The 114094-nt window shown below is 66.3% G+C and carries 99 protein-coding genes and 1 tRNA gene (2 of these 100 running past the window's edge); 53 read left to right on the top strand and 47 right to left on the bottom strand.

The window, feature by feature from the left end; genetic code table 11:
* From moaA to QX108_RS07380, 3 genes are all read right to left on the bottom strand, one after another.
* Nucleotides 1-696 carry the 5' portion of a GTP 3',8-cyclase MoaA gene (gene moaA, locus QX108_RS07390; RefSeq protein ID WP_315720749.1) on the bottom strand. Its footprint begins 336 nt before the window's first position, so only the first 696 of its 1032 coding nucleotides appear in the window; the start codon lies at nt 694-696; its stop codon lies off the left edge, out of view.
* A gap of 149 nt (nt 697-845) precedes the next feature.
* Nucleotides 846-1328, bottom strand: coding sequence for a hypothetical protein (locus tag QX108_RS07385; protein ID WP_315726233.1), 483 nt, complete (start codon nt 1326-1328; stop codon nt 846-848).
* 277 nt (nt 1329-1605) lie between these two features.
* Nucleotides 1606-2292: an HAD-IA family hydrolase gene (locus QX108_RS07380; protein WP_315720748.1), complete on the bottom strand. Its 687-nt coding sequence runs from the start codon at nt 2290-2292 to the stop codon at nt 1606-1608.
* Between the two features lie 181 nt (nt 2293-2473).
* Between QX108_RS07380 and rpiA the strand changes: the two genes are divergently transcribed.
* The 4 genes from rpiA (at nt 2474) to QX108_RS07360 (ending at nt 6453) form a co-directional block, all read left to right on the top strand.
* A complete protein-coding gene (gene rpiA / locus QX108_RS07375; protein WP_315726231.1) occupies nt 2474-3166 on the top strand; it encodes a ribose-5-phosphate isomerase RpiA in 693 nt (230 codons plus the stop codon).
* Between the two features lie 49 nt (nt 3167-3215).
* A complete protein-coding gene (locus QX108_RS07370) occupies nt 3216-3737 on the top strand; it encodes a DUF2059 domain-containing protein (RefSeq protein ID WP_172113423.1) in 522 nt (173 codons plus the stop codon).
* Between the two features lie 33 nt (nt 3738-3770).
* On the top strand, nt 3771-5156 hold the full coding sequence (gor, locus tag QX108_RS07365) for a glutathione-disulfide reductase (protein ID WP_315780132.1): 1386 nt from the start codon (nt 3771-3773) through the stop codon (nt 5154-5156).
* 70 nt (nt 5157-5226) lie between these two features.
* Nucleotides 5227-6453: a caspase family protein gene (locus tag QX108_RS07360; RefSeq protein WP_315780135.1), complete on the top strand. Its 1227-nt coding sequence runs from the start codon at nt 5227-5229 to the stop codon at nt 6451-6453.
* Between the two features lie 52 nt (nt 6454-6505).
* On the opposite strand, the gene QX108_RS07355 is transcribed toward QX108_RS07360, so the two are convergent.
* From QX108_RS07355 to QX108_RS07345, 3 genes are all read right to left on the bottom strand, one after another.
* Nucleotides 6506-6718, bottom strand: coding sequence for a hypothetical protein (locus QX108_RS07355; RefSeq protein WP_172113427.1), 213 nt, complete (start codon nt 6716-6718; stop codon nt 6506-6508).
* Nucleotides 6719-6899: 181 nt separating this feature from the next.
* A complete protein-coding gene (locus tag QX108_RS07350; RefSeq protein WP_172113428.1) occupies nt 6900-7310 on the bottom strand; it encodes an SRPBCC domain-containing protein in 411 nt (136 codons plus the stop codon).
* Complete coding sequence (locus QX108_RS07345) at nt 7307-7630, bottom strand: metalloregulator ArsR/SmtB family transcription factor (RefSeq protein ID WP_315780138.1); 324 nt, start codon at nt 7628-7630, stop codon at nt 7307-7309. Before QX108_RS07345 ends, QX108_RS07350 begins: the two co-directional genes overlap by 4 nt.
* Before the next feature lie 209 nt (nt 7631-7839).
* Between QX108_RS07345 and QX108_RS07340 the strand changes: the two genes are divergently transcribed.
* Complete coding sequence (locus QX108_RS07340) at nt 7840-8019, top strand: hypothetical protein (RefSeq protein ID WP_315780139.1); 180 nt, start codon at nt 7840-7842, stop codon at nt 8017-8019.
* Between the two features lie 39 nt (nt 8020-8058).
* Entirely contained in the window at nt 8059-8787 is a 729-nt protein-coding gene (locus QX108_RS07335; protein ID WP_315780142.1) for a sulfite exporter TauE/SafE family protein, read from the top strand.
* Nucleotides 8788-8861: 74 nt separating this feature from the next.
* Here QX108_RS07335 and QX108_RS07330 read toward each other — a convergent pair whose 3' ends face one another.
* Complete coding sequence (locus QX108_RS07330; protein ID WP_315799392.1) at nt 8862-9284, bottom strand: hypothetical protein; 423 nt, start codon at nt 9282-9284, stop codon at nt 8862-8864.
* 1107 nt (nt 9285-10391) lie between these two features.
* Here QX108_RS07330 and QX108_RS07325 point away from each other — a divergent pair.
* Genes QX108_RS07325 through QX108_RS07315 form a run of 3 tightly spaced genes read left to right on the top strand, consistent with a single transcriptional unit; the run spans nt 10392 to nt 13492 of the window.
* Complete coding sequence (locus tag QX108_RS07325) at nt 10392-11780, top strand: class II 3-deoxy-7-phosphoheptulonate synthase (RefSeq protein ID WP_315780146.1); 1389 nt, start codon at nt 10392-10394, stop codon at nt 11778-11780.
* Nucleotides 11780-12133, top strand: coding sequence for a diacylglycerol kinase (locus tag QX108_RS07320; RefSeq protein ID WP_315780148.1), 354 nt, complete (start codon nt 11780-11782; stop codon nt 12131-12133). Before QX108_RS07325 ends, QX108_RS07320 begins: the two co-directional genes overlap by 1 nt.
* A 12-nt stretch (nt 12134-12145) precedes the next feature.
* On the top strand, nt 12146-13492 hold the full coding sequence (locus QX108_RS07315; protein ID WP_315780150.1) for a nitrilase-related carbon-nitrogen hydrolase: 1347 nt from the start codon (nt 12146-12148) through the stop codon (nt 13490-13492).
* Between the two features lie 23 nt (nt 13493-13515).
* Here the strand turns inward: QX108_RS07315 and QX108_RS07310 are convergent, their stop codons facing one another.
* Complete coding sequence (locus QX108_RS07310) at nt 13516-14673, bottom strand: DUF2865 domain-containing protein (protein WP_172113436.1); 1158 nt, start codon at nt 14671-14673, stop codon at nt 13516-13518.
* 153 nt (nt 14674-14826) lie between these two features.
* Nucleotides 14827-15135 (bottom strand): hypothetical protein, encoded by a 309-nt coding sequence (locus QX108_RS07305; protein WP_315720740.1) that lies wholly within the window; start codon nt 15133-15135, stop codon nt 14827-14829.
* Nucleotides 15136-15522: 387 nt separating this feature from the next.
* Between QX108_RS07305 and cysS the strand changes: the two genes are divergently transcribed.
* From cysS to QX108_RS07285, 4 genes are all read left to right on the top strand, one after another.
* Nucleotides 15523-16932, top strand: coding sequence for a cysteine--tRNA ligase (gene cysS, locus QX108_RS07300; RefSeq protein ID WP_315780152.1), 1410 nt, complete (start codon nt 15523-15525; stop codon nt 16930-16932).
* 114 nt (nt 16933-17046) lie between these two features.
* Nucleotides 17047-17547, top strand: a complete 501-nt coding sequence (locus tag QX108_RS07295; protein ID WP_315780154.1) for a GNAT family N-acetyltransferase — start codon at nt 17047-17049, stop codon at nt 17545-17547.
* Nucleotides 17544-19142, top strand: coding sequence for a citramalate synthase (gene cimA, locus QX108_RS07290; RefSeq protein ID WP_315720737.1), 1599 nt, complete (start codon nt 17544-17546; stop codon nt 19140-19142). The genes QX108_RS07295 and cimA overlap by 4 nt, the downstream gene beginning before the upstream one ends.
* 118 nt (nt 19143-19260) lie before the next feature.
* Nucleotides 19261-19638 carry a VOC family protein gene (locus QX108_RS07285; RefSeq protein WP_315780157.1) on the top strand — a complete coding sequence of 126 codons (378 nt, stop codon included), beginning with the start codon at nt 19261-19263 and terminating at the stop codon, nt 19636-19638.
* A gap of 4 nt (nt 19639-19642) precedes the next feature.
* Here QX108_RS07285 and QX108_RS07280 read toward each other — a convergent pair whose 3' ends face one another.
* On the bottom strand, nt 19643-20245 hold the full coding sequence (locus tag QX108_RS07280) for a TIGR00730 family Rossman fold protein (RefSeq protein WP_172113442.1): 603 nt from the start codon (nt 20243-20245) through the stop codon (nt 19643-19645).
* Nucleotides 20246-20489: 244 nt separating this feature from the next.
* Between QX108_RS07280 and QX108_RS07275 the strand changes: the two genes are divergently transcribed.
* From QX108_RS07275 to QX108_RS07215, 13 genes are all read left to right on the top strand, one after another.
* Nucleotides 20490-22433 (top strand): ABCB family ABC transporter ATP-binding protein/permease, encoded by a 1944-nt coding sequence (locus QX108_RS07275; RefSeq protein ID WP_172113443.1) that lies wholly within the window; start codon nt 20490-20492, stop codon nt 22431-22433.
* A gap of 101 nt (nt 22434-22534) precedes the next feature.
* Nucleotides 22535-23251, top strand: coding sequence for a phosphatidylserine decarboxylase (locus tag QX108_RS07270; RefSeq protein ID WP_311976770.1), 717 nt, complete (start codon nt 22535-22537; stop codon nt 23249-23251).
* Between the two features lie 87 nt (nt 23252-23338).
* Nucleotides 23339-24226 carry a CDP-alcohol phosphatidyltransferase family protein gene (locus QX108_RS07265; protein WP_172113445.1) on the top strand — a complete coding sequence of 296 codons (888 nt, stop codon included), beginning with the start codon at nt 23339-23341 and terminating at the stop codon, nt 24224-24226.
* Between the two features lie 107 nt (nt 24227-24333).
* Nucleotides 24334-25053 (top strand): RraA family protein, encoded by a 720-nt coding sequence (locus QX108_RS07260; RefSeq protein WP_315780160.1) that lies wholly within the window; start codon nt 24334-24336, stop codon nt 25051-25053.
* A gap of 278 nt (nt 25054-25331) precedes the next feature.
* Nucleotides 25332-27527, top strand: a complete 2196-nt coding sequence (locus QX108_RS07255; protein WP_315780162.1) for a hybrid sensor histidine kinase/response regulator — start codon at nt 25332-25334, stop codon at nt 27525-27527.
* Nucleotides 27524-27886, top strand: a complete 363-nt coding sequence (locus QX108_RS07250) for an Hpt domain-containing protein (protein ID WP_315720732.1) — start codon at nt 27524-27526, stop codon at nt 27884-27886. The genes QX108_RS07255 and QX108_RS07250 overlap by 4 nt, the downstream gene beginning before the upstream one ends.
* A 177-nt stretch (nt 27887-28063) precedes the next feature.
* Nucleotides 28064-28837 (top strand): motility protein A, encoded by a 774-nt coding sequence (locus QX108_RS07245; protein ID WP_172113449.1) that lies wholly within the window; start codon nt 28064-28066, stop codon nt 28835-28837.
* A 38-nt stretch (nt 28838-28875) separates the two neighbouring features.
* Nucleotides 28876-29706 carry a flagellar motor protein MotB gene (locus QX108_RS07240; RefSeq protein WP_315720731.1) on the top strand — a complete coding sequence of 277 codons (831 nt, stop codon included), beginning with the start codon at nt 28876-28878 and terminating at the stop codon, nt 29704-29706.
* A 275-nt stretch (nt 29707-29981) separates the two neighbouring features.
* Nucleotides 29982-31880 (top strand): potassium transporter Kup, encoded by a 1899-nt coding sequence (locus QX108_RS07235; RefSeq protein WP_315720730.1) that lies wholly within the window; start codon nt 29982-29984, stop codon nt 31878-31880.
* Nucleotides 31881-32034: 154 nt separating this feature from the next.
* Nucleotides 32035-33957: a potassium transporter Kup gene (locus QX108_RS07230; protein WP_315720729.1), complete on the top strand. Its 1923-nt coding sequence runs from the start codon at nt 32035-32037 to the stop codon at nt 33955-33957.
* A 130-nt stretch (nt 33958-34087) separates the two neighbouring features.
* Nucleotides 34088-34417 (top strand): rhodanese-like domain-containing protein, encoded by a 330-nt coding sequence (locus tag QX108_RS07225; RefSeq protein WP_315720728.1) that lies wholly within the window; start codon nt 34088-34090, stop codon nt 34415-34417.
* Between the two features lie 9 nt (nt 34418-34426).
* Complete coding sequence (locus QX108_RS07220) at nt 34427-35590, top strand: aminotransferase (protein WP_315780166.1); 1164 nt, start codon at nt 34427-34429, stop codon at nt 35588-35590.
* A 12-nt stretch (nt 35591-35602) separates the two neighbouring features.
* Nucleotides 35603-36703: a polyamine ABC transporter substrate-binding protein gene (locus QX108_RS07215; protein WP_315780167.1), complete on the top strand. Its 1101-nt coding sequence runs from the start codon at nt 35603-35605 to the stop codon at nt 36701-36703.
* 101 nt (nt 36704-36804) lie between these two features.
* Here QX108_RS07215 and QX108_RS07210 read toward each other — a convergent pair whose 3' ends face one another.
* From QX108_RS07210 to QX108_RS07180, 7 genes are all read right to left on the bottom strand, one after another.
* Nucleotides 36805-37182 (bottom strand): VOC family protein, encoded by a 378-nt coding sequence (locus tag QX108_RS07210; protein ID WP_315720725.1) that lies wholly within the window; start codon nt 37180-37182, stop codon nt 36805-36807.
* Nucleotides 37183-37342: 160 nt separating this feature from the next.
* Entirely contained in the window at nt 37343-38275 is a 933-nt protein-coding gene (locus QX108_RS07205) for a lipid A biosynthesis lauroyl acyltransferase (protein ID WP_315780169.1), read from the bottom strand.
* Nucleotides 38276-38291: 16 nt separating this feature from the next.
* Complete coding sequence (locus QX108_RS07200) at nt 38292-39566, bottom strand: beta-ketoacyl-ACP synthase (RefSeq protein ID WP_409998480.1); 1275 nt, start codon at nt 39564-39566, stop codon at nt 38292-38294.
* Between the two features lie 37 nt (nt 39567-39603).
* Complete coding sequence (locus tag QX108_RS07195; RefSeq protein ID WP_315780171.1) at nt 39604-40809, bottom strand: beta-ketoacyl-ACP synthase; 1206 nt, start codon at nt 40807-40809, stop codon at nt 39604-39606.
* A complete protein-coding gene (locus QX108_RS07190; RefSeq protein ID WP_172113458.1) occupies nt 40806-41276 on the bottom strand; it encodes a 3-hydroxyacyl-ACP dehydratase FabZ family protein in 471 nt (156 codons plus the stop codon). Before QX108_RS07190 ends, QX108_RS07195 begins: the two co-directional genes overlap by 4 nt.
* 9 nt (nt 41277-41285) lie before the next feature.
* Entirely contained in the window at nt 41286-41567 is a 282-nt protein-coding gene (locus QX108_RS07185) for an acyl carrier protein (RefSeq protein WP_006609130.1), read from the bottom strand.
* Nucleotides 41568-41782: 215 nt separating this feature from the next.
* Entirely contained in the window at nt 41783-42145 is a 363-nt protein-coding gene (locus QX108_RS07180; RefSeq protein ID WP_315720722.1) for a hypothetical protein, read from the bottom strand.
* Nucleotides 42146-42342: 197 nt separating this feature from the next.
* Here QX108_RS07180 and QX108_RS07175 point away from each other — a divergent pair, with 197 nt between their 5' ends.
* Entirely contained in the window at nt 42343-42969 is a 627-nt protein-coding gene (locus QX108_RS07175) for a ParB-like protein (RefSeq protein WP_315780173.1), read from the top strand.
* 5 nt (nt 42970-42974) lie between these two features.
* Here QX108_RS07175 and QX108_RS07170 read toward each other — a convergent pair whose 3' ends face one another.
* Nucleotides 42975-43559 (bottom strand): peroxidase-related enzyme, encoded by a 585-nt coding sequence (locus tag QX108_RS07170; RefSeq protein ID WP_315720720.1) that lies wholly within the window; start codon nt 43557-43559, stop codon nt 42975-42977.
* A gap of 85 nt (nt 43560-43644) precedes the next feature.
* Nucleotides 43645-45402 carry an ATP-binding protein gene (locus QX108_RS07165; protein ID WP_315780176.1) on the bottom strand — a complete coding sequence of 586 codons (1758 nt, stop codon included), beginning with the start codon at nt 45400-45402 and terminating at the stop codon, nt 43645-43647.
* A gap of 486 nt (nt 45403-45888) precedes the next feature.
* On the opposite strand from QX108_RS07165, the gene QX108_RS07160 reads away from it, so the two are divergent.
* Together QX108_RS07160 and hpaD are read left to right on the top strand one after the other, a co-directional pair.
* On the top strand, nt 45889-46410 hold the full coding sequence (locus QX108_RS07160; protein ID WP_315720718.1) for an Hsp20/alpha crystallin family protein: 522 nt from the start codon (nt 45889-45891) through the stop codon (nt 46408-46410).
* A 168-nt stretch (nt 46411-46578) separates the two neighbouring features.
* Nucleotides 46579-47496: a 3,4-dihydroxyphenylacetate 2,3-dioxygenase gene (gene hpaD / locus QX108_RS07155; protein WP_315780178.1), complete on the top strand. Its 918-nt coding sequence runs from the start codon at nt 46579-46581 to the stop codon at nt 47494-47496.
* 13 nt (nt 47497-47509) lie between these two features.
* Here hpaD and QX108_RS07150 read toward each other — a convergent pair whose 3' ends face one another.
* Both QX108_RS07150 and QX108_RS07145 read right to left on the bottom strand, forming a co-directional pair.
* Nucleotides 47510-47959 carry an NUDIX hydrolase gene (locus QX108_RS07150; RefSeq protein WP_315780180.1) on the bottom strand — a complete coding sequence of 150 codons (450 nt, stop codon included), beginning with the start codon at nt 47957-47959 and terminating at the stop codon, nt 47510-47512.
* Between the two features lie 78 nt (nt 47960-48037).
* Complete coding sequence (locus tag QX108_RS07145; RefSeq protein WP_315780182.1) at nt 48038-50059, bottom strand: lipase/acyltransferase domain-containing protein; 2022 nt, start codon at nt 50057-50059, stop codon at nt 48038-48040.
* Between QX108_RS07145 and QX108_RS07140 the strand changes: the two genes are divergently transcribed.
* Both QX108_RS07140 and QX108_RS07135 read left to right on the top strand, forming a co-directional pair.
* Nucleotides 50028-50309, top strand: coding sequence for a hypothetical protein (locus QX108_RS07140; RefSeq protein WP_315720714.1), 282 nt, complete (start codon nt 50028-50030; stop codon nt 50307-50309). The genes QX108_RS07145 and QX108_RS07140 overlap by 32 nt on opposite strands.
* Nucleotides 50310-50311: 2 nt before the next feature.
* Nucleotides 50312-50830 carry a hypothetical protein gene (locus QX108_RS07135; protein WP_315720713.1) on the top strand — a complete coding sequence of 173 codons (519 nt, stop codon included), beginning with the start codon at nt 50312-50314 and terminating at the stop codon, nt 50828-50830.
* Between the two features lie 61 nt (nt 50831-50891).
* Here QX108_RS07135 and QX108_RS07130 read toward each other — a convergent pair whose 3' ends face one another.
* Nucleotides 50892-51044, bottom strand: coding sequence for a hypothetical protein (locus QX108_RS07130; RefSeq protein WP_315780184.1), 153 nt, complete (start codon nt 51042-51044; stop codon nt 50892-50894).
* A gap of 76 nt (nt 51045-51120) precedes the next feature.
* Complete coding sequence (locus QX108_RS07125; protein WP_315729266.1) at nt 51121-51402, bottom strand: hypothetical protein; 282 nt, start codon at nt 51400-51402, stop codon at nt 51121-51123.
* 242 nt (nt 51403-51644) lie between these two features.
* On the opposite strand from QX108_RS07125, the gene QX108_RS07120 reads away from it, so the two are divergent.
* On the top strand, nt 51645-52940 hold the full coding sequence (locus QX108_RS07120; protein WP_315780186.1) for a sulfotransferase: 1296 nt from the start codon (nt 51645-51647) through the stop codon (nt 52938-52940).
* 39 nt (nt 52941-52979) lie between these two features.
* On the opposite strand, the gene QX108_RS07115 is transcribed toward QX108_RS07120, so the two are convergent.
* The 3 genes from QX108_RS07115 to QX108_RS07105 all read right to left on the bottom strand — a co-directional run bounded on the left by QX108_RS07115 (nt 52980) and on the right by QX108_RS07105 (nt 56376).
* Nucleotides 52980-55208, bottom strand: coding sequence for a tetratricopeptide repeat protein (locus QX108_RS07115; RefSeq protein WP_315780188.1), 2229 nt, complete (start codon nt 55206-55208; stop codon nt 52980-52982).
* A 199-nt stretch (nt 55209-55407) separates the two neighbouring features.
* Nucleotides 55408-55481: transfer RNA gene (locus QX108_RS07110), tRNA-Gln, on the bottom strand.
* Between the two features lie 181 nt (nt 55482-55662).
* Nucleotides 55663-56376: a TetR/AcrR family transcriptional regulator gene (locus QX108_RS07105; RefSeq protein WP_315780190.1), complete on the bottom strand. Its 714-nt coding sequence runs from the start codon at nt 56374-56376 to the stop codon at nt 55663-55665.
* Between the two features lie 167 nt (nt 56377-56543).
* Between QX108_RS07105 and QX108_RS07100 the strand changes: the two genes are divergently transcribed.
* Nucleotides 56544-58820, top strand: coding sequence for an arylsulfatase (locus QX108_RS07100; RefSeq protein ID WP_315780192.1), 2277 nt, complete (start codon nt 56544-56546; stop codon nt 58818-58820).
* A gap of 21 nt (nt 58821-58841) precedes the next feature.
* Here QX108_RS07100 and QX108_RS07095 read toward each other — a convergent pair whose 3' ends face one another.
* The gene (locus QX108_RS07095; protein ID WP_315780194.1) at nt 58842-61988 is read right to left on the bottom strand and encodes a multidrug efflux RND transporter permease subunit; all 3147 of its coding nucleotides are present in this window, start codon (nt 61986-61988) and stop codon (nt 58842-58844) included.
* Nucleotides 61985-63154 (bottom strand): efflux RND transporter periplasmic adaptor subunit, encoded by a 1170-nt coding sequence (locus tag QX108_RS07090; RefSeq protein ID WP_315720706.1) that lies wholly within the window; start codon nt 63152-63154, stop codon nt 61985-61987. The genes QX108_RS07095 and QX108_RS07090 overlap by 4 nt, the downstream gene beginning before the upstream one ends.
* Before the next feature lie 158 nt (nt 63155-63312).
* On the opposite strand from QX108_RS07090, the gene QX108_RS07085 reads away from it, so the two are divergent.
* The 7 genes from QX108_RS07085 to QX108_RS07055 all read left to right on the top strand — a co-directional run bounded on the left by QX108_RS07085 (nt 63313) and on the right by QX108_RS07055 (nt 69986).
* Nucleotides 63313-63774 (top strand): MarR family transcriptional regulator, encoded by a 462-nt coding sequence (locus tag QX108_RS07085; RefSeq protein WP_315720705.1) that lies wholly within the window; start codon nt 63313-63315, stop codon nt 63772-63774.
* Nucleotides 63775-64170: 396 nt separating this feature from the next.
* The gene (locus QX108_RS07080) at nt 64171-64431 is read left to right on the top strand and encodes a hypothetical protein (RefSeq protein ID WP_315720704.1); all 261 of its coding nucleotides are present in this window, start codon (nt 64171-64173) and stop codon (nt 64429-64431) included.
* 242 nt (nt 64432-64673) lie between these two features.
* Nucleotides 64674-67088: a TonB-dependent receptor gene (locus QX108_RS07075; RefSeq protein ID WP_315720703.1), complete on the top strand. Its 2415-nt coding sequence runs from the start codon at nt 64674-64676 to the stop codon at nt 67086-67088.
* Between the two features lie 2 nt (nt 67089-67090).
* The gene (locus tag QX108_RS07070; protein WP_315780197.1) at nt 67091-67780 is read left to right on the top strand and encodes a Fe2+-dependent dioxygenase; all 690 of its coding nucleotides are present in this window, start codon (nt 67091-67093) and stop codon (nt 67778-67780) included.
* An 11-nt stretch (nt 67781-67791) separates the two neighbouring features.
* The gene (gene exbB / locus QX108_RS07065) at nt 67792-68709 is read left to right on the top strand and encodes a tonB-system energizer ExbB (protein ID WP_315720702.1); all 918 of its coding nucleotides are present in this window, start codon (nt 67792-67794) and stop codon (nt 68707-68709) included.
* Nucleotides 68710-68715: 6 nt separating this feature from the next.
* The gene (locus QX108_RS07060) at nt 68716-69180 is read left to right on the top strand and encodes a biopolymer transporter ExbD (protein ID WP_172113479.1); all 465 of its coding nucleotides are present in this window, start codon (nt 68716-68718) and stop codon (nt 69178-69180) included.
* 14 nt (nt 69181-69194) lie between these two features.
* Nucleotides 69195-69986 (top strand): TonB family protein, encoded by a 792-nt coding sequence (locus QX108_RS07055; RefSeq protein ID WP_315780199.1) that lies wholly within the window; start codon nt 69195-69197, stop codon nt 69984-69986.
* A gap of 39 nt (nt 69987-70025) precedes the next feature.
* On the opposite strand, the gene QX108_RS07050 is transcribed toward QX108_RS07055, so the two are convergent.
* The 4 genes from QX108_RS07050 to QX108_RS07035 form a co-directional block, all read right to left on the bottom strand.
* Nucleotides 70026-70430: a hypothetical protein gene (locus tag QX108_RS07050; RefSeq protein ID WP_315726225.1), complete on the bottom strand. Its 405-nt coding sequence runs from the start codon at nt 70428-70430 to the stop codon at nt 70026-70028.
* Nucleotides 70431-70488: 58 nt separating this feature from the next.
* Nucleotides 70489-71169: a site-2 protease family protein gene (locus tag QX108_RS07045; protein ID WP_315780201.1), complete on the bottom strand. Its 681-nt coding sequence runs from the start codon at nt 71167-71169 to the stop codon at nt 70489-70491.
* Nucleotides 71170-71224: 55 nt separating this feature from the next.
* Nucleotides 71225-71614, bottom strand: a complete 390-nt coding sequence (locus QX108_RS07040; protein WP_315780203.1) for a GFA family protein — start codon at nt 71612-71614, stop codon at nt 71225-71227.
* Between the two features lie 376 nt (nt 71615-71990).
* Nucleotides 71991-73007: a zinc-binding alcohol dehydrogenase family protein gene (locus tag QX108_RS07035; protein ID WP_315780204.1), complete on the bottom strand. Its 1017-nt coding sequence runs from the start codon at nt 73005-73007 to the stop codon at nt 71991-71993.
* Nucleotides 73008-73123: 116 nt separating this feature from the next.
* Here QX108_RS07035 and QX108_RS07030 point away from each other — a divergent pair, with 116 nt between their 5' ends.
* From QX108_RS07030 to QX108_RS07015, 4 genes are all read left to right on the top strand, one after another.
* Nucleotides 73124-73501: a helix-turn-helix domain-containing protein gene (locus tag QX108_RS07030; RefSeq protein WP_315720697.1), complete on the top strand. Its 378-nt coding sequence runs from the start codon at nt 73124-73126 to the stop codon at nt 73499-73501.
* A 60-nt stretch (nt 73502-73561) separates the two neighbouring features.
* Nucleotides 73562-74956 carry a DegQ family serine endoprotease gene (locus QX108_RS07025; protein ID WP_315780206.1) on the top strand — a complete coding sequence of 465 codons (1395 nt, stop codon included), beginning with the start codon at nt 73562-73564 and terminating at the stop codon, nt 74954-74956.
* Complete coding sequence (locus QX108_RS07020; protein WP_315780208.1) at nt 74953-76287, top strand: replication-associated recombination protein A; 1335 nt, start codon at nt 74953-74955, stop codon at nt 76285-76287. The genes QX108_RS07025 and QX108_RS07020 overlap by 4 nt, the downstream gene beginning before the upstream one ends.
* A gap of 464 nt (nt 76288-76751) precedes the next feature.
* On the top strand, nt 76752-77846 hold the full coding sequence (locus QX108_RS07015; protein ID WP_315780210.1) for a hypothetical protein: 1095 nt from the start codon (nt 76752-76754) through the stop codon (nt 77844-77846).
* Nucleotides 77847-77921: 75 nt separating this feature from the next.
* On the opposite strand, the gene QX108_RS07010 is transcribed toward QX108_RS07015, so the two are convergent.
* A complete protein-coding gene (locus QX108_RS07010) occupies nt 77922-78872 on the bottom strand; it encodes an alpha/beta hydrolase (RefSeq protein WP_315780212.1) in 951 nt (316 codons plus the stop codon).
* Between the two features lie 106 nt (nt 78873-78978).
* Between QX108_RS07010 and QX108_RS07005 the strand changes: the two genes are divergently transcribed.
* Complete coding sequence (locus tag QX108_RS07005) at nt 78979-80367, top strand: RluA family pseudouridine synthase (protein ID WP_315780214.1); 1389 nt, start codon at nt 78979-78981, stop codon at nt 80365-80367.
* 97 nt (nt 80368-80464) lie between these two features.
* Here the strand turns inward: QX108_RS07005 and QX108_RS07000 are convergent, their stop codons facing one another.
* A complete protein-coding gene (locus QX108_RS07000) occupies nt 80465-80905 on the bottom strand; it encodes a hypothetical protein (protein ID WP_315780216.1) in 441 nt (146 codons plus the stop codon).
* A 91-nt stretch (nt 80906-80996) separates the two neighbouring features.
* Between QX108_RS07000 and QX108_RS06995 the strand changes: the two genes are divergently transcribed.
* The 4 genes from QX108_RS06995 (at nt 80997) to blaOXA (ending at nt 84666) form a co-directional block, all read left to right on the top strand.
* On the top strand, nt 80997-81779 hold the full coding sequence (locus QX108_RS06995; protein ID WP_315780218.1) for an ATP12 family chaperone protein: 783 nt from the start codon (nt 80997-80999) through the stop codon (nt 81777-81779).
* A 61-nt stretch (nt 81780-81840) separates the two neighbouring features.
* A complete protein-coding gene (locus QX108_RS06990) occupies nt 81841-83484 on the top strand; it encodes a flagellar hook-length control protein FliK (RefSeq protein WP_315780220.1) in 1644 nt (547 codons plus the stop codon).
* Nucleotides 83481-83762, top strand: a complete 282-nt coding sequence (locus QX108_RS06985) for an EscU/YscU/HrcU family type III secretion system export apparatus switch protein (RefSeq protein WP_172115570.1) — start codon at nt 83481-83483, stop codon at nt 83760-83762. Before QX108_RS06990 ends, QX108_RS06985 begins: the two co-directional genes overlap by 4 nt.
* A gap of 85 nt (nt 83763-83847) precedes the next feature.
* Complete coding sequence (gene blaOXA, locus QX108_RS06980) at nt 83848-84666, top strand: OXA-1091 family oxacillin-hydrolyzing class D beta-lactamase (protein WP_315780222.1); 819 nt, start codon at nt 83848-83850, stop codon at nt 84664-84666.
* A 21-nt stretch (nt 84667-84687) separates the two neighbouring features.
* On the opposite strand, the gene QX108_RS06975 is transcribed toward blaOXA, so the two are convergent.
* Both QX108_RS06975 and QX108_RS06970 read right to left on the bottom strand, forming a co-directional pair.
* A complete protein-coding gene (locus QX108_RS06975; protein ID WP_172115566.1) occupies nt 84688-85173 on the bottom strand; it encodes a hypothetical protein in 486 nt (161 codons plus the stop codon).
* A gap of 100 nt (nt 85174-85273) precedes the next feature.
* Nucleotides 85274-86359, bottom strand: coding sequence for a dienelactone hydrolase family protein (locus tag QX108_RS06970; protein WP_315780224.1), 1086 nt, complete (start codon nt 86357-86359; stop codon nt 85274-85276).
* An 897-nt stretch (nt 86360-87256) separates the two neighbouring features.
* Here QX108_RS06970 and QX108_RS06965 point away from each other — a divergent pair.
* The 4 genes from QX108_RS06965 (at nt 87257) to QX108_RS06950 (ending at nt 94466) form a co-directional block, all read left to right on the top strand.
* Entirely contained in the window at nt 87257-88438 is a 1182-nt protein-coding gene (locus tag QX108_RS06965) for an efflux RND transporter periplasmic adaptor subunit (protein WP_315780226.1), read from the top strand.
* 29 nt (nt 88439-88467) lie between these two features.
* Entirely contained in the window at nt 88468-91611 is a 3144-nt protein-coding gene (locus QX108_RS06960) for an efflux RND transporter permease subunit (RefSeq protein ID WP_315780228.1), read from the top strand.
* Between the two features lie 273 nt (nt 91612-91884).
* Nucleotides 91885-92826, top strand: a complete 942-nt coding sequence (locus tag QX108_RS06955) for a DUF4253 domain-containing protein (protein WP_315780230.1) — start codon at nt 91885-91887, stop codon at nt 92824-92826.
* Nucleotides 92827-93560: 734 nt separating this feature from the next.
* Entirely contained in the window at nt 93561-94466 is a 906-nt protein-coding gene (locus QX108_RS06950; RefSeq protein WP_315780232.1) for a methionyl-tRNA formyltransferase, read from the top strand.
* On the opposite strand, the gene QX108_RS06945 is transcribed toward QX108_RS06950, so the two are convergent.
* The 11 genes in view from QX108_RS06945 to QX108_RS06895 are tightly spaced (at most 12 nt apart) and all read right to left on the bottom strand, a layout consistent with a single transcriptional unit that may run on beyond the window.
* Entirely contained in the window at nt 94457-95341 is an 885-nt protein-coding gene (locus tag QX108_RS06945; RefSeq protein ID WP_315780234.1) for a class I SAM-dependent methyltransferase, read from the bottom strand. The two genes, QX108_RS06950 and QX108_RS06945, sit on opposite strands and share 10 nt — an antisense overlap.
* A gap of 12 nt (nt 95342-95353) precedes the next feature.
* On the bottom strand, nt 95354-96241 hold the full coding sequence (locus QX108_RS06940) for a class I SAM-dependent methyltransferase (protein ID WP_315780235.1): 888 nt from the start codon (nt 96239-96241) through the stop codon (nt 95354-95356).
* Nucleotides 96238-103929: a non-ribosomal peptide synthetase gene (locus QX108_RS06935; protein ID WP_315799391.1), complete on the bottom strand. Its 7692-nt coding sequence runs from the start codon at nt 103927-103929 to the stop codon at nt 96238-96240. Before QX108_RS06935 ends, QX108_RS06940 begins: the two co-directional genes overlap by 4 nt.
* Nucleotides 103926-105758: an amino acid adenylation domain-containing protein gene (locus QX108_RS06930; RefSeq protein WP_315780239.1), complete on the bottom strand. Its 1833-nt coding sequence runs from the start codon at nt 105756-105758 to the stop codon at nt 103926-103928. The genes QX108_RS06935 and QX108_RS06930 overlap by 4 nt, the downstream gene beginning before the upstream one ends.
* A gap of 3 nt (nt 105759-105761) precedes the next feature.
* Complete coding sequence (locus QX108_RS06925; protein WP_315780241.1) at nt 105762-106046, bottom strand: hypothetical protein; 285 nt, start codon at nt 106044-106046, stop codon at nt 105762-105764.
* Between the two features lie 11 nt (nt 106047-106057).
* Nucleotides 106058-106522, bottom strand: a complete 465-nt coding sequence (locus QX108_RS06920; RefSeq protein WP_315780243.1) for a hypothetical protein — start codon at nt 106520-106522, stop codon at nt 106058-106060.
* Nucleotides 106519-107745: an ArsA family ATPase gene (locus tag QX108_RS06915; RefSeq protein WP_315720677.1), complete on the bottom strand. Its 1227-nt coding sequence runs from the start codon at nt 107743-107745 to the stop codon at nt 106519-106521. The genes QX108_RS06920 and QX108_RS06915 overlap by 4 nt, the downstream gene beginning before the upstream one ends.
* Entirely contained in the window at nt 107742-108563 is an 822-nt protein-coding gene (locus QX108_RS06910) for a thioesterase II family protein (protein ID WP_315720676.1), read from the bottom strand. The genes QX108_RS06915 and QX108_RS06910 overlap by 4 nt, the downstream gene beginning before the upstream one ends.
* Nucleotides 108564-108568: 5 nt before the next feature.
* Nucleotides 108569-109666, bottom strand: coding sequence for a patatin-like phospholipase family protein (locus QX108_RS06905; RefSeq protein WP_315780245.1), 1098 nt, complete (start codon nt 109664-109666; stop codon nt 108569-108571).
* Nucleotides 109663-113661, bottom strand: a complete 3999-nt coding sequence (locus QX108_RS06900; protein ID WP_315780247.1) for an amino acid adenylation domain-containing protein — start codon at nt 113659-113661, stop codon at nt 109663-109665. Before QX108_RS06900 ends, QX108_RS06905 begins: the two co-directional genes overlap by 4 nt.
* Nucleotides 113658-114094, bottom strand: the 3' end of a protein-coding gene (locus QX108_RS06895) for a type I polyketide synthase (RefSeq protein ID WP_315780249.1). 4075 nt of this gene lie beyond the right edge of the window; only the last 437 of its 4512 coding nucleotides appear in the window; its start codon lies off the right edge, out of view — the gene reads right to left on this strand; its stop codon occupies nt 113658-113660. Before QX108_RS06895 ends, QX108_RS06900 begins: the two co-directional genes overlap by 4 nt.

Raw genomic sequence — 114094 nt, 5'->3', positions numbered from 1 at the left:
CGTGTATTTCTGCGCGAGCCGGCTGCGCAGCAGCGACAGCGGCAGATACTGGTCGATGCGGCCTTCGCCGATCTCGCCCATCGGCATCACCTCGATGAGCGTCAGCGCCATGCCCTTGCCATGCGCCCAGTCGATCAGCGAGGGGATCTCGTCCTCGTTCATGTTCTTGAGCGCGACCGCGTTGATCTTGACCGCGATCCCGGCGGCCTGCGCGGCCTCGATGCCGGCGAGCACGCGGTCGAGATCGCCCCAGCGGGTGATGGTGCGGAATTTGTCGGGATCGAGCGTATCGAGCGAGACGTTGATGCGGCGGACGCCGCAATCGGCGAGCTCTGCGGCATATTTCGCAAGCTGCGTCGCATTGGTCGTCATCGTCAGCTCGTTGAGCGCGCCGCTCGTCAGATGTCGCGACAGCGAGCGCACCAGGCCCATGACGTTACGCCGGACCAGCGGCTCGCCGCCGGTGAGCCTGAGCTTCTTCACGCCCTTGTGGATGAAGGCCGAGCAGAGACGGTCGAGCTCCTCGAGCGTCAGGAGATCGGCCTTCGGCAGGAAGGTCATGTCCTCCGACATGCAGTAGAAGCAGCGCAGATCGCAGCGGTCGGTGACCGAGACGCGCAGATAGGAGATGCGACGGCCGAACGGGTCGGTCATCGGGCGCGTCAGGGCGGTGTCGCTCAACGTCTCAGCAGTCATGGATGGCCTTGCGGGTGGCGGCGATGCCACGAGGCGGCCGCGTGAGGCACGTGGCCGATGTCAGTTACGAGCCAATCTAATCATGATCCGCGCGCCTCACAATCGCCAACGCCGCATCGTCGATGTTGCGCCGCACGCGAGCGCGGCCGTTACTGCCGCGCCGCGCCGGGAACCGGTGCGGGGAAGGCCGAGCCGGTGGTGGCCGGCGCGGCGGCCGCCGGCGCGGCGGCGGACTTCTGCGGCTTCGGCTTCTTCGGCCGCATGTGCTTGACCGCTTTCGGCGGTGCTCCCGGCGCCGGCTGCAGCTCGGCCACCACCGGGCTCGGATCCATCACGACCGGCGGCGACGAGTTGAAATCGCCGGTGTTGCGGATCACCTGCACCGGGATGGTCGCCGGCAGGTATCTGTCCATCGTGAAGGTGACGCTGAAGCCCGCATCGGGCGCCGGAACCTGGACTGTGCACGGCGTTCTGCAGCCCGGCCCGAGCGAGGTTTTGGCATCGGCGCCTGGTGGCACCGATTCGAGCTGCACGGGGACCTCGGGCGCCGCCAGCTTGAAGCTGTCCATGGAGAAGGACGAGCAGCCGGCAAGGCCGGCTCCCGCAACCGCAATTGCGATGACACGCCGCATCATGATGTCCGCCCCACAACCCTGCGGCCATCGGCCGCAATCCCAAGGCGACCATAGGAGCGTCAGAACAGCGGCGCAACTGCGGTCAACCCTATTCTCAACAGAACGTTAACGTCCCGCGTCGTCCCATTTTCTGTCGGCAGAACAAGGGGTTGATCCGAAATCCGGCAGTCGGATCGGAGATCCGCGCGGTCGGCCGGGAGTTGCATCGAGAGCACGTTTCTCCATCAGGGAGAGTTCGATCCCGGCGCCTGCAGTCGCGTATATCGCGGTCTGGTCAGCCGTTTTTGAGCGAGGAACCGAGCGCTGTGACTGCGGCCGGCAGCTCGCGCATGTGGTCGATCAGGTGGTCCGGATTCAGCTCCGCAATCGGGACGTCGGTGTAGCCGAACGTGCAGCCGATCACCGGTACGCCGGCCCGACGCGCCGCGCCGACATCGGTGCCGGCATCGCCGACCATGATCGCGGCGCCGATCTCGCCGCCGGCCTGCGCGATGGTCTGGCGCAGGATCGTCGGGTCGGGCTTGGCGACGCCGAACGTATCGGCGCCGCAGATGGCGGCGAAGCGGGCGGACAGGCCGAGCTGGTCGAGCAGGCGCTTGGACAGCCATTCGAGCTTGTTGGTGCAGACCGCGAACTGGCAGCCGCGGCCGGCGAGCTCGTCGAGCGCTGCCTCCAGCCCGTCGAAGGGGCGCGATTCGATCGCGATGTTCTCGGCATAGAAATCGATGAAATCGGCGGTGAGCCGGTCCATGTCCTCCGTGCTGGCGAAGCGGCCCTCCGCCTCCAGCCCGCGCTCGAGCAGCTTGCGCGCGCCGTGCCCGATCATCTTGCGGGCCGAGGCCAGCGGCACCGGCCGCAGCCCTTCGCGCTGCAAGATGTAATTCAGCGCGTTGATGAGGTCCGGCGCCGTGTCGACCAGGGTGCCGTCGAGATCGAAGACGATGGTGCTGGAGATGGCCATCGGTATCCGCTACCGGGCAGCCCTCGCCCTTGCAAGAGGGCCGGGCCTGCTTTTTGTCCGATTTCGTGACTGCCGGGAGCCAGCAAGAGCTAGGCCTTGCGGCAAAACACCGCTAGATATGCGCCGGTTTTCGGCCCCCGCCCGGTGGGGGTCCATCCGAGGGGCGGGTGTCTTGGTCGATATGGACGCATTGAAACGGCAGGCGGCGGCGCGCGCGCTGGAGGAGGTCGAGAGCGGCATGAGGCTCGGCCTCGGCACCGGCTCGACCGCCAAGCATTTCGTCGATCTGCTCGGTGAAAAGGTGCGTGACGGGCTGAAGGTCGTGGGCGTGCCGACCTCGGAGGCGACGCGGGCGCAGGCGGAAGCCTGCGGCGTGCCGCTGACCACGCTCGACGAGATCGACCGCCTCGACATCACCATCGACGGCGCCGACGAGATCAATCCGGCGCTCGACCTGATCAAGGGCGGCGGCGGCGCGCTGCTGCGCGAGAAGATCGTCGCCAGCGCCTCGGCTCGCATGATCGTGATCGCCGACGAAACCAAATGGGTCGCGCGGCTCGGCCGCTTCCCGCTGCCGGTCGAGGTGGTTCCGTTCGGCCTCGCCGCCACCCAGCGCGAGATGAGTGAAGCCTTTGCCAAGGCCGGCGTGTCCGGGCCAATGAGCGTGCGCAAGTCCGCAGATGGCCACGTTTTCGTCACCGATGGCGGCCACTGGATTGTCGACGTCCGCCTGGGGGAGATCGAGGATCCCCCGCGTCTGGCGGGCCTTTTGAGCGCAATTCCAGGCGTGGTCGAGCACGGGCTGTTCATCGGCCTCGGCAGCACCGCGATCCTGGCAGGCGCACAGGGAATTCGCGTTATCCAGCGGCCTTGAGTGAAGCAGGACTGTCTGCTCAGGGCGGCAATCTCACAGGAGACTTGGAATGAAGAGCGTGTTCAGAATCTTGCCGGCCGCCGGAATCGTGCTGGCTCTGGCCTCTGCGAGCCCCGCTGCCGCGCAGGGCCAGCCGCCGGCCCTGAAGCCGGCCTCGGCCGCCTGCATGGCGGGCGCGCGCGAGATTCTGGCGATGAAGAACGCGGGTGCGATGTACGCCAATGCCGTTCCCGGGATGGTGCAGCAGACCAAGCAGGCGCTGCTGCAGTCCAACCTGAACTACCAGAAGGACCTCGACGAGGTTGCCGTGATGGTCGCGCAGACCTATGCCGGCAAGGAGAAGGAGATCGGCGAGAAGATGGCGCAGATCTACTGCAACGAGTTCTCGGACGCCGAGATCGCCAACCTCGTCACCTTCTACAAGTCGCCGATCGGCCAGAAGCTGCTTGCGGCGGAGCCGAAGGCGATCCAGATGAGCATGCAGGCGATGAACCTGTGGGCAGCGGAGTTTTCCGACACCGTCACCGCGCAGTTCCGCGCCGAGATGCGCAAGCGCAACAAGCCGATCTGAGGCTTGTCGCGGCGAGAACAGGTCGGGGGAGAGATGGCTGAATTCGACGTCGACCTGTTCGTGATCGGTGGCGGCTCGGGGGGCGTGCGCGCCGCCCGCATCGCGGCGGGCTATGGCGCCCGCGTGATGGTCGCCGAGGAATACCGCATGGGCGGCACCTGCGTGATCCGCGGCTGCGTGCCCAAGAAGCTGTTCGTGATCGGCTCGCATGTCCGCCAGGAGATCGCCGATGCCGCCGGTTTCGGCTGGACGATCCCGACCGCGACCTTCGACTGGCCGACGCTGATCAGGAACAAGGACAAGGAGATCGCGCGGCTCGAGGCGGCCTATACCTCCAATGTCGAGAAGTCCGGCGCCAGGATCGTCAAGACCCGTGCGGTGCTGGAGGATGTCAACACCGTGCGGCTCGCGACCGGCGAGACGGTGCGCGCAAAGTACATCCTGATCGCGACCGGTGGCGCGCCGAATCACGGCACGCCGATCCCGGGCATCGAGCACGTCATCTCCTCCAACGAGGCGTTTCATCTGGAGGAGCTGCCGCGCCGGATCGTGATCCAGGGCGGCGGCTACATCGCGCTGGAATTCGCCTGCATCTTCGCCAATTTCGGCTCCGACGTGACGGTCGTCTATCGCGGCGACAACATCCTGCGCGGCTTCGACGAGGACGTCCGCAAGCACGTCCGCGCGGAGATGGAGAAGGAAGGCATCACCATCCTGACCGGCTGCACGGTGTCGAGCGTCGACAAGCACGGCAAGGACTACACCACGCATCTGTCGAACGGCTCCAGCATCGCCTCCGACAAGGTGATGTTCGCGATCGGCCGCCACCCGGCGGTGGCCAATCTCGGCCTGGAGAAGGCCGGCGTCGCCATCAATCCGCGCAACGGCGGCATCGCGGTCGACGCGTTCTCGCAGAGCTCGGTGCCGAGCATCTATGCGATCGGCGACGTCACCCATCGCTTCAACCTGACGCCGGTCGCGATCCGCGAGGGCCATGCCTTCGCCGACACTGTGTTCGGCGGCAAGAGTGTGCGCGTCGATCACGCCGACATCCCGACCGCCGTGTTCTGCCAGCCTGAAGTGGGCACCGTCGGCCTGACCGAGACCCAGGCGCGCGAGATGTACGACCGCGTCGACATCTACAAGACCAGTTTCCGCCCGATCAAGGCGACGATGTCCGGCCGCGATACCCGCGTGCTGATGAAGCTCGTGGTCGACGGCGCGAGCGACCGCGTGCTCGGCTGCCACATCGTCGGCGACACGGCTGCCGAGATCACGCAGGCCGTCGCCATCGCCATCAAGATGAAGGCGACCAAGGCCGATTTCGACTCGACCGTCGCGCTGCATCCCTCCGCCGCCGAGGAACTGGTGACGATGCGCACGGTGACCGAGCGGCATGTGAGGCAGGCGGCGCAGTAGGGCGGCCGCGCTTTCCAGCTCCGCCCGACCGCGTATAAGCTCCCGCCGTCAGGACATGGCGGGGGAACCGATGCGACGATGGAAGATGCTGGCCCTGGCTGGATTGAGTCTGCTGGGTCTGTGGAGCCCCGCGCTCGCCGATACCCGCATCGCGCTCGTCATCGGCAACTCGGCCTATCGGACGGTCAGCCGCCTCGACAACCCCAAGCATGATGCGGCGCTGATGGCCGAGACCCTTCAGGGACTCGGCTTCACGCTGGTCGGCGGCAGCGCGCAGCTCGATCTCGACGAGGCCGCGATGCGCCGCGCCGTGCAGGAGTTCGGCGGCAAGGCGCGCGGCGCCGACGTGGCGCTGGTCTATTATGCGGGCCACGGCGTGCAGGTGCGCGGCGCCAACTATCTGGTGCCGGTCGACGCCAACCCCACGCGGGAGGCCGACGTCGATTTCCAGATGCTCGACGTCAACGTCGTGCTGCGGCAGATGGAGAGCGCGGGCACCAAGCTCAACCTCGTCATTCTCGATGCCTGCCGCAACAATCCGTTCGGCGGCCGCGGGCTGCGCGACGCCGGCAGCGGGCTGGCGCAGATGCGCGCGCCCGAGGGCACGCTGATCTCGTTCGCGACCCAGCCCGGCAACGTCGCGCTCGATGGCCGCGACGGCAACAGCCCGTTCACGAAAGCCCTGGCCGAGACAATCAAGCGGCCCGGCCTCGATATCTTCAAGACCTTCAACCAGGTCGGCCTCGAGGTGAAGCGCGCCACTGCGGGCTCGCAACAGCCCTGGGTGTCGAGCTCGCCGGTCGATGGCGACTTCTTCTTCGCCGGCCAGACGTTTGCGCCGGCTTCGGCCACGCAGCCTGCCTCGGCCGCCTCGTCCGATCCGGCCGAGCGCGCCTGGGCGGTGACGCAGAACACCACCAGCATCGCCGTGCTCGAGGATTTCGTGCGCCAGTTCGGCGCTACGCCCTACGGCTCGATGGCGCGGGCGCGGATCGAGGAGCTGAAGAAGACGCAGACCGCAACGCGTCCGGCGGAGTCACCGACCGAGCGGGCGCAGGCCGTTCTGCCCAACCCGCATCTCGTGCCGCGCATGGTGAAGCGCAACGTCTCGCAGGGCTATCTCAACCTGCGCCGCGAGCCCGGGCAGAAATCCGACATCCTGACGCGCATCCCCGCCGGCGAGACGGCGATGGTCGGCGGCTGCGTGATGCCCGGCGACGGTGTCAGCCGGTTTCCGTCGTGTCGTGCGGTGTGGAACGGTGTCGTCGGCTGGGTGTCGGCGAACGGGCTGGAGTAGGCGGTCTCGCGAGGCAGGCAGCGCATGGCCGCGCGTTTGCCCGCCGACATCCTCAGGGCTGAGCCTTGGCCGTCCTCGTCAAATACGGCCGAGCAAACAGATAGAGCCCGGTTGCCAGCAGCACGATCAGCGGGACGAGCGCCAGCAGCCCGATCCAGAAGGCCGGCTGCGTCTGCGTCATCGCCGCGATGTTGATGATGACTCCGATGGTGAACGCGATCGACACCCAGCGATGCACCTGCCGGATCGCATTGGACCAATTCATCTGCTCCTCCCCATGATGACAATGCTGACGAATGCGCGAGATCTCTCCTCCGTCATTCCGGGGCGTGCGCAGCACGAGCCCGGAATCCATCGCGCGGCAGTTGCGCGGCTTGATGGATTCCGGGCTCGTCGCGCTGCGCGCGTCGCCCCGGAATGACGGCGGAGTTTGTTGCCGGTGCAGCTCAGTCGAGCCGCGCCAACGTCTGCTCCAACCCATCGAAGAATCTCGGCCAGCCGAAGCGCGCGCCCTGATAGGCGCGGGTCTGATCGGCGGCGAAGCCGGTCTGCTCCATGCGCAGATGCGTGCCGGTTGCCGTCGGCGTCAGCGTCCAGGTCACGACGCTGTCGAGGCCGAGCGCCGCCCAGCTATAGGCCAGCGTCCTGTGCGGCTCGATGGTCACGACCTGGCAATCGACCACGCCCCAATCGGCCTTCAGCTTGAAGCGATGATCGAGCGCCGGCACGAAGTCGTTGGCCATCAGCCACTCCGCGATCAGATGCGGCTGCGTCAACGCGCGCCAGAGTTTTTCCGGCGGATGTGCGAATTCGCGCTCGACGACGACGGTGCGGGTTTCGGGCGCAGCTGAGCTCATTGCTCCATCCTGTTGAGCAGATTTTCCAGATCGTCGAACCGGCTTTCCCAGAACGTGGCCATGCGGCTGGTCCAGTCGAGCAGCGGCGCCAGCGCCTTCGGCTGCGCGCGGTAATGCGTCAGGCGGCCTTCGTGACGCTCGCGCACCAGGCCCGCCTGCCTGAGCACGCCGAGATGCTTCGAGACAGCCGGCTGCGACACGCCGGCCTTGGCCGTCAACGCGCCGACCGTCTGCTCGCCGTGCCGGCACAGCCCTTCGAAGATGGCGCGCCGGGTGGGATCGGCGAGCGAGCGGAACAGCAGATCGGGCGAGCGCGGCATGAAATCCATAGCCTGTTGGTTATGGGTTAATTCATAACCGCTTGGTTATGGGTTTGTCAAACGGGGCTCGCGTGATTGCGGCGGAACGAGCTCAAGGTGATCTCCAGCACACAGCGGGAAACCCAGGCACACCTCATCCTCCGCTCGGGGGACGCTGAGGAGACGGCGGGCTGCTAGCAATCCGATACCACTTGCCGGAGACGTCGGACATGCAAGCCCATCAGGATTCAACGCAGCGAAAGCCGGTCGCGCTGAAGCCGGCGCTCGGCGCCACCGTCCTCGTCGGCTTCCTGATCCTGCACGTCGTCGCGATTGCGATTCTGCGAGGGGCTGACACGCCCGACGGAGCGTCGATGAAGCCGATGGCGACGCTTCAATCCATCGATTGACCACCACCCATTTTCAGCCTCATCAGCGGGAGCATTTCCATGCCCGGTTTCGGATCATTCTTGCTGCTCAGCGTCGCCGTGTTCTTCGGCGCCTTCGTCTCCGGCCTCGCCGGCTTTGCATTTTCGGCCGTTGCCGGCGCGATCCTGCTGCACATGCTTCAGCCCCTGGAGGCGGTGCCGCTGATGATGGCGTGCAGCGTCGGCGTGCAGGCGACGAACCTCTGGGCGCTGCGCGCCAGCATCCGCTGGAGGGAGAGCTTGGTCCTGATCATCGGCGGGCTGCTCGGCGTGCCGCTGGCGCTGTGGCTGCTGCACAATGCAGATACACGCGTGTTCCAGCAGGTGTTCGGCCTCACCATTGCGATCTACGCCGGCACCATGCTGTGCAAGCCGGCGCTGGGCAGTCTTCAACCGATGAGCCGAAGCCGCACCGCCATCATCGGCTTCGGTGGCGGCCTGATCGGCGGCCTCACCGCGATGCCCGGCGCGCTGCCGACCATCTGGTGCGAGATGCACGGCCTGCCGAAGACCGAACAGCGTGGCCTCGTCCAGCCCTTCATCGCAGCCATGCAGATCGCCTCGCTCACGATGATGCTGGCGCGTCAGGACCTGTCGTCCAAGGTGATCATCGACCTCGCCTTGAGCATCCCGGCGCTGCTCGCAGGGACTGCACTCGGCGTGTTCGCGTTCCGCAAGGTCAACGATGTGCTGTTCAGGAAGATCATCCTGGGCATTCTGCTGCTATCGGGGCTGCTGCTCGTCGTGTAATTCAACGAGAGAATCCCACCGGTGAGGATCTGCTACATTGAGCCGTTGGGGCGCTGGCGTTCCTTGCGCCATTTTCAGGCCATTCGCCTCCCGCTATCATCCGGAGCATGATCGACAAATTCGACCTCGGCTTTCAATCGTTCTCCGATGATACGGGGATCGCCGCTGGCGCGAGTGACAAAGGCGACGACTGCTTCGTGCAATTTCTGCAGAATCGTTGCGCAAAAGTCGCTGGCGCTCATTGTTTCGCGGCCCAGCTTACGAAGCGGATTGCATCTATAGCTGTGATAGAGTTGTGCGACGTTGAACGTGAACATGCATTGCATGCGGTCTGCTGACCAAGACAGCTTCGATTTCGCCATGAAGGCAATGTGCTCGGAGGAGAAATCGAACCAAAATTCGTCCTTTGGCACATCCCGAAAGATGCCTGTCAGTTCGAAGCCGCTTTCGGGATCAAACACCCGGCGCCGATTTTCGGGATCGGAGATGAATGCCATGACCTTCATGCTCGGGTTGCGTCGATGACCTGTTGAGGACCTTCCTCGGCAAGGGAGGGCGAGCCAGGCAATACCGGGATCGGGGCTCCGTGACCAACACATTAGCGAGCAGCGAAAGATTTTTCTTTACGATTACCAGAAATCATGCTTTATTAGGCGCAACCTGCCTCACTTCGGAGGGGCGTTGCGCGCGATCGTCACGACACGCGAGGCGGGGAGCGATGGCCGCGAGCGAGCCGCAGCGTGTCCGAGAGGATGCGTGGACGAACGGTTCGGCGCGGACGTGAAGTCGCAGCGTGCTGGCACCCCGATGCTGGTGTCCCGCCCAATGCGCAAGCATTGTCGCGAATGGTGGCCAACAAGCCCGGCGCACCAGGCAGACTGCGTATAAGCGTGAAGACCGTCGCGCAGGGAATGCCGGAATGATCGGCTGAACCTGTGGTACCTGCCGCCTGCATTTTTTCCGCAGGCGGGCCATGGGCGAGGCCATCGTCCGGCATTCCCTGCGCCCTTCGATGTCTGAGAGGGCGGATGAGCAGCATGACTCGGCCCAAGCGGCGCGCGAGGATGAGAGCCCGTGGCTGCTGTGTGGGCTCATTTGAGACGGATTCAGCGAGAGGGGCGACCTGAGCGCGTCGAACTCGGTCGTCATCCCCGCGAAAGCGGGGATCCAGTACGCCGCGGCCCATTGAGTCCATTACAGGCGTCTCGGCGTACTGGATCGCCCGGTCAAGCCGGGCGATGACAGCGGTGATTGTGGAGACACTGCTCTTCCATCCGAGACAGGCGGTCGTCATGCGGGGCAAAGTCGTCACCCCACGTCATTGCGAGCGCAGCGACGTGTCCACGAGCTCGGAGAGCGAAGGCGCAAGCAATCCAGAGTCCCGCCCACCACCCTGGATTGCTTCGCTGCGCTCGCAATGACGGGGAGAAAGAGGGGGCTACAGGATCATGCGGAATCTCGGCCGGGCCAAAATCCATCCGTAGCAGCAAGGGCTTGGACGAACGACTTAAATTCCGGATGGCAGTTCGGAGACGGGCTGTGTATAACGCGGCGCGCCGCTGCGGGGGAACGAGCGAGCGGATGTCCAGAGGGAGTAGAGAGCCATGACGGAGCGCTGGAGCCCGGAGAGCTGGCGGTCCAAGCCGGTGCAGCAGGTGCCTGACTATCCCGACCAGAAGGCGCTGGCCGAGGTCGAGGCGCAGCTCGCGACCTTCCCGCCGCTGGTGTTCGCCGGCGAGGCGCGCAACCTGAAGAAATCGCTGGCGCGTGTCGCCGCGGGCGAAGCCTTCCTGCTGCAGGGCGGCGACTGCGCCGAGAGCTTTGCCGAGCACGGCGCCAACAACATCCGCGACTTCTTCCGCGTGCTGCTGCAGATGGCCGTGGTCATGACCTATGCCGGCGCGGTGCCGGTGGTGAAGGTCGGCCGCATCGCCGGCCAGTTCGCCAAGCCGCGCTCGTCGCCGACCGAGAAAGTCAACGGCGTGGAGCTGCCGAGCTATCGCGGCGACATCGTCAACGACACCGCCTTCACGCCGGAGGCGCGCATTCCCAATCCGCAGCGCCAGCTCGACGCCTACCGGCAGTCGGCGGCGACGTTGAACCTGCTGCGCGCCTTCGCCACCGGCGGCTTCGCCAATCTCGGCAGCGTGCACCAATGGATGCTGGGCTTCGTCAAGGACAGTCCGCAGTCGCGCCGCTACAAGGAGCTCGCCGACCGCATCTCCGAGGCGCTCAATTTCATGCGCGCCTGCGGCCTCGATCTCGAGAGCCATCCGGAGCTGCGCGCGACCGACTTCTACACCAGCCACGAGGCGCTGCTGCTCGGCTACGAGCAGGCCTTCACCCGCGTCGACTCCACGACCGGGGACTGGTACGCGACCTCGGGCCATTTCATCTGGATCGGCGACCGCACCCGTCAGCTCGATCATGGCCATGTCGAATATTTCCGCGGCATCAAGAACCCGATCGGCCTGAAATGCGGCCCGTCGCTGAAGCCGGACGAGCTGATCAAGCTGATCGATATCCTCAACCCCGACAATGAGCCGGGCCGGCTGACCCTGATCAACCGCTTCGGCGCTGACAAGGTCGGCGATCACCTGCCGGGGCTGATCCGCGCCGTGCAGCGGGAAGGGCGCAAGGTGGTGTGGTCGTGCGATCCGATGCACGGCAACACCATCACCTCGAACTCGGGCTACAAGACCCGGCCGTTCGATCGCATCGTATCGGAGGTCCGCGCCTTCTTCGCGGTGCATGCCGCCGAGGGCACCCATGCCGGCGGCATTCATCTGGAGATGACCGGCAAGGACGTCACCGAATGCATCGGCGGCGCGCGCGCGATCAGCGACGAGGATCTCAACGACCGCTATCACACGGTGTGCGATCCCCGGTTGAACGCCGAGCAGTCGATCGACATGGCGTTCCTGATCGCCGAGCTGTTGAAGCAGCAGCGCGGCGGCAAGTCGTCTCCGATTCCGGCGGTCGCGGGCTTCTGATGCTGCGCTTCTGGCGCGCGACGCTCAACTCGCGCAATGGTCTTTCCTTCGCGCTCCGCTCCGAGCAGGCGGTGCGCGAGGAGGTGATCGCCTTCCTCCTGTCGCTGCCGCTCGCCTATGTGATCGGCGTGACGCCGATGCGCAGCGTCGAGCTGGTCTGCGCCGTCCTGCTGGTGCTGGTGGTCGAGCTCTTGAACACAGCGATCGAGAAGCTCGCCGATCGCCTGACCACCGAGCACGATCTGCAGATCGGCCGGGTCAAGGATCTCGGCTCGGCTGCAGTCGGCGTTGCGCTCTTGATGTCCGGCGGCTTCTGGCTGTTCGCGATCGCCGAGCGGATCGGGCTGTTGTGAACGAGTTGAGCGATGGCCGCTGACGGTTTCAGGATCACGCTGGCGCAGCTCAATCCGACGGTGGGCGACATCGCGGGCAACGCCGCCAAGGCCCGGGAGGTTCTGGCGAACGCCGCCGACGCCGATCTCGTGGTGCTGCCGGAGCTGTTCATCGCCGGCGGCCTTGCCGCGGAGCTGACGCCGCGCATCGAGGCCGACTGCCGCGACGCCGTCGAAGCCCTGGCGCGCGAGACCGCCGATGGCGGGCCGGCGATGCTGATCGGCACGCCATGGAGCGACAACGGCAAGCTCTACAACGCCCTTGCGCTCCTCGACGGCAGCCGCATCGCCGCGACGCGCTTCAAGACCAATTTGCCGGGTGATCGGAAGCGGCTGTTCGCGCGCGGCCCCGCGGCCGGCCCGATCAGCGTGCGCGGCATGCGCATCGGCGTCGCGATCGGCGAGGACATCTGGCCCGAGCAGCCCAGCGACGAGAACGTCGTCGAGACGCTGGCCGAGACCGGCGCCGAGCTGATCGTGGTCGCGGCCGCCGCGCGCTACATCCGCGGCGATGGCGACCGCCGGCTGTCGGCGGCCGTGGCGCGCGTCACCGAGAGCGACCTGCCGCTGCTCTGGCTCAATCAGACCGGCGGTCACGACGGCGAAGTGTTCGACGGCGCGTCCTTCGCACTCAACGCCGATCTCTCGATCGCCGCGCAGTTGCCGGGCTTCGTCGAGCACGTGACCACGCTGGCATGGCGCAGGGGAGATGACGGCTGGCAGTGCCGCGGGCCGGTCGCCGAGCTGATCGAGGGCGACGAGGCGGACTATGCCGCCCATGTGCTCCGCCTGCGCGACCGCGTCGCCAAGGCAGGCTTCAGCGGCGCGATATTGGGCTTGGCGGCAGGCATCGAATCCGCGCTGTCACTGGCCCTGGCCGTCGATGCACTCGGAGCCGACGAGGTTCGCGCCGTGCTGCTGGCCGGGCCGGACACGCCGCAGCAGCTGCGGGACGAGGCGATCGCGTTCGCGGCGCGGCTCGGTATTGCCGCCGAGATCGTGCCGATCGCGGCGGCCATCGAAGGTGTTGAAACGATCCTGCCCGGCCCGCTGCCGGTCGATGCCCATCGTGATCTGCTGGCGCGGCTCCGCGGCATGTTGCTGGCGGCACTGGCGAATCAATCGGGCGCGCTTGCCGTCGATGTCAGCGGCGGGATTGCCGGCCGGGGCGGCATCGTCGCTGCGCTCGGCGACATCGCCCCGGCGCAGGCTGCTCGCCTGGCCGCGCTGCGCAATCGCTGGACACCCGCGGACGCGCGCGGGCCGTCGGGCGAGGTGATCTCGCCCGATCTCATCGCCCGCGCTGAGATCGAAGGATGATGCAGATGGCCCGGCGAGACTGCTCAGCGCGCCGGGATGAAGGTCGGGCCGACCGTGCGGATCTGCTTGTCGCCGCCGGCGCCGGTCGTGGTGTCGGCGGTCGTGGTCGCCGGAGCCGCATCTGCGGGCGCCGCGCCCTTCTTGCCGGCGACAGGCTTGCCGGTCTGGCGCTGCTGCATCCGCTTGGCGCTCTCCTCGGTGACGATGATGTCACCCTGCTCGGCGGCCGAGGCCCTCTCGTCGATCGACTTCAGAGCATCCGCCCAGGTCTGGCCTGGCGCCTTGCACGAGCAGGAGGGGTTGAACTCGGTGCGATATTTGAACGCGTTCGGCAGCGCGGTGTACGACTGGCCGTTGACCGACACCGCCTGATTCATGTCCTCGCCGGGATTGCGATAGGTGAACAAGGTCGCGTCGGCGGCCGGGCATTGCGCCTTGCAGGCGCGTTCGTCATCGGCGAAGCGGCCGGGAACGGTGGCAAACGAGATCGGGAAATAGGCGCCGTCGCAGGTGCGGACGCAGACGGTGCGGTAGGTGCCCTGCGGGGCGGCGAGATCGGCGCTCGGCGGCGGCAGCGAGGCCGCCGGGTTGCTGTCGGCGCCGCCACCGAACAGGCTGGTCAGGAAATTGCCGCCGGCGTTTCCGCCGCCACCGCGATTCGCGTATTGCTGGTACTGCGGCCCGCAATTGTTCTGGCCCAGCGCGGCCAGCACCGAGCGGCGCTGGTTGTCGCGTTCGCCGCCGAACCCGCCGCCGCGCAGCCGCTCCAGGCTGCCGGTGATCTGGTCCAGATTGGAGCGCATCTGCTGGATCTGATTGTTGACCGGTTGGCATTCGGCCGCGCGACCGTTGAAGATCGAGAAGAAGCCGGGGCTGTCGCAGCCCATGCGCTTGGCCTGCATGCTGACTCGATCGAGCTCGGCCTGCTGCTTGGCGGCAGCGTCCTGATAGCGCCGAATCTGGTCCTCGCGTGCCGGATCACCGCCGCCACCGCCACGTTCGATCGAGGCGAGCTGAGCCTCGAGACGCGGACATATCGGGTTGACGCCGGCCTGCGGCTGACCCGGGGCCATCTGCGCGTAGGAATCGGAGCTGGATTGCGCCAGGGCGTGCGAGCCGGTCAGGGTCAGTCCGAGCAGCGCGGTGCAGGCCAACAGGCGCGGAGACAGGGATGCGATCAAGATGCGGTATTCCGGTCCATGGGTGCTGCCGCGGGACGAGCACAGAATTCGGAAAAATCGCGGCAGCGGCGCGCATCCCATAGCCGCTTTGTCGGGCAGCGTCACGTCGTTTCCGGGGCGCTGGCGTGGCGGGAACAGTCGTTCCCGGAGCCGTCAGCGCTGGCAGGTGATCGCGACATACTCGCTGCAGCCGCCATGAGCGCAGCTCGCGCCGGCTTTCGGCACCGAACCGGTGATCTCGTCGGGGTCGACGCGGCGGTAGGAGGAGGCCTGTGCAAAATCCCGTGATTGGCAGTAGGAGCGGGCGGCCGGGGCACCGCATTTGTCGCCCTTGGCCAGGCACTGGTCGACGCCGTAGCCGTCGGCCTCGTTGGCGATGATGAAGATTCGGCTCTCGGCCGAGGCGGTGGTCGCGGCGGCGAGGAGGACACAGCAGGCGAGCAGGCCCGAGGAGAAGCGCATGGTGCACCGGTCGATGATGGCTACAACTCACGGTTAGGCCAAAAAGGTTAAAAATGATTAACCATGAGGCAGGGCGGACGATTTGGGCGGTGAAAGCGGCCGATTTGCGGCTCTTGACGGCAACATCCCGCTGCATCATGGTGAAACCCATGAACGGTTTCCTCGCCATCTGCTGCATTTGCCGCGAGATTACGCGCTAGCGATTCGCTGGCTGAGGCCGTCTTTTCTCAACAGAGATGATCAGGACGCCCGGCCGGCAGGTCGGAAGCGTGCTGTTTGCCGTGGCCGCCCGTCTTCGGGCCGTCATCTGGCGGAGGACACCCGTTGCGTCTCGCTTGGCGAGACGCGGGCACAGGCATTCGAGACTGAGGCATTCGGGGACTGACCATGGACTTGCGTTTGTACGACACCGCGTCGCGGGAGAAGCGCCCCTTCGTGCCGCTCGATCCGAACAATGTCCGCATGTATGTCTGCGGACCGACCGTCTACGACTTCGCCCATATCGGCAATGCGCGGCCCGTGATCGTCTTCGACGTGCTGTTCCGGCTGCTGCGGCATCTCTATGGCAAGGATCACGTCACCTATGTCCGCAACATCACGGACGTCGACGACAAGATCAATGCGCGGGCCGCGCGCGACTATCCGGGACTGCCGCTGAACGAGGCGATCCGGAAGGTCACCGAGGTGACGGCCAATCAGTTTCGCAGCGACACTGCTGCGCTCGGCAGCCTGCCGCCGACCTTCGAGCCGCGCGCGACCGATTTCGTATTGCCGCGCGCGGACGGCAAGGCCGACATGGTGACGTTGATCCAGCAGCTCATCGCGCGCGGGCATGCCTATGAGGCTGCGGGCGAGGTTCTGTTCGATACCCGATCGATGCCGGACTATGGCGCGCTGTCGGGCCGCAAGCTCGACGAGCAGCTCGCCGGCGCCCGCGTCGCGGTCGATGCGCACAAGAAGGATGCGGCTGATTTCGTGCTATGGAAGCAGTCGTCCGATGACGAGCCGGGCTGGGACAGCCCGTGGGGGCGCGGTCGCCCGGGCTGGCACATCGAATGCTCGGCGATGAGCGCCGCCTATCTCGGTGACGTCTTCGACATCCATGGCGGCGGTCTCGACCTGATCTTCCCGCATCATGAGAACGAGATCGCGCAATCGCGCTGCGCCCATGGCACCTCGGTCATGGCGAACTACTGGCTCCACAATGAGTTCGTGCAGGTCGAGGGCGCGAAGATGTCGAAGAGCCTCGGCAACTTCGTCACCATCCGCGACCTGCTGGCGGACTGGCCGGGCGAGGTGCTACGCCTCAACATGCTCAAGATGCACTACCGCTCGCCGGCCGATTGGACGGTCAAGGGCCTGGAGGAGAGTGCGAAAACGCTCGACGAATGGTATCGCGTCGCGGCCGATGCGTCCGGCGAGCAGCCCGATCCCGCGGTCATCGCCGCGCTGCTGGACGACATCAATACGCCGCTGATGATCGCGGAGCTGCACGCATTGCGCGGACGGGCGTCGTCCGGGGATGACGCCGCTCGCGCCGCATTTGCCGGCTCGTTGCGCTATTTCGGCTTTCTGTCCGAAACGGCGGCGCAATGGGAGGCGCGCAAGCAGCAGGCGCGTGGCGTCGACGCCGGTAAGGTCGATAGCCTGATCGCGGAGCGCACCGCCGCCCGTGCGCGCAAGGACTTCAAGGAGTCCGACCGCATTCGTGATGAGCTCGCGGCGATGGGCGTCGTGCTCAAGGATGGCAAGGGCGCCGACGGCAAGCCGGTCACGACCTGGGAGATCGCGCGATGAAGAGGCCCGATACGCCGTTCCCGCGGCACTGGCTGTACTACATCCTGCTCAAGCTCGCGGTGATCGCAGGCGCGGTTGCATTGGTCACGAAGCTTTATGGACTCTGGTGAGACGATGGGACAGGCTCTTCCGAAGGCGGCGCTCCGGCCGTTTCTCGCTGCCGATACGCCGCTGCTCGCGGCGATCTTCGTCGCCAGTATCCAGCAGCTGACCTCGGACGACTACAGCGAGGAGCAGCAGGAGGCCTGGGCCGCCGCTGCCGACGACGAGGCGGGTTTTGGTAAGAAGCTGGCGTCGACGCTGACCTTGATCGCAACCCTGAAAGGCGCGCCGGTCGGCTTCGCGTCGCTGAAGGGCAACGATCACATCGACATGCTCTACGTGCATCCGAGCGTCGCGGGGCAGGGCGTCGGAGCGCTGCTGTGCGATGCGCTGGAGAAGCTTGCCGGCGCTCGCGGCACGACGGGGCTGGTGGTCGATGCCAGCGACACTGCGGTGGATTTCTTCAGGAAGCGCGGCTACGTCGCGCAGCAGCGCAACAGCGTCTCCATCAATGGCGAGTGGCTCGCCAACACAAGGATGAAGAAGGCGCTCGGCGCGGGAGCGCAGTCATGAGCAGAGAGCGACTCTATCTGTTCGATACGACGTTGCGCGATGGCGCGCAGACCAACGGCGTCGACTTCACGCTGGCCGACAAGCAGGTCATCGCGCGCATGCTCGACGATCTCGGCATCGACTATGTCGAGGGCGGCTATCCCGGCGCCAATCCGCTCGACAGCGAGTTCTTCGCGACCAAGCCCAAGCTCGGACATGCCCGTTTCACGGCCTTCGGGATGACGCGGCGCGCCGGGCGGTCGGTGTCGAACGATCCCGGCGTCGCGGCGCTGCTCGACGCCAAGGCGGATGCGATCTGCTTCGTGGCCAAGTCCTCAGCCTATCAGGTTCGCGTCGCGCTCGAGACGACCAACGAGGAGAACCTCGCCTCGATCCGCGACAGCGTGACTGCGGCCAAGGCGGCCGGGCGCGAGGTGATGCTCGACTGTGAGCATTTCTTCGACGGCTACAAGGAGAATGCCGAGTTCGCGCTGGCCTGTGCGCGAGCCGCGTATGAGGCCGGCGCGCGTTGGGTCGTGCTGTGTGACACCAATGGCGGCACCATGCCGCATGAGATCGAGGCCATCGTCGGCGAGGTCGCCAAGCATGTGCCAGGCGATCATCTCGGCATTCACGCCCATAACGACACCGAGCAGGCGGTGGCGAACTCGCTGGCCGCGGTGCGCGCCGGCGTGCGCCAGATCCAGGGCACGTTGAACGGGCTTGGCGAGCGCTGCGGTAATGCCAATCTGTGCTCGCTGATTCCGACCCTGAAGCTGAAGGCGGAGTTCGCTGACAAGTTCGAGATCGGCGTCTCCGACCAGCAGCTCGGCGGCCTGATGAAGGTGTCACGCACGCTCGACGACATGCTCAACCGCGCGCCGAACCGGCATGCGCCTTACGTCGGCGAGAGCGCATTCGTCACCAAGACCGGCATCCATGCCTCTGCGGTGCTGAAGGATCCGCACACTTATGAGCATGTGCTGCCCGAGAGCGTCGGCAATCATCGCAAGGTGCTTGTGTCGGACCAGGCCGGCCGTTCCAACGTGATCGCAGCGCTGGAGCGCGGCGGCATTCCCTTCAGCAAGAGCGATCCGAAGCTGACGCGGCTGGTCGAGGAGCTGAAGGAGCGCGAGGCCTTGGGCTATGCCTATGAGTCCGCGAACGCCTCGTTCGAGCTGCTGGCGCGGCGTACGCTCGGCTCCGTGCCGGAGTATTTCCGGGTCGAGCAGTTCGACGTCAATGTCGAGCAGCGCTACAACGCGCTCGGCGAGCGCGTCACGGTGGCGCTGGCGGTGGTCAAGGTCGACGTCGCCGGCGAGCGGCTGATCTCCGCCGCCGAAGGCAACGGCCCGGTGAATGCGCTCGACGTTGCCTTGCGCAAGGATCTCGGCAAGTATCAGGGCTTCATCGACGGCCTCAAGCTGATCGACTACCGAGTCCGCATCCTCAATGGCGGCACCGAGGCAGTGACGCGGGTGCTGATCGAGAGCGCTGACGAGACCGGCGAGCGCTGGACCACGGTCGGCGTGTCGCCCAACATCATCGACGCCTCGTTCCAGGCGCTGATGGATTCAGTGTTCTACAAGCTGGTGAAATCAGGCGCGCCGGGATGACAATGAGGAGCCGTCATTGCGAGCGAAGCGAAGCAATCCAGAGTTCCGCCCTCGGCTCTGGATTGCTTCGTCGCTTCGCTCCTCGCAATGACGAATGGAGAGAGCGGGGAGTCAACGCATGATCGACCACGTCTCCGTCGGTGTCAGCGACCTCGCCCGCAGCGCGCGCTTCTACGAGCTTGCGCTGGCGCCGCTCGGCATGACCCGGCTGGTCGAGCGGCCTGCCACCATCGGCTTCGGCAAAACCTATCCGGAGCTCTGGATCAACCTGCGCCCGGCGATGGCGCGCGTGCCGGCCGACACCGGCTCGCATCTCTGCTTGCGCGCCAAGACCACGGCCGAGGTCGATGCGTTCCACGCGGCAGCTGTTGAAGCAGCCGGCATCTCGGACGGCGCGCCGGGGCTGCGGCCGCATGATCGCGTGCGCTATTATGCGGCCTTCGTGCTCGATCCCGATGGTAACCGGATCGAGGCGGTGACGTTTCCCAGCGAGTAGGGAGTCACAGCCGCTTGGCAATCTCCGGCGCCATCTCCGTCTCTTCCTTGGCGACGCGGGCGGCGGCCTCGCGCAGCCGCGGCAGGATGTCCTCGGTGCGGTCGGCCTTGAGCAGCTCGATCTGGAAGCCGGGGCGGATGAACTCGGTTTCCCGCATGTGGGCGAGCAGGGCGAACAGCGGCTCCCAGAAGCCGTCGATATTGGCCATCAGCACCGGCTTGGCGTGGCGTCCCAACTGCTTCCAGGTCAGCTGCTCGACCAGCTCCTCGAGGGTGCCGATGCCGCCGGGTAAGGCGACGAACGCATCGGAATGCTCGAACATCAGCCGCTTGCGCTCGTGCATGTCGGGCGTGACGATCAGATCCTTCAGCGGCATCATGACCTCCTTCTTCACCAGGAAGTCAGGGATGATGCCGGTGACGTCGCCGCCATGATCGAGCACGGCCTTGGCGACCGCGCCCATCATGCCGATGGAGCCGCCGCCATAGACGAGCCTGACGCCGTTGTCGGCGAGCGCCTTGCCAAGTGCCTTCGCCGATTCGATGAAGCTGGGATTGGTGCCCGGGCCGGAGCCGCAATAGACACAGACGGTGCGGATTTCAGTCATGTGATGGATGTGACACTGCAGCTGAAAGGCGTCAAGACGGAGGCGGATGGGGTGAATTCCCGGGATTTCATCGTGTGATGCCGACGGTTTCGATCCATTTGTCGGAAAACAAATATGCAAATACTGCGCCGCCGCAACGGTTTCCGTGGGCACACGGGTGCATCCGGCGCACGGACGCTCTATATGACGCAGGCAACGCCCGGCATCACAACATGCCAAGACCCTCGCTGTTCCAGATCGCTTGATGCCTCCTGATTCCTCCCCCCATCACGGCGCCGCTCAGCCGCCCGCGTCCCTCGAGCAGGGAACGCTGGCTGGCACCCTGCGGCATCTCTGGCCCTTCATCTGGCCGAGCGATCGCGCCGATCTGAAGATGCGGGTGTTGTGGTCTGTCGTGCTGCTGCTCGCGGCCAAGGTCGCGACCTTGGTGCTGCCTTTCACCTTCAAATGGGCCACCGACGCGCTGACGGGCGCCAACACCGCGCCGATCAAGCCGGACGACTGGGCGTTCTGGCTGGTCGCCTCGCCGATCGTGATGACGGCGAGCTACGGCGCGATGCGCGTGCTGATGGCGGTACTGACGCAATGGCGCGACGGTATTTTCGCCCGCGTCGCGATGCATGCGGTGCGCAAGCTCGCGACCATCACCTTCGTCCACATGCACGAATTGTCGCTGCGCTTTCATCTGGAGCGCAAGACCGGCGGATTGACGCGTGTGCTCGAGCGAGGCCGCAACGCGATCGAGACCATCGTGCGGATGGTGATCCTGCAGCTGATCCCGACCATCGTCGAGGTCTCGCTGCTGACCGCCGTGCTGCTGTGGCAGTTCGACTGGCGCTACGTGCTGGTGACGCTGACCATGGTCGCAGCCTATCTCTACTACACCTACATCGCGACCGAGTGGCGCATCGAGATCCGGCGCCGCATGAACGACTCAGATACCGACGCCAACACCAAGGCGATCGACTCGCTTCTCAACTATGAGACGGTGAAGTATTTCGGCGCCGAGGCCCGCGAGGCCGAGCGCTACGACCGCTCGATGGAGCGCTATGAGCGGGCCAGCGTGAAGACCTACACCTCGCTGGCGGTGCTGAACGCCGGGCAGGCCGTGATCTTCACGATCGGGCTCACCGTCGCGATGCTGATGTGCGCGCAGGGCGTGCGCCAGGGGCGCAACACGGTCGGCGACTTCGTCATGATCAACAGCATGATGATCCAGCTGTACCAGCCGCTGAACTTCATGGGCATGGTCTATCGCGAGATCAAGCAGGCGATCATCGACATCGAGATGATGTTCGGCGTGCTCACCAGGGATGCGGAGGTCAAGGACGCGCCCGGGGCGACGCCGCTGGTCGTGACATCGGGCCATGTCCGCTTCGAGGACGTCCGCTTCGCCTACGAGCCGGAGCGGCCGATCCTGCAAGGGCTGAGCTTCGAGGTGCCGGCCGGCAAGACGGTCGCCATCGTGGGGCCGTCCGGCGCCGGCAAGTCGACCATCTCGCGGCTGCTGTTCCGCCTCTATGACGTCTCCGGCGGTCGCATCCTGATCGACGGGCAGGACATCCGCGACGTCACCCAGGTGTCGCTGCGCGCCCAGATCGGCATGGTGCCGCAGGACACGGTGCTGTTCAACGACACCATCCGCTACAACATCCGCTACGGCCGCTGGGACGCCGACGATGCCGCGGTCGAGGAGGCGGCGCGGCTGGCCCAGATCGACGGCCTGATCCGGATGGCGCCCAAGGGCTATGAGACCCAGGTCGGCGAACGCGGCCTCAAGCTGTCCGGCGGCGAGAAGCAGCGGGTGGCGATCGCGCGGACGATCCTAAAGGGGCCGCCGATCCTGGTGCTCGACGAGGCCACCTCGGCGCTGGACAGCCACACCGAGCACGAGATCCAGGAGGCACTGGACGGCGTGTCGCGCAACCGGACTTCGCTGGTGATCGCGCACCGGCTCTCGACCATCGTGGCGGCGGACGAGATCATCGTGCTCGACCGCGGCCGGATCGCCGAGCGGGGCACCCATGCCGACCTGCTGGCGCGAGGCGGGCTGTATGCCGGCATGTGGAACCGGCAGCGCGAGGCCGAGGAGGCGCGCGAAAAGCTGGCGCAGATCGGCGACGACGCTGCTGCGCCGAACCGCAATCCGCCGGCGGCCACGGATCCGGTCGCCACAGCGGCCGAATGAGCCCGCGAACCGCCTTGATCCACAGTTAAGGAATCATTTTGACCTTGGCCGCGCATCGACCTAGTCAAGGCGGCGGTCCGCTCTGAGGTCAGAGGGACGACATCTCAACGAAGCAGGCCATGTCGATCAGCAACTCCATCCGCGCGCAGATTCCGCCGATTCATCCCGAGGGCTATCCGTTCATCGGGGGCTTTGCCCTGGCCAGTCTGGTCCTGTTCTGGATCTTCACGCCGCTCGGCTGGATCGGCACCTTGCTCACCGTCTGGTGCGCGCTGTTCTTCCGCGATCCGATCCGGGTGACGCCGCAGCGGGACGGGCTGGTGGTGGCGCCGGCCGACGGGCGCATCTCCATGATCACGCGGGCACTGCCGCCGGCCGAGCTCGGCCTTGGCGACCGGCCGCTGTTGCGCGTCTCGATCTTCATGAGCGTGTTCAACGTGCATGTGAACCGCAGCCCGATTGCCGGCCGGATCGAGAAGATCTCCTACCGTCCCGGCGCCTTCATCAATGCCGAGCTGGACAAGGCCAGCGAGGACAATGAGCGCAACTCGCTGGCGATCTCGACGCCGCACGGCAAGATCGGGGTGGTCCAGATCGCCGGTCTCGTGGCGCGGCGGATCGTGTCGTTCGTCCGTGAAGGCCAGACCGTCGGGGCCGGGGAGCGCTTCGGGCTGATCAGGTTCGGCTCGCGCCTCGACGTCTATCTGCCCGACGGCACGGAGGTTCTTGTCTCGGAAGGCCAGACCGCCATTGCCGGCGAAACCATCCTGGCCGATTTCGACGTGGCGGTGCCCGGACTGAGCTTCCGGAGCCAGTGAACCGTCGCCGGGCCGGTGTGACTCATTAACGGGACCTTGGGTCGCGATCCGGCACAAGGTCGAGACCTGCCACTCTGCGGTGTGATCATGAGCTTCGATCCGAACTCTTCCGAACTGCGCCGTCGACGCTTCCGACCGATCCCGGTGCGGCTGCTGGTGCCGAACATGATCACCCTGCTGGCGATCTGCGCCGGCTTGACCGCGATCCGGCTGTCGACCGAGGGCCGGATGGAGCTCGCGGTCGGGGCCATCGTCTTCGCCGCCTTCCTGGATGGTATCGACGGCCGCATCGCGCGCATGATCAAGGGACAGTCGAAGTTCGGTGCCGAGCTCGATAGCCTGGCCGATTTCGTGAATTTCGGCGTGGCGCCGGGCCTGATCCTGTATTTCTGGCAGCTTCACGAACTGCGCGACGGCGGCTGGATCGCCGCCATGATGTACGCCATCAGCGGCGGGCTGCGGCTGGCGCGCTTCAATGCCAGCATCGACGACCCCAACAAGCCACCCTTCGCCGCCAATTTCTTCACCGGCGTGCCGGCGCCGCTCGGCGCCATCACGGTGCTGCTGCCGGTCTATCTCGCGTTTCTGGACCTGCCGAAGCCGCCCGCGCTGGTGACCGCGTTCTACACGCTGCTGATCGCATTCCTGATGGTGTCGCGGCTGCCCGTGTTCTCCGGCAAGACCGCGCGGATGCGCGTCTCGCCTGAGCTCGTGCTGCCGGTGTTCGCCGCCGTGGTGTTCTTCGTCGCGCTGCTGGTGGTCTATCCCTGGCACATCCTGTCGGCGGGCTCGATCCTCTACATGCTCAGCCTGCCGTTCGGCTGGCGGCTGTACCGTCAGCAGGCGGCGCGGCATGCCGCAGCTCTTGGCGACGCCGGCGCGGCGGCGCAATCGCCCTCGACATCGGCGGCGCCCTTCGTGCCTGCAGGCGCGCCGGCCGAGCAGGAGCCGCGAGCACCGGATCGTCTGCACTGAGCGCAGGGCCGTAGTCCGGCCCGAAGCTTTGCCGCCTCGGACGCGTCAGTTATACCGGATGCAAGGACGGCGATCACGTCTGTCCGCAGCATCCGGAGAAAACGCCCGTGACAAGCTCTGCCGCCGCGCCCCTCGCTGCTTCCGTCCTCGAGGCGCTCGCGCGCTACGACACCCCGACGATCTGCAATGCCATGGAGATCGTGGCGCCCGAGCGCCGCCTGATCGGCTACACCACCAAGCCGCTGGTCTGCCCGTTCCCTGATCTGCCGCCGATGGTCGGCTATGCCCGCACCGCGACGATCCGGTCCGTGGTCAAGTCCGGCCTGCCCGCCGAGGAGCAGGCGAGGCGGCGCACCGACTACTATGAATATGTCGGCACCGGCCATGGCCCCCGCATCGTGGTGATCCAGGACATCGACGGCCCCGATATCGGCTACGGCGCGTTCTGGGGTGAGGTGCAGAGCAACGTGCACAAGGCGCTCGGCTGCCTCGGTGTGATCACCGACGGCTCGATCCGCGACATCCCGCAATGGGCTGATGGTTTCCAGGCGCTGGCCGGTTCGATCGGACCCTCGCATGCGTGGGTTCATGCCGAAAGTTTCGGCGGCGAGGTCCGCGTTGCCGGGATGACGGTGCGCTCCGACGATCTGATCCATTCCGATCGTCACGGCGCGATCGTGATCCCCCATGACATCGCCGCCAAGCTGCCCGAGGCGGCCGAGCTATGCGCCCGCCGCGAGACGCCGATCCTGGAGATCGCGCGATCGGCGGATTTCTCGCTCGAGAAGCTGAAGGCCGCGCTGAAGCGCTCGGCCGAGATTCACTGAGCACGGCTGCTCGCAGCACGTTCAGGGGCCGCACCGCGCGACGGTGCGGCATTCGCCGGCAATGCCGGCCTCAGCCCGGCCGGCGAGCGCATCCGGACGATTACGGGGGCGAGGCATCGGCGCCAGCTCAAACCCGCGATTTCGGTGACTGATTACCCGTCAGCCCGCCGGATCGGCCGAAGGTTAAGCGGCCCTCGCTCGTTGAGAAGATTTTATCCATCAAGCTTTACCTGATGGCTAGCCTGTCCGGATAGGCATGTCTTTCGAGGGCGAGAGAGATGCGCAGGCTGATATCGAAATCGATGCCGTTGTTCGGCCGGCTCGACCGGGCCGTCGACAGGGTGGTGCGGCTGATCGGGCATTTCGGCAGCGCGGTGATCGGCCTGTCGGCGATCGCGCTGGTATGGTCCGGCATCTTTTATACGATTTCGGAAGAATACGCACGCACCGAGCAGTCGGCGCTCAAGAACGGCTCCAATCTGGCGCGTGCCTTCGAGGAGCAGATCATCCGCTCGATCCGCGCCGCGGACCAGACCCTGCGCTACGTCCGCGATTCCTATGCCAAGGACCCGCAGAACTTCGACATGTCGCTGTGGTCGAAGAACAGCCAGTTCTTGTCCGACTTCTCGTTCCAGGTGGTCGTGATCGGCAAGGACGGCATCATGCTGTCCAGCAACATCGATCCGAAAATGCGCGGGCTCGACCTGCGCGATCGCGAGCACTTCCGCGTCCACGCCGACGGCAAGGACGACTTCCTCTTCATCAGCAAGCCGATCTTCGGGCGCGTCTCCAACAAATGGTCGATCCAGCTGACGCGGCGGATCGTCATGCCGGACGGCTCGTTCGGCGGCGTCGTCGTGGTCTCGCTCGATCCGGAATATCTGTCGAGCTTCTACAACACGGTTGATCTCGGCAAGAAGGGCAACGTCACGCTCGTCGGCCTCGACGGCATCGTGCGCGCGCGCGCCTCGGCGGGTCCCGCCGGCGTCGGATCCTCGCTCGCCGGCAGCCCGGTGATGACCGCCGTCCAGCAGAAGGATAGCGGCTCCTACACGGTCAAGAGTCTGATCGACGGCGTATCCCGCATCTATACCTTCCAGCGTATCAAGGAGCAGCCGCTGGTGGTCATCGTCGGCCAGGCGTCCGAGGAGATCTTCAGCGCCTTCAAGGTCAATCGCGATCGCGATCTGCTGGTGGGAGCGCTGCTGACCGTCGTCATCGGCATCATCACGGTCCTGATCGCGCGCTACCAGGCGGGCCTTGCCGCCTCGCGCGACGCGGCGGAAGCCGGCACGCGGGCGCGTTCGGAATTCCTGGCGATGATGAGCCACGAGATCCGCACGCCCATGAACGGCGTCATCGGCTTGGCCGATCTCCTTCTGTCGGCCGATCTCGCGCCGGAGCAGCGCAAGATCGCGACCACCTTGCGTGAATCGGCAGACTATCTGCTGCAACTCCTCAACGACGTGCTCGACTTCTCGAAGCTCGATGCCGATCGTCTGGAGATCGAGCATATCGAGTTCGACCTGCATCGCTCGGTGACGGCGACGGCCGAGCTCCTGGTGTCCCGTGCCAAGGAGAAGGGGCTGCAGCTGACGACCTCGATCGCGCCGGAGGTGCCGAACTACGTGGTCGGCGACCCGGCGCGGCTGCGCCAGGTGCTGTTCAACTTGGTCGGCAACGCCCTCAAATTCACCGAAGCCGGCAGCGTTCATATCGACGTGCGGGCCGAGGATCTCGCCGGGCCGAACCTGACCTTGGTGTTCTCCGTCGCCGACACCGGCGTCGGCATTCCGGCGGAAGCCGTCGGCCGCCTGTTCAAGCAGTTCTCGCAGGTCGACAACTCGATCTCGCGCCGCTTCGGCGGCACCGGGCTTGGGCTCGCGATCTGCAAGCGCCTCGTCACCTGCATGGGCGGTGACATCAAGGTGCAGAGCAAGGTCGGCGAAGGCAGCACCTTCACCTTCTCCATCCAGGTCCAGCCTCAGCCGCAGCCCGACGTCGAGCAGGTCAGCGCGCCCGAGGCGACCATCGTCCCGGTCGGTGAGACGAAGGCGGAGGAGCGCCCGGCCAGCGTCGAGCCGCTGAAGATCCTCGTGGCCGAGGACAATCTCACCAATCAGTTCGTGATCAAGAAGCTTCTGGACAAGCTGGGTCACAGCTACGAGCTGGTGGAGAACGGCACGCAGGCGGTCGCCGCCGTGCAGAAGCAGACCTACGACCTCATCCTGATGGACATGATGATGCCGGAGATGGACGGGCTGACGGCGACGCGGATGATCCGCTCGCTGCCGCCCCCGGCGCAGGACATCTACATCATCGCGCTGACGGCCAACGCCACCAGCCAGGATCACCTGGCGTGCACGGACGCCGGCATGAACGACTTCGTGACCAAGCCGGTCACGCGCGATCGATTGAATGCCGCTCTGCTCCGCGCGGCCGCTGCTACAAACAAGGAAAGGCTTGTTGCATGACCGACTTGGTGCAATTCGATGAATCCGTCTATCAGATCCTGATCTCCGAGCTCGGCGAGGAGGATGCGCTGGAAGTGCTCAGAACGTTCCTGGACGACACCTCCAGCAAGTTCGGCACGCTCGCCAGCAAGTTCGAGGATCGCCTCGAGCTGAAGCGTGAGGCGCACTCGATCAAGAGCTCGTCGGCGACGTTCGGCTTCGCGGCGCTGTCGCGCCTGTCGCGCGAGCTCGAGCTCGGCTCGGCGACGATGGAGCCGGCGCAGATGCTGGAGATGGTCCGCAAGATGGAAAAATCGTTCGAGCAGGCGGTCGTGTTCGCCGAGGCGAACCTGCTGAAGTCCGGCGCGGCGGCGGCGTGAACGCGGCCGACGATCTCCGATGCGCGGCTCATCGGCTTCCGTTTACGTCTTATTATGCCTACCAAATTCGGTAACTCGTCCTTAATTGCGCGCATCTAGTGTGGAGCGCGCGTGGGGCAGGGCCGCCGCGCCCGTCCAGGACGGCCGGTGGTTCGCGTACGCGGGTGGAGTAAGCTCATGGATATCATGACGGGCGCAGGGCTCGTGTTTGGCATGATCGTCATCGCCGTCATGATGCTGCTGGGCGGTGACTTCGGGATGTTCGTCAGCGACCACGCTGCGATCATCATCTTCGGCGGCTCGACCGCCGCCACCATGATCCGCTTTCCGCTCGGGGCCATGCTGCACGGCATGCCGCTCGGCATCAAGTTCGCGTTCACGATGAGCCGCCTGTCGGCCCGCGAGCTGGTCGACGAGCTCGCCCGCATCGCCGAGATCGCTCGCAAGCAGGGACCGGTTGGCCTCGAGAAGGTCGAGACCGACGAGCCGTTCCTCGCCAAGGGCATTCGCTACGTGGCCGACGGCTACGACCTCGAATTCATCCGCGACAATCTCGAGCGCGACCGCGACAACTTCCTGATGCATCTCGACGAGGGCAGCAAGATCTACCGCGCGATCGGCGACTGCGCGCCGGCCTTCGGCATGATCGGCACGCTGATCGGCATGGTGCAGATGTTCGCCAACATGACCGACCCCTCGAAGCTCGGCCCGTTCATGGCGACCGCGCTGCTCGCGACGCTGTATGGCGCGCTCGTCGCCAATCTCATCTGTCTGCCGATCGCCGACAAGCTGCACGGCAAGCTGCTCGACGAGGAGACCAATCGGACCCTGATCATCGACGGCATCCTGATGATCCGCGATTCCAAGAGCCCGGCCTTGGTGCGCGAAATGCTGCTGGCCTATCTGCCGGAGAAGCACCGCCATGCCGAGGGCGAGCCCGTGCCGGCCTGACCGGCGGGGACTCAAGGGGATCTGGGGCGGGTTGAGAGATGGCCAAGAAGAAACGGGGCGATGCGCATGGCGGCGGTCACGGCTGGTTCGTGACCTTCGCCGACCTGATGGGGCTGCTGCTCGCCTTCTTCGTCATGCTTGTCGCATTCTCCACCATGGACAACAACAAGCTGAAGGTCGTCGCCGGCTCGATGCGCGACGCCTTCGGCGTGCAGTCGGAGTCGCGCTATTCCGGCATCGTCGAATCCGACGGCCTGCCGACCCGGCCGAAGCTCAAGAACGCCGCCCACATCTCGCCTGAGGAGACCGCGCGCGAGCCGAGCCCGGAGCAGGAGGAGCGCCAGCACACCAATGGCGCCAAGCTGAAGATCGATCGCCAGTTCGCGCTGGCCTCAGCCTCGCTGCGCCAAGCGTTGCAGGACATGCCGGAGATGACCGAGATCTCCAAGCACATCATGTTCGAGGAGACCAAGCAGGGGCTCAACCTCGAGATCGTCGACCAGGACGGCCGCTCGATGTTCGCCGACGGTTCGAAGGTGCCCTATGACCGCACCCGGCGGCTCATCGAGAAGCTGGCGGCGCCGCTCAAGGCGACGCCGCTCCGGGTTCAGATCACCGGGCATACCGCCGCCGGCTTCGTTCCGGCCCGCAGCGATTACGGTGGTTTCGACCTGTCGGCGGACCGCGCCAACGCCGTGCGCCAGATCCTGGAGCGCGAAGGCCTGCCGGCGAGCCACATCTTCGCGGTGTCCGGCAAAGCGGATACTCAGCCGCTGTTTCCGGACGACCCTTCGCTGTCCGCGAACCGCCGCGTCACGATCACCCTGATGCGGGAAGATCCGCCATTGCCGCCGGACTTGAAGCCGTAGCCGCACTGATTCTGGCCGCATCACATTGCCGCACAGCTGTTTGCGAACGGCATTCAACAGCACCGGCAAGCCCTTGATTTACGGGCGATTGATCCGACATCCGCTGCGGAAAACCCTCGCTGCCCGGGAACTCGCTGCGGCGCGATACCAGACATTCTGTGCAAGACAGCTCGCCTGGAGGCCGGGAAGCACGGTCTGATATGGTAGAGACTTGACCTGCGGCCGGTCTGCGTCCACACGCGCCGGGCTAAACGGGAAGATGCGTTCCAAGCGACATGACGGCCACGGCTACATCGACCGAAGGACAGGAAACCGCCACCCCATCGGGGTTCTGGGGGCTGACGCTCGGCAGCATCGGCGTCGTGTTCGGCGACATCGGCACCTCGCCCCTGTACGCCTTCCGCGAGGCCGCGCACGGTGCCGCTCAGGGACAGCCAGTGTCCCGGATGATCGTGCTCGGCGTGCTCTCCCTGATTCTCTGGTCGCTGTTCATCGTGGTCACGGCCAAATACGTGCTGCTGCTGTTGCGGGCCGACAATAATGGCGAGGGCGGGACGCTGTCGCTGATGGCGCTCGGCCAGCGGGCTCTGGGCCGGCGCAGCATGTTCCTGATGGCGCTCGGCGTCATCGGCGCCTCGATGTTCATTGGCGATTCGATGATCACGCCGGCGATCTCGGTGCTCTCGGCGGTCGAAGGCCTCAAGCTCGCGGCGCCCGCGCTCGAGCATTACGTCGTGCCGCTGACCGTGATGATCCTGGTCGTGCTGTTCGCGGTGCAGAGCAAGGGGACGGCACGGGTGGCCTCCGCCTTCGGCCCGGTCATGGTCACGTGGTTCGCATGCCTCGCGGTCATGGGACTCGTGCACATCAGTGACGATCCCTCCGTCCTCGCCGCCATCAATCCCTATTACGCAGTGCAGTTCCTGCTGTCACACGGCACCGTCGGTCTGGTCACGCTCGGCGCGGTGTTTCTTGCCGTTACCGGCGGCGAGGCGCTTTATGCCGATCTCGGACATTTCGGCCGCAAGCCGATCCAGTCGGCGTGGCTGTTCTTCGTACTGCCCGCGCTGTTGATCAACTATTTCGGGCAGGGCGCGCTGGTGCTGTCCGACCCGGCCGCGATCGAGAACTCGTTCTATCGGATGGTGCCTGAGCTCCTGCTGTTGCCGCTCGTGGTGCTGGCGACCGCCGCGACCGTGATCGCGAGCCAAGCCGTCATCACCGGCGCGTACTCGCTGGTCAGCCAGGCTGTGCAGCTCGGGCTGCTGCCGCGTTTCGAAGTGCGCTACACCTCCGAGAGCCATGCCGGGCAGATCTATCTGCCGCGCGTCAACCGACTGCTGCTGATCGGCGTCATGCTGCTGGTGCTGCTGTTCCGGACGTCCAGCAATCTCGCCTCCGCCTACGGCATCGCGGTGTCCACCACCATGGTGGCCGACGGCATCATGGGCTTCGTGGTGATCTGGAAGCTCTGGAACTTGCGCGCCGCCGTGGCCGCGGCGGTCATTGCGCCGTTCGTCATCGTCGACATGAGCTTCTTCGCTGCCAACCTCCTGAAGCTGCTCGAGGGCGCCTGGGTGCCGCTGCTGTTCGGCGCGGCGATGGTCGTGACGATCTGGACCTGGCGGCGTGGCTCGGCGATCCTGATGCTGAAGACGCGCAAGATCGAAGTCCCGCTGGACGATCTGGTCGCCAGCCTGGAGAAGCGGCCGCCGCATATCGTCAAGGGCACCGCGGTGTTTCTGACCAGCGATCCGACCTCGGTGCCGACCGCTCTTTTGCACAATCTCAAGCACAACAAGGTGCTGCATGAGCACAACGTGATCCTGACCATCGAGACCGCGCAGACGCCCCGGGTCGATGTGGCGGAGCGCGTGCGCATGGAGAAGATCAGCGAGAAGTTCTCCAAGGTGCGGCTGCGCTTCGGCTTCATGGAATCGCCGAACGTGCCTCGGGCCCTCGCCGTGGCGCGCAAGCTCGGCTGGCAGTTCGACATCATGTCGACGTCGTTCTTTGTGTCGCGACGGTCGCTGAAGCCGTCGTCTCAATCCGGCATGCCCGCCTGGCAGGATCACCTGTTTATCGGGTTGAGCCGGTCGGCCAATGATGCGACGGACTACTTCCAGATTCCGACCGGACGGGTTGTCGAGGTTGGTACTCAGGTAACGATCTGAGAACCTTTCGTGCTCCTGGTCACCGATGTATGCTGCATTGCATGGCTGACCCGCAATCTCGTCCAGTCCGTCGCCAAGCCTTGTCGCTATAAGCCGCGCGCTCTGCCGGTTTGTGCAGTGAAGCATTCAACAAGTCCTCGAGGGGGCTACCCCAATGACAGCTGACGTCGTCGCCACGCCCCCGGAAGCGCCGGCGGCCAACGGACATGGCGAGGCCCACTCCACGGCCAGCTTCACTGCACTCACCCTGGGCAGCATCGGCGTGGTCTATGGTGACATCGGCACCAGCCCGCTCTACGCGCTCCGCGAGGCGGTCGCGGCAGCCAGCAGCAGCGGCGATCCCGCGCCGCATGCCGTGATGGGCGTGCTCTCGCTGATCCTGTGGGCTCTCGTCGTCGTCGTCACGCTGAAATACGTCGTCATCCTGCTGCGGGCTGACAACAATGGCGAGGGTGGGACCTTAGCGCTGATGGCGCTGGCCCAGCGCGGCGTCACGCGGGGCGCCAGTGTCATCGTTCTGCTCGGCATCATCAGCGGCGCGCTGTTCTACGGCGACGCGGTGATCACCCCAGCCTTATCCGTCTTATCGGCGATCGAAGGCATCAAGCTCGTCACGGCGGCGTTCGATCCCTACGTGGTGCCGCTCACGATCGTGATTCTGGTCGCGCTGTTTGCCGTTCAGGTGCGGGGCACGGCCAAGGTGGCTGCATTCTTCGGACCGATCATGCTGATCTGGTTCCTGGTGATCGCGATCGCGGCGATCCCGCCGATCCTGCGTCATCCCGAGGTGCTGTGGGCGGTCAACCCGCTGAACGCCGTGACCTTCATGCTGCATCACGGCATCATCGGCTTCATCACGCTTGGCGCGGTGTTCCTGGCCGTCACCGGCGCCGAGGCGCTCTATGCCGATCTCGGCCATTTCGGCAAACGGCCGATTCAGACCGCCTGGCTGTTCATCGTGCTGCCGTCGCTGGCGCTGAATTATCTGGGGCAGGGCGCCCTGGTGATCGCCGACGCCAAGGCGATCGAGAATCCGTTCTTCCTGATGTTCCCGGACTGGGCGCTGATCCCGATGGTGGCGCTGGCCACGGCGGCGACGGTGATCGCCAGTCAGGCAGTCATCACCGGCGCCTATTCGCTGACCCGGCAGGCGATCCAGCTTGGTCTGCTGCCGCGCTTCGAGATCCGTCACACCTCGGAGGCGCATTCCGGCCAGATCTATATTCCCCGCATCAACAAGCTGCTGCTGGTCTCGGTGGTGCTGCTGGTGTTGCTCTTCAAGTCTTCCAGCGCGCTGGCCTCGGCCTACGGCATCTCGGTGACCGGCACCATGGTCGTGACGGCCATGATGGGCTTCGTCGTGATCTGGAAAGTCTGGAGGTGGTCACCGCTCGCCGCAGGGGCGCTGATCGCGCCGTTCCTGTTCCTGGACCTGACCTTCCTGTCGGCCAACCTGCTGAAGGTGCTCGAAGGCGGCTGGGTGCCGCTGGCGCTGGGCGGCTTCGTCATGACGCTGATGTACACGTGGCGACGGGGAAGCCGTCTGCTGTTCGACAAGTCGCGCAAGCTGGAGTTCCCGCTCGACGACCTCGTGGCCATGCTCGAGAAGCGGCCGCCGCAGCGCGTGCCCGGCACGGCCGTGTTCCTGACCTCTGATCCCCTGAGCGCGCCGACGGCGCTGATGCACAGCCTCAAGCACTACAAGGTGCTGCACGAGAAGAACGTGATCCTGACGATCGAGACCGCGCCGACGCCGCGCATCGATCCCTCGGAGCGCGTGCGGCTGGAGCAGATCAGCCCGACCTTCTCCAAGGTGACGTTGCGCTTCGGCTTCATGGAATCGCCCAACGTGCCGCGGGCGCTGGCGATCGCGCGCAAGCTCGGCTGGCAGTTCGATATCATGTCGACGTCGTTCTTCCTGTCGCGGCGCGCGCTCAAGCCGGCAGCGCATTCCGGCATGCCGCGCTGGCAGGATCACCTGTTCATCTCCATGAGCCGCTCCGCCAACGACGCCACCGACTATTTCCAGATCCCGAGCGGTCGCGTGGTCGAGGTCGGCACGCAGGTCACGATCTGAGCGCAGGTCGGCTGGCTGGAACGGCCGGGTACGAGCAGGGCCTGCTGCCGAAGCGCTTGATTTTCGCTGCGTCTGGGGTGAGTTTGGCGCCTGTTCGGAGCCGGGTGCGGCTCCCTCGAAGGCTTGGAGGATGGGCGTGGCTGTTGTGCACGATTTGACCCCGCAGGACGTGGCCAAGGGGATCGCTGAAGGGCGAATTCTTCTCGTCGACGTGCGCGAGCCGAACGAAGTTGCTGCGGAAGCCTATCCCGACGGTGTCGTCGTTCCCCTGTCGGCCTTCGACCCGAAGCTCATCCCAGATCCGCAGGGCAAGGACGTCGTGTTCGCCTGCCGCTCGGGCAAGCGCTCGGTGACCGCCTCACTCGCCGCGCAGGCCGCGGGGCTGCCCTACGACAAGCACCTGCAGGGCGGGATGCTCGGCTGGAAGGCGGCCGGTCTGCCAAGCAAGACCGGCGGCTGACGCGCGATCATGATCTCGCAGAACAAGGTCTTCGCCGACCTGCCCGTCACCATTTTCGAACAGATGTCGCAGCTCGCGCGCGACAACAACGCGATCAATCTGGGGCAGGGCTTTCCTGACGACCCTGGGCCGGAGGACATCCGCCGCGCCGCCGCCGACGCCGTGCTGAACGGCTACAATCAGTATCCCTCGATGATGGGCTTGCCGGAGCTGCGCCAGGCGATCGCCGCGCACTACAAGCACTGGCACAAGCTCGATCTCGATCCGATGAGCGAGGTCATGGTCACCTCGGGCGGCACCGAGGCGCTGACCTCGGCGATCCTGTCGGTGGTCGAGCCCGGCGACGAGGTGATCTGCTTCCAACCGGTCTACGATTCATACCTGCCGATCATCCGCCAGGCCGGCGGCATTCCGCGTCTCGTCCGGCTCGAGCCGCCGCATTGGCGGTTGTCGGAGGAGATGCTGCGCTCCGCGTTCTCGCCGAAGACCAAGGCGGTGCTGTTCAACAATCCGCTCAACCCTGCCGCCGTGGTGTATCCGCGCGAGGATCTCGAGCTGCTGGCGCGCTTCTGCCAGGAGTTCGATGCCGTCGCGATCTGCGACGAGGTCTGGGAGCACGTGGTGTTCGACGGCCGCGAGCACATCCCGCTGATCACCATCCTCGGCATGCGCGACCGTACCATCAAGGTCGGCTCGGCCGGCAAGATCTTCTCGCTGACGGGGTGGAAGATCGGCTTCGTCTGCGCCGCGCCGCAGCTGCTGCGCGTCGCCGCCAAGGTGCACCAGTTCCTGACCTTCACCACCGCGCCGAATCTCCAGGTCGCGGTGGCCTACGGACTCGGCAAGTCCGACGACTATTTCGTCAACATGCGCGCCGAGCTGTCCAGGAGCCGTGACCGCCTGACGGCGGGACTGGAAAGCCTCGGCTTTCCCGTGCTGAAGGCGCAGGGGACCTACTTCCTCACGGTCGACCTGTCGCCGCTCGGCCTCAATGAGACCGACGAGCAGTTCTGCCGGCGCATCGTTCACGACTACAAGGTGGCGGCCATTCCGGTATCGGCGTTCTACGAGAAGGATGCGGTGACCTCGGTGGTGCGGTTTTGCTTCGCGAAGAGGGATGCAACCCTGGACACGGCGCTGGAGCGGCTGTCCGACGCGATCCACCGGCGCTAGGAGGCGAGATCGATGACGCGCGGCTGCATTCGTTCGGCGCTGGCGGTTGCAGCACTGATGCTTTCGGTGTCGGCCGCCGCGGCCGAAGATCGCGTCGTGAACTTCTACAACTGGTCGAACTACATGGCGCCCGGCGTCCTGGACGCCTTCACCAAGGAGACCGGCATCAAGGTCGTCTACGACACCTTCGATGCCAACGAGACCCTGGAGACGCGGTTGCTTGCCGGCAAGTCCGGCTACGACGTCGTAGTACCGACCGCGTATTTCCTGCAGCGCCAGATCAAGGCCAGGATCTTCCAGCCGCTCGACAAGTCGAAGTTGCCGAACCTCGCCAATGCCTGGCCGGTCGTGACCGAGCGCCTCGCGATCTACGATCCCGGCAACCAGTTCGCCGCCAACTACATGTGGGGCACGACCGGCATCGGCTACAACGTCAAGGCGATCGAGAAGATCTTAGGGCCGGGCGCGCGGATCGACAGCTGGGATATGGTGTTCAAGCCGGAGAACCTGGCCAAGTTCAAGGATTGCGGCGTCCACATGCTGGATTCCGCCGACGACATCTTTCCGGCGGCGCTGAACTATCTCGGCCTCGATCCGAACTCGACCAAGCAGGCGGATCTGGAAAAGGCGGCCGAGGTGGTCGGCAAGGTCGCGTCCTCCGTGCGGAAGTTTCATTCGTCGGAATATCTGAGCGCGCTCGCCACCGGCGAAATCTGCCTCGTCGTCGGCTGGTCCGGCGACATCATGCAGGCCAGGAGCCGTGCAGAGGAGGCCAAGAACGGCATCGAGATCGGCTACGCGATCCCGAAAGAGGGTGCGCAGATGTTCTTCGACAATTTTGCGATTCCCGCCGATGCCCAGCACGTGCCCGAGGCGTACGCGCTGATCAACTATCTGTACCGGCCCGAGGTCGCGGCCAAGAACTCGGACTTCCTGTCCTACGCCAATGGCAATCTGGCGAGCCAGAAGCTGATCGATCCGAAGATCCTGGGCGACAAGAACATCTATCCTGATGACGCAACCTTGAAGAAGCTGTTCGTCATCACCGCCCGCGAGCCGGCGACGCAGCGCGTGATCAACCGGCTGTGGACCAAGGTGAAGACGGGGCGGTAGTCGTCACTATCGTCATTGCGAGCGAAGCGAAGCAATCCAGGGCGGAGACCGCGACTCTGGATTGCTTCGTCGCGTTGCTCCTCGCAATGACGGCGGCGAGATCACGCCAGCCGGTGCATCGCACACAGCTTGTTGCCGTCGAGATCGCGCAGATACGCGAGATACAGCTTGCCGGTCGATCCCTGGCGTACGCCGGGCGGATCCTCGCACGTCGTGGCGCCGGCTTCGAGGCCAGCTGCGTGCCAGGCATCGACTTGTTCGGTTGAACTGCAGGCATAGCCGATGGTGCCGCCATTGGCCGGCGTCGCGGGCTGCCCGTTGATCGGCTTGGAGACCGAGAAGATGCCGGTCGGGGTAATGTAGAAGATGCGGTGGCCGTCGACCTTGGCCGGACGCACGCCGAGCGTGCCCAAGAGCTTGTCGTAAAAGGCCTTGGCCTTGTCGAGGTCGTTGGTGCCGATCATGATGTGCGAAAACATTCGCGTCGTTCTCCCTGGAGCTTCCGAACAGCTGTCGGATTAGGGCTCCAAGGTAGCGAGCGTTGCTACATGAAGTAAGAGTTTTCTTCGGAGGGCTTGTCGCCGAAGGGCGATGCTATCGGCTGCCTTCCTTGCGGTGGAATTTGAACGCGCGAAGCGATTACCGCCAGCGCCGGTGGAGCCAGAGCCATTGCTCCGGATATTCGCGCACCCAGCTCTCGACGACGTTCGTCACCGCCTGCGTCGTGCCCTGGATGTCGATCTTGCCGTTGGCATCGCGCACCGGCTTCACTTCCTCCGACAGCTCGGCGCGGAAGCGGTTGCCGGGGAGGCGGATGATGCGCACGCCGTGCACGGGGCATTCGACCTGGCGGAGCAGGCGCGCCAGCATCGGGTTGGCGCGGGTTTTGCGGCCGAAGAACGTCACCTCGACGCCGCCGGTCAGGTACTGATCGACCAGCATCGCGACGTGCTGACCGGCCTTCAGTGCCTCGGCAAGCCGCAGCGGCGCGTCGCGGCCGGCCGGGATCAGCGTGCCCATCTTGACCTGCCGCATCTCCTGGATGATGCGGTCGGCGGCGGCGATGTTGGGGCGGCGGTAGAGGATCGCGGTATCGAGCTTGTGGGCAACGGCGGCGAGCGCCGGCATCTCCCAATTGGCGAGGTGGCTGGCGAAGATCAGCGCGGGCTTGCCGTCGAGACGGAGCTGATGGAACAGCTCGTGGGTCCGGGGCGACAGCTCGATGCGGCTGCGCTCGGGATGCTCCTCGTCGAAATCCCAGATCTTGTCGAGATGGGCGAACTCGGCCCCGACACGGCCGAGATTGTCCCAGACACCGGCAAGGATCTGCTCGATCTCCTCGGGCGACTTTTCCGGGAAAGCCTTGGTGAGATTGTCGCGGCCGATGCGCTGCTCGCGAAGCTTCGGGCCGATCCACTGCGCGATGCGTGCGAAGCGGTCAGCGGTCTTCTGCGGATCGAAATAGCGCGTCGTCTTGAGCATGCCGACCGTCAGCGCGCCGACGGCCGAGGACCCGAGCGACTTCACCTTCTGGCGGATGACGAGCTTGGTCCGGAGGGGAATGAGACTCATCGATACGACAGGCGGATCAGGCCGGTTCGCGGGTCAGGATCAGCGAGGCGTTCTGGCCGCCGAAGCCGAACGAGTTCGACATCACGGTGGTGACGCGCGCCTCGCGGGCCTTGTTGCCGACGACGTCGAACAGGATCGCGGGATCCGGAATGTCGTAGTTGATGGTCGGCGGGATCAGCTGATGCTCGAGCGTGAGCAGCGAGATGATCGCCTCGACCGCGCCGGCCGCCGAGATGGTGTGGCCGACCATCGACTTGTTCGACGACACCGGAATCCTGCCGGTGTGCTCGCCGAACACCGCGGAGACGCCGACATATTCCATCTTGTCGTTCTCGGGCGTCGCGGTGCCGTGGGCGTTGATGTGGTCGATCTGCTCCGGCGCCATGCCGGCATCGGCCAGCGCCTTGCGGATGCAGCCGATGATCGGCTTGCCGTCCGGCGAGGAGCGGGTGCGGTGGAACGAGTCCGTCAGCTCGCCGCAGCCGGCGACGACGCCGAGGATTTTCGCGCCACGCGCCACGGCCGCATCGTAGCTCTCCAGCACCAGCGCGCCGGCGCCTTCGGCCATCACGAAGCCATCGCGATTCTTGGAGAACGGCTTGGACGCGGCCTGCGGCGGATCGTTCTGCGTCGACAGCGCCGACAGCAGCGAGAAGCGCACCAAGCCTTCCGGATTGACCGAGCCTTCGGTGGCCGCGCACAGCGCCACGTCGGTCTCGCCGCGCCGGATGGCTTCGACGCCAAGCTGGATCGCGGTGGCGCCGGAGGCGCAGGCGGTCGACAGCGAGATCGGCGAGCCCTTGGTGCCGAACGTATCGGACAGCGAATCCGCCACCGAGCCGAACAGGAAGCGATGATGATAGTTGACGAACTTGCCGCCGCCGCAGACCTTCAGAAGGTCGTCATAGGTGAACTGCGTGCCGCCCACCTCATGGGCGAGCTCCAGGCGCTGCGGCCATTCGATCTCGACCGGCGCGACGGCAAGAAACAGCGGGCCGGGGAAGTCGCCCTTGGAGCCGATGCCGGCCTGCGCGATGGCTTCCTCGACGGCCATGTGACCGAGCCGCTCGGACAGGCCCGTTGACGTGAACGGCGCGACGGGCACGAAGTCGACCGTGCCGGCCATCGTCGTCTTCAAGCCGTCGATCGGGAAGCGCGTGATGGTGCGGATGCCGGACTCGCCGGCAACGAGCCTTTTCCAATTGTCCGACTTGCCCGCCCCGAGCGAGGTGACGATGCCCATCCCGGTCACGACCACGATGGGGCGTCCAAACTTGTCGCGTGCACTCATGATGTTCCCCGTCGCGTCTCGGTCGGCCGTGCCGCGTTCACTTGACTGCTTCGACCAAGGCCATGCCTTCGCCGCGGTAATGGCCGGCGCCGACCACGACGATTTGGGTCGGAGCCTCCTTCATGTCGGTTTCGATGCCCGACGAATCGCCCGGAGCGAACAGCGCTCCCCGCGAGATCGAGAGCGCCGCGAGCGCCAGGCCGAGGGCGAATTGCGCTTCCATCGAATGACCGAAGCGGGTCCCGCTCGACCTGACCGCGAACGATGTGTGGTGGTCGAGGAACGCGCGTTCCTCCGAGGTCACGGGCTCGGCCCCGGTGGCGCCGGTGATGATGGCGCCCGGCGCTTCCCGAACGTCAAGCGCCGACCACAGCCGGTCGAGCGTTCCGGTCACGGCGCCAGCCTCCTTGCGGCGGGCGCGGTCGGCCACGACCTTGCTCAGCCGCGCCAGCGGCTTGGCGCCGCGGGCCTCGGCATGCGGCTTGGATTCCAGCACCAGGAAGGCGCCGGCGGATCCGAGCGCAAACCCCGGATGGTCCTTGCGGGCCCAGACCGGCTTGAATTCGTTCTTCAGATTGTAGTCGCCGAACTCGTAGAGCACGAGCAGGTCCTTGCGCTCGCCATTGTGCGAGCCTCCGACCAGTGCGATGTCGCTCTGGCCGCCGGCGATGCGCGCCAGCGCGATCTTGAACGCGTCGACGCCCGCGACCTCCTCGCCCATGAAGGTGCGCGAGGTACCGCAGACGCCGTGCGAGATCGCGATGTTGCCGGCGAGCAGGTTCGACAGCTGCGCCAGGAACAGCGTGGGGCGCAGATCGCTCATCAGCCGGTCGTTCAGGAAACCGGGCGTGCAATTGCCCTGCGCTTCGGCGTTGAGAATGGCGGTGTCGACGGAGATGTCGCGCTCGCCGCCGCCGGCGGCCACGATCATGTCCATCCGGGACAGGATGTCCTTGTTGCCCTTGAGGCCGGCTGAATCCAGCGCGAGGCCCGCGGCGTAGGTGCCGATGCGCTGCCACGCCTCCATCTGGCGCTGTTCCTTCTTGGGGATCTGCGCTTCCAGATTCACCTTCGCCCAGGGATGCACGATGTAGGGCGCGAAGCCCTGCTCATCGACGTTCATCTGGCCGGAGTTGAGGGCTTCCCAGTTCGCATCGAGGCCTTCGCCGAGCGAGGTCGCAAGACCAATGCCGGTGATCCAGACTTCCACGGGCTCGTTGGTCACGGCTGTCGTCTCACTCATCGCTGCAGCGCCTGTTGCGGAAAGCCGATGCGCTTGGCTTCGGCGTCCATGTGTCCGCGCAATTCCGGATTGGGGAAGGGGACGTGGCTGAAGGTGAGGCTCGCGTTGGAGCGCAGCTTGCCGTCGACCTTCACCTTCGCTTCGGTCATGGCGTAGCCGGACCCTTCGTGGATCACGTGAGCCTCCACCGTCAGCACCTCGCCCGGCGTCACGAAGCCGCGCATCTTGGCTTCCTTGACTGCGGCGAGGAACGGCATGCGCTCGAACTTCATCAGCGCCAGCAGCAGCCAGCCCGAGGTCTGTGCCATCGACTCGATCAGAAGCACGCCGGGCATGATCGGATGCCCCGGAAAATGCCCCTCGAAGATCGTGCTCTGCGTGGGAACCGTCGCTTCGACGGTGATCGTCTTCTCGTCCACCTTGAGGTCGAGAATGCGGTCGATGAGCTTGAAGTATTCGATCTGCATGGCGGGCGCTCAGGCGCCCTTGGCGGCGACCAGCTCGTCGATGCGGGCGCACAGATTCTTCAGCACGAAATACTGCTCGGTGCTGGCTTTGCCGTCGTTGACTTCCTGCGTCCACTTCTCGAGCGGCAGCTTGATCCCGAAGGCCTTGTCGATCGCGAACGCGATGTCGAGGAAATCGAGGCTGTCGATGCCCAGATCGTCGATGGCGTGGCTATCCGGCGTGATCGTGTCGCGCGGGATGTCGCAGGTTTCAGCGATGATCGTGGCGACCTGATCGAATGTTGAGGACATCACTAAGCCTTTGATATATTGGAGCTAATCCGGATAAGGCAACGAGGAGCACCGCGCCCCCGGGGGCGTCTGATGCGAGCCCTTTTACCCCCGTCGCCCAGGAGTCGTGTGCCCGTATATCGGAGCGCCGCGGTGAGTTCAATGGAGCCGGGGACGGCGGTTGTGGCGGGATTGTGATGTGTCGCGACGGCGGCTCGGCCGCGTTGGCGAGAGGCTCAGGGCGTGTAGGTCTCGGTGATGATGCGGGCGCAGTCGCGCCGGCCGGTCAGCAGGCAGTCCTGGGTTTTGCGAAGATCGGCGATGCTCATTGCCAGCCAGATGCCAATGGCGGTCAGCGCGACGGTGAAGGCGATCGCGGCGATGTTGGCCAGGATGCGGTGGCGGAAGTCATCCGGCTCCTCGCGCGTCTGCTCGTAGCGGGACAGGTCGAGCTGGGCCGGCTCGCGGCGAGGCAGCGGCACCGGCGGATTCACGTTCGCACTGCCGGCCTCGGTAACGCGCCGCGCCGGACCATTGCGGGGCCGGAACGGCACCACGCGATGCTCTTCCTCCGCGGCCATGGGGCGCTGGGTCTTCATGCCTCGACTCCGATGTGCTTTCTTAGCACGCAGGCGCAGCCTCTCACAAAGAAACTTTGCAGGAGTTGAGCTGCATCAGAGGAGCGTCTCGCCCTGCGGGTGTGTCGTGTCCGCGGCATTTGCGGTAACGATGGAACCCGCAAACCGGCGGTGCTGATGTCGCCGGACGTGTCTGCAGATTCCATCGGAGCTCATGCATGGCCAATATCCGCGAGCCGCTGCTGCACCCCGTGCCGATCCTGTCGCTGCGCCCGACGCAGATGACGGTCGGGATGCGCGAGGTGAAGGACAAGCGCGAGCGCTGGCGCGAGCACAAATCCAAGAAGAAGCAGGCCGAGCTGCTCGGCAAGCACATGATCCCGGTCGTGCTCGGTCCGGACAAGCGGCACTATGTGGTGGACCACCACCACCTCGCGCGTGCGCTCCATGACGAGGGCGTCAAGGACGTGCTGGTCACCGTGATCGGCGATCTCTCGATGGTCGATCCCGACGGCTTCTGGAACGTGATGGACAACAAGCGCTGGGTCTATCCGTACGACGCCAGGGGCGAGCGGCGGAGCTTCAAGGATCTGCCGAAGACGGTGGCGGATCTGAAGGACGATCCGTTTCGCAGCCTGGCCGGCGAGCTGCGCCGCGCCGGCGGCTTTGCCAAGGACACCACGCCGTTCAGCGAGTTCCTGTGGGCTGATTTCCTGCGCCGCAAGGTCAAGCGCAAGACGGTCGAGGATCGGTTTGCCGCCGCCATGGAGCACGCGCTGGCGCTGGCCAAGAGCCGGGACGCCGTCTATCTGCCTGGCTGGTGCGGACCAGCGTCCGACGACTGATCGCCTCACTTCGCCTTCGGCAGCCGGCCCATCAGATAGAACTCGTCATTCGGGCGCATGCCCGTGACGTTGGCCATCCGGTTCGACAGCGCGAAGAACGCCGCGATCGCGGCGATGTCCCAGACGTCGTCGTCGCTGAAGCCGTGGCCGGCCAGCGCCTGGAAATCGGCATCGCCGACGGTCTGCGCCTCCAGCGCGACCTTCATCGCGAAGTCGAGCATGGCGCGCTGGCGCGGGGTGATGTCGGCCTTGCGGTAGTTGATCGCGATCTGGTCGGCGATCAGGGGATTTTTGGCGCGGATGCGCAGGATCGCGCCATGCGCGATCACGCAATACTGGCACTGGTTCGCGCTCGAGGTCGCCACCACGATCATCTCGCGCTCGGCCTTGGTCAGCCCGCCGTCCTTCTCCATCAGCGCGTCGTGATAGGCGAAGAAGGCACGGAACTCGTCGGGCCGATGCGCCAGGGTCAGGAACACGTTGGGCACGAAGCCGCTCTTCTCCTGCACTGCCAGCAGCCGCGTGCGGATATCATCCGGCAGCGCATCGATTGCGGGGACGGGGAAGCGGCTGATGGCGGGCTGGGTCATGGCAAGGGGATCCGGCTTGCGTGTCAGATGCCGGACCATAGTCGATCACGGCGAGCGCGCAATCACCCTGCAATCCGCCGCCTGCTCAGCGCAGCGGCTTCTTCAGCAGGGAGAAGCGGTCCGGGTCGAGACCGAGCGACGGCTGCAGCATGGGGGCATCCAACGACGTTGCAAGGCCGCCGCCGCGATCGCTGCCGGCGCTCATGCCGCCGTCGCCGTTCGCGGCATCCCTGCTCGAGGTCGCGCCGCGCCAGCGCTCCAGCACGGCGCTGACGAAATGCATGTCGTGCCCGGCATTGACCGAGCGGACGGTGGCGATGGTCGCCTCGCTGCGTGGCAATTGATGCAGGGGCACCTCCTTGAAGCGCAGCCGGGTCGGCAGCGCGACGCCTTCACCGAAGGCCAGCACCTCGCGGGTGCCGAGCGACGGCACGAACGACAGCAGGTTGGCGGCCGCATCCGAGACGGCGGAGCGCAACAGCGACTGGTCGCGTTCGTTGGCGAGGCGCATCGTGAACAGCGTGTTGCACTGGGAGATGATGGTGGCGTCGAGCTCGGCCGGCCGCTGGGTGATCAGGCCGAGATAGACACCGTATTTGCGGCCTTCCTTGGCGATGCGGGAGATCGCCTTGCGGGTCGGGCCGAAGCCGATCGAGCGGTCGGCGGAGGCGTAGCGGTGCGCTTCCTCGCAGACGAACAAAAGCGGCGAGACACCGTCGCTCCACAAGCCGAAATCGAATGCCATGCGGCAGACCACCGAGACGACGGAATCGACCACCTCGGCCGGGAAGCCGGCGAGCTGCATCACGGTCATCGGGCGGCCGTTGGCGGGCAGGCGGAACAGGTGGCTGATGACCTCGGCCATGGTGTCGCCGCCGACATTGGCGTTGTCGAACATGAACGCGTAGCGCGGATCGTTGCGCACGGTCTCGATGCGCGAGATCAGCTTGTGGTAGATGATGCGCGAGGAGCGGTTTTCCAGCTTGCCCATGCGCTCGTCGATCAGGTTGATCAGGTCGACGAGGCGATAGGGCACCGGGGTGTCGACCGTATAGCCGACGGTCTTGGGATCGATGCGCTTGAGGCCGATACGGTCCGTGTTCTGATACTGGGTGTAGATGCCCTTCGCCAGCGGGATGACCTCGGCGAGAATGTCGAGTTCTTCGGGCACGCCGGGCCGGCCGCCGAACAGGACGTCGACGATCTCCTCGAAATTGAACAGCCAGAACGGCAGCTTCAGATTGCGCGGGTTGAGCACCAGCGCCTTCTCGCCGAAGCAGCGGCCATATTCGTTGTGGACGTCGAGCAGGAAGATGCGCAGGTTCGGCCGCGCTTTCAGGATCTCGTTGAGCAGCAGCGACACGCCGGTCGATTTGCCGACGCCGGTCGAACCGAGCACAGCGAAGTGCTTCGACAGCATCTCCTCGACATTGACGCAGGCACGCACGGAGGTGTCCTGCTGCAACGCCCCGATGTCGATGTGGTCGCCGGCCGTCGGCGTGTAGATCGTGCGCAGCTCCTGGCTGGTGATCATCTCGACGGCGTCGCCGATGGTCGGGTAGTGGGTCACGCCGCGCTGGAACTTGGGCCGCTCGGCGGGGCCGAGGATTTCGCCGAGCAGGTCCACGGACGCCGTCGCGACGTAGTCGTGAGCCTTTGACAGGTCCTCGCTGGTGACCTCGGTGATGATCGCGATGATCGTGGCGCTCGGGCAGCGAATGCTGATGAAACGGCCGACTGTCGCGCGGATATCGGAGACGGTCATCTGCTTTGTCGACAGAATGCCGACGCGGGCCTGGGAGCCTCGCACCGAGATCACACGTCCGAAGGATGTCACGGTCATGAAACCTGTGGTGAATTGTTGAGCGGACACCTTCGCCGGAGGGACTGGAGAATTTGTTAAACGGCTCACATTTGTCGGCGCACCGGCCCCCGTCCGTGCGGCCCGGACATGCCTCGCAACGTTGGGAGCATGCCTTCTCAAAGTGGCGTAACGCATTGTGGTATAACGCTTTCTGTTGCCTGTGCTAAAGCGTCGCGCAAGCCGCTTCGTTTAACGCCCGATTTACCATTTCAAAGGGCTTCCTCGGCTCTGCGCACGCCTGGATCGAGGGGACGATTGCGGGCCTGCGGGTCCAACGAAGTGCGGGTGAGGCGGGCTGAGCGGCTGCGCAAGGATTTGATCGCGATCAATCTGGAACCGCGGTGTGCCCGGTATATTCTTCCCGTCAAGCGCGAGGGAGCGGATGCCGGCCGGTCTCGTCGAGCGCACCGGTTGCGCATGTGCCGCTGAAGAGCCGATCCTCGCGTGAAGCAGGAGGATGAAGTCATGGCCGAACCCACCAAGCTGCCCGTCAACACCGAGAAAGCAAATGCGCCGTCCTTGCAGGGATGGCGTCCGTTCGAGAACCTGCGCCGCGAGATCGATCGCGTGTTCGAGGACTTCCACGGCGGAGTCTGGCGCACCCCGTCGCTGTTCGATTCCTTGCCGAGCCTGGCGCGGGCACGCTCCTTCGCCGTGGCGCCGGCGGTCGATGTCGCCGAGCACGACAACGCCTACGAGGTCACGGCCGAATTGCCCGGGCTCGACGAGAAGAACGTCGAGGTGAAGGTCGCGAGCGGCGTACTCTCGATCAAGGGCGAGAAGCAGGAAGACAAGGAAGAGAAGAAGAAGGACTATTACGTCCGCGAGCGCAGCTTCGGCTCGTTCGAACGGTCTTTCCAGATCCCGGATGGCGTCGACACCGACAAGATCGAGGCGGTGTTCAAGCAGGGTGTGCTCAAGGTGACCCTGCCGAAGAAGCCGGAGGTGCAGAAGGCCGCCAAGACCATCGACATCAAGGCGGCATGAGGGCATGTCCTGGTTCTGCTGTCCCATGATCATGGGACAGCAGGGGCTAGACTCCGACGAAGGGCCGCGCTCGCGGCCCTTTTGTTTGCGAGGCTGGAAGGCTAATCTGTCCATCAAGCAAGCGGTTCGCGACAGCGGACCGTGAACGATCGGAAGGGAGACGAGACGATGGGCAAGCTCGCACTTGCGGCCAAGATCACGCATGTGCCGTCGATGTATCTCAGCGAGCTCGATGGTCCGGCCAAGGGCAAGCGCCAGTCGGCGATCGACGGCCATCTCGAGATCGGGCGGCGCTGCCGCGAGGCGGGCGTCGACACCATTGTCGTGTTCGATACCCATTGGCTGGTCAATGCCGGCTATCACATCAACTGCGCGCCGCATTTCGAGGGGCTCTACACCTCGAACGAGCTGCCGCACTTCATCGCCAACATGACCTACGAGTACGACGGCAACCCGGAACTCGGCCACATCCTGGCCAAGGGGGCCAACGCGCATGGCGTGGCGACCATGGCGCATGATGCGACGTCGCTGGCCTTGGAATACGGCACGCTCGTGCCGATGCGCTACATGAACCCCGACCGCCACTTCAAGGTGGTGTCGGTGTCGGCTTTGTGCACCTCGCATTATCTCGCCGACAGCGCCAAGCTCGGCTGGGCGTTCCGTCGCGCCGTCGAGGATCACTATGATGGCACGGTGGCGTTCTTAGCCTCGGGCTCGCTCAGCCATCGCTTCGCCCAGAACGGTACCGCGGACGAATATCGCGACAAGATGTTCAGCCCGTTCCTGGAGCGGCTCGACCACGAGGTAATCCAGATGTGGGAGCAGGGCGAATGGCCCGACTTCTGCGACATGCTGCCGGAATACGCCAGCAAGGGCCACGGCGAGGGCTTCATGCACGACACCGCGATGCTGCTCGGCGCCCTCGGTTGGAACCATTACGATCGCGGCGTCGAGGTGGTGACGCCGTTCTTCCCGTCGTCCGGCACCGGGCAGATCAACGCGATATTTCCGGTCGCGCCGATGCCCAGCGCGATCGACGATATTGGCCGGCCCCGCGCCGCCGCGCTGACGGGCGGACGGCTCTGACGGGGCGATTGCCTCACCAGACGTCCGCGCGTCTCAGCATGTCAGTGATGTCCTCGGGAAAGACCTGGTCGGACGTCGCTGCGAGTTCCTCCCGCCGCCACCACCGCTGCGCAGTGATGGCTGCGCGCTCCAACTCGGTCCAATGCGTCGACGAAACGCCGTCGTGAGCGACCCTGATGAGGAAGTAGCGTTCGTCCGAGCTGACCTGCTCGCCGTCGACCAAAGTGAAGGTGACGGCTCGCTGCACGATCTGCGGTCCGGGATGATCGATGCGAATGCCTGTCTCCTCGAACATCTCGCGGCAGGCGGCGGCCTCGTAGCTCTCGCCCGGATCGAGCCCGCCGCCAGGCGTGGCCCAGAACTGCTCTCCCGCCAGCGCGCCGGCGAGATGCACGAACTTGAACAACAGCAGCCGATCCTGGGGATCGAGAACGAGCAGGCGGGAGGAGGGACGTGCGCGCATCGGAACGCTTTCTGCCCGACTGGCGAGGAGGGCTGTTGATGCGGACGTCCTCGCGCGTCTGGCCCTCCGGCTCAACATCTATTGCTGGATTCCGTCCCACTGGAGCCGAAACGCCTTGGAAGGATCATAGGCGACGGAAGCACCTCCGCTCTTCGGATTGTAGACCAGCAGAGGGCTGCCTTCCGGCGACGTCGCGAACTGAACCAGGAAATTCTGCCTCTGCACCGGCTCCTTGAAGTCGTCCTTGGCCATGGCGAACTTCTCCGCATAGGACGAAGCGAGCTTGTTGAATTCGCCGATGTCACCGCTGCGCAGATAAGCCCATCCCTTGATTTCCGCCGCCGATTTCTGCAGCGCGAGCCTGGAGGGGTCGTTTTGCGGGACGGCCGTCTCCACGGCGGCCGCGATGAATGTCGAACTGCGAATCGCGTCCTGGTATTGCCCGGCGGAGTAGGATGAGCCGGCCGCGTCGGCAATCCAGGTTAGCTGTTGCTTGTTGTCGGCCGTCGTGGCGGCGGCAACCGAATAGAGCCGGGCCCTTTCTCCTGCATCCAAGGATGTGCGGGCGAGCGCCGCGATGTCCGATGGCTTTTTGCCCGCGGCAGCGAGAGCCCGCTTGTTGATGTCGATCGCGAGCTTGTCGTCGCTGCCCGACCAGCTCTTGGGATCTGAGGACACCGGAATCCAGGATCGGGTGGCGGCTGTTTCCGCTGCCAGCAACGAGGCATAGGCCGTCTCCGCGCGCGCCGTTTGAAGATCGGCGCGCTTCGCCGCCGAAATATAGAGCTCGTCGATCATGCTGAGCACCGGCTTGCTGCTGATGATCTTGGTATGGTCCTCCTGAACCTCGATGGTCTGGCGCGTGCTGCTGACCAACATGCTCTGCGCGCTGTAGACCGGGACGGTGCCGTCGCCCTGAACGATCTTCGAGTCGTCGATCCGGTCGGTCTTACCGCTGCGCAGGTGGAACCAGCCGTAGGTGCGATCCGTCTTTTCCCGGCCAAAGAAATAGGACACGTCGGCAATGCTGGACGGGTTGAAGTCGGCGATCTCGCACAGGACTTGCTCGGCTCCCTTCAGCATCGGCGCGAGCTCGTTGTCGTAATAGCTCTTTCGAACCGCGGGCAGGCCGATCCGCTGCAGCAGATCGTATTTGCGCCACGTCTCGACGTCGAACAGGTTGACCGGCTTTTGGTCGTCGCTCTCGACCGGCACCCCCGCCTTGCTCAGTGCCGGTTTTTGCTTCAGGCAGTATTCGCTGCTGCGGATCGGCAGCAGCTCATACAGGCTCGGGAACGAGATGCCTGCTGCATTGATCGAATCGAGCAGATAGTTGCGTTCCCACCAGCCGAGGTAGCGCTTCAGGCCCGTCAGCTCGTCGAACAGGATGTTGTAGCCGTCGACGACGGCCTTGATGGCTTTCGGTGATCCGAGATGCGGCGTCGCAACGAACACGATCTGCGATACGTCGGGGAGGCCACCGTGGCTGCAGGGCTGCTTGCCATAACGCGCGGCCCAGATCTTGGTCATCAGTCCGCCCATGCTGTGGGCGATGATCACGATCGGCGATTTCGCCGCGCCGGCTCTGAGGTCGCAGATGCGGTCGCGCAGCAGCGTGGCATTGTAGGCGTTGGAGAGTCGCCAGTCATACGAGAATACGCTGACGAGCGGATCGCCCGCGGCGTCGGAGCCGATCGCGCTGGCCTTCAGACGCAGATGGTCGACGATGCCGCCATAGATGTTGCTGAACAGCAGGGTCTCGACCACGTCTGTCCGATAGCGGCGATCCGTCTTCATGCTCAAATCGACATCGCTTCGCGCAATCGCGCCGGTCGTTCCCCAGATGTCCCGGCACTGGGTGCCGTCCACGTGGCATTCGGCGATCTTGGAGCCGAGGATGCCCGGAACGAACAGAACCCGCGGCGCGGTCTGCCGTCTGATGTCGCGGCGCCTAGCATAGAATTCGTCACGCGTCTGTTGCGGGATGTCCTTCACGATCGCGCTTCCCGGAACCTCCGACTCGGCCGCGGCCTGCGCATGACATGCGGAGACGGCGATGAGCGCGAGAATGGCGGCGACGGCAAACCTGGTCAGCAGCATCGGCGATCTCCATGAGATGGATCGCAACACGCTCGCCTCACGGCGGATGAGATTGGTGGCAATCGGACGTCAGCAACCCATGATAGCAATGAACGGCCGGTCAGTCACGACGGGTTTTCGGCCGGGAGGAGCAAAGGCAGCGGTGACTGCCTTCGTCTCCGCGCTTGCGGCCCGCGTGCAGGCGGCGGCGTTGAACTTCGGCGCGGCGGCAGCGACCAATTCGGATCCTGGTCGGGATTGGATGCTTTGATGATGCGCATGATTGTTTGGCTGCTCGCCGTGCTGCTCGCGGTCCCCGTCGTCGCTTCGGCCCAAGGGCCGGGGCGGGCAGCATGCAACGTCGACGTCGACATCACCGACCGCGATCCGAACGGCGCCAATGTGCGCGCGAGCCCGGGCGGCAGCGTGATCACGGCGCTGAAGAACCCCACCAGCGAGGGCTGGATCGTCGTGCATCTCGTCGCGCAGCATGACGACTGGTTCGAGATCGACCGCGCCGTTCTGATCGATGTCGACCAGGACAAGGAGCGGGTCATTTTCCAGGGCCGCGGCTTCGTGCACCGGAGCGTCGTCGGGGCCAGCGGGCTGCAGAACGGTGCAGTGATCTACCGCGACCATGCCACCGCGAGCGCGACGCTCGACTCGCATGCGAGCGGCGATCAGGCCGTCGAGCTGCTCGGCTGCTTCGGCACGTTCGCCAAGGTCCGCGTCAAGAAGGGGATCGGCTGGACCCGGCAGCTCTGCACCAACATGGTCACGACCTGCTCCTGAGGGCACAGGTCGATCGGCGCCGCTTCGGAAAACACGCCTGCAGCAGCGGGCGGCGGCTCCGTCAGGCCGTGCAGCGCTGCGACAGCCGCTCGCGCTCGCGGCGGCACTCTGCCGCAAATTGGCGCAGCCGTTCGATCGTCAGCATATCGGTGATGCTGCGCTCGAGCCGCTCGGCCCGCGCGATCTGGTCTTCGAGATCCTGCATCCTGGTCATGTCCCGTCTCCCTGACCAGACAATTTGATGCAAATTGCATCGTTCCGGCCGGGCCGGGATCGTGGTGAACAGCGGGTTAATCCGGCGGGTGCGGCGCTCCGCCTGCCGGTTTGCCCGGGACCGAGCCCTCGTCGGACCGCGCCGGGGTCCAGCCCGGCCGCTGAAACGTCATGACCTCCTCGAACCACAACGAGCGCTGGCCCGGTGCGCAGCCGGTCATGATCGCATCGGCGGAGCCCCGGCTGCATGATGGCGGCAGATCCGCATCCCTGTCCGTCGCCAACATGACGAGGCCGACGACGGCGAGAACGAGCAGGCCAGAGACACCGATGACAGCCAACCGACGCAGAACCAGCACCCTTCGCTCCTTTCGAAGGTGATCTGCGTGGCATGGTCGGCGGATCCTCGCCAGCAACCGCTGATAGTTCCGCCGATTAAGTTGAACGCTGTGGCGCCCTTGTCTTGTTTCTACAAGTTTCCGTTGTGACCACGCGCGGTAGCCGTTGGGCCGGTTGCAGGCGCCTTGCGTTCGGGCCTTGTTGTGATCGGACACCCCGTTCGCTAGCATGAACGCCTTGGCCACAAACGAGGAAGCATGCCATGCGTCGCGGGACGGGCGAGCCCGACGAAGCCATCGTCGTCGCTCCCAGGCTGCGCTCGCCGACGGCGGTACAGCTCCTCACCCGGATGCTCTCGCTGGATCGAGAGCTCGGCACCAGGAAACTGCTGGACGTCGATCAGTTGCTCGACCTCGCGCAAGGTCGCGTCGGTCCGGTGCCGCTCGGCGCGGGCAGCGAACTTCATCTCGAAGGGATCAGGCGCCTCGCGGACGCCGTCGGCCGTGACCCGCATTATGACGACCTCGGCCGCTACATGGCCAGCCACTACATCTATGGCTGGATCGAACGATACGTCCAGTTCGCGCGGGACCTGACCGATGTCCCCGAGATCGCCGACGTGCCCGTCGCAAGACCGCTGTTTCTCGTCGGCTTCGGCCGCACCGGAAGCACGTTCCTGCATCACCTGCTGGCGCTCGATCCGCAGGCGCGGGCGCCGCTTCTGTGGGAGCTGCAGGAGCCGTCTCCGCCACCGCGGCCCGAGACCTACGCGAGCGATCCGCGGATCGGCCGGCTGCGCGCGCAATCCGAGTTCCGGGCCGCCGTGATGCCGGATCTGCACAAGATCCATGAGCTCGCTCTGGACGCCCCCGAGGAGTGCCAGCTCATGATGTGGCATGGTCCGCAGCACATGATCCTCGGACTCCGGTCGCCGGACTATTGGCAATGGTTTCGAGACCTGAGCCGGTCGGACCTTGGTGTGCTCTGTGCCGGCTACAAACGGCAGGTTCAGCACCTGCAGTTGTTTCATCGCGGCGGGCACTGGCTCAGCAAATCGCTGGCCCATGCCCACTTTCTCCCGGTGCTGTTCGAGAGCTTTCCCGACGCGCGGATCGTGCGGCTGCACCGCGATCCCTGCCAGATCATTCCGGCCCTCGCCAGCCTGATCGCGCAGTTGCAGATCGCCTATACGCCGCGCGTCGATTTTGCCGACCTCGGCCAGCGGATGCTGGAGCTGTTCGAACAGTCGATGGCCGGGATGATGCGGGCCGACGAGGCGGCGAGCTCCGAGCGCCATGTCGATATTCTGTTCGACGATCTGACCAATGACCCGATCGCAACCGTCCGCGCGATCTACGCCAGATTCGGCTACGACTTTACGGCGGCGTTCGAGAGCCGCATGCGGCGGCACCTGCAGGCGGGATCGATCAGCCGCCGCTTCAGGCATGTCTATACGCTCGAGCAGTTCGGATTGTCGCGGCCGCAGGTGTTGGCGCGGTCGGAAGACTACCTCGCATGGGTGGAACGGCGCACCGGCGCACGGCTGTGCCGGGCCTGATCCGCTCCCCGTCGCCCGGCGCTCGCGGTCCGCACGGCGCTAGCGGATCAGCGCCTGCCGGCTGTAATCGCGCCAGAACTTCCGGTAGCCGTCTTCCACATGCCGCGTGTACACCGCGCCGTTCCCGGCGGCTGAATTCAACACCATGGCCGGCAGCTTGGCGCGAAGCGCGGCAAGCTCGGCAGGCCGGCCGCTGAATTTCAGCGCGATCGCGAGATAGCCCTCGTCGTCCTCGGCGACCCACTCGTCGAGACCGATCGCCTTGACGATCGCACCGCCGGCGCGGGCGGCCGGGCCGGCGCCGAGCTTGGTGACCACGGGCACGCCCATCTGCAGCGACTCCCATGTCGAGATGCCGCCATTTTGCGGGAACGGATCGAGCGAGATGTCGATCTCGGCGAACATCGCAAGATGCTCCTGGCGCGTCGTCTTTCCTGCACAGATCACGCGGTCCGCGGCAATGCCGTGAGCGACGAAGCGGGCAATCAACCGGTCGCGGAGGAGGGCATCGCCCATCGAGTGGTTCTTGACGACGATGATCGAGCCGGGCGTTGCCGCCATCAGTTGCGACCAGAGCGCAAGGCAAGGCTCGGACAGCTTGTCGATGCGGTTGAATGCGCCGAAGGTGACGTGGCCGTTGCGAAGCATCGGCAGCGGCGATGGCGGAATCGGGGGCGGGGGCTCGATCGTGATGAGCGACGGCAGGTCGTAGATCTTTTCGGCAAACAGATGCCGGACCGCGGGTGGGATCGTCACCGGATCGGCCAGCAGATAATCCATGACGGGCAGGCCCGTCCCGGTGACGCTGCCGACGGCCGAGACCTGGATCGGCGCAGGCTTGCGCGCGAACATCGTGAGCCGGTGGCCGGCGGAATGCCCGGCGAGGTCGACGAGGATGTCGACCTTGTCGGCCTGAATCTGATCGGCGAGCTTGTCGTCGCTCCACAGCGAGGCGTCGACAAAGCGATCGACCAGCGAGCGGCACAGCTCGGTCTTGGCGTCCTTCATCGGCGAGCAGGAATAAGCGAGGACTTCAAACTTCTCGCGGTCGTGGTGGCGCAAGATCGGAAGGAAGGCGAAGGCCGCCGAATGGTCGCGGAAATCGGACGAGACGTAGCCCACGACGAGCCGCCGATCGGGATCGATGTTGCGCACGCCGAGCGCGCGGCGTTCCAATCGCGAGCCGATCGCCGCCCACCAGTCTCTCCGCGCGGCCTGGAGACGTTCCAACCCGGTGTCGGGGAGGAAATCCAGCGCGAAGATCTTCTTGGTGATCGCGTCCTCATGGTTCGGTCGGATCGCGAGCGCGCGGTCGTACTGCTCGATGGCCGCGGCGGTGTCGCCCTGCGCGGCGGCGCAGACGCCGAGCAGGGTCCAGGCGATCTCCGAGTTCGGGTTCTGGGCCAGCACCTTGTTGCTGACCGAGATCGCCAGCGCGATATTGCCGTTGACCAGAAGCATCTCGGCCTTGCCGCAAAGTGCGGCTTCCAGCAGCGGTTCGAGGGCGAGCGCGGCGTCGAAATCGGCTTCCGCCTCGGCGAATTTACCCAGCCCCTGATACGCCCGCCCGCGCTGGGCGAGCACGGCGGCCGCCTTCGGATTGATCGCAAGCGCCGCATTCAGCGCGGTCAGTGCCGCATCGAACTCGCGCAGGTTCATGCTGGCCACGCCCTTGCCGAACAGGGCCGTCAGCAAACGCGGCTGCAGCGAGAGCGCGCGATCGAAGTTCTCGCTGGCCTCGGCGTGGCGGCTCGTGAACATCAGCGCCATGCCGCGATTGGCGTAGGCTTCGGCATGGTCGGGCTTCAGCGCAATAGCGCGGTCATGCGCCGCGATCGCCTCCTCGAAACGGAAGAGGCTCATCAGCGCATTGCCGAGATGCGTCAGCGCGGTCGGAAAGTTCGGCTTGAGCGCGATGGCGCGCTCCAAGCGGGCGCGAGCGTCCTCGTGACGACCAAGCCGCGACAGCGTCACGCCGAGATCCGACTGGGCGTCGGCCGAGCGCGGGTCGAGCTCGACCGCACGGGTGAGGGCGAGCACGGCCTCGTGGGAACGGCCGCAATCCCGTTCGGACACGCCGAGCAGATGCAGGGCGGCGAAATGCTGCGGCAGGTCCTGCAGGATCTGTTGGCACAACGCCTGCGCCTCGTGATGCCGGCCCTCGCGATAGGCCTTGATCGCGGCCGGCAGCAGCGCGTCGGCCTGCTTCTTGGCTCGCTTCTGCAGCCGAGCATTTTGAAAGGCGCGCGCGCCGACGCTGCTTTGCAAGTGCCTGCCCTCCACGAAAACGGTCCATTGCTCGCAATGGTTGTTCCGTTCTCGCCGATTCGCAATGAGCAGACGTTAACGCGCGGTCACGCGCGCCAAAGTAGGCCGACGCTGCAGCGATTCAGGGCACGCCGATGCGTTCGCGGCGGACCGATCCAGATCGTTTCAGGTCGCAGGGACGTCGCGGCAGAGATCAAGCTGGCTGGGGAACCTGGATTCGAACCAAGACAAACAGAGTCAGAGTCTGTTGTGCTACCGTTACACCATTCCCCAACGGAATGCCGAGCAGTTTCAACCAATTGGCGGACTGTCTGGCACCGTTTTGCGAGCCGGCCCGCGAATACGGCCGGCGGCGGCGACGCGTCCTTCTACCCGCATGTCCGAGGCTTTGGCAAGCCGCTGGATGACGGATTTCCAACGTGTTTGGCCGGGGCGGAGCCGGCGGCCGGAGCCGCTAGCGCTTGCTGGGGCGGCCACGCGGCTTTGGCGCAGGGCCGTCCGGCCCGGCGCGCAGCAGCAGGACGAGGCATGCGCCCAGCCGTTCGGCGATCTCGTCGTCGTCGATCGAGAGCGGGCCGGGATCGTTGAGGATGGCATTCACCAGGGTGCCGAGCACGACCTGGACGCCGAACGCGACCGTCTTCAGCTCCGCTGCCGTCGCGGCCGGCTTGCGTCGGACCGCGCTGCTGTCGTGAGGTGCCGGCCGCAGCAGCAGCGCCGCGCGCTGTGAGAGTGCCTGGGCCAGATCCTTGAAACCGGTCCAGTTGTTGGCTCCCTGCTCCCCACGGACGAGGGCTGCGCGCAGCACTCCCTTGTGACGGCGCATCCAGAGCACGATCCCGCGGACCAGGTGATGGCATTGCGCGTCGAGGTCCCCGGGGTGGACCGAACCGGCCGGCGGCAGCTTCAGGAGCTCCTGCCGGCCGCCCTCCAGGGTGAGCGCGAGCAGGGCGTTGAAATAGGCCTCCTTGCTGTCGAACCGGCTGTAGAAGGCGCCCACCGTGGCGCCGATCTGTGCGCAGAGGTCGCTGATCGACAGCTCCGCGAGGTTGCGCGTGCAGAGCAGCTCCGCGCCGGCCGTCAGCAACGCAAGCGTCGTCTCGCGGCTGCGCTGCTGCCGCGACGGCGTGACGCCGGGCAGGTCGACCTGCGCAATTGGTCCAGCCATGCCGCTTTCTCCATCTAGAACCATAACCATAATTATGATTATGATCTGGGGCAAGCGCGGTCGTGCCGCCTCCGGACGGGGGTTGCGGATCGGATGCAATGAGAAACAAGAACGAGCTCGGCCGGCCGGCCAGCGGCCGGGGCGCGAGCGACAGGGGAGGACCAGTCATGAGCGAGCCCGCATTCGGCGGCACGATCGGCAGGACCATCGCCGGCTCCATACCGTGGTGGCCCGCGCCTCGGCAGCCACCAAAGGGCGCGCCGAACATCCTGGTGGTGCTGTTCGACGACGTCGGCTTCTCCGATTTCGGCTGCTACGGTTCGCCGATCCGCACCCCCGCGATCGACGCGCTCGCGGCGCAGGGGCTGCGCTATTCCGGCTTCCACACCACAGCGATGTGCTCGACCACGCGGGCGGCGCTGCTCACCGGCCGCAACCACCATTCGGTCGGCGTCGGCTGCCTCGCCAATTTCGACTCGGGCTATCCAGGTTATCGCGGCAAGATTGCGCGCGAGGCGGGGACGCTCGCCGAGATGCTGCGGGCCCATGCCTATCGCAACTACATGGTCGGCAAGTGGCATGTCACGCCGCTGACCGAGAGCGGCGCGACCGGGCCGTTCGACGGCTGGCCGCTCGGCCGCGGCTTCGACCGATTCTACGGCTTCCTCGATGCCGAGACCGACCAATATGCGCCGGAGCTCGTGCTCGACAACACCCATGTCAGCCCGCCCGGCAGCTTCGCCGACGGCTATCATCTGACGGCCGATCTGGTCGATCAGGCGATCCGTTTCATCGCCGATCATACCGCCGACCGGCCGGAGCTGCCGTGGCTGACCTGGCTCGCGCTTGGCGCCTGCCACGCCCCGCATCAGGCGCCGCGCGACATCATCGAGAGCTACGATGCCGTCTTTGACCATGGCTGGGACGTCGAGCGTGCGCAGCGGCTGGCGCGGCAGAAAGCAATGGGGCTGGTGCCCGAGACGACGGACCTGCCGCCGCGCAATGACGGGGTGAAGGCCTGGGACGCGCATTCGGACGACGAGCGGCGCGTCTTCACCCGGCTGCAATCGGCCTTTGCCGGCATGCTCGATCATGCCGACCAGCATCTGGCGCGGCTGCTCGCTTTCCTCGACAAGACCGGCCAGCGCGACGACACGCTGATCATCGTGATGTCCGACAATGGCGCCAGCCAGGAGGGCGGTCCGCTCGGCTTCGTCAACGCGATGGGTCCGTTCAACTTCAAGCCGGAGCCGATCGCCGAGAAGCTCGCGCGCATCGACGACATCGGCGGGCCCGACACGCACTCGAACTTCCCGCATGGCTGGGCGATGACGTCGAACACGCCGCTCCGGCGCTACAAGCAGAACACCCATGGCGGCGGCATCCGCGATCCGTTCATCCTGTCATGGCCGAAGCGGATTGCGGCGCGCGGCGAGCTGCGGCATCAGTTCGTCCATGCCTGCGATCTCGTACCGACCTTGCTGGAGCTGATCGGCATCGAGGCGCCGGCGACGATCGCCGGCGTGCCGCAGATGCCGCTGGAGGGCGTCAGCTTCGCCGCGTCGATCACGAACGCAACCGCACCGTCGAAGCCTGTGCCGCAATATTTCGAGATGTTCGGCCATCGCGGTCTCTGGCACGACGGCTGGAAGGCGGTGGCGTTTCATCCCACCGGCACCCCGTTCGAGAACGACAAATGGGAGCTGTTCCACCTCGCGCAGGATTTCTCCGAGACGCACGATCTCGCGGCCGAGCAGCCGGAGCGGCTCGCAGCGCTGGTCAAGCTGTGGTGGGAGCAGGCGGAGGCGCATCAGGTGCTGCCGCTCGACGACCGCTTCGGTCCGCGCTTTGCCGAGAACGCCGCGCGCTTCCATGGCGCGCGGACGCGTTTCACCTTCCACGCCGGCATGGGCCATGTGCCCACCGACGTCGCGCCCGACGTGCGCAGCCGCGACTATCTGATCGAGGCCCATGTCGAGATCGATGACGGCGCGAGCGGCGTGCTGATCGCCCATGGCGATGCCACCTCGGGCTACAGCCTCTACATCAAGGACGGCCATCTCGTGCACGATCTCAACATCGGCGGCCGCCACGAGGTGGTCAGGTCGAGCCGCCCGGTGCCGGCCGGCGGGCATCGGCTCGGCCTTCGCGTCGAGCGCCTCAGGCGGCAGAGCGAGCCCGCCAAGGGCGCGCGCACCGGCATGAGCCGGTACACGCTGCTGATCGACGGCGAGGAGGCCGGCGCGCTGACGACGCAGCTCGCCTTTCACACGCTGATCTCCTGGTCGGGGCTCGACATCGGCCATGACCGCGGCAGCCCGGTGTCGGACTACGCGGCGCCGTTCGCGTTCACCGGACGGCTGTCGCACGTGACGGTGACGATGCAGGACGAGCAGAGCCTGGACGGCGAGGGCGTTGGCAACGCCGAGATGGCGCGGCAATAGATCGCGACGAGCGGCGGCCGACTACTCCGCCGCTTCCTTGACCGGGCCTGCCGCGGCGGTCTCCGTCTCGTGGTCGATATGGGTGCGACCCCAGCGCGCGAAGGCGTTGTTGACCCTGTCGAGATAGAGATAGATCACCGGCGTGGTGAACAGCGTCAGCATCTGGCTGACGATCAGGCCGCCGACCATGGCGTAGCCGAGCGGCTGGCGGATCTCCGAGCCGGTGCCGTTGCCGAGCATCAAGGGCACGCCGCCGAGCAGCGCGGCCATCGTCGTCATCATGATCGGGCGGAAACGCAGCAGGGCCGCCTGGCGGATCGACTGCTCCGGCGGCAGATGCTGGTCGCGCTCGGCGGCGATGGCGAAGTCGACCATCATGATGCCGTTCTTCTTCACGATGCCGATCAGCAGAATGACACCGATGAGAGCAATCAGGCTGAAATCGTAGCCGAACGCCATCAGGATCGCGAGCGCGCCGACGCCGGCCGAAGGCAGCGTCGAGAGAATCGTGATCGGATGGATGTAGCTCTCGTAGAGAATGCCGAGGATCAGGTAGACCACGACGAGCGCCGCGAGGATCAGGAGCGGCACGGTGGACAGCGACTGCTGGAACGCCTGCGCCGTGCCCTGGAAGCTCGAGTTCAGGGTCGCGGGCGCGCCGAGCTCGACCATGGCCCGCTGGACTGCGTCGGTGGCCTGGCCGAGCGCCACGCCCTGGGCGAGGTTGAAGCTGATCGTGATCGACGGGAACTGACCCTGGTGGCTGATCGACAGCGGCTTGACGGGAACGGTGGTCCAGCTGGCGAAGGTCGACAGCGGCACCTGGTCGCCGGTCGTCGGCGACTTCACGTAGAGCTTGTTGAGCGTGTCGAGATTGCCCTGCAACTCCGGCAGGATCTCCAGGATCACGCGGTAGGAGTTGAGCTGGGTGAAGTACTGCGCAACCTGGCGCTGGCCGAACGCATCGTACAGCGTGTCGTCGATCAGCTGCGGCGAGATGCCGTAGCGCGAGGCGGTGTCGCGGTTGATCGTCAGCTGAACGGTGGTGCCGTCGGCCTGCTGGTCGGTGGCGACGTCGCGCAGCTGCGGCAGCGAGCGCATCTTCTCCAGGATCTTCGGCGCCCAGTCGTTCAGCTCGGTGAGGTTCGGATCCTGCAGCGTGAACTCGAACTGAGTGCGCGAGGGACGGCCACCCAAGCGAATGTCCTGTGCCGCCTGCATGTAGAGGCGGGCGCCCTCGACCTTCTCGAGTTGCGGCCGCAGGCGGCCGATGATCTGCTGCGCCGTCGCGCTGCGCTCCTCGCGCGGCTTCAGGGTGATGAACATGTTGCCGTTGTTGCCGGCACGGCCGGAGCCGCCGATCGCCATCGCCACGCTGGCGACATCATGATCGTCCATCACGATCTTGGCGAGCGCCTCCTGGCGCGACTGCATCGCCTTGAACGAGATGTCCTGCGAGGCTTCCGAGGTCGCGGTGATCAGGCCGACGTCCTGCTGCGGGAAGAAGCCCTTGGGGATCAGGATGAACAGGTAGACCGACAGGCCCAGCGTGGCGAAGAACACCATCAGGGTGGCGAAGCGCCAGCGCAGCGCAAGGTCCAGGCCCTTCTCGTAGGCGCGCAGCATCGCGTCGAATGCCGCCTCGCTCCACTGGTAGAACTTGCCGTGCTGGGCGGCGTGCTCGTTGCGCAGGAAGCGCGAGGCCATCATCGGCGTCAGCGTCAGCGACACGAACATCGAGACGAAGATGGTCATCGCCAGCACCACCGCGAACTCGCGGAACAGCCGGCCGATGATGCCGCCCATCAGCAGCAGCGGGATCAGCACCGCGACCAGCGAGATCGAGATCGAGACGATGGTGAAGCCGATTTCCTTGGCGCCCTTGTAGGCGGCGGCCATCGGCGATTCGCCTTCCTCGACATAGCGCGAGATGTTCTCGAGCATGACGATGGCATCGTCGACCACGAAGCCGACCGCGATCGTCAGCGCCATCAGCGACAGATTGTCGAGCGTATAGCCGACGCCCCACATCATGGCGCAGGCCCCCAGCAGCGCCAGCGGCACCGTGATGGTCGGGATCACCGTGGCCCAGAAGCTGCGCAGGAAGATGAAGATCACCATGACGACCAGGAAGATCGTCAGGATCAGCGTGAACTGGACGTCCTCGACGGCGGCGCGGATGGTGGTGGTGCGGTCAGAAATGACGTCGATCTTGATCGCCGGCGGGATCGCCGCCACCAGCCGCGGCAACAGCCCCTTGATGCGGTCGACGGTCTCGATGACGTTGGCGCCCGGCTGCTTGAAGATCACCAGGAACACACCGCGCTTGCCGTTGGCCCAGGCCGCCTGCTTGGCGTCCTCGGCCGCCGTGACCGCCTTGCCGATGTCGCGGATGCGTAAGGGGCCACCATTGCGGTAGGCGATGATGACGTCGTTCCAGTCCTTCGAGTCGGTCAGCTGGTCGTTGGCGTAGATCGTGTAGGCGCGGCGCTCGCCGTCGATGTTGCCCTTGGGCGCATCGACGGTGGTGATGGCAATCTGGCTGCGGACGTCCTCCATCGACAGACCCTTGGCCACGAGCTTGGCCGGGTCGATCTGGATGCGGATCGACGGCTTCTGCTGACCGCCGATGATCACCTGGGCAACGCCGGAGATCTGGCTGATCTGCTGGGCGAGACCGGCGTCGACGGCATCGCTGACAGTGGTCAGCGGCAACGTCTCGGAGGTGGCCGACAGCAGCAGGATCGGGGAGTCGGCCGGATTGACCTTGCGGTAGGTCGGCGGCGACGGCAGGCTCTTCGGCAGCTGGCCCGAGGCCGCGTTGATCGCGCCCTGGACGTCGTTGGCCGCGCCGTCGATGCTGCGGTTGAGATCGAACTGGATCGTGACCGATGCGGTGCCCAGATAGCTGGTCGAGGTCATCTGGGCGATGCCGGGGATCTGGGCGAACTGCCGCTCCAGCGGCTGGGCGACCGAGGTCGCCATGGTCTCGGGGCTGGCGCCCGGCAGATTGGCGGTGACCTGGATCGTCGGGAAGTCGACCTGCGGCAGCGGCGCGACCGGCAGCAAGGGATAGGCAACGAGACCGATGAACAGGATGCCCGCCATCAGCAGCGAGGTGCCGATGGGGTATTTGATGAAGGGTGCCGAGATGCCGCCGCCGTTCATTCCTGCCGGACCTTCGCTGGCGCCTGATCCGAGCTGGCCACCGCAGTGGTCACGATCGAGCCGGGCTGCACTTTGAACTGGCCGCCGGTGATCACCTGCTGGCCGGGGGTGAGACCCTCCTCGATCACGGTCCGGCCGTCGATCGAGGCGCCCACTTTCACCTTGCGCAACTCGGCCTTGTTCTCCGGGCTCACCGTGTAGGAATACAGCCCGCTGGTCGAATGCTGGACCGCGTCATCCGGAACCACGGTGGCATCCTTCAGCGTCCGCACCAGCAGGCGCGTCGACACCGACTGGCCCGGCCACAGCACGTGGTCCTTGTTGTCGAACACGGCCTTCAGCCGGATCGTTCCACTCGACGTGTCGACCTGGTTGTTCACGACCATCAGCTTGCCCTCGGCGAGCTGCTTCTTGCCGTCGGTGGTGAAGGCGATCACCTTCAGGGCTGCGGCCTTCTGCGCCTCGTTGATGTAGGGCAATTGCTCCTCGGGCGCGGTGAAGATCACCGCGATCGGCTCGATCTGCGCGATCGACACGATGCCGGTCTGGGTCGAGGCATTGACGATGTTGCCGACGTCGACCTGGCGCAAGCCGGCGACGCCCGAGATCGGCGCCTTGATCTGGGTGTAGCTGAGCTGGGTCTGAGCATTGGCGATCGCGGCATCGTCGGCGGCGATCTGTGCCGTCAGCTGTGCGACCGTGGCGCGCTGGGTGTCCTGCTGCTGCCGCGTCGCGAATTCACCGAGCTTGGTGGTGCGCTGCAGGTCGAGATTGGCGTTGTTGAGATTGGCCTCGTCCTGCGCCCGCTTGGCCTTGGCCTGGTCGAGCGCTGCCTGGAACGGCCGCGGATCGATCTCGACCAGCAGGTCGCCCTGGTTGACGAGCTGCCCCTCGGTAAACGCGATCTTGTCGATCTGGCCGTCGACGCGGGTGCGAACCTGGACGGTATTGAAGCCTTGGACGGTGCCGAGGCCGGTGAGGAAGACCGGGAAGTCCGCCTTCTCGACCGGGACGGTCGAGACCCGAACCGCTTGCGGCCGGGCCGATTTTTGTGCGGCGGTCTTCTTCGCTGCCTCAGCGTCCTGATAACGCTGCCAGCCGTAATAACCGGCGCCGCCGAGAGCCGCGACCAGCAGGATCCATGCAATGGTTCGTGATGTCTTCATGCTGGCCCGTATGCTGAGACGAACAGGATAACCGGTCTTTAAAACCAATCCCAGCAGCCCAGATATAGTACGCACGCAATTAATGTGTAAACACACGAGGGCGTGGACAAACCTAAACAATTCGCAAGCTTTCGAGGGACCCCGAGGACCGCACGGCCATGTCGCTGGACGCAAGACGGCAGCTCGTTACGCAGCTTGTCGAAAGCTCGCGCATTCTGCGCAACTATATTGATCATCGTGCCAAGCAGCGCGGCACGACACGCGCGCAATGGGTGGTGCTGTTTCGGCTGCGCGCGCAGGAAGGGTTGTCCCAGGTCGATCTCGCCGAAGTGCTGGAATTGCAGCCGATCTCGCTGGTTCGACTGCTGGACCGGCTGGTGGAGCAGGGTCTGCTGGAGCGCCGTCATGATCCCAGGGATCGACGGGCGAACCGAGTCTACCTCACGGCCGCCGGTCGGCAGCTGGTGGACGAACTGGACGAGCTGCGCGACGCCATCGCTGCCGATGTGCTGCACGACATCCCGGACGACGCGGTGGCCGCCAGCCTCGCCACGCTCCGGGGGCTGAAGGAGCGGATCAAGACACTGTCCGAAACCAAGTCGGGCGTTGCGGTCAAATAACCGACACCGCGCCTCGAGGTGCCTCGATCCGATCTTGAGTTGTGATGCTTCACAAGAGCACCCTGAGTGCGAAAATGCGCAGAGGGGGGCTTCTGTCGTCACTGCTCGCGCAGATCGACCATGTCTGGACGGCGCACGAGCTGAATGGCGTGGCCGCGGCGGCGCGGCCTCCGCCCGCCCCCGCTGTGCCGAACGCGCCGCGGCCGGTCGCGCAAAAGTCGTCCTCCGACCTATTGTCGCCGTCTTGTCGCGCCCGATGAGAGCTGATTAGAAGCGGATGACTTCGGCGGTGGCCGCGGTGCCCCGGACATTCGGCAAGTTTTCAACCTGAGCGGGGCTGCATCGTCCGGCAAGCGACGATGCGCCATGCGACGACAACGAGATGTGGAGCCTTCGATGGAAGAATTGAACGGAAAGATGCTCGCCTGCCAGATCCTGGTCACCGGCCTGATCGCGCGCGTCGCCAACGAGCAGCGCGATCCCCTGCGCTTCCTGACTGATTTCCGCGACGAGATCAGGGCTGTCGTCAACGGCGTGCGGATCGCGGGCATCGACGATTCCGAGCGCGTGCGCCGGATCGCGGTGCAGACCGTCGATGAGCTGTTCTCGCTGATGAAGCCGCCGAGCAGCGACGAGACCGCCGGGTCGTCGACCTGAGACACGGGCCGATTCGACAACAGCGCGAGTCAAATCGCGCTGTTTAGAACGATTTCAAGTTCCGCCTGTTTCTATTAGTTGCGCGTTTTTAGAATTGTTTTGATCTGGAACTATTCAAGGCCAAATTGGGGCTCCTCAAATTGACCCCCTGAAACACGCCCGATACCAACGACACATCGTCGCACTGCGAATGATCCGCGGAAGCGATGTGCAATGAAAAATCTGGGGCGCGTGAAATTAAAATGGGACAGGTGAGAGCACCGCGTTCGCTGCGGGCAGGCGCAGCGATGAAGTTTTTCGAGGGACGAGGAGAGGGGCCTCTCGTCACCAAAGTGTCGGCGGTCGCCGGCCTGATGGCCGTGGCGTCGGTTTCGTCAGCCGAAGCGCAACCCGCTTCCGACCTGCCACCCGTGAACGTCGATGCGCCGGTCGCGCGCGCCAAGCCGACGTCCTCCAAGCCGACCGCCGAGCAGGTCCGCGCCCGCAATGCCCTGCGCCGCGCGGCCCGCCAGCAGGCGGGGCAGCAGGGGGCCGTGGCCTTCCCGAACGCGGGCGGGCTGGCCGCGCCCGACGCCAACCCCTATGCTGACGCGGCCGAGCCGTACAAGGTCAACCGCGTGCAGGCCTCGGGCAAGTTCCCCGAGCCGCTCCTGAACACGCCGAAGACGATCACGGTGATGAGCAAGGAGGTGCTGCAGGACAAGCACGTCACTGCACTCAAGGAGATCGGCCGCTCGACCGCCGGCGTGACCCTGGGCTCGGGCGAGGGCGGCAACGCCTTCGGCGACCGCTTCTTCATCCGCGGCTTCGATGCCCGCAACGACGTCTTCATCGACGGCATCCGCGACCCCGCGGTGTCGATCCGCGAGAACTTTTTCACCGAGCAGATCGAGATCCTGCGTGGTCCGGCCTCATCCTATGCGGGGCGCGGCACCGCCGGCGGCGCGATCAACATCGTCACCAAGCAGGCCGGCGACACCAACTTCAAGCGGATGGACACCGAGTTCGGCACCGACCAGCAGAAGCGCGTGACGCTCGATGTCAACCAGGTGGTCTCGCCGACCGTCTCGGTGCGCACGGGCGGCGTGTTTCAGGACTCCAACGTCGCGGGACGCAACTACGTCACCGACGACCGCTGGGGCGCCTTCCTCTCGACCAAATGGACGCCGACCGAGGACCTCAAATTCACGACCAACTATGTCCACACCGATCTCTCCGGCTATCCTGATTTCGGCGTGCCCTACTACAAGCAGGGCAACGTGCCGGTGACTTCGGCCGGCATCCCGCGCAATACTTGGTACGGCTTCCTCAACCGTGACTTCCAGGCCGCGCGGCAGGACTTCGGCACCGGCACCATGGAGTACAAGGTCAACGAGGCAATTACGCTCACCAGCAAGTTCCGTGGCGAGCATTCAGAGCTGAACTACATCGGCACGCTGCCGCAGAACCCGAACACGACCAGCTCCAACCCGCTGCTGTGGACGACCACGGCCAGCGCGCAGAGCCGCTACCAGACCGTCGACGTCTGGGCCAACCAGAACGATGCCACGTTCAAGCTCGACACCTGGGGCATCAAGCATACCGCAGTCGTCGGCACCGAGTTCTCCAACGAGACCATCTCGATCGATCGGTATACCGGCCTGTCGTCGGAGCTGTTCGGCGGCGGCTCGACCAGCTCGGGCGCGGTCACCGGGGTCAATCTGTACTCGCCGCAATACACCAACATCCCGTTCAGTACGACGCCGTCGCTGGTCGGCAATCCCACCCGTTATGGCGTCAACACCAACAGCGTCTACGTGATGGATACGGCGAACTGGCGGGACACCATCATCCTGAACGGCGGCGTGCGCTATGACGGCTACATCATGGGGTCGTCGAACAACACCAGATACCTCAAGATGAACGCCGATCTGGTCAACTACAATGTCGGCCTGGTCTACAAGCCGATGCCGATCGGCAGCATCTACGCCGCCTACGCGACCTCGGCCAATCCGTTCGGCTCGGAGCTCGACGCCACCGGTACCGATTATGGCGGCGTGCCGGCCAACACCACGGTGCTGCTCGGGCCGGAGCGCAACAAGGCGGCCGAGCTCGGCACCAAATGGGAGCTGGTCGACCGCCACCTCCTGGTCTCGGCTGCGCTGTTCCAGACCACCAAGGACAATGCGCGCGAGACGGTGAACAGCATCCTCACCTCGGGCGCGGCCTACCGCATCCAGGGCATCGATATCGAGGCGGAGGGCAAGCTGACGGACCGCTGGAGCATCTTCGGCGGCCTGGTGCTGATGCAGTCCAAGGTCACCCAGAGCGGCGTCGCCTCCAATATCGGCCTGCAGCTCGCCAACATCGCGCACCAGTCGTTCAGCATGCTGTCGAAATACAAGCTCGACAATGGCTGGGAGATCGGCGGCCAGGCGGTCTACCGCTCCAAGGTCTATGGCGGCACCTTCGCGGCCAACACCGGCAACGAACTGCCGGCGTACTGGCGCTTCGATGCCTTTGTCGAGAAGAAGCTCGATGCGCACTGGACCATGAAGCTGTATGCGCAGAACCTGACCAACAAGCTGTACTACGACACGCTGTATCGGAGCGCGGTGCCATTCGTCGCCGTGGCCCCGGGCCGCGCCTTCTACATCGTGACAACTGCGAAGTTCTGATCATGCTGATCTGCATCCCGGACGTTCTGTCCAAAGACGAGGTCGCCGACTTCCGCCGCATCATGGATGCGGCGGAGTGGGAGGACGGCCGCTCGACGGCCGGGGCGCAGTCGGCCATGGTCAAGCGCAACGAGCAGTTGCCACCGGAGGGTGAGGCGGCGCGGGTGCTCGGCCAACGCATCATCACGGCGTTGACGAAGAATCCGCGCTTCCTGTCGGCGGCGATCCCGCTGCAGATCTTTCCGCCTTTGTTCAACCGCTACACCGCTGCGCGCGGCGATCATTTCGGCATTCATGTCGACAATGCCGTGCGCGGCGATCCGCTAACAGGGCTTCGCATCCGCACCGACCTGTCGATGACGCTGTTCCTGGCCGAGCCGGACACGTATGACGGTGGCGAGCTTGTGATCGAGGACACCTACGGCTCGCACGAAGTCAAGTTGCCCGCAGGGCATGCGGTGCTGTATCCGTCATCGAGCCTTCACATGGTCACGCCGGTGACCCGCGGCGCCCGGGTCGCCTCTTTTTTCTGGATGCAGAGCATGATACGGGATGCCCATGTCCGGAGCATGATCTTCGATCTGGACACGGCGATCCAGAGCTTGGCGGAACGCCTCGGGAGGGACGATCCCGATGCGGTCAAGCTGACCGGCATCTATCACAATCTGATCCGGCAATGGGCCGAGGTTTAGTGGGCCGAGATATGATGACATCGTTCCTCGCAAGGTTTGCAATCGTCCTGTCATTTCTGACCGTTTCGGCCGTGGCGCCTGCGGGCGCGCAGCAGGTCGTGCCACAGGCGCCGGCTGCTCCTGCGATCTCGACGGACCTGTCGGCTCAGCCTCCGGCGGCGGGACAGCTGGCCCCGGGACAGGCGGCCGCGACCAGCGCCGAGAGCGCCGCACGCGGTGGAAAGTCGTTGACCACCGGGCTCGACGAGCTGTCGCCGCTCGGCATGTTCCTCAAGGCCGACATGATCGTCAAATCGGTCATGATCGCGCTGGCGCTGGCCTCGGTCGCGAGCTGGACGATCCTGATTGCCAAGAGCATCGAATTCTCGGTGCTGCGCCGCCGCTTGGTCGCAGCGCTGCGCAAGCTCGGCGGTGCGAAGTCGCTCGCCGAGGCGCATCTGGCGCTCGGCAATGGCAAGAACGTCGCGACGGTGCTGCTCCAGGCGGCCATCGCGGAGGCGCGGCTCTCGGCCGGGCTCGGCAGCGACGAGGGCATCAAGGAGCGCGCGGCGTCGAGCTTCACCGAGATCGTCCGCGCCGAGGCGCGGCGCGTGCGCGTCGGCATGGGCCTGCTCGCCACCGTCGGTGCCATCTCGCCCTTCGTCGGGCTGTTCGGCACAGTCTGGGGCATCATGAACAGCTTCATCGGTATCTCCAAATCGCAGACCACCAATCTCGCCGTGGTCGCGCCGGGCATCGCCGAGGCGCTGCTGGCGACCGCGATCGGCCTGGCCGCGGCGATTCCCGCCGTCATCATCTACAATCACTTCTCGCGCGTCACGAAGGGCTATCTCGAGCTGGTCAACCGCGCCTCCGGCGCCACTGGGCGGCTGCTGTCGCGCGATCTCGATCGCAGCCAGATCGGCCTGCACGCGCGCGCGGCGGAGTAGCAGGCGATGGCCGTCTCGCTCTCCGAAGGCGATCTCGACGACGATTTCGACGAGACCCACGACATCAACGTGACGCCGTTCATCGACGTCATCCTGGTGCTGCTCATCATCTTCATGGTGGCCGCGCCGCTGTCGACCGTCGACCTGCCGATCGACCTGCCGTCGTCGAGCGCGACGCCGCAGAAGAAGCCGGAGAAGCCGACCTATGTGTCGGTCAAGCCCGACCTGTCGCTGGCGATCGGCGAGAACCCGGTCAAGCGGGCTGATCTGGTCGCCGAGCTGAACAGGGTGATGGCCGACCAGACCGATCGGACGGTCTTCCTGCGTGGCGACCGCGGGGCTCCCTATGGCGAGGTCATGGACGTTCTGGAGCTGCTGCGCGATGCGCACTTCAAGTTCAAGCTGGTCGCGCTGGAGCGGCCGGCCGGGGCTGCCGGCGGAGCGGTTGCCGCTCCGGCCCCGCAACCCTGATCGGTCCGTCTGAGATGAGCGATCTCCTCACCTCGCACTCGACCTCCCGCGCCGCCTGGTTCGCGGCGGCGCTGGTGGCCATCGCGCTCCACATCGGCGGCGTGGCCGTGGCCTTGACCACGGCGCATGGTGACGACGACGATGGCGGCCTCGGCACTGCCGCCGACGTCATCGACGCCGAGATCGCCGCTCCGAAGGTCGAGGATTCGGACTTGCCGATGGGCGTGGATTCCGTCGCCGATACGGCCTCGGCCGCCACCCCGGAGCAGAAGGCGGAGACCGAGCAGACGGATCTGCAGAAGGGCATTCCCACCACCACCGAGGAGGCCGACCAGCAGGTGTCGCCCACCGAGGCCAAGAAGCCCACGGAGGAGGAAAAGGTCGCCGCCGTCGAGACCAACGCGTCGGAGGCGCGGGAGGCGGCCGTGGACAGCTCGCGCAAGACGCTCGATGCCAAGGTCCCCGAAGCCGATCGCGTCAAGGCGCCCGATCCCAGCGGCACCGGCAAGGACAGGGACCCGCAGACGGCCAACTGGCAGCGCAAGCTCAGCCTGATCGTGAAGAAGAATCAGAAATATCCCGCCGGCAAGACCCAGGGCGGAAGCGTCCGGATCTCCTTCAAGCTCAACCGCCGGGGCAACGTGGTCTCCGTCGACGTGATCCAGTCATCCGGCGACCCGGATTACGATCACGAAGCGGTGGCGATGGTGCGACGCTCGGATCCGTTCCCCAAGCCGCCGGCGCAGATCTCGGACGACGAGATACCCTTCAACATCGTCGTGAAATTCCCGGCGACCAAGACCTGACGCCGCGGCCCGAGGGCCTGGTCCTCCTGGCCGTACGGCTCACTGCCAGTACAGCCTGATCCCGACATAGGCGACGCAGAGCGTGACGAAGATCAGGGCCACCGGCAGCTTGCGCTGCGCGGCGGGGCCGGACTGCGCCGCTTTCGGCTTCGGCGGCAGCTTGCGGAAGGCGGTGACGTTGTCGCTCACCGGCTCGGCCGCGGCCTGCTTGACCTCCGGCGGCGCGCCGCCGCCGCCCATCTCGGCGTAATAGGCCTTGTACATCTCGCGGATGGTGGCCTCGGTCGCCTCGTGCTCGGACATCTCGCCCAGCCGGGTCTTGTAGCTCGCCAGGAACTCCTGCGCGGCCGGCGGCAGGCCGGAGGCGCCGTTCAGCTTGGCGATCATCTTCCAGGTCGCGAAATCGGCGCGGGCGCGCGTATCGGCGCGGCGCGCGATCATCATGTCAGCGGCTTTGACCAAGAGTGCCTCGGAGCTCGTTTACCGTCCCTGATACGGAGACCTATGCGTTACCCGTCAATAACAGAAGCAGTTGCTTGAGAGAATCGGTCATGGCGCGGAGCAGCCCCGACACAAAATCAAGATTAAGACCGAACTGGGAACCCGCGAGCGGCAGCAGGATCAAAAATCCGATCAGAATCAGCATGCCGTAGGGCTCGAGCCGGGCAAAAGGCCGGGCCAGCACGGATGGCAGCAGCCCGACCGCCACCCGGCCGCCATCGAGCGGCGGTATCGGGAGCATGTTGAACACCGCGAGCAGGATGTTGAACGAGAAGGCATTGAGCAGATTGTGGGCAACCCATCGCGCCCCCTCGGCCGGCACCAGTGGCAGGACGTGGAATGCCAGCCCGGCAGCCAGCGCCAGCACGATGTTGGTCGCCGGCCCCGCCAGGGCGACCATGATCATGCCGGCCCGTAGTGGCTGCAGGTTGCGGAAGTTGACCGGGACCGGCTTGGCATAGCCGAACAGGAACGGCGAGCCCGACAGGAGCAGCATCCCCGGCAGCAGAATCGTGCCGAACGGATCGATGTGCTTGAGCGGGTTGAAGCTGACGCGACCGAGTTGCTTGGCGGTGTCGTCGCCGAACCGCCAGGCGACGAAGGCGTGGGCCGCCTCGTGAAAGGTGATGGCGATGATGACCGGCAGGATCCAGATCGAGATGCCGTAGAGCGAGATGTTCAAGGAGCGAGGTTCCGGACGCGTTGACGCCTTACATAGGCACGATGGTTCCGCGATGCTACGCGGGATTTTCCGGAAATTGCGGCAGGCCGTCGTCCAGGCTCACCCAGCCGATCCTGGCCGACGTCCAGATGTGCTCGGTCGGCCTGAACGCATTGGGATCGTCGAAGCAGGCCAGCGCCACACCGACGACGGGGCGGGTCTTGCGCCAGGAGAACAGCCGCGTGCCGCAGCGCGGGCAGAACATCCGGTCGAGCGCGTCGGACGAGGGGAAGCGCGCGGTCTCGCCGTGGATCGTCAGCGCCTCATGGGAGAACAGCGCGCGGGCGAAATAGGGCGAGCCCATCGCCTTCTGGCAGTTGCGGCAATGGCAGATGCGGACATTGATCGGCTCGCCCGTGCAAGCGAAGCGCACTGCACCGCAGAAGCATCCGCCATGGTGGGTCATGATGTCGGTCTCCGTCCCGGATGAATGTCATCAGCGCATCGCTGCGCGGATTGTTCGAGGCTGCTCACGGACGCTTTTCCAGATGCGAGGGTCGGACTTGTCGAGTTTTGATAGAGCAGATCGGGTGTGGTCGGCGAGTCCTCATCTGGCGACACGCGCTCTCGCAGCCGTCATTGCGAGGAGCGTAGCGACGAAGCGATCCAGAGTCCCGCGATGACCCTGGATTGCTTCGCTTCGCTCGCAATGACGGAGAGATCTCGTTTGTTGGTTAGTCGCGCCGTCCACCATTGCGCAGCGGAACGCGCTGAGGGAGGTGGGCACGCTGCCGCCTTGCGGTGGCTGCTTTGCCCACCTCCGAGGTTGCCACGTTGGTGAGCTAGCCCCACCCCTCCAGCACGATCTTGCCGCGTGAGGTGTTGCTCTCGATCAGCGCATGCGCGCGCTTGAGGTTCGCCGCATTGATCGTGCCGTAGTTGTCGCCGAGCGTGGTGCGGATGACGCCCTTGTCAATCAGATCTGACACGTCGTTCAGCAGGTTGTGCTGGGCGATCATGTCAGGCGTCGTGAACGACGACCGCGTGAACATCGATTCCCAGTGGATCGAGATCGCCTTGCCCTTGAAGGCGGCGATCGAAAACTCGGCGGGATCGTCGATCAGGCCGAACTTGCCTTGCGGCGCCATGAGCTCGGCGATCGCCTTGTAGTGCTGGTCGCTGTGGGTGAGGCTCGCGACGAGCGCGACAGGCGGCAGCTTGAGCGCGTCGATCTGTTCCTTCATCGGTATGGCGTGGTCGACGACGGCGTGGGCGCCGAGCGCCAGGCACCAGTCGCGCGATTCCGGCCGCGTCGCGGTCGCGAGCACGGTCAAGCCGGTGAGACGGCGCGCGAGCTGGATCAGGATCGAGCCGACGCCGCCGGCCGCGCCGGTGATCAGCAGAGTGCGATCGTCGAGGCTCTTGCCAGTGATAGCGCCGAGCCGGTCGAAGAGCAGCTCCCAGGCGGTGATCGAGGTCAGGGGCAGGGCGGCGGCTTCGGCGAACGACAGGCTCTTGGGCTTGCGGCCCACGATGCGCTCGTCGACGAGATGGAATTCGGCGTTGGTGCCCTGGCGCAGGATCGAGCCGGCGTAGAAGACCTCGTCGCCGGCCTTGAACAGCGTCACCTCGGGGCCGACCGCCTCGACCACGCCGGCGGCGTCATAGCCGAGGATCTTGGTCTCGCCGGCCGGCGGCGCGGCACGCTTGCGCACCTTGGTGTCGACGGGATTGACCGAGATCGCCTTCACCGCGACGCAGATGTCGCGCCCTTTCGGCTCGGGCTTGGCGGTTTCGAAATCGAACAGCGCGCGCTCCTCGATGATGGCGAGCGACTGCTGGTAACCGACGGCCTTCATCACAATCTCCTGGCTGGCTTCTCCATGGGATTTACTTGTCCTGCTGGCGTCGTTTCGGCAAGTACTGTAAAAACAGGGAACTAGTCCCCGTTTGGATACTATTGGGCCAAAACGCGATGAAACGGAAGAATTTCGCCCGCCGCCCTGGCTGCGCGGTCGAAGCCACGCTCGATCTGATCGACGGCAAGTGGAAGGGGGTGATCCTCTACCACCTGCAGGGCGGCAGCCAGCGCTTCGGCGAGCTGCGCCGGCTGATGCCGAGCGTGACGCAGCGCATGCTGACCAAGCAGTTGCGCGCGCTGGAGGAGGACGGGCTGGTGGTCCGCAAGGTCTACGCCGAGGTGCCGCCGCGCGTGGAGTACAGCCTCTCCGAGATCGGCGAGAGCCTGCGGCCGGTTATCGAGGTGCTCAGGACGTGGGGCGAGCGGCACCAGGAACGGCTGTCCTGTGCCCCCGTTGCCGAGACCATCAAAACGCCGCATCAGACCGCCTGAGCTTGGCCATCACGGCCGTTCCGCCTATATCCAGGGCCTCATTTTTCCAGGATTTGTCGCATGACGTTGATTCGCTCCACCGTAGCCCTGCTGCTGTCGCTGCTGGCCGCCACACCGCTCGCGGCGCAGGACCGGCGCGTGCCGCAATCCGCGGCCGAGCTGCGACTGTCCTATGCGCCGATCGTACAGCGCGTGCAGCCCGCGGTGGTCAACGTCTACGCCGCCAAGGTGGTGCAGAACCGCAATCCCTTCCTCGACGATCCGATCTTCCGCCGCTTCTTCGGCCTGCAAGGCGGACCACAGGAGCAGATGCAGCGCTCGCTCGGCTCCGGCGTGATGATCGATTCATCCGGTCTCGTCGTCACCAACGTGCATGTCATCGAGGGGGCCGACGAGGTGAAGGTGTCGCTGTCCGACAAGCGCGAGTTCGAGGCAGAAATCGTGCTGAAGGACAGCCGCACCGATCTCGCGGTGCTCAAGCTGAAGGGGACCAAGGAGCAGTTTCCGACCCTCGAGCTCGCCAATTCAGATGACCTCCTGGTCGGCGACGTCGTGCTGGCCATCGGCAATCCCTTCGGCGTCGGCCAGACCGTGACGCACGGCATCGTGTCGGCGCTTGCGCGCACCCAGGTCGGCATCACCGACTATCAGTTCTTCATTCAGACCGACGCGGCGATCAATCCCGGCAATTCCGGCGGCGCGCTGGTCGACATGACCGGGCGGCTCGCCGGCATCAACACGGCGATCTATTCGAAGTCCGGCGGCTCGCAGGGCATTGGCTTTGCGATCCCCGCCAACATGGTGCGGGTCGTCGTGGCCTCGGCCAAGAGCGGCGGCAAGGCGGTGAAGCGTCCGTGGCTCGGCGCGCGGCTGCAGGCAGTGACGCCGGAGATTGCCGAGAGCCTCGGCCTGCGTTCGCCGACCGGCGCGCTGGTCGCCTCGGTGGTGGCGAACAGCCCGGCGGCGAAAGCCGGCATCAAGTCGTCGGATCTGATCGTGTCGATCGACGGCCAGACCGTGGACGATCCCAACGCCTTCGACTATCGCTTCGCCACCCGTCCTCTCGGCGGGACCGCGCACATCGAGGTGCAGCGCGGCGGCAAGCCGGTGAAGGTCGCGGTCGCGCTGGAGACGGCGCCGGACACCGGACGCAACGAGATGGTCATCAACGGCCGCTCGCCGTTCCAGGGTGCCAAGGTCGCCAACATCTCGCCGGCCGTCGCCGACGAGCTGCATCTCGATGCCGACACCGAAGGCGTCGTCATTCTCGAACCGGGCGACGGCACCACGGCGGCCAATGTCGGCTTCCAGAAGGGCGACGTGATCATGGCCGTCAACAACCAGAAGATCGCCAAGACCACCGATCTCGACAAGGCCTCGCGCGAGCAGGCCCGCCTCTGGCGCATCACCGTGCTGCGCGGCGGCCAGCAGATCAACGTCACGCTCGGCGGATGAGCCCGAAGCGGCCGCAGCAGGGCGGACCGAGCCTCTTCGCCGCGGCGGGGATGGAGCACGATGCGCCGCGGCCGCTGCCGGAGCGGCTGCGCCCGCACGAGCTGTCGGATGTGGTCGGACAGGACCACATCCTCGGCCCTGACGGCGCGCTGACGCGCATGCTGGAGACGCGCACGCTGGGCTCGCTGATCTTCTGGGGCCCGCCGGGCACCGGCAAGACGACAGTCGCGCGGCTGCTGGCCGACGCCACCGAGCTGCACTTCGAGCAGATCTCGGCGGTGTTTTCCGGCGTCGCCGATCTGAAGAAGGTGTTCGACGCCGCGCGCGCCCGGCGCGAGACCGGGCAGGGCACGCTTCTGTTCGTCGACGAGGTGCATCGCTTCAACCGGGCGCAGCAGGACTCCTTCCTGCCGGTGATGGAGGACGGCACCGTCGTGCTGGTCGGCGCCACCACGGAGAATCCGTCATTCGAGCTCAACGCCGCTCTGTTGTCGCGCTCGCGCGTGCTGGTGTTCCACTCGCTCGACGCCGCTGCGATCGAGAGGCTCTATAGCAACGCTGAAGCCGTCGAAGGCCGCAAGCTGCCGCTCGACGACGAGGCGCGTGCCGTGCTGATCCGCATGGCCGACGGCGACGGCAGGGCCTCGCTGACGCTCGCCGAGGAAGTGTGGCGCTCAGCGCGCAAGGGCGAGATCTTCAATGCGGTACAGTTGCAGGAGATCCTGCAGCGCCGCGCGCCGATCTACGACAAGTCGGCCGACGGCCACTACAACCTGATCTCGGCCATGCACAAATCGGTGCGCGGCTCCGATCCGGATGCGGCGCTGTACTACTTCGCCCGCATGCTCGACGCCGGCGAGGATCCGCTGTTTCTCGCCCGCCGCATCGTGCGCATGGCGGTGGAGGACATCGGGCTGGCCGATCCCCAGGCGCTGGTCATCGCCAATGCCGCCAAGGACGCCTACGACTTTCTCGGCTCGCCCGAAGGCGAGCTCGCGATCGCGCAGGCCGTGATCTATGTCGCGACTGCACCGAAATCCAACGCCGCCTACAAGGCCTTCGGCGCCGCCAAGCGCGTCGCGAAGGAGGGTGGCTCATTGCTGCCGCCGAAGCATATCCTCAATGCACCCACCAAGCTGATGCAGAGCGAGGGCTATGGCACGGGCTATCAGTACGACCACGACACGCCCGACGCGTTTTCCGGCCAGGACTACTTCCCCGAGGCCCTCGGCCGCCAGCACTTCTACGACCCGCCGGAACGCGGCTTCGAGCGCGAGATCCGGAAGCGGCTGGATTACTGGGCGAAGCTGCGTAAGGAGCGGGGTGGATAGCATAGTACCTCTCTTTAGAGGTGCTGACCGTTGCCGGTGACGCTGGGTTGGCCTGACATCAGGAAGAAGCAGACTGATGACGCTGACCTTTCTTAGCGGGCTTCCGCGGTCTCGCGCAGTGCAGCAAGCACGCCGTGGTGCAGCTGTCGCGATGTGAACGTTGGTGAGGCAGTCAGAATCTACGGAGCTTGCTTGACTATTTTCGAAATAGGGGGATTGATTTAGCGCCGCGGGTCGATCTCGTCTTTTCGTTAGCTAGCGACGTACACTCTACTTCGACGATGCGTGATCAGTGAATGTTGTGGGGGCGGGGCTGCAGTTCGACGGCAGCCCGATCGTGTGAGTGCGTCTCGAGGTCGTAAGTCATCTTTCCGAGCAGGATAATCGATCATCGAAGGAAGGGCAGCTTCCTCTCGTGCCACATGACAAATTTCGTTTTTTCAATTCATATCAAGGAGCAAGTCATGATCTTCAAGTTGGGGGCGGTCGCCTCTATTGCGGGTCTTTTCATCTTTGGCGTCGGCACTGCAGCAGCGGGATCCTTGTCGGAGTGCGACGCCGCACTAATCGTTTCCACTTACAATAAGATAGATGCTTCTAAGTCCGACTGGCGAATGGCAACGTTCGTGGACAAGGAGGCATATAACAAGATCAAGGATTCTGCCGGCGCATCGGCTGTCATATATGGCGTGCCGGTGGGCGCAAATTACGACCAGTTCCGTGAGAGTATCGATCGCTATAAGACGAGTACGACAGAGAGTTTCTCGCAGGACCAGTTCCACAACGTCTCTTGGACAGGACTCGGGGCTGAGGCGGCGGATGCCTACAAGGAATGTATTAGGCAGAAGAGTCGGGGTTTGTACATCGTTCCTGACAAGGCGACCGATTCTGACCTGTCATTCCGTGTCGTGTACGGCGTGGTTGGCGGCAGTCCTAATCCACTTCCTGTGAAATGGATGGGTGCTGCCGCGAAGGACGCGTCCCTTCCGAAAACGGTGAGCGCCGGTGAAAGGATCATCGTCATCGACAGGCCTGCCAAGTCTTCCATGCTGGCACTCAACGACGATGCGAATGCCGGGCTTTCCGATTCGCTGATTCTGACGCCTTTGCCGCCTCCGATCCCTCCGGAGCAAAAATTTGCCAACCGGTGTGTCATCACGCAGACCGAAGACCCGGGATCCATAACGAGAGGCAATTCGTTCTCATGGTCTTGTGATCGGCTGAGGGCTGGTACCTATGCGGTTTCGTTGAACGTTGTACCGAGTGCGCCAAGGCCGGTCCGCTTGGGCTGGCACGCACAGATCAAATTCATCGGCGACAAGGACACTGAAGTTTTCGATCTGGCGAAGTCTTCCGGCGGTATCATCGATACAGTCAATGCTGGCATGGGGACAAGCTTCCAGAGCAACGGCAACAACATCACCGTTAGACAGTCGGGGGCGATACCCGTCATCAGCGTATTCGTGGATAGTACTTGGTGGCACATGGATTTTGCCAACCAGTCCAACGACCCGATCAACATTCCGAAGAACGTCAGCATATCGGTGATTGGAAAATAGACGCCAGCGGCGCAGCAGACGGCAGTTCGCCCATCTGGAGAGCTGCCGTCTGCTTCCGTGACAAGAGACGCCAGCTTACTTCCCTGTCTGCACGAACTCGGCAATCTCCCGCGTCAGCCGGTCGTCGTCGGTGTTGATCGAATACACCTCCGACATATGGCTGTGCTGCGGCAGCATCACCGCGCGGGCGCAGCCGGATGGCCGCTTGCACGTGGCCTGCTTCAACAAATCGAACTGCTCGACGAAGCGCGGCGGGTCCATCTCGGCGGAGGCGATCATCAGCGGCAGCGACGAGGCTTGCAGGCCGGCTAGCGACGACCGCTCCTTGAAGCGGGAGGGGTCGGTGCCGAAATAGGCCATCTCCTGGTCGCCGAGCGGCGTCGCCGTGAGGTCGTAGACCCCGGAGGCCATGATGGCCCCCGCAAGGCCGCCGCCGCCGACTTTGTGGAATTCGGGATGCGCGACATAGGTCGCGACGTGCACGGCGCCCGCGGAATGGCCCATCAGGAAGATCCGTGCGGGATCGCCGCCGTTCTCGGCGGCGTGGGCCGCGACCCATTGCACCGCGCTTGCGACGTCCTCGACGCCGGCGGGCCAGGGGAATTTCGGCGCCAGACGGTAGGTGATGTTGACGCCGACGAAGCCGTTCTTCACGGCCCACAGCATGATGTTGTCGTAGAACGGGCTGTCGGGCGTGGTGCGCTTGTTGCCGCCGATGAAGGCGCCGCCATGCACGAAGATCAGGATCGGGCGCGGCGCAGCCGTCGCGGTCTCCGGCGTGAAGACGTCGAGCAGGTTGCGCTCGGCGGTGCCGTAGCGGACGTCGCGCTGAACCTTCACGCCCACATAGGGTTCCCGCGCCTGCAGCGGCGCGTAGATCGCAGCCGTCTTCGGCGGGTCGATGGCGCGGCCGATCTCGATCAGCTTCCAGGCGATGTCGTCCGGCATCGGGCTCTGCTGCGCCTGCGCGGCACCGAGCGTCAGCGCGGCCGTCAGGATCGTCAGGGCCAGTCTCGTCAGCATCATCGGGTCAGCTCCGATCGTGTCCGATTCGCGCAAGGGGAGGCCTTGCCGGGCCGATTTACCGTGATTTCGCCGTGACTGGCAGGGGCTTTTGCGATAGGCAGCACCCATGAGCCGCCGCATCAAGCGAACCCAGACCCGATCCGACCGCCCGACCGATCGCCGCAAAGATGAGCGGCCGAAGGCCGAAGCCGCGCGCAGCGCAGGTGCGCCGGCCAAGCGCGGGGCGCCAAAGCGCGAACCGGGCAAGCGGACGGATGGCGATCGTCCGCGGCGCGAGAGCTTTGCCGGCGAGCGTGACGCGCCGCGCAGCGAGTTTGGGCGAGGCAAGGGTGACCGCGTCCGCGCACCCCGCGGCGAGCGCGAGGATCGGCGCGAGACGTTCGAGCCGCGCGGCAAGCGCGCCGCTGCGGCCAAGCCCGCGCGCTTCGGCTCCGAGCGGTCCGAGCGCAAACCAGTCGCTGCGCCGCCGCCGAAGAAGCCCGAGCCGGAAACGGCAGTGCTGCCCACCAAGGTCCAGACCGTCGTCGTCACCGCCGATGAGAACAACATGCGCGTCGACCGTTTCCTCGAGGCGCGCTTTCCCGGCCTGTCGTTCTCCCACATCCAGCGCATCGTCCGCAAAGGCGAGCTGCGCGTCGATGGCAAGCGCGCGGACTCCAAGGACCGCCTGGAGGAAGGCCAGACCGTCCGTATTCCGCCGCTCAAGCTCGATGCGCCGAAGGTTTCGGGCGTGTTGTCGGAGGCCGAGCAGAAGACCCTCGATAGCCTGAAGGCGATGACGCTGTATGAGGATGACGACGTGCTCGTCCTCAACAAGCCGGTGGGGCTCGCGGTGCAGGGCGGCTCCGGCATGACGCGGCACATCGACCAGATGCTGGAGGTCATGCGCGACGCCAAGGGCCAGAAGCCGCGGCTCGTGCACCGCATCGACCGCGAGACCTCCGGCTGTCTGCTGATCGCCAAGACGCGCTTCGCCGCGACGCATCTGACCGGCGCCTTCCGCAGCCGTTCGGCGCGCAAGATCTACTGGGCGCTGGTCGCGGGTGTTCCGAAGCCGAAGCAGGGCCGCATCTCGACCTATCTCGCCAAGGACGAGGGCGAGGACGACACCATCATGCGCGTCGCCGCCCATGGCGACGAAGGCGCCAGCCACGCCGTGACCTATTACGCCGTGGTCGAGGCCTCCGCCAACAAGCTCGCCTGGGTGTCGCTAAAGCCGGTGACCGGGCGCACCCACCAGCTGCGTGCGCACATGGCCCATATCGGCCATCCCATCGTCGGCGATCCCAAATATTTCAACATCGAGAACTGGTCGCTGCCCGGCGGCCTGCAGAACCGGCTGCATCTGCTGGCGCGCCGCATCGTCATTCCGCATCCGCGCGGCGGGTTCATCGACGCCACCGCGCCGCTGCCGCCGCACATGCTGCAGTCGTGGAACCTGCTCGGCCTCGAGCACGACCGCTTCGACCCGATCGAGAACGCGCCGGAGGAGTGAGCGATTGTCGTACCCCGCATGAGCGCAGCGACATGCGTGTTCAATCGAACGGCGCGTGGGACCCCGGATATCGCTGCGCTCATCCGGGCTATGCGTTTCACTTCCTGAACTGCTCCAGGAACAGCCGCAGTGAATCGTGCGGCGTCTCGATGTCTAGAATGACCCAGCCGTCCGGCCCCTTGACCACGATGAAGTTGAGGCTCACGCGGCGGCCCTGGTTGTCGAAGCTCGCCGCGACATAGGTCTTGTCGAACTGCCTGCGCAAGATCGCAATCGCGACCGGGCCGAGCCTCCAGCGCGGGCTCTGCACCATAAAGTCGTAGGGCTCGCGCCGCGGCGCTGTCCAGGCCTTCGCGAGGCTCGGATCGAAGAACTGCCGCGCGGCCTCGGCCGTCCGCGGCAGGCCCGCCGACAGCTCCGGCGCCCCCCGGCCGTAATGCGCATAGACGTTGCGTACCAGCGATTCCGGCGTGCCGAAGCCGGCGGCGGCCGGGACGGCGCTGCCGAGCAGGATCAGGATGGAGAGCGGGGCACGCATCGGCAGCTCGCATTTCGGGCGGACAGGGCTTATCTAGCGCGCAAACCACGGATCCTGTGTGATCCTTCCCTATGAGAGGGCCGGAATTTCCATGCGTGAACTGTTCGACGACGTCGCCGGCCGGTCGCCGCTCGATCCGCAGGAATCGGCGCGCCAGGCGATGCGCGCGCCACTGCGCAAGCGCTTCTACAAGGAGGCCGGGACCGCCGCGGCCGACGGCGGCTTCCATGTGACGCTCGATGGCCGGCCGATCCGCACGCCGTCGGGCCGGCTCGTCGTCATCCCTGCGAAGGAGCTCGCGGAAGCCATCGCCGCGGAATGGCTGGCCCAAGGCGACAGCATCGATCCCACCCAGATGCCGCTGACGCGGTTCGCCAACAGCGTGGTGCAGTCGGTGGTGGATCGCGTCGAGGACGTGCGCGAGGACATCGCCAAATACCTCCAGTCCGACCTGCTGTTCTATCGTGCGGCAAACCCGGAGGCGCTGGTGGCCCGCGAGGCCGAGCATTGGGACCCGGTGCTGGACTGGGCGCGCGACAATCTCGGCGCGCGTTTCATCCTGTCCGAGGGGATCATGCATGTCAGCCAGCCGGATGCGGCGGTGCAGGCGGCGCGGAGCGCGCTGCCGACGGGCCCCTGGGCCGTGGCCGCCGCCCATGTGGTCACCACATTGACCGGTTCGGCGCTGCTGGCGCTGGCGCTGGTGCACGGCGTGCGCGATGCCGACCAGGTCTGGGCGGCTGCTCATGTCGACGAGGACTGGAACGTGGCGCAATGGGGGGCCGACGAGGAGGCGATGAGCCGCCGCGCCGCCAAGCAGATCGACTATCAGGCCGCTGTTCGCATCCTCCGGGAGCTCGGCGCGTCGCACTGAGGCCGGTTAACGCCGGGTTTAGGGCGAGGGGCTAGGCTGTGCGCGTAACCCGAGTACGCGCATGGTCCAGAGTGTCACCCCGCCGCCTTCCGTGAGCGCCGTCCGCGGCGTCGGCAACGCGCCGTCCGGAACCACGGTGGCGGGAGCGACCACGCTGCAGGCCGGTGCGCTGCTCAGCGCCAGGGTGCAGCAGGTGCTCGCCGAGAATCTGGTCCAGGTCGCGATCGGTAACCTGTCGATGGAGCTCGCCAGCGAGCTGCCGCTGCAGGCCGGCCAGTCCGTGCAGGTCGCGGTGTCGCAGACCGCGCATGGCCTGCAGCTCGCGATCGTCGGGCAGGGCGCCGCTTCGGGCACGGGCGGCACGCCGACGCCGGCCGCCACCGTGGTCGACGTCACCGGCCGCCTCGCGCCGACCTTGGCACCGCCTCCCGATCCGCTGACCGGGCTCGAGCGGCTCGCGGTGTCGATCGCCAGCGAGGAGGCGGCTACACGCCAGGGCAGCCAGGGGCCGTTGTTCGCCGATCTCCAGGCCGTGGCCGACTCGCCAAATCTTCCGCCGGCGTTGCGCGCGGCCGTTGCCCAGGTGCTGGCGCAGCAGACGCAGCTGTCGCCGGCGCTGACGGCGGAGGACGTGCAGGGCGCGGTGCGCAATTCCGGCCTGTTCCTGGAATCCTCGCTCGCCAATGGCAGCGCCGGTGCCGGCGGGCCCGACCTGAAGGCGGCGCTGATCGTGCTGCGCCAGACGCTGGCGGCGGTGCTGCAGACCGTCGATCCCGGCGCCACCGGATCGACGACGCCGTCGCCCGGTGCCTCCTACGCCTCGGTGCTGTCGGAGGCCGGCCGTGCCGCCGCCGCGCAGCAACAGAATGCGGCGCCCTCGCTGGTGCCGGATATCGACATCGAGCTGCCCCCGCAGCCCTGGGCCACCGGCATGGGCCGGGCCGATGTCGCGTCCGCCGGCCTCACCGGTTCGGCGCTGATCGAGTCCCTGACGGGGGCCAAGGCGCAGTCGCTGACCCCCGGCGCGGTGCTGGCCGTGCTGCAGGAGGCGCAGCAGCAGATCCCGCGTGCCGCCGGCCTCATTCCCGGACGCAACACCAATGGCCGCGGCGACGTCGTCGCCCGCACCAACACGCCGCCGCCGCCATTCCGTGGCGGTGCGCCGGTGCCGCAGCACGTGGCGACGCCGACGCTCGGGTCCGACATGCCGCTGCCGGCAATTGCGCACCGGCTGCTCGACGAGACCGATCAGGCGCTGTCGCGGCAGACGCTGCTGCAGGTCGCCTCGCTGCCGGATCGCCCGGATGCCTCGACCGCGCGCACCGATTCCTCGTCGCCGCGCTGGAATTTCGAGATCCCCTTCGCCACGCCTCAGGGCACGGCGATGGCGCAGTTCGAGATCTCGCGCGACGGCGGCACGCAGGCGCCCGATGCCGCCAAGCGCGTCTGGCGCGCGCGCTTCTCGCTCGACGTCGAGCCGGCGGGTCCCGTGCATGCACTGATCTCGTTCAGCGCCGAGCGGACCTCCGTGCGGATGTGGGCCGAGCGCCCGGTCACCGCCGCGCGGCTGCGTGCTGGCCTGTCCGATCTCGGCCAGGCGCTCAGCCGCGCCGAGCTGTCGCCGGGCGATCTCGTGGTGCAGGACGGCGCGCCGCCGGCGGTGATGCCGCCCAAGGCCGGCCATTTCCTGGATCGCGCGCTATGAGCATCGACGTGAAGGCCGCCAGCAAGACCCAGCTCGCCGTCGCGCTGCATTACGACAAGGGCCAGGGCGCGCCGCGCGTGGTCGCCAAGGGCAAGGGCACGATCGGCGCCAAGATCATCGAGGTTGCCAAGGCGCACGACATCCCGATCGAGGAGAACGAGGTGCTGGCCGGCGCGCTCTCCAATGTCGAGCTCGGCGACGAGATTCCCGAGGAGCTCTACAAGGCCGTCGCCGAGGTGCTGGTGTTCGTACTCAATCTGTCGCGGCCGATGCGCTGAGCGCGCCGCATTGTGATCTCCGTCATGCCTCGATGGTCGTCGCCCTGTGATAGGCAGGGGTGGAATTCGACGGAGAGATGACGCGATGCCCATCATGAGCCGCCGCCATGCGCTTGGCCTGCTGGCCGGCGCCAGCCTGCTGCCCGCGCGCGCCTTCGCGCATGTCGCGCCGCCGCGCAACGAGATCCGCGGCGCGCTCGCCGAGCGCTTCACCGAGGCCGCCACCAAGGGCACGTTCCTCGCCTACAAGGTGGAGGAGTATCTCATCATCGCCAGCGACACCGAGCGCTCCGGCGAGGCGAGGCTGCCGGCCTCGACGTTCAAGATCGCCAATTCGCTGATCGCGCTGGAGACCGGCGTCGTCGCCGACCCCGACAAGGACGTGTTCAAATGGGACGGCATCACCAGATCGATCGAGGCCTGGAACAAGGACCATACGCTGCGCAGCGCGATCGCGGTGTCGGCCGTGCCGGTCTATCAGGAGATCGCGCGGCGCATCGGGCCCGAGCGGATGCAGAAATATCTCGAGGAGCTCGACTACGGCAATCATGACATCGGCGGCGGCATCGATCAGTTCTGGCTGACGGGCGCGCTGCGGATCGATCCCGTCGAGCAGGTCGATTTCATCGATCGCCTGCGGCGCGGCGCATTGCCGGTGGCCAAGCGCAGCCAGGATCTGACGCGCGACATCATTCCCGTCACCAAGGTCGGCGACGCCGTCATCCACTACAAGTCGGGATTGCTCGGCAAGGAGCAGGGCGCGCTCGGCTGGATGGTCGGCTGGGTCGACAAGGGTGACCAGCCGACCGTGTTCGCACTCAACATGGATTGCCCCGAGCCACGTCACGTCGAAGCGCGCATGACGGTGGCCCAGGCGTGCCTGAAGGACATCGGCGCGCTTTGAACGTCGCGGCGACGGGAGCGCTTATCTGCGCGCCAGCTCCAGGTCGACACCTCGGATGTCCGTGCCCGCCGGGCGGATCGACACCGTCTGCCGCTTGCCGCTGGTCGTCAGCGCAAGGCCGGCCGAGAAGGTCTGGCCGCGCGCCTGGGCCTCGATGCGGTTGCCGACGGCGCGGCCCTCGATGGTGCCCGACGCGTTGTGGCTCGCCTCGCTCCATTGGCCGGAAATCTCGCCGCCGCGATAGGCGACGTCGCTGGAGAGATCGATGTTGTAGCTGTCGCTGGCGCAGCGGATGTTGAGGCGCAACTGCTCCCCGGCGCCGCCGACGTCGTAGGCCGCCCGGCAGCGCAGCCGCTCCTGGTTGCCGTCGGACAGGTTGATCACGCCGCCGCCGGTCCAGGAGCCCTCCAGCGCCCGGAACGGCGAGGCGGGTGCGCCATGGGCTGCGCCGCCCAGTGCGAGGGCGGTGAGCAAAGTCGGGATTGCAAGGCGAGAGGCGCGCATCATCGGGCTCCGTTTCATCGTCGAAAAGCGAGCGACAACGCAACAACACCCGATCCGTTCGATCTGTCACCTCAATAATTGATCCAAATCGTTCTATTTTTGCTCACGACAACTTGAGCAGCGCCCGCAGAAAATCCGTCACCGCCTGCCGCGCGGCCTCGGCGGTGGCCGGATTGCCGCCGACATGCGGGTCCAGCTCGACACAGGCATCCTGATAGGTGAACGGTTGCTGCGTGTCGGCGTTCATCAGCACACCGCCGTCGCCTTCCTTGATGTGGCAGTTGCGCACGGTCTGCGCCTTGGTTGCGACGGCAAGCATATTGGCGCCGAGCAGGCCGAGATCGAAGCCGTGCGGCGAGTCCGGATATTCGGTCAGCTCGACGTCACGCCCGGCGGCCTTCAGCCGTTCGACATAGGCCTTGCACGTTCGCACCGGATTGTAGTCGTCCGGTCCGCCATGGAAGATGCGGATCGGGCGCGCCGCAACGTCGGTATCGCCGAGATAGGTCGTTGCGCAGTCCGGATAGAACGGAATGTAGGCCGCGAACTGCACCCCCGAATGATTCCAGCGCTTGTGGAAGCGCTCGAGGCTGGCATAGAGCGCCGCCTGTCCGCCGCGCGAAAAACCCATCAGCACGATCCGCTCCGGATCGACGCGCGGATGCTTCGCCAGCACGTCGAGCGAGCGGTAGATGTCCATGATCAGGTTGAGCCGGCCGAGCTGCGCCTGGTTGGTGCTGGTGGTGGTGATGCCGCGCCCGGTGAAGCCGTCGATCGCGAAGGTCGAAATCCCCATCGCGTTGAAGGTGCGGCTCCAGGCCGCGATGTTCGCGCCGACGCCGCCCGAGCCATGCATCAAGACGACCACCGGCAGCCTGCCGCTGCCCTGCGCGACCCGCAATTCGCCGACCACGGTGACCGGCTTGCCGCCGTCGTCGCCGGACAGGAATTGCCGGTCGGACAAGGTGAGCGAAGGAATAGGATACATCTCGACCCGGGCCGGCACGTCCTTCCAGATGCCCTGCGCCTGCGCGTTGCCCGTGAGCGCGACGCCGACAATCGCAAGGCTTGCGGCCGCAGCGGCGACGGCGCGAAGGGAGCGCCGGCCGGCACGGCGCGTTGCGCGACTGAAACCGACGGACTCACACGCGGTCGAGACCATACGCGCCGCTTCCACGTGTCGCTTCATGATGATCCTCCCGGCTCGCTGCTTGTTGCGCGGCATTGGAGCCAAGTAGAACGAGTGGGCGCGAGGCTGTCAAACGAGCGCATCGGCTGCGCCAGCGGACAGCGGTGGACAACGCACCGAGCAGGCGATTGGTGCGTCGCGAGAGGTCGGCCGGGCTTCGACGAGATCCTGACATCCATTGCGCTGCTGCAACGCGCGGGGCTTCGCCGGAGACGCAGCACGAGCAGCGGACGAGTCCGCCGTGTCGTCGCGAGGCGCCAGCAAGGCCATCGGCGCTTGTTGCAGAACGAGTCCAAGCCTCTTCAATTCGCTCACGAGCACGAGAGGTGCGCGGCGCAAGAAGGGCGGTCAGCAATGGGCCACGCCGGTCGTGATGGACTGATGAGAGCTTCGTCGCGCCTCGCATCGTAAATCAATCGTTAGCGGCTCGCTCCAATCGTGACGGTATTCGGGAGACCATCGAATCCCGGGGACAACCCGGCCGACTGCTGGTCGCGCTCGTTTCCAAGACAATGACCGGCGCCGGCCTGCGAAATAATGTCGTGCAGTATTGATCCGTATTCCACCGGTGGTCGTTTCACGTTGAGGGACTATGTGTTGTTCGGATCGACAGCGTCAAAATGAAGCACGCGACAAAGCGCGCAGGCGTAGCCGCATCGGTCGCGGCGAAGCATCCCTGCGTTGTTGTCGCAGTCGCCGTTTTGTTGAGGAAAGTAGGTGGCTGTGAGCTATCAACTCACCTATGTAAGCGCCGCACGAAAATTCGTCGGCTCGCGATCGTGGTATACGGCGCGCCAAGTTTGTGAGCGACGACCTGGACGGCAGGCCCACGCGATCGGAGTGGTCTGACGGCCGTCGGGAAATGACGCGCGCCGGCGACGTTATTAGATGGGCTTCATGTTGAAAGAGCAGTTGATCCGTTCCGCCGGCGCGACGATCTGCGCCGTCTCCGTCATCACGCTTGCGGCGTGCAGCGATCAGGGCGGCGCGGCTGCGCCGCATGTGTCCGGTGCTCCCGAGGTCGGTGTCGTCAACCTCGTATCCGCGCCGGTCACGTTGACGAAGGACCTGCCGGGGCGGATCACCTCGATGCGGATCGCGGAGGTGCGCCCGCGCGTCAGCGGAATCGTGATCGAGCGCAGCTTTCAGCAGGGCGCCATGGTCGAAGCCGGGGCGGTGCTCTACCGGATCGATCCGGCCCCGTTCGAGGTCGAGTTGGAGAAGGCGCGCGCAGCGCTCGCCAAGGCCGAGGCTGTGCTCTATCAGGCGGACCGCCAGGAGGATCGCCTGAAGAACCTCTTGAAGGGCGAGGCGACCACCCAGGCGCAGTACGAGCTTGCGGTGGCCTCGGAGCGTCAGGCGCAGGCCGACGTGGCCGCTCAGAAGGCGGCTCTCGCCCAGGCACAGCTCAATCTCGACTGGGCGACGGTGCGGGCGCCGATCTCGGGCCGCATCGGCCGCGCGCTGGTGACCGAAGGCGCGTTGGTCAATCCCAACGAGACGACGCATCTGGCGACGATCCAGCAGCTCGATCCGGTCTATGCCGACTTCACCCAGTCCGTGGACGAGTTGAACCAGCTGCGGCGCGATCTCGCTGAAGGCCGCCTCAAGAGCGTGTCGCGCGAGGCGGCGCGGGTCCGCCTGCTGTTCGATGACGGCTCGATGTACAAGCATCCAGGTCGGCTGCTGTTCTCCGACGTCAGCGTCGATCCGGGCACCGCGAAGGTCACCCTGCGCGGCGAGTTTCCCAATCCGGAGGGCGAACTGCTCCCGGGCATGTATGTCCGCGTTCAGATCGAGGAGGCGATCGATGCCGCGGGCATCGTCGTGCCCAGCCAGGCGGTGCAGCGCACGACGGCCGGCGGCAGCGCCGTCTATGTGGTCAACAATGAGAGCCGCGCCAATCTGCAGCCGGTGCGGCTCGGGCGCGCGCTCAATGGCGGGATGCTGATCGAGGATGGCCTCAAGCCGGGCTGGCGGATCGTGGTCGACGGCTTCCAGAAGTTCGGCCCGGGCAGCGCGGTCACGCCGGTACCGTGGAAAGCCTCCGGATCCGACAAGCCGTCCGCTCCGAACTGAACGCCGCTACGGCCCGGAGACCATCCGTCATGTCACGCTTCTTCATCGCACGTCCGATCTTTGCCTGGGTCGTGGCGATCTTCATCTGTCTCGGCGGCATCCTGTCGATTCCGTTCCTGCCCGTCGCGCAATACCCGATCATCGCGCCGCCCTCGATCTCGATCTCGACCGCTTATCCCGGCGCATCGACCGAGAACCTTTATTACAGCGTCACGCGTCTGATCGAGGAGGAGCTGAACGGCGCCTCCGGAATTCTGAACTACGAATCGACCAGCGACACCACCGGCGAGGTCGAGATCATCGCCCAGTTCAAGCCGGGCACCGACATCGAGCTCGCGGCCGTCGACGTCCAGAACCGCATCAAGCGCATCGAGCCGCGTCTGCCCGAGGCGGTGCGCAAGCAGGGCATCGTCATTCTCGAAGCCTCGAGCGCCATCCTTCAGTTCGTCACGCTGACCTCGACCGACGGCAGTCTCGACGAGATCGGCCTCGGCGACGTCGCGACGCGCTACGTTCTCCCGGAGCTGCGGCGCCTGCCGGGCGTCGGCCGCGCCCGTTTGTTTGCGACCGAGCGCGCGATGCGCATCTGGCTCGATCCCGACAAGCTGCTCGGGCTCGGTTTGACCGCGCAGGACGTCGACGCCGCGATCGCTGCGCAGAACTCGCAGGTCGCCTCCGGCATCCTCGGCGTGCCGCCGTCACCATCGAGCCAGCGCACCCAGAACATGGTGCTGGTCAAGGGACAGCTGGAATCGCCGGAAGAGTTCGGCAACATTGTGCTGCGCGCCAACCTCAACGGCTCCACCGTGAAGCTGTCCGACGTGGCGAAGATCGAGGTCGGAGGCCTGACCTACGCCTTCTCGTCCTGGCTGGACGGCAAGCCGGCGGCCGCCGTCGCCGTGCAGCTGGCGCCGACCGGCAATGCGCTCGCGACCGCCAAGGCGGTCAAGACGCGGATGGCCGAGCTCGCGGGCTTCTTCCCGCCCGGAGTGAAATACGAGGTCTCCTACGACATCACCCCGGTCATCGCCGCCTCGGTCAAGAAGGTGCTGATGACCCTGGGCGAGGCGGTGATCCTCGTCTTCCTGGTGATGTTCCTGTTCCTGCAGAACATCCGCTACACGCTGATCCCGACCATCGTGGTGCCGATCGCGCTGCTCGGCACCTGCGCGGTGCTGCTCAGCCTCGGCTTCTCCATCAATGTGCTGACGATGTTCGGCATGGTGCTCGCGATCGGCATCCTGGTCGACGACGCGATCGTCGTCGTCGAGAACGTCGAGCGCATCATGGCGGAGGAGGGGCTGTCGCCTGTTGAGGCGACCGTCAAGGCGATGGAGCAGATCACCGGCGCCGTCATCGGCATCACCCTGGTGCTGATGGCGGTATTCGTGCCGATGGCCTTTTTTCCCGGCTCGGTCGGCATCATGTATCAGCAGTTCTCGGCGTCCATGGTGGTGTCGATCGGCTTCTCCGCCTTCCTGGCCCTGTCGTTGACTCCTGCGCTGTGCGCGACCCTGCTCAAGCCGATCGAGAAGGGCCATGGCCACGCCAAGGGCGGCTTCTTCGGCTGGTTCAACCGCTGGTTCGGGCGGGTGACGGAGCGCTACACCGGCGCGACGCGCTGGGTCGTGGCGCGCGGTGGCCGCTTCATGCTCATCTACGTGCTGCTGCTGGCCGGGCTCGGCTATTCGTTGTGGCGGTTGCCGGGCGGCTTCCTGCCGGTCGACGACCAGGGCTTCGTGATGGTCGACGTGCTGACGCCGGCCGACGCCAGCACCAACCGCACGCTCGATGTGATCAAGACAGTCGAGAAGAAGCTTGCCGAGACGTCCGGCATCGACACGGTATCGTTCATCGCCGGCTTCAGCTTCTATGGACAGGGCTCCAACACGGCTCAGGCCTTCGTCACCTTGAAGGACTGGTCGGAGCGCGGCCGCAACGAGAGCGCCGATGCCTTGATCGCGCGACTCAATCCGGAGCTGGCGAAGATCCGCGACGCCGAGGTGTCGGTGCTGGCGCCGCCGCCGATCGACAATCTCGGCAACACCTCGGGCTTCAGCTTCCGTTTGCAGGATCGCTCGCAGCGCGGCTACGACGCCCTGATGGCGGCGAAGGACCAGTTGTTCGCGGCCGCCGCCGCCTCGCCGGTGCTCGGCAAGCTCAGCGTCGAGGGCTTGCCGCCGGCGCCGCTGGTTCGGCTCGAGATCGACCGCGCCAAGGCCGCCGCGCTCGGCGTGACCTTTGCCGCGATCAACGGCGCGTTGTCGACCAGCCTCGGCTCGAACTACATCAACGACTTCCTGAACCTCGGGCGCATGCAGCGCGTCATCGTTCAGGCCAATGACGACAAGCGGACCAAGCCCGAGCATCTGCTCACCTACAGCGTGCGCAACAATGCCGGCGAGATGGTGCCGTTCTCGTCATTCTCGCGCATCGCCTGGTCGGTCGGCCCGACCCAGGTGGTCGGCTTCGACGGCTACCCGTCGGTGCGCATCACCGGCAATCCCAAGCCCGGCTACACCTCGGGCGACGCGATCGCCGAGATGGAGCGGCTGATGGGCACCTTGCCCAAGGGGTTCGGCTATGCCTGGACCGGCCAGTCGTTGCAGGAGAAGCTCGCCGGCTCGCAGGCGGTGTTCCTGCTCGGCCTGTCGATCCTGTTCGTGTTCCTGTGCCTTGCCGCGCTGTACGAAAGCTGGGCGATCCCGTTTGCCGTGATGCTCGCGGTGCCGCTCGGTCTGGTCGGCTCGGTCGCCGCGGCCTGGCTGCGCGGACTGCCGAACGACGTCTATTTCACGGTGGGCGTCATCACCATCATCGGCCTGTCGGCCAAGAACGCCATTCTCATCATCGAGTTCGCCAAGGACCTGCGGGCCCGCGGCACGCCGCTGATCGAGGCCACGGTGACCGCCTGTGAGCTGCGGTTCCGGCCGATCATCATGACGTCGCTGGCCTTCATCCTCGGCGTGGTGCCGCTGGTCGTCGCCACCGGCGCGAGCGGCGCGAGCCAGCAGGCGCTCGGCACCGGCGTGCTCGGCGGCATGATCACGGCGACCTTCCTCGCCGTGTTCTGGGTGCCGGTGTTCTTCGTGATGGTGATCCGCTTCTTCACCCGCGACAAGGCGGCGGTCGCGACGGCTCCGAAGGAGCAACTGCCCTCCACGGCGCACTAAGGCCATCGCCGATGGAAGCCGCTTGTCCGGCAACCTCCAATGTCGTCCCGGCGAACGCCGGGACCCATAACCAAAAATCGTGGTGTGTGGCAGACTCGTAGCTTAGCGCTTCCGCTACGATGCCGGCCGGCTGGATCCCGGTCGACGCGGGCCCTTCAACGTTGACCGGCTTTCCGCCCCGCGACGCCAGATGTCGCGGTTGCGCCTAGAAACCGGCTCGAACATTACATTATGATGCTTGCTGATCACGCAGTGAGAAATCAAGGGCGTCCGATGCAACGGCGGGATCTGCTGACAGGGCTGCTCGCCGGCGCGCTGGGCGCGACCATTCCATGGAGGACGCAAGCCGTGACACCGGACGACATTGCGCGGGAGTATCAGCGCCAGGCCATGGCGCAATTTCCGCTCAAGCTGATCGAAACCACGGGCGACAATGCACTGGCAAAATGGCAGGAGCTGAAGGCGGCCGGGCAGGGCACGCCGGTCGTGCTCGGCGGCGAGGACGAGCACCAGTCCCTGGGCAATCTGCTGATGCCATTCGCGCCGAACGGGCCCTATGTCCCGTCGCTCCGGCCGGTCGAGGACATCCTGCGCGACGCTGACTTGATCAAGTTTCCAGACGATTTCATCCAGCGCAGCAAGGACGGCAACGAGGCCGCGATCAGGCAGTTCAAGGAGATGCTGGCGGCAAAGCCGGACATGCCCTTGCCGACGATGACCGAGAGCAAGGACGGACAGCTGCGCACATTGACACGGGACGAGACCATCGCCGCGATGCTCGGCTCTGGCCGCGAGCCGCCGCTCGGCGATTGGCCCGACACGACCGATGCGATGAACGGCCTGTCGGTGGTCATGGATTATCGCACCGGACAGCCGCTGCAGAAGGTCATCATCGGTCTGGCGGCGACCGACGACTGGACGACTGTTCCGGCCATTCTGCGCTGGGGCCATTGGAATGGTTGCCCGAAGCCGGAAGAGCACGTCGCCGCGTTCAGGAGTTGGCGCGACCGCTACGGCGCCGAGCTCGTCGCCATCACCTCGGACGTCGTCAATCTGCGCGTCGCGCGGCGGCCGCAGACCCGCGACGAAGCGCTCGCGCTGGCGCGGGAGCACTATGTCTATTGTCCTGATAATATCGACCAGGGCGTCGGCACCTTCAACGCACTCGCCGCCGCCTTGATGAACAGCGACTGGTGGTACTTCTGGTGGGATTGAAGATTGGCTGGTCGGCGCTCGTGACCGGCATCGGGTGACGCCCCTCACGATAACTATGAGTTGTTGATCCAGGTATCTCGGCTCCTGTCCGTCGGACTGGCATTCCGCGCATTGCCGCCATGCGCCAACTGCCCGTCGTGCCAGTTTGTCGCGGACTCATCACTTGTGTCGTCGGGCAAATCACATCCACATTTCCGCGCATCCGGGCCCGCCAAGAGGGACGTTTCGCGATCGTCACGAACGTCGGGTCCGAGATGCGGTGGGCGCGTCGGTCTGCAGCCTGGTTTCGGCCGGGCGGACGAACGGAGCGATGCGACGGCGAAATCGTGTGGTCCTGGCCTCCCGGTGCCGAGGTCAAGTGGACGGGGATGATGACCCGTTCGCGATGGGGGCAATCAAGCCGGTCCCCAAGGAGAGCACGTATAAGCCGCTCAACCATCGCGCAGGGAAGGCCGGGATGTCCCAGCCGAACCTGTGGTTCCTGCCCCGTGCATTTTCTCTGCACGGGGGCCATGGGGGCGGCAGGCTCCCGGCCTTCCCTGCGCCTCTTCCTGTCAGGAAGAGGACGAACGGATGCATAGCCCGGGCGAATCCGCCGCGGGGATCGCGATGCCATGCCTTTGATGTTTGACAGCTGTGAAGGGACGTCAGGAGACGGGTGCGTCGACTCGCGCCCTGCGCTAAGTCGATGCTGAGCGTGCAACGAGCGCTGATGATGCGGAGAGCAGAACCCGATGACCGCGGCACGGATCGCCATTCTCGGCAGCTCGGTGCCGAGCTTCGAGCTCGCCGATGCGCTGATCGCCGACGGATGTGATATCTGCGCGATCGTGCCGCCGCGTGGCACGCTCGGCAGCGGGGTGGAACGGCGCGCCGCGTCGCGCAGGCTGCCGCTGGTCGATGTCGGTCCGTCAATCAATGATCCCGCGACGATGGCGAAGCTGCGGGCGCTCGGCGCCGACCTGTTCGTGAACTGGGGTCATCCCGAGCGCTTTGCCGAGGAGCTGCTCGCGCTGCCGCGGCTCGGCGTCCTCAACCTGCATCCCGGCGAGATCCCCGGCGCGCGCGGGCTCGAGCCGGTGTTCGCGGCGATCCTCGAAGGCTGGCCTGCGATCACCCAGACGGCGCATCTGATGAGCGCTGCGTTCGACGACGGGCCGATCATCCGCACCCGCCGCATCGCGATCGATGACGCGCCGTATCGCGACGTCGTCGAGGAACGGCTGCGCGACGGCGCGGTCGGCTTCTATCAGGGCGCGGTGCAGGCCGTGCTCGCCGGCGAGCGCGGGGCGCCGGGAACGGGGCCGCGGCGCTATTTCGGGAAGCTGAAGCCGGATGACGACGTGCTGGGCTGGCAAGAGCCGCAGGAGGCCGTGCTGCGGCGTCTGCGCGCGCTGAGCCCGTTCAAGCCCGCACGGTGCTTCGTCGCCGGCCACGACGCGCCGCTGCTGATCTGGCGGGCCGAGCCGAGCGGCTACGCCGCCGCGGATGCGCCGGCGGGGCGCGTGATGGCGGCGCATGACGGTGAGCTGCTGGTCGCCGCTGCCGACGGGCTCGTTCGCATCACGGAGCATGAGCGTCCGCCGGCGCTGGCCTCGGCCAGTCTGGTCGGCGCGCAGCTGACGGGTGATCAGCGCTGAGGACGCAGCCGGCTCGCCAGTATCGAGCGCTTGCGCGCGCGCAGGATGCGATAGGACAGGTGGCCTTCGGTCATCGCGACCTGCATCTGCGAGCCGGGCCGGGCCATCACGAGGTCGAGCACGCGCGCGTCGGACTGCTCGGTGGCAGCGCAGGCCTCGGCGGGCGACACGGTGCCGAAGCCTTCGAGCTGCGAGTCGCCTTCGGCCGCGCGAGCCAGCATCACGTTCGGCGTGATGTCGCGGTCGCTGAGCACGTCGAGCCCGCAGGCGCTCATCTCGGCCCGGCGCGCCGTCACCTCGTCGCGATCGAACACGTCGGTGTAGAGGAACGTGCCGCCCGGCCGCAGCACCCGCGCCACCTCGGCAAAGAAGCGCGTGATGTGAGGGTAGCAATGCGAGCTCTCGACATTGGTGACGACGTCGAAGCTCTGGTCGGGAAACGGCAATTGCTCGGCATCGCCTTCGAGGAAGCGGCTGCGCGGCGCATCGACGGCGCGCCGGCAGAATGCGATGTTCTCTGGCGTGAGATCGAGGCCGGTGACCTCGCGGGGTTGGAAGTAGCTCAGCAGCGTGTGCACCGTGCCGCCGCGGCCGCAGCCGACGTCGAGCACGTCGCGGCCGGCGAGCTCGGTGTCGCCGACCAGCTCCAGGATCAGCCGCACCGAGCTGGCATTGACCGCATCGGGCCGCGGCAGGATGCGGGCCTCGTCCTGGCCGGACGGCAGGTAGCCCCAGTTCATGAACAGGCTGACCTCGCCGAACGGCAGGCTGTCGACGCGCCGGTTCCAATAGCCGTAGAACCGCTGAATGCGCGACTTGAAGGCCTCGGGCGCGGTAGCCTTGTCGGGCAGATCATAGACGTCGTCATGGGACATCGTCACGCCTCGTTACAGCTCGATGCAGTCGGCAACCTTGCGCAGCCGCAGGATGCGATATTCGAAGCGGCCGTCCTCGATATGATCGAAGAACTCCGAGCCCTCGGGAGCAAGGAAGTAGCTCATCAAGGCGGCGCGCGTCGGGTCGGTGGCGCCAGGTTGCTCCGCGTTGAACGCGCGCAGCTGCACCTGCGCGGCCTCGCGCCTTGCAGCCAGCACGTTGGCGGTGATGTCGCGCTCGGCCTCGATCACGAAGCCGTTGGCGGTGAGGAAATCGCGCGCATGGGCGAACTGGCCCGGCTGCAGCAGGTCGGTGTAGGCGAAATGGCCGCCGTGCCTGAGCACGCGATTGACCTCGCGGTAGAAGCGGTCGATGTCCGGATAGGCGTTGGAAGATTCGATGTTGGTGACGAGATCGAAGCTGCCGTCGCCGAAGGCGAGGTCCTCGGCATCGCCCTGGAAGAAGCGCAGGCGCGGATCGGCGTGCGTCTGCTTGCAATGGGCAATGCTGCGGGGATTGAGGTCGACGCCGGTCAGGCTGCGCGGCGCGCAGCGCGCGGCCAGCGTCGCCAGCGTGCCGCCGCGGCCGCAGCCGACGTCGAGCACGTCCAGGCCGTCGACGCTGATCGGCCCGAGCAGCTCCAGCACCAGCCGCACGGCATGGCGGTCGAGCATCGCTGCCGGCAGGCTGCCGCGCCAGTCGTCCGGGCGGCCCTCGACCGGCAGGTAGCCCCAGTTGAAGAACTGCACATAGCCGTCGAGGCTGCTGTCGGAGAGGTAGGTGTTGAGCCCGTTGTAGAAGTCGATCACGCGCGACTTCAATTCGGCTGGCGCCACGCCCAGCCGCTCGCCGAGACCCGGCGCGGCGTCTGGTCCGAGCTGATCGTGAGGGCTGCTCATCGCAAACTCCGCCTGCGGTCGACCAGCGCGTGGCGGCGGCGCTCGGCGCGGTCCCCGACCTCGGGACTGTCGGCCGCATTGGCCGCCTCGTGGGTGACGAGCTTGGCCTGGTCCGCAATCGTGGTGGCGCGGAACAGATCGATCAGCGCGAGGTCGCGGCCGAAATGGGTGTTGATGCGATGGAGCAGCCGGACCAGCAGCAGCGAATGGCCACCGGCGTCGAAGAAGTTGGTGGCGCGGTCGATGCGCTCGCGTTGCAGCAGCTCCTGCCACATTCCATGCACTGCGCGCTCGGCATCGCCGGCAGGTGCAGCCGCTTCGCTCTGCTCCGGCGCGGATGCGATGGGCGGCAAGGCGCGGCGGTCGATCTTGCCGGTGCGGGCCAGCGGCATCCGCTCCAGCACCGCGATCTGGCCGGGGATCATGTAGTCCGGCAGCAGGCGGGACAGATGTAGCTTCAGCTCGGGGCCGATGCTGCGGCCGAGCGCGGTCTGCAGGGGATCGTTGGAGAGCTCGGCCCACGGCTTCGTCGTCCGCGCGGCCTCCAGCGGAGAGACGGGGCGAACGTCGCCGCGAGGATAAAGCAGCAGGTCGAACACGCCATCGCCGGCGCGCTCGGACAGCGCGAAATCGACCGCGAAGCCGGCGGCGGCCGCGGCCTCCGCGAGCTGCTCGGGATGCGGGGCCTCGGCCGGCGGCGCGACCTCGGGGTCGATGCCGGCAAGCAGCCGCAGATCCTCGCTCAGCCGGCCATCGGGCACGCCGGTGATGCAGAGCGCAGGATGCGCCCGCGCGGCGCCGAGCATCGCCGCGACCGGATCGGCGGGATCGAGGGCCGTCCAGGCGACGCTGACTGCGGAGCCCGGATGAGGCGGGGCGGCGGTGTCGATCACCACTTCGTAGCGGTACTTGGTCAGCTCATTCACCGCCATGCCGCGCTTCGCGGCGAGCCGAACCGCGGCGCCGTGCTCGGCGGCGATGCGGGTGAAGTAGGCAGGATCGAGCACCAGCTCCTTGTCGAAGCGGATGCGGTTGGCCGCGCGCGCGAGAATGGCAGGCCCGCCGAGCGCGTGCTGCCGGGCCTCCACGGAGACCGCGAACAGGCGCTGCAACGGCAGCGACCGGATGTCGCCGAGATAGATCCGCCCTGATGGCGCAAGGCATTCGAACGCGCCGTCGAGGACACGGCGCAGATAGTCACGGCCCGGGAAGTACTGAACGATGGAGTTGAGAATGACGAGATCGAAATGGCCGGGCGGCACACCGTCGAAATTGTCGGCCTCGCGCTGCTCGATCGTGACATGGGTCCAGCCGCTTCGGCGCGCCAGCTCACGCGTGCCGGCAACGGCCGGCGGGGAGAAGTCGGTGCCGTGATAAGTCTCCACCCGATCGGCGAGGCCGCGCAGCAGCAGCCCGGTGCCGCAGCCGATCTCCAGCACGCGGCGTGGCCCCAAGGCCAGCAGCGCCTCCGTCGTCCTTGCCTGCCATTCGCGCATCTCGGCCACTGCGATCGGCCGGCCAGTATAGCTGTCGTGCCAGCCGGCGAGATCGGCATCCGGCGCGTCAGCTGCGGGGCCGTAGGTGATCTCGTACAGCTCACGCCAGTCGGACACGAAGGCCTGCCCGTGCTGCTGGTGCTGCGCAGTCGCAATGTCCGGCTTCAAGGTGACGTAGGCATCGAGAAACTTGTCCTCGTCCTTGGTCCGCACCACGACGGCAGCCTCGGCGACGGCGGGATGGCGCGCGAGCGCGAGCTCGATCTCCTCGATCTCGATGCGATGACCGCGGATCTTGACCTGGTTGTCGCGGCGGCCGACGAACTCGATGGTGTCGTTCGGATCGAGCCGCACGAGATCGCCGCTGCGATAGAGCCTGACGCCGTCGGGCGCGGTGACGAAGCGGGCGTCGGTCGCGGCCGGATCGCCGAGGTAGCCCTTGGCGAGGCCGCTGCCGCCGATGCAGAGTTCGCCGGGCATGCCGGCCGGCACCGGCTTCAGATCGGTGTCGAGGATGCGGCAGATCACGCCGGGCAGCGGCCGTCCGATCGGTACCGTGGCGGCGCGATCGGTGAGCTGGCCGATCGGATGGAAGGTCGCGAAGGTCGTGGTCTCCGTCGGGCCGTAGACATGGAGCAGGCGGGCCGGCGGACCGGCCGCGAGCACGCTGCGGACATGATCGGCATTGACGGCCTCGCCGCCGAACAGCACGAGCCGCAGCGGCGCGAAGGCGGCCGGCTTCAACTGAGCGACCTGGTTGAACAGCGCGGTGGTCAGGAACATGACCGAGACGGCGCGCGCCTGCAGATCGTGCGCGAGCGCATCGGGATCGAGCAGGGTCTGCTTGTCGACCATCACGACGCAGCCGCCATTGAGCAGCGCGCCCCAGACCTCGAAGGTGGCGGCATCGAAGGACAGCGGCGCGGCCTGTGCGATGCGATCGTCCGCCGCGAGCGCCGCGTAGTCGGTGTCGAGCACGAGATTGGCGACCGCACCCTGCGGCACCAGGATGGCCTTGGGCGTGCCGGTCGATCCCGAGGTGAAATTGACATAGGCCGGGCTGTCGGCGCCGATCAGCTGCGGCGCGGGCAGCGCTGCAACGGCAAGCTCGCCCGCTGCGTCCGCGACGACGATGCGGAGCGCGCCGTCGATCCGCATCAGGACGTCGCGCATCGCGCGGCTCGCGACGACATGGCGAACGCCGGCCTGACGCAGCATCAGCGCAAGCCGCGCCTCGGGGAGCGCGGGATCGAGCGGCAGATAGGCGCCGCCGGCGCGGATCACGGCGAGCAGCATGACGACGGCCTCGACCGAGCGCTCGGCGACAACACCGACGATGTCGCCGGGGCGGATGCCCGCGGCCACGAGCCGTTCGCCGAGCGCGCGGCTTGCCGCCTCGAGCGCGGCATAGCTCAGCGTGCGGCCGTCACTGCTCTCGATTGCGATGCGCTGCCCATGGGCGGCTGCAATGGTCTCGAAGCGAGCCGCAAGACCCGTGTCGCCACCGGGCGGCGCACGCGGCCGTTCCAGGACATGCTGCTGCGTCCGCAGGTCGGAGGGCGAGGCGACGACCAGCGACGGCAAGGGGGTATCCGGCGCATCCAGCGCCGCGGTCAGCAGGGATACGAACTGAGCCGCCAGTCGGCTCGCCGTGGCTTCCGTGAACAGATCGCTGGCGTAGACCAGCAGGCCCGCGATGACGCCGTCGCGTTCGAACAAGTGGGTCTCGATGTCGAACCGCGTGGTACGGATATCGACCGCGAACGGCGTTGCCTCGATGCCGGGAATAATGAGGCGGTCATCGGTCGCATTCTGGAGCGCAAATGCGACCTGCACGAGCGGATTGCGCGCGGGATCACGGTCTGGCTGCAGGCGTTCCACGAGCTGCTCGAACGGCAGGTCCTGGTTCTGATAGGCCTCCAGCGCGACGCTGCGCACGCGCGACACCAGCACTTCCAGCGAGGGGGTGCCGGAGAGGTCGAGCCGCAGCGCCAGCGTGTTGACGAAGAAGCCGATCAGCTCCTCGGTCTCGTGATGATGGCGATTGGCGATCGGGCTGGCCACCGCAAAATCATCCTGCGCGGCGGCGCGTCCGATGACGGCACCGTAGAACGCGAGCAGCACCATGAACGGCGTCGCGTTGCAGCGCTCGGACAGGGCTTTCAGGCGCGCCGTGGTCGTTGCGTCGATCGTGATCGGAACGATGCCGCCGCGATAGGACTGCCGGGTCGGACGTCGGTGGTCGAGCGGCAGGCGCAGCTCGGGCAGATCAGCCAGACGGGCCGACCAGGCCTCGAGCTGCTCGCGTGCGCGAGCGCCGGAGAACCAGTCACGCTGCCACGCGGCGAAATCGGCGTAGCGCAGCGGCAATGGACGCAAGGTGGCGCCGCTCGTGAGCAGCGACAGCTCGCGGGCCAGCACCGTCAGCGACCAGCCATCGCACGAGATATGGTGCATGGTCAGTGCCAGGACGGCGCGGTCATTCGTCGTCAGGATCAAGGTGCCGCGCAGCAGAGGAGGCTGCGTCAGATCGAAAGGTTCGAGCGCTGCGGCGGCGACCACAGCGCGTGCCCGTGTGAGCGCATCGGGCCGGCCGCGCAGATCCACTGTGCGCAGCGGACAGGGCATCGGCGCCAGCGGCTCCTGCCAGGACTGGCCATCGCGCTCGCCGATCCGGCTGCGCAGCGGCTCATGACGAGCGACGACGTGATCGAGCGCGGCCTGCAGCCTGGCGACATCGAGCGGTCCGTCGAGCTGATAGGCAACCGGCACGTTGTAGCCCGCCTTACCAGGGTCGAGCCGCTCCAGGAACCAGAGCCGCTGTTGCGCAAAGGACAGCGGCGCGGCGCCGGTGCCGGCCCTGCCGGCGACGACCTCGCGGGTGTCCGGAGCAGCGGGCGTACCATCGGCGATGGCCGCGGCAAGGAGGCGCGGCGTCGGCTGCTCGAACAGCAGTCGCAGCGGTACGGTCAGGCCGCGGCGCTGCGACAATTGCGCAAGGACGCGGGTCGCGAGCAGGGAATGGCCGCCATTCTCGAAGAAGTCGCTGTCGCGTCCGATCGGCCGCGCCAGCAGCTGCGTCCAGATCGCGATGATCTCGCTTTCGAGATCGTCAGCGGAGCCGGCATTGGTATCGGGCACCGTCGCGGGCCTCATCAGCCGCAGGGCCGCGCGGTCGATCTTGCCATGCTCGCTGACGGGCATGCGCGCGACCAGAGTGATGCGTGCCGGGATCATGTAGTCCGGCAGCTCCTGGCGAAGCCAGCGCAGCACCGCCGCGGTTTCGTGAGTTGCATCCGAAAGCGTGACGAAGGCCTGGAGCGACTTGTCCTCGTCGTCACCCTGCACGATCACGGCGGCTTCGGCGACGGCGGGATGGCGCGCGAGCGCGAGCTCGATCTCCTCGATCTCGATGCGATGACCGCGGATCTTGACCTGGTTGTCGCGGCGGCCGACGAACTCGATGGTGTCGTTCGGATCGAGCCGCACGAGATCGCCGCTGCGGTACAGCCTGACGCCGTCGGGCGCGGTGACGAAGCGGGCGTCGGTCGCGGCCGGATCGCCGAGATAGCCCGTGGCAAGGCCGCTGCCGCCGATGCAGAGCTCGCCGGGCATGCCGGCCGGCACCGGCTTCAGATCGGTGTCGAGGATACGGCAGATCACGCCGGGCAGCGGCCGTCCGATCGGTACCGTGGCGGCGCGCTCGGTGAGCTGGCCGACCGGATGGAAGGTCGCGAAGGTCGTGGTCTCCGTCGGGCCGTAGACATGGAGCAGGCGGGCCGGCGGAGCGGCCGCGAGCACGCTGCGGACATGGTCGGCATTGACGGCCTCGCCGCCGAACAGCACGAGCCGCAGCGGCGCGAAGGCGGCCGGCTTCAACTGAGCAACCTGGTTGAACAGCGCGGTGGTCAGGAACATGACCGAGACGGCGCGCGCCTGCAGATCGTGCGCGAGCGCATCGGGATCGAGCAGGGTCTGCTTGTCGACCATCACGACGCAGCCGCCATTGAGCAGCGCGCCCCAGACCTCGAAGGTGGCGGCATCGAAGGACAGCGGCGCGGCCTGTGCGATGCGATCGTCCGCCGAGAGCGCCGCGTAGTCGGTGTCGAGCACGAGGTTGGCGACGGCGCCCTGCGGCACCAGGATGGCCTTGGGCGTGCCGGTCGATCCCGAGGTGAAGTTGACATAGGCCGGGCTGTCGGCGCCGATCAGCTGCGGCGCGGGCAGCGCTGCACCGGCAAGCTCGCCCGCTTCGTCCGCGACGACGATGCGGAGCGCGCCGTCGATCCGCATCAGGACGTCGCGCATCGCGCGGCTCGCGACGACATGGCGAACGCCGGCCTGACGCAGCATCAGCGCAAGCCGCGCCTCGGGGAGCGCGGGATCGAGCGGCAGATAGGCGCCGCCGGCGCGGATCACGGCGAGCAGCATGACGACGGCCTCGACCGAGCGCTCGGCGACAACACCGACGATGTCGCCGTTCCGGACACCACCGGCCACGAGCCGTTCGCCGAGCGCGCGGCTGGCCGCCTCGAGCGCGGCATAGCTCAGCGTGCGGCCGTCGATGCCGTCGATTGCGATGCGCTCACCATGGGTGGCCGCAATGGTCTCGAAGCGGGCCGCAAGACCCGTGTCGCCACCGGGCGGCGCACGCGGCCGCTCCAGGACATGCTGCTGCGTCCGCAGGTCGGAGGGCGAGTCCAGCGGCAGATCGGCGACGAGGCTGTCGGGCGCAGCAATGCACGCGTCGAGCAGGTGCACATAGCGGCGCAGCCATCGTGCCGCGCCATCGCGCGTGAAACTGTCGCTGCGCGCCGTAAGCATCAGGCGCAAACCATCCGGCTCGCCCGCATCCGCCCCGATCAGCGCGAGTTCGCTGTCCGGCGCAGGCTCCAGCAGTGCCGATGTGGCGTGGCCGGCGAGTGGCCAGACGTGCAGTTCGAGATCGAAACGGGTGGTGCCGCGCTCGAAGCCGACGATCCCGACGTCGACATTGTCCAGCAGGAGCGGGGTGTCGGGTGTGGCCTGATAGGCGAAGCTCGTCAGCGCGGGCTCGGCGAGCAGGACCGAGTGCGAAGGATCATTCGACGACCCGTCGCCTGCGGCGTCGAGCGCAGCGGCGAGCCCGTCATGCACCTGGCTCAGCAGCTCCGTAAAGCGCATCGACGAGCCGCAGGACGCCGTGACCAGGAGCGTATCGACGTGGAAGCCGATCTGCTCGCCCAATTCGGGATCGCGACGGCCTGCAGCCGGCACGGCGACAATGGGCGTGGAGCTCGCCGACAGACGCGCGACCAGCAGAGTGTGCACCGCCAGCAGGACGGTTGCGATGCTGGTGCGGCGCTGCCGCGCGACAGCACGGACGCGCGCGTGCAGGCCCGCCGGAAGCCGCGTCGCCAGCGTATGGCCGTCGTGAGGCCGGCCCCGAGAACGAACCGCATCGTGCGGCACCGGCGCCGGGGGTACATCGGGGAGTGCCGGCGGCCGGCCCAGCGCAATCGTCGCGGATGGACCGGATCGTGCCTTGTATGGCGCAGAGCGCCACGACTGCCCAGCCAGACGCGCGCGATAGGCGGCCGAGAGATCGCGGCAGAACAGCGCGTGCGACCAGCCGTCGGTGACGATGTGGTGGATGAGGTGGATGAGCAGATGATCATCATCCGCGAAGCGCACCAGAGTGGCGCTCAGCAGCGGTGGCTGGTCGAGCGCGATCGGGCGTTGCGAGAGGCGGGAGGCCAGGTCGCGCGCAACAATGTCCCGCCCACCGGGCGCGATCTGCGAACGATCGAGCTGCGTGATCCGGAACGGAGATGGCGCCGCGATGAACCGCTCCGGCTCACCATCGAGCTCGCGAAAGCCGGTCCGCAGCGCGTCATGCCCGGCGACGACATCGCTGAACGCAGCTTCGAGCACGCCGGCATCGAGCCGGCCCGACAGGCGGTAGGCGGCCGAGACGTTGTAAGGTGCCTCGTCCGGTGCGAGCCGGCTGGCGAACCACAGTCGCTTCTCGGCGCTCGAAAGACGCGAGACATCGCGCAGGTGAGCGATGATGCCGGCGCGATCGGCTGCGATCGCGTCGCGCAGCTGCGCGGTCAGCGCGCCGGGAGCGGCCCGAAACCGCAGCTGATCGCCGTCCAGGAACAGCGCGATGCCGCGGCTCTTCAGGGTGGCGAGAAGTGAGGCTGCGGTCACAGCACGCCGGCCTCAAAGGGGGCGGCCATGTCGGCGAGGCGCCGCGCCACGCCGCGGACGGTCGCATCGGCGTAGAGATCCTGCAGCGTGCCCTCCCAGCCGAGCTGTGTGCGCAACTGCCCGAGGAGGCGCATGGCCAGCAGCGAGTCGCCGCCGAGATCGAAGAAGTCGTCGTCGAGGCTTCCCGGCGCAAGCTTGAGGACGGACGTGAACAAGGCGGCGACCGCCGCCTGATCGCTGTCGTCGTAGCGAGGCTCGACGCTACCGCCTGCGGCGGCCGCCACATGCGCGAGCAATGCATCACGATCGACCTTGCCGTTGGCCGACAGCGGAAATGACGGCACGATCACGATCCGCGCCGGCACCATCGGCGGCGGAAGCTCGGCCTGCAGCCGGGAGCGGAGTTGGGATTCGAATCCGTTGGACTTGGCCGAAGTCGTGACGAACGCATGGAGTCTGACGTCTCCGGGCGACAGCTCCGCGGCCAGCACGACGGCGCCGCGAACGCCGTCGATGGCCTCGAGATGGCGTGCGACCGCGCCGGGCTCGACGCGATGGCCGCGGATCTTGAGCTGCGCGTCGAGGCGGTCAAGGAAGATCAACGAGCCGTCGCGCTGCATGCGGACGCTGTCGCCGCTGCGATACATGCGTCCCTGGGGACGGAAAGGATCCGGCCGGAAGCGTTGCTGCGTCAGCTCGGGATCGCCGAGATAGCCGGTGGCGACGGCTTCGCCGCCGATCCAGAGCTCGCCTGCCGTGCCGAGCGCAACCGGCTGCTGATCGGAATCGAGCACGTAGCAGGACGTTCCGGCAATGGGACCGCCGATCGAGAAAGGCTCAGTCGGGCGGGCGTCTGCGGTGAAGCGGGCGGCCGTCGTGTAGACCGCCGTCTCCGTCGGTCCGTAGCAATGCACGATCGCGCGGGCGCCGCCATCGAGCACCCGACACGCGGCCTCGGCGCTGCCGCGTTCGCCGCCGGTCAGGACCTCGACGCCGGCAAGAGCCGCGGGACGATCCTCGGCAATGCGGTTGAACAGGCCGGTCGTGATGAACGTCGTGGTGACGCCGTGACGGTGCACCAGCTCGGCGATGCTGTCAGGTGTCGGAGGCGCATCCGGATGCAGCACGATGCGGGCGCCGGCCGCGAGGAACGGCCAGAGGTCGAAGACCGCGGCATCGAAGCTCGGTGGCGAAAGTGCCAACGCGACGCTGTTGCTGTCGATCGCGGCGTAGGAAGGCGACACCATCAGCCGCGTGACGTTGTCATGGCGGACCACGACGCCCTTGGGACGGCCGGTCGAGCCCGAGGTGAAGATCACATAGGCCGTATCCGATGCGCATGCGACCGGCGGCACAGCAGGCTTGCCGCGAATGTCGCCGGTTCCGATCAGGCGATCCCGCCATTCGGCACCGAGCTGCAGCGGAGATCGGGCATCGGCAACGATCAGCGCGGGCTGAGCTGCCGCGAGGACGGTCTCGGTGAAAGACCGGGGATAGTGCGGTGCGATCGGGACGTAGCCGCAGCCGGTATCGAGCACGCCGAGCAGCAGAGCGGGAAGATCGAGGTCGCGGCCGGAAAGCACGGCAATCAGGTCGCCGCGCCGCGCGCCGCGCGCGGTCAAGGCGGCTCGGACCTGATCGGCGCGATCGATCAGCTCGGCGTAAGTCATGCAGCCTGCAGCGCCGATCACTGCCGGTGCTCCCGGCGACCTTGCGGCCGCCGCGCGTACCAGCTCGCCAACGGTGCCACGCTCCGGCGCCGGATGGTCGTGCCGGGCCAGCGACAGCTCAGGGTCCACGGTCATGCGCGAGCCGCCGATCCGGGCCATGTCCTACTCGACGGGAACGCGTTGCGGACGGCGCTCCTTCGGGCCGCTCTCGGCGCGCTGCTCTTCCTTCTCGACCACGGCGAGCAGGCCGCGCAGCAGCTCGGCCTCGCTGCGCAGGATGTGCTTGCGCATGATCTGCACGCTCTCGGCGCGTCCGGCCAGCAGCGGCCCGAGCACCTGGTTGATGGCGGCTTGCGCATAATGCAGCAGCGGCTGCAGGTCGATGCCCTTCAGTCCGAGCGTCGCGGCGTCGACGGTGGCGTCGTCCTTTTCATGAGCCTCGGTCATGGTCGGTCCTTTCAAGAATCCTTGGTGGGGAAGGGGGTGGGACGGGACGGCATTGCGGTCCGCAGCTCGGTCGCCGTGGAGACGGTCGGCCTGATCTGCTGGGCCAGCGTGGCCGATTCAGTGGCTGCTGCCGTGGCGGTGGCGATCGCCTGCGCGCGGCTGGTATGGACCGGGCTGATGCTGGCGGATGTGGTCGGCGACGGCGGCGGGCTGGCCGGAGCAGGGGCCGGTGTCGCCGCAGCCGGGCGCGCACGAGTCCCCGGCGGCGGTGCGGATGGCTTGTGCAACTTGCCGATCAGGTTCTCGACCACCGCGAGCTGGCCCTTGTAGAGCTCGGCCTGAGCCTTCAGAGCCTGCTCCAGCAAGGTTCGCATCGCCGAATTGTGCGTGTCGGCGACGTCGCGCAATTCATCTTTCAGGTTTTCCGACGTCTCCAGGGCCCGTTTCAGGAACGGGAAGCTTCCGCGACTGATCATGAATGCGCATCCTTTCTGAATGTGATCTCGAGTGCATCGCCGTTCATCTTTGCGCCCGCAGTCTGCATCGCTACCAGGGCGCGGGGTAGCAGGATGACGCGCTTGAACGTTCCGATCCGGATGAAGAGATCCTCGTTGTCCCTGGAGATCTCCACCTTGTCCTTCGGTGCGAACCGCAGCTGCACCGACAGCCTGTGCTCATTGTCGGAGACCTTGGTGAAGCCGAACGGCGCCGTGGCCACACGCACCTCGGCCGGATCGGCATCGCCATAGAGCTGAGCGCCGAACTCCTCCAGCCGTTCGACCCCGACCACCTCGCTCCGCTGAAACGGAATGGTCGCGATCGGCACCGGATCGAAATAGCTATGCACCGTCTCGATCATTGCGGTCTGCCGCTCCACCCAGTGCGAGAAGTAGCCGTCGCCTTTCGGCAGCATGCGATTAACGACGACGGTGTCAATGGCGATCCCGTAGAGGTTGAAGTACATGTAGGCCCGCTGCGTCTCACGGACCACCATCTGGTCGGGTACGGTGACCAGCCGCAGCGAGGTGATGGTGGGGTCGTGCAGCATCGTCTCGACACCCTCGAGCTTCTCGAACAGGCTCTGCAGCGCGGCGAAATAGCCGTCCTCGGGCAGCATCATGGACTCGCCGCCGAATTTCTTGGCAATCGGTCGCAGGACGCTGGCGACGCGGCGGTCGATCTTCAGCCGCTTGCGCACATACCAATCGATCGAGCCGATGATCGAGACGAAGCGGAGCGACTCGCTGGTCGGCGGGCAATCGACGACGATGACGTCATAGGTGCCCTCGCGGGCATATTGGTTGATGTGGAGGAGGGCGATGATGTCCTCCATGCCCGGCATGATTGCTGCCTCCTCGGCGACGATGCCGTCGAGCCCGCCCCCCATCAGCAGGTAGGCGATGTACTTGTAGACATCACCCCAGTTGCGCTGCATCTCCTCCTGGACGTCGATCTCCTGGAAATCGAGGTTGTCGCGCACCTTCACGGGCTGCCCGCGCGCCGTGCTGAACAGCTCCTCGCTCATGTTGAAGCTGTCGGCGAGGCTGTGCGCGAGATCGAACGACATCACGATGGTCTTGCGGCCGCTCGCGGCCAGAGCGACGGCCGTCGCGGCGGCGACGGTGGTCTTGCCGACGCCGCCCTTGCCCGAGACCATGATGATGCGCGGCTTAGCGCGCGAAGGTGCAGTCCCCGTCATGAAATGCGCAACTCCGAAGCTGTGGGACCACGCGCGCAGGATGGGTCGCGCAGTCGTTCCGCGATGGCGCGGGCGATCAACGCCACGACGGCCGGCATCGCGTGATGAATGAAGAAGTGGTTGCCGTCGAACATCTCACAGGTGAGAGGCTGCGACGTCATGGCCTGCCAGCTCTGAAGCTCGGGCAGGCCGGCAATGGGATCGCTGCGGCCGCCGATGGCCAGGATCGGACAGGCGAGTGCCGGACGAGGACGCCAATCATAGGTCTCGCACAGCTTGAAATCGGCGCGCAGCGCGGGCAGCACCAGCGCGAGCAATTCCGGCTCCTCCAGCAGCACTGCGGGCAGGCCGCCAAGCTCCATGACGGCGGCCAGAAAATCCGCGTCCGCAAGATGAGAGATGACGGGAAACCGGCGCGGCAGGTTGGGCGAGCCATGGCCAGATATGATCACCAGCTCCGGTCCCGGCAGACCGCGGTGCTGCAGCGCCTGCGCCAGCTCATAGGCGAGCATCGCGCCCATGCTGTGCCCGAACAGCGCATAGGGCCGGTCGAGCCAGGGCGCGATGGCGGGAACGAGCTGCGCGATCAGCATCCGCGCATCGTCGATGGCGGGCTCCATGATGCGGCGCTCGCGGCCGGGCAGGTGCACCGGCGAGAACGCGATCGAGCCCGGCAGTCTCGCGGGCCATTCGCCGAAGCTCGCGGCATTGCCGCCGGCGAATGGCAGCGCGAACAGGCGCAGCCGGCGCGTCGTCTCGGGATCGCCGCCGATCCAGGTGCGGCCCGGCGCGCTCCGAGTGCCGGAAGTGGCTGGCATCCCGCTCACGCTCCAGGCTCCAGCGTCGTATCGGGCTGCAGCGCGGGCGTGATCACGTCGCGGCCCTCCGGGCCCGGTGGAACGTCGCCGATCCAGCCCTGGACGTGTAGCCATTGGCAGATCTCGTCGACCGCGGCCTCGACGTCGGTATGGGCAAGCGCGTCCTCGATGACCTTGCGCGTTTGGCCGACGTCGAACGGATGCGGTGCGGCATTGAAATAAGGATCGATGCGCTTGAAATTGGTGCCGAGCAGTTGAGCGCATTGATATTCGATGATGGCACCGCCGCCGCGGATGGCGAGCCGCACCAGCAGCATCGGCTCCTTCGGCGACAGCAGCCATTGGCCATAGCCCCAGTCGGCGATGCCGTCGACGATCTCAGGCTTCACCGACAGCGGCTTGCGGCCACAGCCGACGGAGAGCACGCTGATGCTCTCGACGTCGATCGGCTGACCGGCCGCGCGGCGCTGCTCGAACACGGCCGACACGGCGCACATCGACGGATTGTTGGCAACCAGCCCGCCATCGAGATAGCCGATGTCGCCGCCGGCGATGCTTGCGAAGATCGGGCTGATCACGGGAATGTTGCTGGTGCGCAGAGCGACGTCAACCACGCGCTCGTCCGGCGAATAGTCGAGGATGCCGGGAATGTTGTGGAACAGCCGCGGCCGCCATTGGCGTTGCCGCTCTCCGGCGTGCTCGTGATGCAGCTGGAACGCCGGTACGATGACGCGGCGCTTGAGGTCGCCGAGCCGCGTGTCGGCACCGAAATAGCTGACCAGGAAATCGATCATGCGCTGGCGGTCGTCGAACGCCTTGGCGCCGACGAAGCCGGCGACGAGGCGGGTCGGCTTGAAGGTGAAGGTGGTGTCGAGGATATGCTCCCAGAACCCGAGGGCGCCCTCGATGCCATGATCGGGATCCTCATGGGCCGCCAGGAACAGCGCATTCAGCCCGCCGGCCGACGTGCCGGCAATGATGTCGGCGCTGTCGAGAAAATGGCCGCCATGGCGGCCGATGCGGTCCGCCGTGCGCCGCAGCACCTCGGCCGTGACATAGCCGCTGATACCGCCGTCCATGGCGAGGATGCGCTGATGTGTCATGGCTGCACTCCATCGCGTGTGGCAAGGCCGTTCATGATCGCGTCAGCAAGGGCTGCAACTGTTTTGCGTCCGAGCAGGGTCAGATGGGCCGCGTGCACGACGCGGATCTCGGGCGCTCGCGTCAAATGCGGACAGATTGTTTCGACCAGCGGATCGTCGGCAGCAATGGCGCCGTCCGTGCTGGCCCGGACGATCAGCGTCGGTCCGCCATAGGTGCCGGGTGCGTAGTCCAGCCAGGCGCGGCTAAGCGCCGTGAAGCAGGGCCAGCGTCGCATCAGCTCACGGGCGAGGCCGATTGCCACCCGCGCGGTGCCGGTGTTGCGGTCGCCGGCGAGCCGCGCCAGATCGGTGATGTCGGCAGGTGATCGCGGTACGCTGCGCAGCAGTTCGCGGCCGAGCCCGACGGCCAGGGCGCCGATGCGCAGCGGACCGCGCCTGGCGCCGCGCCATGGCAGGCCGGCATCGATCAGCACCAGTTGCACGGGCTCGCCCGCGGCCTCCAATTGCCGGGCCATCTCGAACGCGATGGCGCCGCCGAGCGACCAGCCGCCGACGCGATAAGGACCGCGCGGCGCCACCTGGCGGACGAGCGCGACATAGCTGGTTGCGAGCTGCGTGAGGTCTTGCGCCTGCTCGGCCGCCGGCGCCTCGAGGCCGAACACCGGCCAGTCCCGCGGCAACGCGTCGGCCAGCGCGCCGTAGCCCAGCGACGTGCCGATCGCTGGATGCACCAGGAACAGGGGAGCTGCGTTGCCCTCGCGCCGGAACGGCAGCATCTGATCCGGCAGGCCGGGTGCATCGCTGGTCGACGTCAGCGCCCGGGCGATCTGCGCGATGCTCGATCCTGCAAACAGGGTCGCCAGAGCCAGCTCGCGGCCGGTCACGCGCTGCAACCGGTCTCGCAACGTCAACAGCAGCAGCGAGTGGCCGCCAAGCGTGAAGAAGTCGGCGTCGCGATCGAGCTCGGCGGCCCGCGCGGCATCGCGCCCGAGCACGCCGGCCACGATGCCTGCGACCTGCATCTCGACCTCGCCGGCAGGCGCCGCGCCGCGCGGCGCCGAGCTGCCCCCGGGGAGGGCCACCAGCGCCGACAGATCGAGCTTGCCGTGGCGTGTGCGCGGCATCGCCGGCACGGCGACGATGCGGTCCGGGACCATGTAGCCGGGGAGGCGCTGGCGGAGAAAATCCGCAAGCTCAGCGCCATCGAGCTTTGCGGACTCACGCGGGGCGGCGAAGGCGACGAGACATCCATCACGCATCGTCACGGCGGCTTCTGTGACGTCCGGATGCCGTGCGAGCGCAGCCTCGATCTCGGCCGGTTCGACGCGGTGACCGCGCAATTTCAGCTGCTGGTCGGTTCGGCCGAGATAGGCAATTCGTCCATCGTGCTCGAGCCGGCCGCGGTCGCCGGTGAGATAGAAGCGCTCGCCGGGCGCAAGCCGCAGGTCGGTGCGGAAGCGTGCCGCAGTCGCCTGGGCATCGCCGAGATAGCCGCGCGCAAGTCCGACGCCGCCGATCGCAATCTCGCCCGCAATGCCGCTCGGCAGCGCCGCGCCCTTGGCGTCGACCACCGCCACCCGATGACCGCGGATCGGCCGGCCGATCGTCGGTGCCGCATCGCTCTCGGCGCGCGCGATAGTGCTCCAGACTGTCGTTTCGGTCGGGCCGTAGGCGTTGAACAGCTGCACGGCGTTCGCCCACGCGCCGAGGCCGGCCGGACAGGTCTCACCAGCGACCACGACCGCGGCAAGGGACGGATGATCGGCGGGGCGCAGATGGCTGAGCAGCGTTGGCGGCAGCGTGACATGCGTCGCGCCGCCGTCGCGGATGCGTGCGGAGACGGAGAGCCGGTCGACCGTGTCACCCCGGTCCGGCAGCAGCAGGGTGGCACCATGGCCCAGCGCCATCACGACCTCGAAGATGAAGGCATCGAAGCTGATTGCGGCGAACTGCAGCACGCGCGCCTGTATGCCATCAGGGATGATGTCGTCGGCTTGCGCATCGGCGAGGTTGGAGAGACCGCCATGCTCGACCATGACGCCTTTCGGACGCCCGGTGCTGCCCGAGGTGTAGATGAGATAGGCGAGTTGGTTCGTACCCGGCAGGGGCAGCGAGCGCGGCGTGGCGTTCGCCAAGAGCTCGGCGACGGAAGCCTGGGGCACATCGACCTCAAGCGGCTGCGCCGCCGATGCAGTCGTTAGCAGCAGCGCCGGCCGCGCGTCCGCGATCAGCTCGGCGATGCGCGCCGGCGGCAGATCGTGCGCGAGCGGAAGATAGCAGCGACCACTGCGCCAGATCGCCAGCAGCGCAATGATCAGCGCTGGGGAGGATGGCCCGAGCACCGCGACGACCGTGCCCTCCGGCGTGCGCTCGGCGAGCGCGGCAGCGAGCGTCTCGACCCGCGACCCGAGCTCGCGATAGCCGATCTGCTCGCCGCGGCAGATCACGGCCGGGTGGTCCGGACGCGCCGCCGCATGATGTGCGAAGCGCTCGGGGAGACTCACATAAGGCGACGCAGGTACACCCGTGGACTGTGCCGAGAGTGCCTCTCGCTCGGCAGACGTCGTCAGAGCGAGGTCGGCGACCGCCGTTGCCGGCCGCGTCACGGCGCTTGTCAGCAACGCGCGAAAGCGCTCCGCAAAGGCCTCCATGCTCTCGCGTGAGAACAGGCTCGCCGCGTAGGTCAGCACGCCGCGCCAGCCACCGGCGCCGTCGGGAAATAAATGCAGCTCGAGATCGAAACGCGTGGCTTTGTAGTCAGCCGACAGGATCGTGACCATGCTGTCGCCGAGCCGGCCCGTGGCCGGGAAGTCGGGCTGCACCGACAGCGCCACCTGCACCAGCGGATTGCGCGAGGGATCGCGCGGCGGATTGAGCGCCTCGACCAGCCGGTCGAACGGCGTCAGCGCATGATCGAGCGCGGCCATCGCCGTGCGATGCGTCTGCTTGACGAGCTCGGCGAAGCTGCGCTCCGGATCGAGCCGCTGGCGCATCACCAGCGTGTTGACGAAGAAGCCGATCAGGGGCTCCAACTCGGGACGTTGGCGATTGGCAGTGACCGAGCCGATCGCGAGATCCTGTTCGCCGGTGTAGCGGTGGAGCAGGGCGGTGAAGGCGGCGAGAAACACGACGAAGGCCGATGTGCCGTGCTGGCGCGCCAGGGCATCGACGAGCCGGCCATGCTGCGGCGGGATCGTCACCGCAACGGCATCGCCCGTGTGGCTCTGCTGCGGCGGCCGCGGCCAATCGGTCGGGAGTTCCGTGACCGGCAGGCCGGCCAGCGTCTGGCGCCACCATTCCAGCGCGCCGGCAAGGCGTTCGTCGTCGCCGGCTTCGTGATAAGCGAGATCGGCGTAATCGATCGCCAGCGGCGGCAGCCTCTCGCCACGATAGAGCGCATCAAGGTCGCGCAGCAGCACGCCGACGCTCCAGCCGTCGGTAACGATGTGATGGAGATTGAGCAGCAGCGCGTGGTCGCGCTCGCTGAGCTTGACGAGTTCGGCCGCGATGAGCGGCGCGCAGGTGAGATCGAACCGGTGCTGGGCGTGCCGGACCACGGCAAGGTTCAGCCGCTCCTCGCGTTCCTCAGGGCCCAGCTGCGACAGGTCGCTATGTGCGAGCCTGACATCGACGCTCGGCGCAATCAGTTGGCACGGTTCGCCGTCGCGTTCGCCGAACGAGGTTCGCAGCACCGCATGGCGCGCCACCAGCGCGCGCAGCGCAATCTCCAGGCGTTCGGCATCGAGCGGCCCGGTGAGTCTCAGCGGCAGCGGTGAGTTATAGGCGTAGTCGCCCGGCGACAGCCTGTCGAGGAACCAAAGCCGGCGCTGTGCGGCCGTCAGCGGCGCGGTGCCGCCCGCCGCCGGCAGTACCTTGCCGATGGGCGCAAGCGTCGCCTCGGAGACGCGCGCAGTCGCAAGCTGCGCATTCAGCGCCGCCCGTTGTGCCGGCGAGAGCTGCCGCAGCCGCTCGGCGATCTCTGCTGACGCGGTCATGAGGCCAGCGCCTCCGGCATGCTGCCGCCCGCGAGCTGATCCAGGCCGTCGAGCAGCCTGGTCAGGGTCGCCGTGTCGGTCGTCTCAGTCAGGGCTTGGCCCATGTGGAGCGCCATGCCTGCGACGGTCGGCGCGGCGAAGAATGTCTTCAGCGACAGGCGGACGCCGAACTGATCGGTGACGCGCGCCAGCAGTTGCACCGCGCGCAGCGAATGACCGCCGAGATCGAAGAAGTTGTCGTCGGCGCCGACCTTGGCTATCCCGAGCAACTGGCCCCACAACGTGGCGAGGCGGCTCTCGATCTCGCCCTCCGGCGCGCGGTAGGCGGTCCGGCGCTGCGCGGCGTGCGGCTGTAGCGCAGCCGCCGTCTCGGCGCTCTCATCACGCGCGATCCAGATCTGGCGGCGCTGCGCGAGGTCGCCGCGGGTGACCA

Source organism: Bradyrhizobium sp. SZCCHNR1002 (assembly GCF_032381435.1).
In the GTDB taxonomy this organism is placed as follows: domain Bacteria; phylum Pseudomonadota; class Alphaproteobacteria; order Rhizobiales; family Xanthobacteraceae; genus Bradyrhizobium; species Bradyrhizobium aeschynomenes.
Note: the sequence above shows the minus strand (reverse complement) of the source record. Positions and strands in the feature narration are given on the sequence as shown.

What these genes read in the sequence shown, in the direction of transcription:
- QX108_RS07385 (WP_315726233.1), bottom strand. Translation starts at nt 1,328, where the DNA reads ATGCGGCGTGTCATCGCAATTGCGGTTGCGGGAGCCGGCCTTGCCGGC.
- QX108_RS07380 (WP_315720748.1), bottom strand. Translation starts at nt 2,292, where the DNA reads ATGGCCATCTCCAGCACCATCGTCTTCGATCTCGACGGCACCCTGGTC.
- rpiA (WP_315726231.1), top strand. Translation starts at nt 2,474, where the DNA reads ATGGACGCATTGAAACGGCAGGCGGCGGCGCGCGCGCTGGAGGAGGTC.
- QX108_RS07370 (WP_172113423.1), top strand. Translation starts at nt 3,216, where the DNA reads ATGAAGAGCGTGTTCAGAATCTTGCCGGCCGCCGGAATCGTGCTGGCT.
- gor (WP_315780132.1), top strand. Translation starts at nt 3,771, where the DNA reads ATGGCTGAATTCGACGTCGACCTGTTCGTGATCGGTGGCGGCTCGGGG.
- QX108_RS07360 (WP_315780135.1), top strand. Translation starts at nt 5,227, where the DNA reads ATGCGACGATGGAAGATGCTGGCCCTGGCTGGATTGAGTCTGCTGGGT.
- QX108_RS07355 (WP_172113427.1), bottom strand. Translation starts at nt 6,718, where the DNA reads ATGAATTGGTCCAATGCGATCCGGCAGGTGCATCGCTGGGTGTCGATC.
- QX108_RS07350 (WP_172113428.1), bottom strand. Translation starts at nt 7,310, where the DNA reads ATGAGCTCAGCTGCGCCCGAAACCCGCACCGTCGTCGTCGAGCGCGAA.
- QX108_RS07345 (WP_315780138.1), bottom strand. Translation starts at nt 7,630, where the DNA reads ATGCCGCGCTCGCCCGATCTGCTGTTCCGCTCGCTCGCCGATCCCACC.
- QX108_RS07340 (WP_315780139.1), top strand. Translation starts at nt 7,840, where the DNA reads ATGCAAGCCCATCAGGATTCAACGCAGCGAAAGCCGGTCGCGCTGAAG.
- QX108_RS07335 (WP_315780142.1), top strand. Translation starts at nt 8,059, where the DNA reads ATGCCCGGTTTCGGATCATTCTTGCTGCTCAGCGTCGCCGTGTTCTTC.
- QX108_RS07330 (WP_315799392.1), bottom strand. Translation starts at nt 9,284, where the DNA reads ATGGCATTCATCTCCGATCCCGAAAATCGGCGCCGGGTGTTTGATCCC.
- QX108_RS07325 (WP_315780146.1), top strand. Translation starts at nt 10,392, where the DNA reads ATGACGGAGCGCTGGAGCCCGGAGAGCTGGCGGTCCAAGCCGGTGCAG.
- QX108_RS07320 (WP_315780148.1), top strand. Translation starts at nt 11,780, where the DNA reads ATGCTGCGCTTCTGGCGCGCGACGCTCAACTCGCGCAATGGTCTTTCC.
- QX108_RS07315 (WP_315780150.1), top strand. Translation starts at nt 12,146, where the DNA reads ATGGCCGCTGACGGTTTCAGGATCACGCTGGCGCAGCTCAATCCGACG.
- QX108_RS07305 (WP_315720740.1), bottom strand. Translation starts at nt 15,135, where the DNA reads ATGCGCTTCTCCTCGGGCCTGCTCGCCTGCTGTGTCCTCCTCGCCGCC.
- cysS (WP_315780152.1), top strand. Translation starts at nt 15,523, where the DNA reads ATGGACTTGCGTTTGTACGACACCGCGTCGCGGGAGAAGCGCCCCTTC.
- QX108_RS07295 (WP_315780154.1), top strand. Translation starts at nt 17,047, where the DNA reads ATGGGACAGGCTCTTCCGAAGGCGGCGCTCCGGCCGTTTCTCGCTGCC.
- cimA (WP_315720737.1), top strand. Translation starts at nt 17,544, where the DNA reads ATGAGCAGAGAGCGACTCTATCTGTTCGATACGACGTTGCGCGATGGC.
- QX108_RS07285 (WP_315780157.1), top strand. Translation starts at nt 19,261, where the DNA reads ATGATCGACCACGTCTCCGTCGGTGTCAGCGACCTCGCCCGCAGCGCG.
- QX108_RS07280 (WP_172113442.1), bottom strand. Translation starts at nt 20,245, where the DNA reads ATGACTGAAATCCGCACCGTCTGTGTCTATTGCGGCTCCGGCCCGGGC.
- QX108_RS07275 (WP_172113443.1), top strand. Translation starts at nt 20,490, where the DNA reads ATGCCTCCTGATTCCTCCCCCCATCACGGCGCCGCTCAGCCGCCCGCG.
- QX108_RS07265 (WP_172113445.1), top strand. Translation starts at nt 23,339, where the DNA reads ATGAGCTTCGATCCGAACTCTTCCGAACTGCGCCGTCGACGCTTCCGA.
- QX108_RS07255 (WP_315780162.1), top strand. Translation starts at nt 25,332, where the DNA reads ATGCGCAGGCTGATATCGAAATCGATGCCGTTGTTCGGCCGGCTCGAC.
- QX108_RS07250 (WP_315720732.1), top strand. Translation starts at nt 27,524, where the DNA reads ATGACCGACTTGGTGCAATTCGATGAATCCGTCTATCAGATCCTGATC.
- QX108_RS07245 (WP_172113449.1), top strand. Translation starts at nt 28,064, where the DNA reads ATGGATATCATGACGGGCGCAGGGCTCGTGTTTGGCATGATCGTCATC.
- QX108_RS07240 (WP_315720731.1), top strand. Translation starts at nt 28,876, where the DNA reads ATGGCCAAGAAGAAACGGGGCGATGCGCATGGCGGCGGTCACGGCTGG.
- QX108_RS07235 (WP_315720730.1), top strand. Translation starts at nt 29,982, where the DNA reads ATGACGGCCACGGCTACATCGACCGAAGGACAGGAAACCGCCACCCCA.
- QX108_RS07230 (WP_315720729.1), top strand. Translation starts at nt 32,035, where the DNA reads ATGACAGCTGACGTCGTCGCCACGCCCCCGGAAGCGCCGGCGGCCAAC.
- QX108_RS07225 (WP_315720728.1), top strand. Translation starts at nt 34,088, where the DNA reads ATGGGCGTGGCTGTTGTGCACGATTTGACCCCGCAGGACGTGGCCAAG.
- QX108_RS07220 (WP_315780166.1), top strand. Translation starts at nt 34,427, where the DNA reads ATGATCTCGCAGAACAAGGTCTTCGCCGACCTGCCCGTCACCATTTTC.
- QX108_RS07215 (WP_315780167.1), top strand. Translation starts at nt 35,603, where the DNA reads ATGACGCGCGGCTGCATTCGTTCGGCGCTGGCGGTTGCAGCACTGATG.
- QX108_RS07210 (WP_315720725.1), bottom strand. Translation starts at nt 37,182, where the DNA reads ATGTTTTCGCACATCATGATCGGCACCAACGACCTCGACAAGGCCAAG.
- QX108_RS07205 (WP_315780169.1), bottom strand. Translation starts at nt 38,275, where the DNA reads ATGAGTCTCATTCCCCTCCGGACCAAGCTCGTCATCCGCCAGAAGGTG.
- QX108_RS07200 (WP_409998480.1), bottom strand. Translation starts at nt 39,566, where the DNA reads ATGAGTGCACGCGACAAGTTTGGACGCCCCATCGTGGTCGTGACCGGG.
- QX108_RS07195 (WP_315780171.1), bottom strand. Translation starts at nt 40,809, where the DNA reads ATGAGTGAGACGACAGCCGTGACCAACGAGCCCGTGGAAGTCTGGATC.
- QX108_RS07190 (WP_172113458.1), bottom strand. Translation starts at nt 41,276, where the DNA reads ATGCAGATCGAATACTTCAAGCTCATCGACCGCATTCTCGACCTCAAG.
- QX108_RS07185 (WP_006609130.1), bottom strand. Translation starts at nt 41,567, where the DNA reads ATGTCCTCAACATTCGATCAGGTCGCCACGATCATCGCTGAAACCTGC.
- QX108_RS07180 (WP_315720722.1), bottom strand. Translation starts at nt 42,145, where the DNA reads ATGAAGACCCAGCGCCCCATGGCCGCGGAGGAAGAGCATCGCGTGGTG.
- QX108_RS07175 (WP_315780173.1), top strand. Translation starts at nt 42,343, where the DNA reads ATGGCCAATATCCGCGAGCCGCTGCTGCACCCCGTGCCGATCCTGTCG.
- QX108_RS07170 (WP_315720720.1), bottom strand. Translation starts at nt 43,559, where the DNA reads ATGACCCAGCCCGCCATCAGCCGCTTCCCCGTCCCCGCAATCGATGCG.
- QX108_RS07165 (WP_315780176.1), bottom strand. Translation starts at nt 45,402, where the DNA reads ATGACCGTGACATCCTTCGGACGTGTGATCTCGGTGCGAGGCTCCCAG.
- QX108_RS07160 (WP_315720718.1), top strand. Translation starts at nt 45,889, where the DNA reads ATGGCCGAACCCACCAAGCTGCCCGTCAACACCGAGAAAGCAAATGCG.
- hpaD (WP_315780178.1), top strand. Translation starts at nt 46,579, where the DNA reads ATGGGCAAGCTCGCACTTGCGGCCAAGATCACGCATGTGCCGTCGATG.
- QX108_RS07150 (WP_315780180.1), bottom strand. Translation starts at nt 47,959, where the DNA reads ATGCGCGCACGTCCCTCCTCCCGCCTGCTCGTTCTCGATCCCCAGGAT.
- QX108_RS07140 (WP_315720714.1), top strand. Translation starts at nt 50,028, where the DNA reads ATGGCGGCGACGGCAAACCTGGTCAGCAGCATCGGCGATCTCCATGAG.
- QX108_RS07145 (WP_315780182.1), bottom strand. Translation starts at nt 50,059, where the DNA reads ATGCTGCTGACCAGGTTTGCCGTCGCCGCCATTCTCGCGCTCATCGCC.
- QX108_RS07135 (WP_315720713.1), top strand. Translation starts at nt 50,312, where the DNA reads ATGCGCATGATTGTTTGGCTGCTCGCCGTGCTGCTCGCGGTCCCCGTC.
- QX108_RS07130 (WP_315780184.1), bottom strand. Translation starts at nt 51,044, where the DNA reads ATGACCAGGATGCAGGATCTCGAAGACCAGATCGCGCGGGCCGAGCGG.
- QX108_RS07120 (WP_315780186.1), top strand. Translation starts at nt 51,645, where the DNA reads ATGCGTCGCGGGACGGGCGAGCCCGACGAAGCCATCGTCGTCGCTCCC.
- QX108_RS07105 (WP_315780190.1), bottom strand. Translation starts at nt 56,376, where the DNA reads ATGGCTGGACCAATTGCGCAGGTCGACCTGCCCGGCGTCACGCCGTCG.
- QX108_RS07100 (WP_315780192.1), top strand. Translation starts at nt 56,544, where the DNA reads ATGAGCGAGCCCGCATTCGGCGGCACGATCGGCAGGACCATCGCCGGC.
- QX108_RS07095 (WP_315780194.1), bottom strand. Translation starts at nt 61,988, where the DNA reads ATGAACGGCGGCGGCATCTCGGCACCCTTCATCAAATACCCCATCGGC.
- QX108_RS07090 (WP_315720706.1), bottom strand. Translation starts at nt 63,154, where the DNA reads ATGAAGACATCACGAACCATTGCATGGATCCTGCTGGTCGCGGCTCTC.
- QX108_RS07085 (WP_315720705.1), top strand. Translation starts at nt 63,313, where the DNA reads ATGTCGCTGGACGCAAGACGGCAGCTCGTTACGCAGCTTGTCGAAAGC.
- QX108_RS07080 (WP_315720704.1), top strand. Translation starts at nt 64,171, where the DNA reads ATGGAAGAATTGAACGGAAAGATGCTCGCCTGCCAGATCCTGGTCACC.
- QX108_RS07075 (WP_315720703.1), top strand. Translation starts at nt 64,674, where the DNA reads ATGGGACAGGTGAGAGCACCGCGTTCGCTGCGGGCAGGCGCAGCGATG.
- QX108_RS07070 (WP_315780197.1), top strand. Translation starts at nt 67,091, where the DNA reads ATGCTGATCTGCATCCCGGACGTTCTGTCCAAAGACGAGGTCGCCGAC.
- exbB (WP_315720702.1), top strand. Translation starts at nt 67,792, where the DNA reads ATGATGACATCGTTCCTCGCAAGGTTTGCAATCGTCCTGTCATTTCTG.
- QX108_RS07060 (WP_172113479.1), top strand. Translation starts at nt 68,716, where the DNA reads ATGGCCGTCTCGCTCTCCGAAGGCGATCTCGACGACGATTTCGACGAG.
- QX108_RS07055 (WP_315780199.1), top strand. Translation starts at nt 69,195, where the DNA reads ATGAGCGATCTCCTCACCTCGCACTCGACCTCCCGCGCCGCCTGGTTC.
- QX108_RS07050 (WP_315726225.1), bottom strand. Translation starts at nt 70,430, where the DNA reads ATGATGATCGCGCGCCGCGCCGATACGCGCGCCCGCGCCGATTTCGCG.
- QX108_RS07040 (WP_315780203.1), bottom strand. Translation starts at nt 71,614, where the DNA reads ATGACCCACCATGGCGGATGCTTCTGCGGTGCAGTGCGCTTCGCTTGC.
- QX108_RS07035 (WP_315780204.1), bottom strand. Translation starts at nt 73,007, where the DNA reads ATGAAGGCCGTCGGTTACCAGCAGTCGCTCGCCATCATCGAGGAGCGC.
- QX108_RS07030 (WP_315720697.1), top strand. Translation starts at nt 73,124, where the DNA reads ATGAAACGGAAGAATTTCGCCCGCCGCCCTGGCTGCGCGGTCGAAGCC.
- QX108_RS07025 (WP_315780206.1), top strand. Translation starts at nt 73,562, where the DNA reads ATGACGTTGATTCGCTCCACCGTAGCCCTGCTGCTGTCGCTGCTGGCC.
- QX108_RS07020 (WP_315780208.1), top strand. Translation starts at nt 74,953, where the DNA reads ATGAGCCCGAAGCGGCCGCAGCAGGGCGGACCGAGCCTCTTCGCCGCG.
- QX108_RS07015 (WP_315780210.1), top strand. Translation starts at nt 76,752, where the DNA reads ATGATCTTCAAGTTGGGGGCGGTCGCCTCTATTGCGGGTCTTTTCATC.
- QX108_RS07010 (WP_315780212.1), bottom strand. Translation starts at nt 78,872, where the DNA reads ATGATGCTGACGAGACTGGCCCTGACGATCCTGACGGCCGCGCTGACG.
- QX108_RS07005 (WP_315780214.1), top strand. Translation starts at nt 78,979, where the DNA reads ATGAGCCGCCGCATCAAGCGAACCCAGACCCGATCCGACCGCCCGACC.
- QX108_RS07000 (WP_315780216.1), bottom strand. Translation starts at nt 80,905, where the DNA reads ATGCGTGCCCCGCTCTCCATCCTGATCCTGCTCGGCAGCGCCGTCCCG.
- QX108_RS06995 (WP_315780218.1), top strand. Translation starts at nt 80,997, where the DNA reads ATGCGTGAACTGTTCGACGACGTCGCCGGCCGGTCGCCGCTCGATCCG.
- QX108_RS06990 (WP_315780220.1), top strand. Translation starts at nt 81,841, where the DNA reads ATGGTCCAGAGTGTCACCCCGCCGCCTTCCGTGAGCGCCGTCCGCGGC.
- QX108_RS06985 (WP_172115570.1), top strand. Translation starts at nt 83,481, where the DNA reads ATGAGCATCGACGTGAAGGCCGCCAGCAAGACCCAGCTCGCCGTCGCG.
- blaOXA (WP_315780222.1), top strand. Translation starts at nt 83,848, where the DNA reads ATGCCCATCATGAGCCGCCGCCATGCGCTTGGCCTGCTGGCCGGCGCC.
- QX108_RS06975 (WP_172115566.1), bottom strand. Translation starts at nt 85,173, where the DNA reads ATGATGCGCGCCTCTCGCCTTGCAATCCCGACTTTGCTCACCGCCCTC.
- QX108_RS06970 (WP_315780224.1), bottom strand. Translation starts at nt 86,359, where the DNA reads ATGAAGCGACACGTGGAAGCGGCGCGTATGGTCTCGACCGCGTGTGAG.
- QX108_RS06965 (WP_315780226.1), top strand. Translation starts at nt 87,257, where the DNA reads ATGTTGAAAGAGCAGTTGATCCGTTCCGCCGGCGCGACGATCTGCGCC.
- QX108_RS06960 (WP_315780228.1), top strand. Translation starts at nt 88,468, where the DNA reads ATGTCACGCTTCTTCATCGCACGTCCGATCTTTGCCTGGGTCGTGGCG.
- QX108_RS06955 (WP_315780230.1), top strand. Translation starts at nt 91,885, where the DNA reads ATGCAACGGCGGGATCTGCTGACAGGGCTGCTCGCCGGCGCGCTGGGC.
- QX108_RS06950 (WP_315780232.1), top strand. Translation starts at nt 93,561, where the DNA reads ATGACCGCGGCACGGATCGCCATTCTCGGCAGCTCGGTGCCGAGCTTC.
- QX108_RS06945 (WP_315780234.1), bottom strand. Translation starts at nt 95,341, where the DNA reads ATGTCCCATGACGACGTCTATGATCTGCCCGACAAGGCTACCGCGCCC.
- QX108_RS06940 (WP_315780235.1), bottom strand. Translation starts at nt 96,241, where the DNA reads ATGAGCAGCCCTCACGATCAGCTCGGACCAGACGCCGCGCCGGGTCTC.
- QX108_RS06930 (WP_315780239.1), bottom strand. Translation starts at nt 105,758, where the DNA reads ATGGCCCGGATCGGCGGCTCGCGCATGACCGTGGACCCTGAGCTGTCG.
- QX108_RS06925 (WP_315780241.1), bottom strand. Translation starts at nt 106,046, where the DNA reads ATGACCGAGGCTCATGAAAAGGACGACGCCACCGTCGACGCCGCGACG.
- QX108_RS06920 (WP_315780243.1), bottom strand. Translation starts at nt 106,522, where the DNA reads ATGATCAGTCGCGGAAGCTTCCCGTTCCTGAAACGGGCCCTGGAGACG.
- QX108_RS06915 (WP_315720677.1), bottom strand. Translation starts at nt 107,745, where the DNA reads ATGACGGGGACTGCACCTTCGCGCGCTAAGCCGCGCATCATCATGGTC.
- QX108_RS06910 (WP_315720676.1), bottom strand. Translation starts at nt 108,563, where the DNA reads ATGCCAGCCACTTCCGGCACTCGGAGCGCGCCGGGCCGCACCTGGATC.
- QX108_RS06905 (WP_315780245.1), bottom strand. Translation starts at nt 109,666, where the DNA reads ATGACACATCAGCGCATCCTCGCCATGGACGGCGGTATCAGCGGCTAT.
- QX108_RS06900 (WP_315780247.1), bottom strand. Translation starts at nt 113,661, where the DNA reads ATGACCGCGTCAGCAGAGATCGCCGAGCGGCTGCGGCAGCTCTCGCCG.